Annotated in this window: 105 protein-coding genes and 3 tRNA genes (2 of these 108 running past the window's edge); 68 read left to right on the top strand and 40 right to left on the bottom strand. The window is 65.7% G+C overall.

All coding sequences use genetic code 11. The annotated features are described in order from the left end of the window. From AC1RDS_RS04625 to AC1RDS_RS04660, 8 genes are all read left to right on the top strand, one after another. Positions 1–468 carry the final stretch of an NAD(P)-dependent oxidoreductase gene (locus AC1RDS_RS04625; RefSeq protein ID WP_348682717.1) on the top strand. 474 nt of this gene lie to the left of the window's left edge, so only the last 468 of its 942 coding nucleotides appear in the window; its start codon lies beyond the left edge, outside the window; its stop codon occupies positions 466–468. A 150-nt stretch (positions 469–618) separates the two neighbouring features. Further along, positions 619–1,629 (top strand): Bug family tripartite tricarboxylate transporter substrate binding protein, encoded by a 1,011-nt coding sequence (locus tag AC1RDS_RS04630; protein ID WP_348682716.1) that lies wholly within the window; start codon positions 619–621, stop codon positions 1,627–1,629. Between the two features lie 13 nt (positions 1,630–1,642). Next, positions 1,643–2,641: a Bug family tripartite tricarboxylate transporter substrate binding protein gene (locus AC1RDS_RS04635; RefSeq protein WP_431603980.1), complete on the top strand. Its 999-nt coding sequence runs from the start codon at positions 1,643–1,645 to the stop codon at positions 2,639–2,641. Between the two features lie 45 nt (positions 2,642–2,686). Further along, on the top strand, positions 2,687–3,643 hold the full coding sequence (locus tag AC1RDS_RS04640) for a tripartite tricarboxylate transporter substrate binding protein (RefSeq protein ID WP_287879839.1): 957 nt from the start codon (positions 2,687–2,689) through the stop codon (positions 3,641–3,643). 3 nt (positions 3,644–3,646) lie between these two features. Further along, the gene (locus tag AC1RDS_RS04645; protein WP_348682714.1) at positions 3,647–4,549 is read left to right on the top strand and encodes an amidohydrolase family protein; all 903 of its coding nucleotides are present in this window, start codon (positions 3,647–3,649) and stop codon (positions 4,547–4,549) included. A 17-nt stretch (positions 4,550–4,566) separates the two neighbouring features. After that, a complete protein-coding gene (locus tag AC1RDS_RS04650; protein WP_348682713.1) occupies positions 4,567–5,499 on the top strand; it encodes an SMP-30/gluconolactonase/LRE family protein in 933 nt (310 codons plus the stop codon). A 170-nt stretch (positions 5,500–5,669) separates the two neighbouring features. Further along, on the top strand, positions 5,670–7,823 hold the full coding sequence (gene katG, locus AC1RDS_RS04655; RefSeq protein WP_348682712.1) for a catalase/peroxidase HPI: 2,154 nt from the start codon (positions 5,670–5,672) through the stop codon (positions 7,821–7,823). Positions 7,824–7,944: 121 nt separating this feature from the next. Next, the gene (locus AC1RDS_RS04660; protein WP_348682711.1) at positions 7,945–8,340 is read left to right on the top strand and encodes a carboxymuconolactone decarboxylase family protein; all 396 of its coding nucleotides are present in this window, start codon (positions 7,945–7,947) and stop codon (positions 8,338–8,340) included. A 109-nt stretch (positions 8,341–8,449) separates the two neighbouring features. On the opposite strand, the gene AC1RDS_RS04665 is transcribed toward AC1RDS_RS04660, so the two are convergent. Then, positions 8,450–8,995 (bottom strand): PAS and helix-turn-helix domain-containing protein, encoded by a 546-nt coding sequence (locus AC1RDS_RS04665; protein ID WP_026435129.1) that lies wholly within the window; start codon positions 8,993–8,995, stop codon positions 8,450–8,452. 76 nt (positions 8,996–9,071) lie between these two features. Between AC1RDS_RS04665 and AC1RDS_RS04670 the strand changes: the two genes are divergently transcribed. From AC1RDS_RS04670 to AC1RDS_RS04690, 5 genes are all read left to right on the top strand, one after another. Next, positions 9,072–9,779 (top strand): CoA transferase subunit A, encoded by a 708-nt coding sequence (locus AC1RDS_RS04670; protein ID WP_348682710.1) that lies wholly within the window; start codon positions 9,072–9,074, stop codon positions 9,777–9,779. Between the two features lie 3 nt (positions 9,780–9,782). Next, the gene (locus AC1RDS_RS04675; RefSeq protein WP_287879854.1) at positions 9,783–10,421 is read left to right on the top strand and encodes a 3-oxoacid CoA-transferase subunit B; all 639 of its coding nucleotides are present in this window, start codon (positions 9,783–9,785) and stop codon (positions 10,419–10,421) included. Positions 10,422–10,844: 423 nt separating this feature from the next. Further along, positions 10,845–11,702: a translesion DNA synthesis-associated protein ImuA gene (imuA, locus tag AC1RDS_RS04680; protein WP_099049583.1), complete on the top strand. Its 858-nt coding sequence runs from the start codon at positions 10,845–10,847 to the stop codon at positions 11,700–11,702. Beyond that, on the top strand, positions 11,665–13,185 hold the full coding sequence (locus tag AC1RDS_RS04685) for a Y-family DNA polymerase (RefSeq protein WP_092698187.1): 1,521 nt from the start codon (positions 11,665–11,667) through the stop codon (positions 13,183–13,185). The genes imuA and AC1RDS_RS04685 overlap by 38 nt, the downstream gene beginning before the upstream one ends. A gap of 275 nt (positions 13,186–13,460) precedes the next feature. After that, positions 13,461–16,685 carry an error-prone DNA polymerase gene (locus tag AC1RDS_RS04690; RefSeq protein ID WP_348682567.1) on the top strand — a complete coding sequence of 1,075 codons (3,225 nt, stop codon included), beginning with the start codon at positions 13,461–13,463 and terminating at the stop codon, positions 16,683–16,685. Between the two features lie 142 nt (positions 16,686–16,827). On the opposite strand, the gene AC1RDS_RS04695 is transcribed toward AC1RDS_RS04690, so the two are convergent. Further along, positions 16,828–18,972: an AsmA family protein gene (locus AC1RDS_RS04695; RefSeq protein WP_348682569.1), complete on the bottom strand. Its 2,145-nt coding sequence runs from the start codon at positions 18,970–18,972 to the stop codon at positions 16,828–16,830. Positions 18,973–19,074: 102 nt separating this feature from the next. Here AC1RDS_RS04695 and AC1RDS_RS04700 point away from each other — a divergent pair, with 102 nt between their 5' ends. After that, on the top strand, positions 19,075–19,989 hold the full coding sequence (locus AC1RDS_RS04700) for a pseudouridine synthase (protein WP_348682570.1): 915 nt from the start codon (positions 19,075–19,077) through the stop codon (positions 19,987–19,989). Positions 19,990–20,097: 108 nt separating this feature from the next. Here the strand turns inward: AC1RDS_RS04700 and AC1RDS_RS04705 are convergent. After that, positions 20,098–20,171 (bottom strand) — tRNA-Gly (locus AC1RDS_RS04705). Positions 20,172–20,349: 178 nt separating this feature from the next. After that, positions 20,350–21,840: an NAD-dependent succinate-semialdehyde dehydrogenase gene (locus tag AC1RDS_RS04710; RefSeq protein ID WP_492226699.1), complete on the bottom strand. Its 1,491-nt coding sequence runs from the start codon at positions 21,838–21,840 to the stop codon at positions 20,350–20,352. Positions 21,841–21,992: 152 nt separating this feature from the next. Here AC1RDS_RS04710 and AC1RDS_RS04715 point away from each other — a divergent pair, with 152 nt between their 5' ends. Together AC1RDS_RS04715 and alaS are read left to right on the top strand one after the other, a co-directional pair. Further along, the gene (locus AC1RDS_RS04715; RefSeq protein WP_026435120.1) at positions 21,993–22,280 is read left to right on the top strand and encodes a PepSY domain-containing protein; all 288 of its coding nucleotides are present in this window, start codon (positions 21,993–21,995) and stop codon (positions 22,278–22,280) included. Positions 22,281–22,405: 125 nt separating this feature from the next. Continuing rightward, positions 22,406–25,027 carry an alanine--tRNA ligase gene (alaS, locus tag AC1RDS_RS04720; RefSeq protein ID WP_092698178.1) on the top strand — a complete coding sequence of 874 codons (2,622 nt, stop codon included), beginning with the start codon at positions 22,406–22,408 and terminating at the stop codon, positions 25,025–25,027. A 225-nt stretch (positions 25,028–25,252) separates the two neighbouring features. On the opposite strand, the gene trmB is transcribed toward alaS, so the two are convergent. The 4 genes from trmB to AC1RDS_RS04740 all read right to left on the bottom strand — a co-directional run bounded on the left by trmB (position 25,253) and on the right by AC1RDS_RS04740 (position 29,159). Further along, the gene (gene trmB / locus AC1RDS_RS04725) at positions 25,253–26,011 is read right to left on the bottom strand and encodes a tRNA (guanosine(46)-N7)-methyltransferase TrmB (RefSeq protein ID WP_092698176.1); all 759 of its coding nucleotides are present in this window, start codon (positions 26,009–26,011) and stop codon (positions 25,253–25,255) included. Beyond that, on the bottom strand, positions 26,008–27,006 hold the full coding sequence (gene gluQRS / locus AC1RDS_RS04730) for a tRNA glutamyl-Q(34) synthetase GluQRS (protein WP_287880274.1): 999 nt from the start codon (positions 27,004–27,006) through the stop codon (positions 26,008–26,010). Before gluQRS ends, trmB begins: the two co-directional genes overlap by 4 nt. Continuing rightward, positions 27,003–28,145: an NAD(P)/FAD-dependent oxidoreductase gene (locus AC1RDS_RS04735; RefSeq protein ID WP_287880271.1), complete on the bottom strand. Its 1,143-nt coding sequence runs from the start codon at positions 28,143–28,145 to the stop codon at positions 27,003–27,005. The genes gluQRS and AC1RDS_RS04735 overlap by 4 nt, the downstream gene beginning before the upstream one ends. Positions 28,146–28,220: 75 nt before the next feature. Further along, positions 28,221–29,159 (bottom strand): LysR family transcriptional regulator, encoded by a 939-nt coding sequence (locus AC1RDS_RS04740; RefSeq protein ID WP_287880269.1) that lies wholly within the window; start codon positions 29,157–29,159, stop codon positions 28,221–28,223. Positions 29,160–29,264: 105 nt separating this feature from the next. Here AC1RDS_RS04740 and AC1RDS_RS04745 point away from each other — a divergent pair, with 105 nt between their 5' ends. The 5 genes from AC1RDS_RS04745 (at position 29,265) to AC1RDS_RS04765 (ending at position 32,416) form a co-directional block, all read left to right on the top strand. Next, on the top strand, positions 29,265–29,966 hold the full coding sequence (locus AC1RDS_RS04745; RefSeq protein WP_092698168.1) for a pirin family protein: 702 nt from the start codon (positions 29,265–29,267) through the stop codon (positions 29,964–29,966). A 41-nt stretch (positions 29,967–30,007) separates the two neighbouring features. Then, positions 30,008–30,421, top strand: a complete 414-nt coding sequence (locus tag AC1RDS_RS04750) for a DoxX family protein (RefSeq protein WP_092698166.1) — start codon at positions 30,008–30,010, stop codon at positions 30,419–30,421. A 74-nt stretch (positions 30,422–30,495) separates the two neighbouring features. Beyond that, positions 30,496–31,056 (top strand): flavodoxin family protein, encoded by a 561-nt coding sequence (locus AC1RDS_RS04755; protein WP_092698164.1) that lies wholly within the window; start codon positions 30,496–30,498, stop codon positions 31,054–31,056. Between the two features lie 26 nt (positions 31,057–31,082). Continuing rightward, positions 31,083–31,490: an OsmC family protein gene (locus AC1RDS_RS04760; protein WP_092698162.1), complete on the top strand. Its 408-nt coding sequence runs from the start codon at positions 31,083–31,085 to the stop codon at positions 31,488–31,490. Next, the gene (locus AC1RDS_RS04765) at positions 31,487–32,416 is read left to right on the top strand and encodes a pirin family protein (protein WP_092698160.1); all 930 of its coding nucleotides are present in this window, start codon (positions 31,487–31,489) and stop codon (positions 32,414–32,416) included. Before AC1RDS_RS04760 ends, AC1RDS_RS04765 begins: the two co-directional genes overlap by 4 nt. Before the next feature lie 76 nt (positions 32,417–32,492). Here AC1RDS_RS04765 and AC1RDS_RS04770 read toward each other — a convergent pair whose 3' ends face one another. Then, on the bottom strand, positions 32,493–33,260 hold the full coding sequence (locus AC1RDS_RS04770) for a sulfurtransferase (RefSeq protein ID WP_092698158.1): 768 nt from the start codon (positions 33,258–33,260) through the stop codon (positions 32,493–32,495). 209 nt (positions 33,261–33,469) lie between these two features. Continuing rightward, a complete protein-coding gene (locus AC1RDS_RS04775; RefSeq protein ID WP_092698156.1) occupies positions 33,470–35,146 on the bottom strand; it encodes a SulP family inorganic anion transporter in 1,677 nt (558 codons plus the stop codon). Between the two features lie 169 nt (positions 35,147–35,315). Here AC1RDS_RS04775 and AC1RDS_RS04780 point away from each other — a divergent pair, with 169 nt between their 5' ends. The 4 genes from AC1RDS_RS04780 to AC1RDS_RS04795 all read left to right on the top strand — a co-directional run bounded on the left by AC1RDS_RS04780 (position 35,316) and on the right by AC1RDS_RS04795 (position 38,321). Continuing rightward, a complete protein-coding gene (locus AC1RDS_RS04780) occupies positions 35,316–35,804 on the top strand; it encodes a BON domain-containing protein (protein WP_092698154.1) in 489 nt (162 codons plus the stop codon). Positions 35,805–35,885: 81 nt separating this feature from the next. After that, the gene (locus tag AC1RDS_RS04785) at positions 35,886–37,133 is read left to right on the top strand and encodes a PLP-dependent transferase (RefSeq protein WP_287880258.1); all 1,248 of its coding nucleotides are present in this window, start codon (positions 35,886–35,888) and stop codon (positions 37,131–37,133) included. 146 nt (positions 37,134–37,279) lie between these two features. Next, positions 37,280–38,077, top strand: a complete 798-nt coding sequence (locus AC1RDS_RS04790; protein ID WP_287880256.1) for a DUF2189 domain-containing protein — start codon at positions 37,280–37,282, stop codon at positions 38,075–38,077. Positions 38,078–38,132: 55 nt separating this feature from the next. Next, positions 38,133–38,321 (top strand): hypothetical protein, encoded by a 189-nt coding sequence (locus tag AC1RDS_RS04795; RefSeq protein ID WP_092698150.1) that lies wholly within the window; start codon positions 38,133–38,135, stop codon positions 38,319–38,321. 15 nt (positions 38,322–38,336) lie between these two features. On the opposite strand, the gene AC1RDS_RS04800 is transcribed toward AC1RDS_RS04795, so the two are convergent. After that, positions 38,337–39,017 (bottom strand): arylesterase, encoded by a 681-nt coding sequence (locus AC1RDS_RS04800; RefSeq protein ID WP_092698148.1) that lies wholly within the window; start codon positions 39,015–39,017, stop codon positions 38,337–38,339. Between the two features lie 15 nt (positions 39,018–39,032). On the opposite strand from AC1RDS_RS04800, the gene AC1RDS_RS04805 reads away from it, so the two are divergent. After that, entirely contained in the window at positions 39,033–39,725 is a 693-nt protein-coding gene (locus AC1RDS_RS04805) for an ABC transporter ATP-binding protein (protein ID WP_287880252.1), read from the top strand. Positions 39,726–39,738: 13 nt separating this feature from the next. Here AC1RDS_RS04805 and sstT read toward each other — a convergent pair whose 3' ends face one another. Continuing rightward, a complete protein-coding gene (gene sstT / locus AC1RDS_RS04810) occupies positions 39,739–40,965 on the bottom strand; it encodes a serine/threonine transporter SstT (protein ID WP_287880250.1) in 1,227 nt (408 codons plus the stop codon). 291 nt (positions 40,966–41,256) lie between these two features. Here sstT and rlmB point away from each other — a divergent pair, with 291 nt between their 5' ends. Beyond that, positions 41,257–42,006, top strand: a complete 750-nt coding sequence (rlmB, locus tag AC1RDS_RS04815; protein ID WP_092698145.1) for a 23S rRNA (guanosine(2251)-2'-O)-methyltransferase RlmB — start codon at positions 41,257–41,259, stop codon at positions 42,004–42,006. Between the two features lie 19 nt (positions 42,007–42,025). Here the strand turns inward: rlmB and AC1RDS_RS04820 are convergent, their stop codons facing one another. The 6 genes from AC1RDS_RS04820 to AC1RDS_RS04845 all read right to left on the bottom strand — a co-directional run bounded on the left by AC1RDS_RS04820 (position 42,026) and on the right by AC1RDS_RS04845 (position 45,051). Next, positions 42,026–42,412: a VOC family protein gene (locus tag AC1RDS_RS04820; RefSeq protein WP_092698144.1), complete on the bottom strand. Its 387-nt coding sequence runs from the start codon at positions 42,410–42,412 to the stop codon at positions 42,026–42,028. 29 nt (positions 42,413–42,441) lie between these two features. Beyond that, a complete protein-coding gene (locus tag AC1RDS_RS04825; RefSeq protein ID WP_092698253.1) occupies positions 42,442–42,852 on the bottom strand; it encodes an SRPBCC family protein in 411 nt (136 codons plus the stop codon). A 25-nt stretch (positions 42,853–42,877) separates the two neighbouring features. Next, on the bottom strand, positions 42,878–43,540 hold the full coding sequence (locus AC1RDS_RS04830; RefSeq protein ID WP_092698143.1) for a dihydrofolate reductase family protein: 663 nt from the start codon (positions 43,538–43,540) through the stop codon (positions 42,878–42,880). A gap of 69 nt (positions 43,541–43,609) precedes the next feature. Beyond that, the gene (locus tag AC1RDS_RS04835) at positions 43,610–44,056 is read right to left on the bottom strand and encodes an SRPBCC family protein (protein ID WP_092698142.1); all 447 of its coding nucleotides are present in this window, start codon (positions 44,054–44,056) and stop codon (positions 43,610–43,612) included. Between the two features lie 16 nt (positions 44,057–44,072). Beyond that, positions 44,073–44,510 carry a VOC family protein gene (locus AC1RDS_RS04840; RefSeq protein ID WP_092698141.1) on the bottom strand — a complete coding sequence of 146 codons (438 nt, stop codon included), beginning with the start codon at positions 44,508–44,510 and terminating at the stop codon, positions 44,073–44,075. 37 nt (positions 44,511–44,547) lie between these two features. Beyond that, positions 44,548–45,051, bottom strand: a complete 504-nt coding sequence (locus tag AC1RDS_RS04845) for a VOC family protein (RefSeq protein ID WP_244273668.1) — start codon at positions 45,049–45,051, stop codon at positions 44,548–44,550. A gap of 207 nt (positions 45,052–45,258) precedes the next feature. On the opposite strand from AC1RDS_RS04845, the gene AC1RDS_RS04850 reads away from it, so the two are divergent. Together AC1RDS_RS04850 and AC1RDS_RS04855 are read left to right on the top strand one after the other, a co-directional pair. Continuing rightward, positions 45,259–45,861: a TetR/AcrR family transcriptional regulator gene (locus AC1RDS_RS04850; protein WP_051248663.1), complete on the top strand. Its 603-nt coding sequence runs from the start codon at positions 45,259–45,261 to the stop codon at positions 45,859–45,861. 169 nt (positions 45,862–46,030) lie between these two features. After that, entirely contained in the window at positions 46,031–46,780 is a 750-nt protein-coding gene (locus tag AC1RDS_RS04855) for an SIR2 family NAD-dependent protein deacylase (RefSeq protein WP_287880029.1), read from the top strand. A 39-nt stretch (positions 46,781–46,819) separates the two neighbouring features. Here AC1RDS_RS04855 and AC1RDS_RS04860 read toward each other — a convergent pair whose 3' ends face one another. Both AC1RDS_RS04860 and AC1RDS_RS04865 read right to left on the bottom strand, forming a co-directional pair. After that, the gene (locus AC1RDS_RS04860) at positions 46,820–47,413 is read right to left on the bottom strand and encodes a chromate transporter (protein ID WP_092698138.1); all 594 of its coding nucleotides are present in this window, start codon (positions 47,411–47,413) and stop codon (positions 46,820–46,822) included. Beyond that, a complete protein-coding gene (locus AC1RDS_RS04865; RefSeq protein ID WP_287880032.1) occupies positions 47,410–48,000 on the bottom strand; it encodes a chromate transporter in 591 nt (196 codons plus the stop codon). The genes AC1RDS_RS04860 and AC1RDS_RS04865 overlap by 4 nt, the downstream gene beginning before the upstream one ends. 287 nt (positions 48,001–48,287) lie before the next feature. On the opposite strand from AC1RDS_RS04865, the gene AC1RDS_RS04870 reads away from it, so the two are divergent. Next, positions 48,288–49,133 (top strand): fumarylacetoacetate hydrolase family protein, encoded by an 846-nt coding sequence (locus AC1RDS_RS04870; RefSeq protein ID WP_287880035.1) that lies wholly within the window; start codon positions 48,288–48,290, stop codon positions 49,131–49,133. A 3-nt stretch (positions 49,134–49,136) separates the two neighbouring features. Here the strand turns inward: AC1RDS_RS04870 and AC1RDS_RS04875 are convergent, their stop codons facing one another. Further along, positions 49,137–49,421, bottom strand: a complete 285-nt coding sequence (locus tag AC1RDS_RS04875; protein ID WP_287880038.1) for a 7(1) septoil knot domain-containing protein — start codon at positions 49,419–49,421, stop codon at positions 49,137–49,139. On the opposite strand from AC1RDS_RS04875, the gene AC1RDS_RS04880 reads away from it, so the two are divergent. Continuing rightward, positions 49,420–49,563 carry a hypothetical protein gene (locus AC1RDS_RS04880; protein ID WP_492226700.1) on the top strand — a complete coding sequence of 48 codons (144 nt, stop codon included), beginning with the start codon at positions 49,420–49,422 and terminating at the stop codon, positions 49,561–49,563. The two genes, AC1RDS_RS04875 and AC1RDS_RS04880, sit on opposite strands and share 2 nt — an antisense overlap. Before the next feature lie 83 nt (positions 49,564–49,646). Here AC1RDS_RS04880 and AC1RDS_RS04885 read toward each other — a convergent pair whose 3' ends face one another. After that, positions 49,647–50,033 (bottom strand): cupin domain-containing protein, encoded by a 387-nt coding sequence (locus AC1RDS_RS04885; RefSeq protein ID WP_092698249.1) that lies wholly within the window; start codon positions 50,031–50,033, stop codon positions 49,647–49,649. A 229-nt stretch (positions 50,034–50,262) separates the two neighbouring features. Here AC1RDS_RS04885 and AC1RDS_RS04890 point away from each other — a divergent pair, with 229 nt between their 5' ends. Next, on the top strand, positions 50,263–50,973 hold the full coding sequence (locus AC1RDS_RS04890; RefSeq protein WP_092698134.1) for a VIT1/CCC1 transporter family protein: 711 nt from the start codon (positions 50,263–50,265) through the stop codon (positions 50,971–50,973). Between the two features lie 110 nt (positions 50,974–51,083). Here the strand turns inward: AC1RDS_RS04890 and AC1RDS_RS04895 are convergent, their stop codons facing one another. From AC1RDS_RS04895 to AC1RDS_RS04915, 5 genes are all read right to left on the bottom strand, one after another. Further along, complete coding sequence (locus AC1RDS_RS04895) at positions 51,084–52,058, bottom strand: rhodanese-like domain-containing protein (protein WP_287880044.1); 975 nt, start codon at positions 52,056–52,058, stop codon at positions 51,084–51,086. Further along, positions 52,055–52,378 carry a hypothetical protein gene (locus AC1RDS_RS04900; RefSeq protein ID WP_287880048.1) on the bottom strand — a complete coding sequence of 108 codons (324 nt, stop codon included), beginning with the start codon at positions 52,376–52,378 and terminating at the stop codon, positions 52,055–52,057. Before AC1RDS_RS04900 ends, AC1RDS_RS04895 begins: the two co-directional genes overlap by 4 nt. 17 nt (positions 52,379–52,395) lie before the next feature. Then, the gene (locus tag AC1RDS_RS04905; RefSeq protein WP_287880051.1) at positions 52,396–53,727 is read right to left on the bottom strand and encodes a type II toxin-antitoxin system HipA family toxin; all 1,332 of its coding nucleotides are present in this window, start codon (positions 53,725–53,727) and stop codon (positions 52,396–52,398) included. Between the two features lie 39 nt (positions 53,728–53,766). After that, positions 53,767–54,069 (bottom strand): helix-turn-helix transcriptional regulator, encoded by a 303-nt coding sequence (locus tag AC1RDS_RS04910; RefSeq protein WP_287880054.1) that lies wholly within the window; start codon positions 54,067–54,069, stop codon positions 53,767–53,769. A gap of 71 nt (positions 54,070–54,140) precedes the next feature. Continuing rightward, complete coding sequence (locus AC1RDS_RS04915) at positions 54,141–55,100, bottom strand: LysR substrate-binding domain-containing protein (RefSeq protein ID WP_287880056.1); 960 nt, start codon at positions 55,098–55,100, stop codon at positions 54,141–54,143. A gap of 93 nt (positions 55,101–55,193) precedes the next feature. Between AC1RDS_RS04915 and dsdA the strand changes: the two genes are divergently transcribed. The 4 genes from dsdA to AC1RDS_RS04935 are packed head-to-tail and all read left to right on the top strand — an operon-like array spanning position 55,194 to position 60,339. Next, entirely contained in the window at positions 55,194–56,558 is a 1,365-nt protein-coding gene (gene dsdA, locus AC1RDS_RS04920; protein WP_287880059.1) for a D-serine ammonia-lyase, read from the top strand. 42 nt (positions 56,559–56,600) lie between these two features. Continuing rightward, entirely contained in the window at positions 56,601–57,587 is a 987-nt protein-coding gene (locus AC1RDS_RS04925) for a Bug family tripartite tricarboxylate transporter substrate binding protein (protein WP_287880061.1), read from the top strand. Between the two features lie 30 nt (positions 57,588–57,617). Then, positions 57,618–59,180, top strand: a complete 1,563-nt coding sequence (locus AC1RDS_RS04930) for an amidase (protein WP_348682586.1) — start codon at positions 57,618–57,620, stop codon at positions 59,178–59,180. Between the two features lie 13 nt (positions 59,181–59,193). Then, the gene (locus AC1RDS_RS04935) at positions 59,194–60,339 is read left to right on the top strand and encodes an NAD(P)/FAD-dependent oxidoreductase (protein WP_348682588.1); all 1,146 of its coding nucleotides are present in this window, start codon (positions 59,194–59,196) and stop codon (positions 60,337–60,339) included. Positions 60,340–60,623: 284 nt separating this feature from the next. On the opposite strand, the gene AC1RDS_RS04940 is transcribed toward AC1RDS_RS04935, so the two are convergent. The 3 genes from AC1RDS_RS04940 to AC1RDS_RS04950 all read right to left on the bottom strand — a co-directional run bounded on the left by AC1RDS_RS04940 (position 60,624) and on the right by AC1RDS_RS04950 (position 65,431). Beyond that, positions 60,624–63,530, bottom strand: a complete 2,907-nt coding sequence (locus tag AC1RDS_RS04940) for a bifunctional diguanylate cyclase/phosphodiesterase (RefSeq protein WP_348682590.1) — start codon at positions 63,528–63,530, stop codon at positions 60,624–60,626. Between the two features lie 102 nt (positions 63,531–63,632). Further along, on the bottom strand, positions 63,633–64,226 hold the full coding sequence (locus AC1RDS_RS04945) for an IMPACT family protein (RefSeq protein ID WP_348682591.1): 594 nt from the start codon (positions 64,224–64,226) through the stop codon (positions 63,633–63,635). Between the two features lie 50 nt (positions 64,227–64,276). Next, positions 64,277–65,431 carry a helix-turn-helix transcriptional regulator gene (locus tag AC1RDS_RS04950; protein WP_348682592.1) on the bottom strand — a complete coding sequence of 385 codons (1,155 nt, stop codon included), beginning with the start codon at positions 65,429–65,431 and terminating at the stop codon, positions 64,277–64,279. 350 nt (positions 65,432–65,781) lie between these two features. Between AC1RDS_RS04950 and AC1RDS_RS04955 the strand changes: the two genes are divergently transcribed. Both AC1RDS_RS04955 and AC1RDS_RS04960 read left to right on the top strand, forming a co-directional pair. After that, a complete protein-coding gene (locus AC1RDS_RS04955) occupies positions 65,782–66,156 on the top strand; it encodes a hypothetical protein (protein ID WP_139285367.1) in 375 nt (124 codons plus the stop codon). 176 nt (positions 66,157–66,332) lie between these two features. Continuing rightward, positions 66,333–68,714: a YgiQ family radical SAM protein gene (locus AC1RDS_RS04960; protein WP_348682595.1), complete on the top strand. Its 2,382-nt coding sequence runs from the start codon at positions 66,333–66,335 to the stop codon at positions 68,712–68,714. Between the two features lie 155 nt (positions 68,715–68,869). Here AC1RDS_RS04960 and AC1RDS_RS04965 read toward each other — a convergent pair whose 3' ends face one another. Next, positions 68,870–69,547: a GntR family transcriptional regulator gene (locus AC1RDS_RS04965; RefSeq protein WP_348682596.1), complete on the bottom strand. Its 678-nt coding sequence runs from the start codon at positions 69,545–69,547 to the stop codon at positions 68,870–68,872. Positions 69,548–69,926: 379 nt separating this feature from the next. Here AC1RDS_RS04965 and AC1RDS_RS04970 point away from each other — a divergent pair, with 379 nt between their 5' ends. Genes AC1RDS_RS04970 through AC1RDS_RS05000 form a run of 7 tightly spaced genes read left to right on the top strand, consistent with a single transcriptional unit; the run spans position 69,927 to position 76,638 of the window. Beyond that, the gene (locus AC1RDS_RS04970) at positions 69,927–70,667 is read left to right on the top strand and encodes a DUF969 domain-containing protein (RefSeq protein ID WP_092698858.1); all 741 of its coding nucleotides are present in this window, start codon (positions 69,927–69,929) and stop codon (positions 70,665–70,667) included. A 2-nt stretch (positions 70,668–70,669) separates the two neighbouring features. Then, the gene (locus AC1RDS_RS04975; RefSeq protein ID WP_092698957.1) at positions 70,670–71,626 is read left to right on the top strand and encodes a DUF979 domain-containing protein; all 957 of its coding nucleotides are present in this window, start codon (positions 70,670–70,672) and stop codon (positions 71,624–71,626) included. Positions 71,627–71,638: 12 nt separating this feature from the next. Beyond that, a complete protein-coding gene (pcp, locus tag AC1RDS_RS04980) occupies positions 71,639–72,310 on the top strand; it encodes a pyroglutamyl-peptidase I (RefSeq protein ID WP_092698860.1) in 672 nt (223 codons plus the stop codon). Between the two features lie 49 nt (positions 72,311–72,359). Next, on the top strand, positions 72,360–73,118 hold the full coding sequence (locus tag AC1RDS_RS04985) for a LamB/YcsF family protein (RefSeq protein ID WP_348682597.1): 759 nt from the start codon (positions 72,360–72,362) through the stop codon (positions 73,116–73,118). Between the two features lie 6 nt (positions 73,119–73,124). Continuing rightward, positions 73,125–74,747: a 5-oxoprolinase subunit PxpB gene (pxpB, locus tag AC1RDS_RS04990; protein ID WP_092698862.1), complete on the top strand. Its 1,623-nt coding sequence runs from the start codon at positions 73,125–73,127 to the stop codon at positions 74,745–74,747. An 11-nt stretch (positions 74,748–74,758) separates the two neighbouring features. Continuing rightward, entirely contained in the window at positions 74,759–74,896 is a 138-nt protein-coding gene (locus tag AC1RDS_RS04995) for a hypothetical protein (protein ID WP_159433785.1), read from the top strand. Further along, complete coding sequence (locus AC1RDS_RS05000; protein ID WP_092698864.1) at positions 74,893–76,638, top strand: acetyl/propionyl/methylcrotonyl-CoA carboxylase subunit alpha; 1,746 nt, start codon at positions 74,893–74,895, stop codon at positions 76,636–76,638. The genes AC1RDS_RS04995 and AC1RDS_RS05000 overlap by 4 nt, the downstream gene beginning before the upstream one ends. A gap of 88 nt (positions 76,639–76,726) precedes the next feature. On the opposite strand, the gene AC1RDS_RS05005 is transcribed toward AC1RDS_RS05000, so the two are convergent. After that, positions 76,727–77,935: an amino acid aminotransferase gene (locus AC1RDS_RS05005; protein ID WP_348682599.1), complete on the bottom strand. Its 1,209-nt coding sequence runs from the start codon at positions 77,933–77,935 to the stop codon at positions 76,727–76,729. A gap of 106 nt (positions 77,936–78,041) precedes the next feature. Between AC1RDS_RS05005 and uvrB the strand changes: the two genes are divergently transcribed. The 17 genes from uvrB (at position 78,042) to AC1RDS_RS05090 (ending at position 90,464) form a co-directional block, all read left to right on the top strand. Further along, positions 78,042–80,132 carry an excinuclease ABC subunit UvrB gene (gene uvrB, locus AC1RDS_RS05010; protein ID WP_348682600.1) on the top strand — a complete coding sequence of 697 codons (2,091 nt, stop codon included), beginning with the start codon at positions 78,042–78,044 and terminating at the stop codon, positions 80,130–80,132. A gap of 27 nt (positions 80,133–80,159) precedes the next feature. Continuing rightward, a complete protein-coding gene (locus AC1RDS_RS05015) occupies positions 80,160–80,360 on the top strand; it encodes a hypothetical protein (RefSeq protein WP_492226701.1) in 201 nt (66 codons plus the stop codon). A gap of 14 nt (positions 80,361–80,374) precedes the next feature. Continuing rightward, positions 80,375–80,911, top strand: coding sequence for a Fe-S cluster assembly transcriptional regulator IscR (iscR, locus tag AC1RDS_RS05020; protein WP_005794107.1), 537 nt, complete (start codon positions 80,375–80,377; stop codon positions 80,909–80,911). A gap of 105 nt (positions 80,912–81,016) precedes the next feature. Then, positions 81,017–82,237: an IscS subfamily cysteine desulfurase gene (locus AC1RDS_RS05025; protein ID WP_348682602.1), complete on the top strand. Its 1,221-nt coding sequence runs from the start codon at positions 81,017–81,019 to the stop codon at positions 82,235–82,237. 39 nt (positions 82,238–82,276) lie between these two features. Then, the gene (iscU, locus tag AC1RDS_RS05030) at positions 82,277–82,678 is read left to right on the top strand and encodes a Fe-S cluster assembly scaffold IscU (protein WP_348682604.1); all 402 of its coding nucleotides are present in this window, start codon (positions 82,277–82,279) and stop codon (positions 82,676–82,678) included. Positions 82,679–82,680: 2 nt separating this feature from the next. Then, complete coding sequence (iscA, locus tag AC1RDS_RS05035; RefSeq protein WP_026435065.1) at positions 82,681–83,004, top strand: iron-sulfur cluster assembly protein IscA; 324 nt, start codon at positions 82,681–82,683, stop codon at positions 83,002–83,004. Positions 83,005–83,087: 83 nt separating this feature from the next. Further along, positions 83,088–83,606, top strand: a complete 519-nt coding sequence (gene hscB / locus AC1RDS_RS05040; RefSeq protein ID WP_348682605.1) for a Fe-S protein assembly co-chaperone HscB — start codon at positions 83,088–83,090, stop codon at positions 83,604–83,606. Positions 83,607–83,674: 68 nt separating this feature from the next. Further along, positions 83,675–85,546: a Fe-S protein assembly chaperone HscA gene (hscA, locus tag AC1RDS_RS05045; RefSeq protein ID WP_092698963.1), complete on the top strand. Its 1,872-nt coding sequence runs from the start codon at positions 83,675–83,677 to the stop codon at positions 85,544–85,546. A 38-nt stretch (positions 85,547–85,584) separates the two neighbouring features. Further along, positions 85,585–85,923, top strand: a complete 339-nt coding sequence (gene fdx / locus AC1RDS_RS05050) for an ISC system 2Fe-2S type ferredoxin (RefSeq protein WP_026435062.1) — start codon at positions 85,585–85,587, stop codon at positions 85,921–85,923. A 72-nt stretch (positions 85,924–85,995) separates the two neighbouring features. After that, positions 85,996–86,709: a DNA polymerase III subunit epsilon gene (gene dnaQ / locus AC1RDS_RS05055; RefSeq protein ID WP_348682606.1), complete on the top strand. Its 714-nt coding sequence runs from the start codon at positions 85,996–85,998 to the stop codon at positions 86,707–86,709. A gap of 37 nt (positions 86,710–86,746) precedes the next feature. Then, positions 86,747–86,821: transfer RNA gene (locus AC1RDS_RS05060), tRNA-Val, on the top strand. Positions 86,822–86,864: 43 nt separating this feature from the next. Next, positions 86,865–86,939 (top strand) — tRNA-Val (locus AC1RDS_RS05065). A 179-nt stretch (positions 86,940–87,118) separates the two neighbouring features. Continuing rightward, a complete protein-coding gene (locus tag AC1RDS_RS05070) occupies positions 87,119–88,156 on the top strand; it encodes a histone deacetylase family protein (protein WP_287877916.1) in 1,038 nt (345 codons plus the stop codon). Positions 88,157–88,185: 29 nt separating this feature from the next. Continuing rightward, the gene (locus AC1RDS_RS05075) at positions 88,186–89,283 is read left to right on the top strand and encodes an NAD(P)/FAD-dependent oxidoreductase (protein WP_348682608.1); all 1,098 of its coding nucleotides are present in this window, start codon (positions 88,186–88,188) and stop codon (positions 89,281–89,283) included. Between the two features lie 138 nt (positions 89,284–89,421). Further along, positions 89,422–89,724 (top strand): ElaB/YgaM/YqjD family protein, encoded by a 303-nt coding sequence (locus AC1RDS_RS05080; protein WP_026435058.1) that lies wholly within the window; start codon positions 89,422–89,424, stop codon positions 89,722–89,724. A 39-nt stretch (positions 89,725–89,763) separates the two neighbouring features. Beyond that, positions 89,764–90,159: a phage holin family protein gene (locus tag AC1RDS_RS05085; protein WP_092698878.1), complete on the top strand. Its 396-nt coding sequence runs from the start codon at positions 89,764–89,766 to the stop codon at positions 90,157–90,159. Next, positions 90,156–90,464, top strand: coding sequence for a hypothetical protein (locus AC1RDS_RS05090; RefSeq protein WP_287877919.1), 309 nt, complete (start codon positions 90,156–90,158; stop codon positions 90,462–90,464). Before AC1RDS_RS05085 ends, AC1RDS_RS05090 begins: the two co-directional genes overlap by 4 nt. Positions 90,465–90,523: 59 nt before the next feature. Here AC1RDS_RS05090 and AC1RDS_RS05095 read toward each other — a convergent pair whose 3' ends face one another. Beyond that, on the bottom strand, positions 90,524–91,606 hold the full coding sequence (locus AC1RDS_RS05095; RefSeq protein ID WP_348682609.1) for a quinone-dependent dihydroorotate dehydrogenase: 1,083 nt from the start codon (positions 91,604–91,606) through the stop codon (positions 90,524–90,526). Between the two features lie 38 nt (positions 91,607–91,644). Here AC1RDS_RS05095 and rpiA point away from each other — a divergent pair, with 38 nt between their 5' ends. Beyond that, on the top strand, positions 91,645–92,337 hold the full coding sequence (rpiA, locus tag AC1RDS_RS05100) for a ribose-5-phosphate isomerase RpiA (RefSeq protein ID WP_348682611.1): 693 nt from the start codon (positions 91,645–91,647) through the stop codon (positions 92,335–92,337). 54 nt (positions 92,338–92,391) lie between these two features. Here rpiA and AC1RDS_RS05105 read toward each other — a convergent pair whose 3' ends face one another. From AC1RDS_RS05105 to AC1RDS_RS05125, 5 genes are all read right to left on the bottom strand, one after another. After that, on the bottom strand, positions 92,392–93,036 hold the full coding sequence (locus AC1RDS_RS05105; RefSeq protein ID WP_092698885.1) for a glutaredoxin domain-containing protein: 645 nt from the start codon (positions 93,034–93,036) through the stop codon (positions 92,392–92,394). Between the two features lie 42 nt (positions 93,037–93,078). Beyond that, entirely contained in the window at positions 93,079–95,112 is a 2,034-nt protein-coding gene (locus AC1RDS_RS05110) for a M3 family metallopeptidase (RefSeq protein ID WP_348682612.1), read from the bottom strand. A gap of 64 nt (positions 95,113–95,176) precedes the next feature. After that, positions 95,177–96,043 (bottom strand): bifunctional methylenetetrahydrofolate dehydrogenase/methenyltetrahydrofolate cyclohydrolase FolD, encoded by an 867-nt coding sequence (gene folD / locus AC1RDS_RS05115; protein WP_092698888.1) that lies wholly within the window; start codon positions 96,041–96,043, stop codon positions 95,177–95,179. 73 nt (positions 96,044–96,116) lie between these two features. After that, positions 96,117–96,743 (bottom strand): response regulator transcription factor, encoded by a 627-nt coding sequence (locus AC1RDS_RS05120; RefSeq protein WP_026435050.1) that lies wholly within the window; start codon positions 96,741–96,743, stop codon positions 96,117–96,119. Further along, positions 96,740–99,298, bottom strand: coding sequence for a PAS domain S-box protein (locus AC1RDS_RS05125; protein ID WP_348682613.1), 2,559 nt, complete (start codon positions 99,296–99,298; stop codon positions 96,740–96,742). Before AC1RDS_RS05125 ends, AC1RDS_RS05120 begins: the two co-directional genes overlap by 4 nt. Before the next feature lie 167 nt (positions 99,299–99,465). Between AC1RDS_RS05125 and aceE the strand changes: the two genes are divergently transcribed. The 5 genes from aceE (at position 99,466) to AC1RDS_RS05150 (ending at position 107,356) form a co-directional block, all read left to right on the top strand. Then, positions 99,466–102,180, top strand: a complete 2,715-nt coding sequence (gene aceE, locus AC1RDS_RS05130) for a pyruvate dehydrogenase (acetyl-transferring), homodimeric type (RefSeq protein WP_287877939.1) — start codon at positions 99,466–99,468, stop codon at positions 102,178–102,180. Positions 102,181–102,199: 19 nt separating this feature from the next. Beyond that, positions 102,200–103,870 carry a dihydrolipoyllysine-residue acetyltransferase gene (aceF, locus tag AC1RDS_RS05135; RefSeq protein ID WP_092698892.1) on the top strand — a complete coding sequence of 557 codons (1,671 nt, stop codon included), beginning with the start codon at positions 102,200–102,202 and terminating at the stop codon, positions 103,868–103,870. A 16-nt stretch (positions 103,871–103,886) separates the two neighbouring features. Then, positions 103,887–105,746, top strand: a complete 1,860-nt coding sequence (lpdA, locus tag AC1RDS_RS05140; RefSeq protein ID WP_092698894.1) for a dihydrolipoyl dehydrogenase — start codon at positions 103,887–103,889, stop codon at positions 105,744–105,746. A 45-nt stretch (positions 105,747–105,791) separates the two neighbouring features. Further along, the gene (locus AC1RDS_RS05145) at positions 105,792–106,010 is read left to right on the top strand and encodes a DUF3079 domain-containing protein (protein WP_348682614.1); all 219 of its coding nucleotides are present in this window, start codon (positions 105,792–105,794) and stop codon (positions 106,008–106,010) included. A 350-nt stretch (positions 106,011–106,360) separates the two neighbouring features. Continuing rightward, positions 106,361–107,356 carry a class I SAM-dependent methyltransferase gene (locus tag AC1RDS_RS05150; RefSeq protein WP_348682616.1) on the top strand — a complete coding sequence of 332 codons (996 nt, stop codon included), beginning with the start codon at positions 106,361–106,363 and terminating at the stop codon, positions 107,354–107,356. 37 nt (positions 107,357–107,393) lie between these two features. Here the strand turns inward: AC1RDS_RS05150 and AC1RDS_RS05155 are convergent, their stop codons facing one another. After that, positions 107,394–107,888 carry an EVE domain-containing protein gene (locus AC1RDS_RS05155; protein WP_348682617.1) on the bottom strand — a complete coding sequence of 165 codons (495 nt, stop codon included), beginning with the start codon at positions 107,886–107,888 and terminating at the stop codon, positions 107,394–107,396. A gap of 107 nt (positions 107,889–107,995) precedes the next feature. Next, positions 107,996–110,074: the 3' portion of a DEAD/DEAH box helicase gene (locus AC1RDS_RS05160; RefSeq protein ID WP_348682619.1), read on the bottom strand. 753 nt of this gene lie beyond the right edge of the window; 2,079 of the gene's 2,832 nt are visible here — the last part of the coding sequence; its start codon lies beyond the right edge, outside the window — the gene reads right to left on this strand; it ends in the stop codon at positions 107,996–107,998.

Here is a 110,074-nt window from a genome sequence, read left to right on the forward strand (position 1 = left end):
AAGATGGCCGACGCGCTGGGCATGCGCGTGATCGGCTTCGATCCGTATGCCAAGAACCTGCCGGACTATGTGCGAGCGGTGGATCTGGAAACCCTCTGGCGCGAATCCGACGCCGTGTCTTTGCACTGCCCGCTGACCGACGACAACCGCAACCTGCTGAACGCCATCACGCTGGCGCAATGCAGGCGCGGCGTGATCGTGGTGAACACCGCACGCGGGGGCCTGATCGACGAGGCCGCGCTGCTGGCTGCCGTGCGCTCGGGCCAGGTCATGGCCGCCGGGCTGGACAGCTTTGCGGTGGAGCCCATGACGGCCGGCCACCCCTTCCAGGGCGAGAAAAACATCATCCTCAGCCCCCATATCGGCGGCGTGACAAGTGACGCCTACGTGAACATGGGTGTGGGCGCTGCCCAGAACCTGCTGGCCGTGCTGGCCCGTGTGCCGGCGACTGCCATTGAAACGGCTTGAGTTGGGGCTGAACCCTACCGTGTGAATGAAGTGAAGCAGGGCAGGGCACGCCAGCGTTGTGTGCCCGACTGGACGGGGCCGGTGTCAGCACCGGCCCGCGCCAAAACCAGCGGCTGCGGTCTGCGCAGTCCATGACAGGAGACATTTCCCATGAACAAAAGTTTCAAGCCTGAACGGCCTGTAGCGCTTATCCGTAATGCGCTGGCAGCGATTGGTTTCGTAGCAATCGGTGCCACGGCTGCACTGCCCGCACTGGCGCAGGCGACCTGGCCCGACAAGCCCCTCAAGCTGGTGGTGCCGTACCCGGCCGGCGGCAATGCCGACAACACCGCACGCCTGCTGGCCACACAACTGGGCCAACGCCTGGGCCAGCAGGTGGTGGTGGACAACCGCCCCGGCGGCAGCGGCACCATTGGCGCGGCGGCCGTGGCCAAGGCACCCGCCGATGGCTACACGCTGCTGCTCGATGCCACGGCCTTCACCGTCAACCCCAGCCTGTTCCCCAAGCTGCCGTTCGATGCCAACAAGGACTTTGCGCCCATCTCGCTGGTGCTGCAGGTGCCGCTGCTGATGGTGGTGCCCGCCACGTCGCCCTTCCAGTCGGTGGCCGATGTCGCCAAGGCTGCCAAGGCGCGGCCGGGCCACCTCACCTACGCATCGGCCGGCAACGGCGGCGCGCAGCACCTGGCGGGCGAGCTGTTCAAGCAGGGGAAAAAAGTGGCCATCACCCACATCCCGTACCGGGGCGGCGCGCCCGCGCTCACCGACCTGATCGGCGGGCAGGTGGACGTGATGTTCAGCGCCACCACCGCCAGCGGCCCGTTTGTGAAGAGCGGCAAGCTGCGGGCGCTGGCCATCACCGCGCCCCGCCGCGCCGAGGGCTGGGAGGCCATACCCACCGTGGCTGAGTCCGGCGTGCCGGGCTTTCAGGTCAGCGAGTGGAATGGCTTGTTCGCCCCCGCAGGCACCCCGCGCCCCGTGCTGGATCGGCTGGAGGCCGAAACCCGCACCATCGTGGCCAGCCCCGAGATGAAGAAGCGCTTTGCCGAACTGGGCGTGCAGGGCGTGGGCTCCAGCGCGCAGGAGTTCAGCGCCTTTTTGAAAGCCGAAACCACCAAGTGGGCCGAGGTGATTCGCACCAGCGGCATCCGCATTGATTGAAGGGGCCTTCTCCATGTTGAAGAAAAAATCGACTCTGGCGCTCGCCCATAGTGCGCTGGCAACTATGGTTTTGGTTGTGTCTGGCGTCGCTCATGCGCAGGCCAGTGCCGCGGGCTACCCCACCAAGCCTGTAAAGCTGGTCGTGGGCTTTGCCGCGGGCGGCCCCACCGATGTGGTGGCGCGCGCCTTTGCCGACCATGCCAGCAAGGCCCTGGGCCAGCCCTTCATCATCGACAACAAGCCTGGCGCGGGCACCATCATTGCCGCGCAGGCCGTGGCCAGCGCCCCGGCCGATGGCTACACGCTGCTGTTTGGTGCCACCAACCACACCATGATTCCGGGGCTGTACCAGAATCGGGTCAAGTTCGATGCAGTGAAGTCCTTCCGCCCCCTGTGCACCGTGGCCAGCAGCCCCACAGTGCTGGTGGTGGCCCCCGGCCTGCCCGTGAAGACCCTGGCCGACTACCTGGCCAAGGCCCGCGCCGAGCCCGGCCGCGTGACCGCAGGCACGGCCGGGGTGGGCAGCTCGGGCCATTTCGCCACCGAGGTGTTTGCCCGCACCCAGGGCCTGCAGCTCAACCACGTGCCCTACAAGGGCGCAGCACCCGTGGTGACGGACCTGATGGGCGGCCAGCTCGACAGCTCTTTCGCTACCCTCGGCTCGGTGCTGCCGCAGATCAAGAGCGGCAAGCTGCGCGCGCTGGCTGTGGGCGCACCCCAGCGCTCGGCCGTGGCGCCCGACCTGCCTACGTTTGCCGAGGCCGGCGGTGGCAACTACGCCGCCGACGTGTGGTACGGCGTGCTGGCCCCTGCGGGCCTGCCCGAGCCCGTTGCCCATGCTTTGGAGCAGGCCGCCGCCGAATTTGCCAAGAGCGCTGCGGCCGCTGAAAAACTCAGCGGCCTGGGCATGACACCCGAATCGCAGTGCGGCGCCCCCTTTGCCACCCGTGTGGCGCGGGAGGTGGCCACCCACAGCCAGATTGCCAAGGCACTGGATCTGAAAGCAGATTGAGCGGCCCTGTCGCTGTTGTAGAACCCTGTATTGATTGGAGAACCCATGTTCCGCTTCCTCAAACCCCTGATCGCTGCCTGTGCCCTGGCTGCTGGCGTGGCCCATGCCGCTTTCCCCGAGCGGCCCATCACCATCGTCGTGCCTTACGCCCCCGGCGGCGCGGCCGATGCCGTGGCCCGCGTGGTCGCCACCCGCCTGGGCGCCAAGCTGGGCGGCAGCGTGATCGTGGACAACAAGGCCGGTGCCAGCGGCACCATTGGCGCCAGCTACGTGGCCAAGGCACCGGCCGACGGCTACACCATGCTGTACGACGCCACGCCGTACTCCATCAACCCGCACCTGTTCCCCAAGATGCCGTATGCCGCCAACGCGCTGCAGCCGCTGTCGCTGGTGCTGCTGGCGCCCAATGTGCTGATCGTCAAAAGCGATGCGCCCTACAAGAACGTGGGCGAGCTGATCGCCAAGGCCAAGGCCCAGCCGGGCAAGATCAACTTTGCCTCGGGCGGCAGCGGCACGGTGCAGCGCCTGGCAGCGGAACTGATGGCCCAGAAGCTGGGCCTGGACATGGTGCATGTGCCCTACAAGAGCGGCGGACCCGCCATCACCGATGTGATCGCCGGCCAGGTGGACTTCATGTTCGGCACCGTGGCCGCCACCTACCCGCATGTGTCGGGCGGCAAGCTGCGCGCATTGGCCGTGTCGGCGCCCGAGCGCTCCAAGCGCCTGCCCGATGTGCCCACGGTGGCCGAGGCCGCCATCCCCGGTTACGAGGCTTATGAGTGGAACGGCGTGTTCCTGCCCGCAGGCGTGCCTGCCCCCATCGCCACCAAGCTGCAGCAAGCCCTGCAAGACGTGCTGAAGGAAGACGAAGTGAAGCAGCGCTTGGCCGACCTCGGCGCACAGCCCGTAGGCTCCACGCCCGCAGACTTTGCCGCCTTCCTGAAGAAGGAAGACGCGAAGTGGGGCGATGTGGTGAAGAAGGGCAATATCAAATTGGATTGACCGATGCCTTTGCCCGCATTGACCACGCCCGTCCCGCACTCTGTGGGGGTGAACCGCCCGCAGCGCCAGTTGCCACCCGGCGCGTGCGACAGCCACATGCACATCTTTGACCCGCGCTTTGCGCCGTCAGCCCACTGGCCGCGCACACCGCCGGTGGCGCCCGTGGCGGCATACCGGCAGCTGCAGGCACGCCTGGGCGCCACGCGCACGGTGGTGGTCACGCCATCGACCTATGGCACCGACAATGCCTGCACGCTCGATGCGCTGGACCAACTGGGCGATGCTGCGCGCGGCGTGGCCGTGGTGGGCGAGGACGTGAGCGCCGACGAGCTGGCCCGCCTGGCCGCACGCCGTGTGCGCGGGCTGCGGGTCAACTTTGTCTCGCCCCAATCGTGGGGCACCACCACACCTGAAATGCTGGCTACGCTGGCCCGCAAGCTGGCCGAGCACCCGGCCTGCGGGGGCTGGCACATCCAGATCTTTGCGCACCCCGAGCAACTCATCGCGCTCGCGCCCCAGTTGCAAACCCTGCCCGTGCCCCTGGTCATCGACCACCTGGGCCGCATCGACCCGGCTGAAGGCCCGGCTGCGCAGGCCTATGGCGTGGTGCGCGGCCTGCTCGATGGCGGCAACACCTGGGTCAAGCTCTCGGGCGCCTACATGCGCTCGACCGTGCATGGCCCGAGCTATGCCGACACGCTGCCGCTGGGCCAGGCCTTGGTGCAAGCTGCGCCCGACCGCCTGGTGTGGGGCAGCGACTGGCCGCACACCACCGAGACGCCCGGCACCGTGAACGACGCCGATCTGGTGGACCTGCTGCAGGTCTGGGCCGGCAGCGACGCGGCCATGGATGGCATCCTGGTCGACAACCCGGCGCGGCTGTATGGTTTCGATGCCCTTCCTTGAACACGAAAGACCCCACCATGTTTCTGCTGCAAGCCCCCCAGGTTCGTGAACTCGATGTGTTCACCACCATGCCCGAGCACTTTCGTCGCCGCGAGCGCAGCGACTGGGCCGACGCCAACCGGGGCGGCGCCATCACCGATTCCTTCCTCGAAGGCCCGGTGTTCGATGACGCTGGCCACCTGTATGTGAGCGACATCCCCTGGGGCCGCGTCTTCCGCATCAGTCCACAGGGCGAATGGGCGCTGGTGGCCGAGTACGACGGCGAGCCCAACGGCATGAAGTTCCTGAAGCCCGGCACGCTGCTCATCACCGACTACAAGAACGGCCTGATGCAGCTCGACGTGGCCACGGGCCAGGTCACGCCCTACCTGCTGCGCCGCAACAGCGAGCGCTTCAAGGGCGTGAACGACCTGATCTTCGACGCCGAAGGCAACCTCTACTTCACCGACCAGGGCCAGAGCGGCTTGCACGATCCGAGCGGCCGCCTGTACCGCCTGCGCCCCAGCGGCCAGCTGGATCTGCTGCTGGCCAATGTGCCCAGCCCCAACGGCGTGGCCCTGTCGCCGGACGGCCGCGTGCTCTACCTGGCCGTGACGCGCGGCAACTGCGTGTGGCGCGTGCCGCTGCTGCCCGACGGCAGCGTGGCCAAGGTGGGCCAGTTCTTCACCTCCTACGGCCCCAGTGGCCCCGATGGGTTGGCGGTGGATGGGGCAGGGCGCCTGCTGGTGGCCAACCCGGGCCTGGGCTATGTGTGGGTGTTGAACCACCGGGCCGAGCCGGAATGCGTGTTGCGCGGACCCGCCGGGGCCTCCACCACCAATCTGGCTTTCGGCGGAGAAGGGCGCAGGGTGGTGTACGTCACCGACTCGACCCACGGCCATATCCTGCAAGCGGACCTGGGCACACCGGGCCTGCAAACGGATAAAGCCGCAGGCGGCTATCGAAAATAGTGCAATCACGGGCGTACTGCCGCGCTCTTTCTGGCTATCTTCTTAGGGAGTGGGTTAATAAAAACTATCGGTAAATTTGTATTAATTGACTTTTTGATTCGGAGGTCGCTGCCTATCATTTGGCTTGCAACTCGCCATAACGGCCTCACACGCAAGACAAGGAGCGCTCCATGACCGAAGAATCCAAATGCCCATTCCATGCCGCCGGCGCAATCAGCAGCCGGACCAGCCGTGACTGGTGGCCGAACCAGTTGCGCGTGGATTTGCTGAACCAGCACTCCGAGCGCTCCAACCCACTGGGCGGGAAGTTCAACTACGCCGAAGAATTCAAGAAACTCGACTACTCCGCGCTCAAGGCCGACCTCAAGGCGCTCCTCACCGATTCGCAGGACTGGTGGCCCGCCGACTGGGGCACCTACGCTGGCCTGTTCATCCGCATGGCCTGGCACAGCGCGGGCACCTACCGCACGGTGGATGGCCGTGGCGGTGCCGGGCGTGGCCAGCAGCGCTTTGCGCCGCTCAACAGCTGGCCGGACAACGTGAGCCTGGACAAGGCGCGCCGCCTGCTGTGGCCCATCAAGCAAAAATACGGACAGAAGATCTCCTGGGCCGACCTGATCATTCTGGCCGGCAATGTGGCGCTGGAAAACTCCGGTTTCCGCACCTTTGGCTTTGGTGCCGGCCGCGAAGACGTGTGGGAGCCCGACATGGACGTGAACTGGGGCGACGAGAAGGCCTGGCTCACCCACCGCAGCCCCGAGACCTTGGCCAAGAACCCCCTGGCCGCCACCGAGATGGGGCTGATCTATGTGAACCCCGAAGGCCCCAACGCCAGCGGCGACCCCGCATCGGCCGCCGCAGCCATCCGCGCCACCTTTGGCAACATGGCCATGGACGATGAGGAAATCGTGGCGCTGATCGCCGGTGGCCACACGCTGGGCAAGACCCATGGCGCCAGTTCCGCCAGCCATGTGGGCGCCGATCCCGAGGCCGCAGCCATCGAGCAGATGGGGCTGGGCTGGACCAGCAGCTATGGCAGCGGCAGTGGAAGCGATGCCATCACGTCCGGCCTGGAAGTGGTGTGGACGCAGACACCCACGCAGTGGAGCAACCACTTTTTCGAGAACCTGTTCAAGTACGAATGGGTGCAGACGCGCAGCCCGGCCGGGGCCATCCAGTTCGAGGCCAAGGATGCGCCCGAAATCATTCCCGACCCCTTCGATCCCGCCAAGAAGCGCAAGCCCACGATGCTGGTCACCGACCTGACGCTGCGCTTCGACCCCGGGTTCGAGAAGATCTCGCGCCGTTTCCTGAACGACCCGCAGGCCTTCAACGAAGCCTTTGCCCGCGCCTGGTTCAAGCTCACTCACCGCGACATGGGGCCCAAGGCGCGCTACCTGGGCCCTGAAGTACCGAAGGAAGAATTGGTCTGGCAAGACCCGCTGCCCGCGCCGCTGCACAAGCCCACGGCCGCAGACATTGCCGAGCTGAAGGCGCAGATCGCGGCCTCGGGCCTGTCGGTCAGCGAGCTGGTGTCCGTGGCCTGGGCTTCGGCCTCGACGTTCCGCGGCGGCGACAAGCGCGGCGGGGCCAACGGTGCGCGCCTGGCGCTGGCCCCGCAAAAGGACTGGGCGGTGAACGCCGTCGCCGCGAGCGTGCTGCCCCGGCTGCAAGCCATTGCGCAGGCATCGGGCAAGGCCTCGCTGGCCGACGTGATCGTGCTGGCCGGCGTGGTGGGCGTGGAGCAGGCTGTGCGGGCTGCGGGTGTGGCGGTCGAGGTGCCGTTTGCCCCGGGCCGGGTGGATGCCCGCCAGGACCAGACCGATGTCGAGTCTTTCGCCCTGATGGAGCCGGTGGCTGACGGTTTCCGCAACTACCGCCGCGTTGCCAGCAGCACCGCCACGGAAGAACTGCTGCTCGACAAGGCCCAGCAGCTCACGCTCACGGCGCCCGAGCTGACGGCGCTCATGGGTGGCCTGCGCGTGCTGGGCGCCAACCACGATGGCAGCCAGCATGGCGTGTTCACCGACAAGGTGGGGGTGCTCAGCAATGATTTCTTCGTCAACTTGCTGGACATGGGCACCGTCTGGAAAGCGTCGGACAGCAGCGCAGAGGTGTTCGAGGGCCGGGACCGCAGGAGCGGCGCGGTGAAATACACCGCCACCCGCAACGACCTCGTGTTTGGCTCCAACTCGGTGCTGCGTGCCCTGGCCGAGGTGTATGCCAGTGCAGACGCGCACGACAAGTTCGTTCGGGACTTCGTTGCAGCCTGGACCAAGGTGATGAACCTGGACCGGTTTGATCTGGCGCTGATCCAAGCCTGACAAGGTCTGAGCGAATGGTCCACGCCCCCTGCGAGTCCTGATGGATGCCGCAGGGGGTGTTTCTTTTTGCGCACGATGGAGGCGGATACCATGGCGGCCCCAATCGAACAGGAGAGCCCGCATGACGCAGCAACCCCCCTCCACCAAAGACTTCGACCAAGGCCTGGCCACGCGCAAGCAGGTCATGGGCGAGGACTTCGTGGCCAAGGCCTTTGGCAATGCCACGGCATTCACCCAGCCCATCCAAGAGTTTATCACCCGCAATGCCTGGGGCGATGTGTGGCAGCGCCCGGGGTTGGACATGAAAACGCGCAGCCTGATCACGGTGGCATTTCTCACGGCACTGGGCCGGCAGCACGAGCTCAAGGGCCATGTGCGCGGTGCGCTCAACAATGGCGCCACGGAGCAGGAGCTTCAGGAAGTGCTGCTGCATGCCAGCATCTACTGTGGCCTGCCGGCCGCGGTGGAGGCTTTTCGCACAGCGTCCGAGGTGGTGGACGGTCATGGAAAGGGCTGACGGTGCGCTCTTGCGCTTGGACTGCTTCCTGTCGCCCGTAGAACTGGCTTGGCCAGGCCAGTGGTAGTGTCCCCCTCAGGGGGAAGGCGCGAAGCGACTCAGGGGGAGCCTATGCTCCCGCCACCAGCTTGTGCACCAGATCGGCCGCGGTGGAGGCGTTGTACTTGCGCATCAGGCGGGCACGGTAGATTTCCACGGTGCGGTGGCTGATCTCCAGGGTCTTGCCGATTTCCTTGGAGGTCAGGCCTTCCAGCAGCTTGGCGGCCACTTCGCGTTCGCGCCCCGTGAGTTCGGCCTTGACGGTGCGCTGCGAACTGAGGTCTTCGAAGCTCCAGATGCCCGATTCGTGGGGGGCTTCGCGGTTGAGGGCGCGGCCCGACACATGGCACCAGAACACTTCGCCGTTGGCCCGCTTCATGATGCGGCTGTCGGCATAGTGGCCCTTGGCGTTCAAAATGGGTTCCATGTGCGCCCCCAGGCGTTCGTACTCGTCGGTGCTGGGGTAGAGCACCTCGAACGATTGCCCGATCAGCACTTCGCGCGAGGCGCCGAACATTTCACAGACCAGCCGGTTGCAGTCCATCATGGTGCGGTTGCGCGAGAGCACCAGACCCACGGGGGCAAATTCGAAAGCCAGTCTGTAATCAACGTCCATAGTGCAAATCTTTACGGGGTACTACTTATCTGTGTACGTAGTATCGTAGCGCATCAAAACTATCAAGGAGATCGTGGTGAAAAAGTTATTTCCTTCCGCAGCCAAGGCCCTTGAAGGCGTGGTGGCCGATGGCCAGCTGTTGGCCGTGGGCGGCTTCGGCCTGTGCGGCATTCCCGAGGCGCTGATCGACGCGCTGCGCGATTCGGGGGTGAAGAACCTCACCGTGATCTCCAACAACGCGGGCGTGGACGGCTTTGGCCTGGGTAAGCTGCTCGAAACGCACCAGATCAAGAAGATGATCTCGTCCTATGTGGGCGAGAACAAGGAATTCGAGCGCCAGTTCCTGGCGGGCGAACTGGAGCTGGAATTCACGCCCCAGGGTACGCTGGCCGAGAAGCTGCGCGCGGGTGGCGCGGGCATCCCGGCCTTCTTCACCAAGACCGGCGTGGGCACCATCGTGGCCGAGGGCAAGGAGCTGCGCGAGTTCGATGGCGAAACCTATGTGATGGAGCGCTCGCTGGTGCCCGAAGTGTCGCTGGTCAAGGCCTGGCGCGCCGACCAGTCGGGCAACCTGCAGTTTCGCCTGACGGCACGCAACTTCAACCCGGCCGCCGCCATGGCCGGCAAGACCTGCATCGTGGAGGTGGAAGAGGTGGTGGAGACGGGCGCGATCGACCCCGACCAGATTCACCTGCCCGGCATCTATGTGCACCGCATCGTGCTCAACGCCCACCCTGAAAAGCGCATCGAGAAGCGCACGATCACCGAGACAACAGGAGCCTGAACCATGCCTTGGACCCAAGACCAGATGGCCGCCCGTGCGGCCCAAGAACTCGAAGACGGCTTCTATGTGAACCTGGGCATCGGCATTCCCACGCTGGTGGCCAACTTCACCGGTGACAAGGAGGTGTGGCTGCAGTCCGAGAACGGCATGCTGGGCATCGGGGCCTTCCCCACCGAGGACAAGGTGGATGCCGACCTCATCAACGCTGGCAAGCAGACCGTGACCACCATCCCCGGCTCGTCCATCTTCAGTTCGGACCAGTCCTTCGCGATGATCCGCGGCGGCAAGATCAACCTGTCCATCCTGGGCGCCATGCAGGTCAGCGAGCAGGGTGACCTGGCCAACTGGATGATCCCCGGCAAGATGGTCAAGGGCATGGGCGGCGCCATGGACCTGGTGGCCGGCGTCAAGCGTGTGATCGTGCTCATGGAGCATGTGGCGCGCAAGAAAGACGGCACCGAAGACCTGAAAATCCTGCCCCGGTGCACGCTGCCCCTCACGGGCGTGGGCGTGGTCGACCGCATCATCACCGACCTGGCCGTGATGGACGTGACGCCGCTGGGCCTCAAGGTGGTGGAGCTGGCGCCGGGCGTCACGTTCGATGCCCTCCAGGCCAAGACGGGTGTCACGCTGCTGCCCTGAAGGCACTGCTTGACCTGCCATAGCACGGGCCCGCGCAAGCGGGCCTTTTGCTGGCGGACGCCTTTGCGCAGTGGAAACAGTCCAGGCAAGCTTGCCGGCCTCCGCCAGGCAGGAGGCCGGCCGCGCGCTCGCCTTTGCCGACACCCGGCTGCAGGCATGGCAAAAGGCGTTGATCGAGGCCGGCTGGCTCCCACCCTGGGCACCAGGGCGATCTGCTCGAACAGTGGCAAGGCGAGGCCGTGGGCCTGGCCGAAGTGGCTCTGGTGGGCGTGAAGCACTGTGGCCGACTGGTGCGATGGGGTGATGCGCATGTTGTAGCGGCCCCAAAGCGTCTCTTTTCTTCTGGCTGGGTGGTTGGTGGTGGAAGACAGGAATACTGTGTATATTCACAGTATTCCTGTCTTCTGAACCCTTGCCACCACCATGATTGCGCCACGCTCCACTTTGCGGGTTGCGCTCGATTTGCCGTCCGCCATGCCTGGTGTCTGGCATGCAGACGCATTGGGCGCGGGCCCGCAGTCCGCGCAGCCCACCGGATACGCGCTGCTGGATGCGCAACTGCCGGGCGGTGGCTGGCCCGTGGGGGCGATGAGCGAGGTATTGCAACCCATGGTGGGCCTGCACGAATGGCAACTGGTGCTGCCTGCACTGGCGCAGGCAGTGGCTCGGCGCGTGGGGGCCGTGGTGGTGGTGGCGCCACCGTGCGAGCCCTTTGGCCCGGCGCTCAGGGCGCAGGGGTTGCCGGCACAGCGCTTGTGCGTCGTGCGGCCCGACAACGCCAAGGCGGCGCTCTGGGCGGCCGAGCAGGCGCTGCGCTGCCGCGATGTGCTGGCCGTCATGGCCTGGCTGCCGCAGGCACTCCCTGCGGCCTTGCGCCGCTTGCAGCTGGCGGCGGCGCAACAACAGCAGTTGCTGTGGGTGTTTCGCCCGGTCCGTGCCGCACCGCAGGCGTCGCCGGCCTTGCTGCGGCTGCAGGTGCAGGGGCTGGCCCTGCCAGGGGATGCCGTCCTATCGCCTGGCATGCAGGTGCAGATCCTCAAGCGCCGAGGGCCGCCTCTGGTGCAGGGGCTGGATCTGCCGGGCTGCCACCCCCGTCTGGCCCAGGTGCTGGCGGCGCAGGCCGCGCGGCGGCGCGCAGCGCAGGGGGTGACCGGTGCAACAGCGGTGCGTCACAGTGCGGTGCCAGCGCTGACTATGCGTCCGGTGCTGGCGCCTGGGCGGGGCGCGCCAGAGAGGAGGGGCCATGCACTGGATCGCACTGCCGTTGCCATGGTGCGATGAGCCTGCGGCACCTCCGGGCGCCGCTGTGCAAGCCGCGGCGGCGGGCTGGTGGGCTTTGCGCTTTACGCCGCGCGTGGCCCTGGTGGATGGCGACGCCGTGCTGTTGGAGGTGTCCACCACCGAGCGGCTCTGGGGCGGGCGCGATGCCTTGCGGGCGCAGGTGCTGCAGGCCTGGGCCGATGCATCTGGCGGACCGCCTGCACACACGGCCACCCGGGAAGTGCGGGTGCAACCACCAGGCACACAGACGGCGTGGGGCTGCGGGCCGACAGCCCTGGTGGCGCAGGCCTGGTTGCGTATGGCGCAGGCGGGGCGTGTGCCACCAGGGCAGGGCGTGGAGCCGGGTGTGGACGGCTTGCCCTTGCACACGCTGACCGCACTGCGCCCGCATGTGGCCAGCCTGGAGCGCATGGGTTGTCGCACCTGGGGGGCGTTGCGGGCGCTGCCGCGTGCCGGGGTGGCCAGGCGTTTTGGTGGCCAGGTGTTGCGGGTGCTGGACCAGGCCTTGGGCGACGCTCCCGAAGCCCACGCCTGGCTGGAGCTGCCCGAGCAGTTTGTGCTGACCGCCGAGCTGCCCGCACTGGCCGAATCGGCCGATGCGCTGCTCTGGAGTGCCAGCCGCTGCCTCGCGGCCCTGCAGGGCTGGCTGCAGGCGCGGCAGCAGGGCGCAGTGGCGCTGGAGCTGGCCTGGCGCCACGACCTGCGGCGCATCGACGGTGTGGCCATTGCCCCCACGCAGGCCCTGCCGGTGCGCACCGCCCAGGCCACGCAGGACATGGCGCACCTGCGGCGCCTGCTGTCGGAAAACCTGGCGCGCACGGCCCTGGCGGCACCGGTCAACCAGATCACGCTGCGCCTGCTGGAGTCGGCCCCATTGCCGCACCGCAGCGCGAGCCTGCTGCCGCCCGGCGATCTTGTGGGCGGTGGCCGTGACGACCCGGCTTCAGCGCCAGGCGAGGCCTTGCACCAGTTGCTGGAGCGCCTGTCGGCCCGCCTGGGGTCCAGCCAGGTGGTGGCCCCCGTGCTGCAGGCCGACCACCGGCCCGAGCACATGCAGCAATGGCGCCCGGCGACCGAGGTGCTGAACCATGACCGCGCCCACCCCGGCACCCCTGCCGCCGACACGCATGCCCCCGACGCCACCCTGTGGCCCACCTGGCTGCTGCGCCCACCCCGGCGGCTGGCGGTGCAGGGCAACCGTCCCTGTCACCACGGCTTGCTGCGCCTGCTGGCGGGGCCGCACCGGTTCGAGGCGGGCTGGTGGTCGGCCGCAGGCGAGGGCGCTGGCGACCCGGGCCATTCCTGTGCGGGGTTGGCGCTGCGCGATTATTTTGTGGCGCACAACGATGTGGCGGGGCTGGTGTGGGTGTTCCGCGAGCGGTGGGTGCCGCCCGCTGGCGGCGCGATGCAGGAGGGCGCGATGCAAAGCGCGTTCACGGCCGCGCAGCCGCACCGCTGGTTCCTGCACGGCATCTATGGGTAAGAGCCTGTTCACGATCTCCCAGGGGTCGCGCAGCGGTCTTTGCGGGATGGGATGCAAGGCGCGGTGTGCAGTGGATAGCCCGGCTATCCACAAGCGCCGCAACGCCGCAGACCGCCCGCAAAGACCACTGCCCGATGGGTTGGAGCGAAATCGGGCGATTGGACGCCCCGGCTGCTTGCATGGGCACCAGCCCATGCGGCGCATCCGAAGCATCCACTCATCCCGATTGCGCTCCAACGCGATCCCCTGCGAGATCGAGAACAGTCTCTAAGGCCATGGCGTCTGTCACAGTGCCGTCCCCTGCGCCCTTGCCGGGCTATGCCGAGCTGCATTGCCTGTCCAACTTCAGTTTCCAGCGCGGCGCCTCCCATCCGAAAGAGCTGGTGGCGCGTGCTGCCCAACTGGGCTACCGGGCCCTGGCGTTGACCGATGAATGCTCGGTGGCAGGCGTGGTGCGCGCCTGGGAGGCCGCCAGGGAATGGGGCTTGCACCTTATCGTGGGCAGCGAGTTTGCGTGGGGAAAGCTGCGCCTGGTGGCCCTGGCTCGGAATGGCGAGGGCTGGGGCAATCTGTGCGAGTTCATCACCGCAGCGCGGGCGGCGGCGCCCAAGGGGCAATACCAGGTCGGCCCCGGCAGCCCCTTCAATCTCCTGGAGGGCTGCGAGCTGCTGCTCGTTCCCCGCCGCGAGTGCTTTGATGCTTCTGATTTTGCAGCTGTTAGCGCTTGTATATCAATTGTTAGAGGGCAATTTGGTTCAAATTTCGGTGCCCACCTCTGGCTGGCGGCAGAGCTGCACCTGGCCCCCGACGACAGCCTCTGGCTGGCCACGCTGCAGCGCGTGGGCGCGGCGCTGGGCCTGCCGCTGGTGGCCGCGGGCGATGTGCACATGCACGCCCGCTCGCGCAAGCCGCTGCAGGACGTGATCACCGCCGTGCGGCGGGGCTGCAGCGTGGCCGAATGCGGCTTTGCGCTGCAGCCCAATGCCGAACGCCATTTGCGCCAGCGCGTGCGCCTGGCCGGCATCTACCCGCCCGAACTGCTGGCCGCCACGCTCACGGTGGCCGCGCGCTGCAGCTTCAGCCTGGATGAAATCAAATACCGTTACCCGCAAGAGACCGTGCCCGCCGGCATGACGCCTGCCCAGGCATTGGCGTGGCTGGCACAAGAGGGGGCCCAAGGCCGCTATCCCCAGGGGGTGCCCGACTGGATTGCCGCGCAGATCCACAAGGAGCTTGCGCTGATTGCGCACTGCCAGTACGAGATGTACTTCCTGACCGTGCACGACATCGTGCGCTTTGCGCGCAGCCGGGGCATCCTGTGCCAGGGGCGGGGCTCGGCCGCCAACTCGGTGGTCTGCTATGTGCTGGGCATCACGGCGGTCAACCCCGAGGATTCGCACCTGCTGTTCGAGCGCTTCATCAGCAAGGAGCGCAGCGAGCCGCCGGACATCGATGTGGACTTCGAGCACGACCGGCGCGAAGAGGTCATCCAGTACATCTACGCCAAATACGGCCGCGAGCGCGCCGCCATCACCGCCGTGGTCACCAGCTACCGCACGCGCAGCGCCCTGCGCGACGTGGGCAAGGCGCTGGGCGTGGCACCGGTGCTGGTCGATGCCTTTGCCAAAGACCACCACTGGTTTGACGAAGACATGGCCGCCGACCGCCTGCAGCAGCTGGCTGGCGACCGGGGCGTGCCGCTGTCGGCGCACCAGGCCGCGCTGTGGCTGGAGCTGGCCGCGCAGCTCAAGGGCTTTCCGCGCCACCTGGGCCAGCATGTGGGCGGCTTTGTGCTCACCCAGGGCAAGCTCACGCGGCTGGTGCCCGTGGAGCCCGCCAGCATGGAAGGGCGCAGCGTCATCCAGTGGGACAAGGACGACCTCGATGCCATGGGCCTGCTCAAGGTCGATGTGCTGGCGCTGGGCATGCTCAGCGCGTTGCGCCGCTGCCTGGATCTGCGTGCTGCGCTGCGCGGCGAACGCTGGGGCCTGGCCGACATCCCGCGCGAGGATGCCGCCACCTACGACATGATTTGCGCCGCCGACACCGTTGGCGTGTTCCAGATCGAGAGCCGCGCGCAGATGAGCATGCTGCCGCGCCTGCAGCCGCGCGTGTTCTACGACCTGGTGGTCGAAGTGGCCATCGTGCGGCCCGGGCCCATTCAGGGCGGCATGGTGCACCCCTACCTGCAGGCGCGTGAGCGCCGGCGCAGGGGCGAGGCGCTGCAGCTCGAAAAGCCCGAGCTCGAAGCCGCCCTGGCACGCACGCTGGGCGTGCCGATCTTTCAGGAGCAGATGATGCAGATCGCCATGATCGCGGCGGGCTTCACGCCGGGCATGGCCGATGACCTGCGCCGCTCCATGGCGGCCTGGAAGCGCAAGGGTGGCGTGCACCGGTTCGAGGAACCCCTGGTCAACGGCATGCTGGCCAGGGGCTACCGCCCCGCGTTTGCCCAGGCCATCTTCCAGCAGATGCTGGGCTTTGGCGAATACGGCTTTCCCGAAAGCCATGCCCACAGCTTTGCCCTGCTGGCCTATGCCAGCAGCTGGCTCAAGTGCCATGAGCCCGCGTGTTTTCTGGCGGCGCTGCTCAACGCGCTGCCCATGGGCTTTTACACCGCCTCGCAACTGGTGCAGGACGCGCGTCGCCACGGCGTGCGCGTGCTGCCCATCGACGTGGGCTGCAGCGACAGCGATTGCACGCTCGAAGGTCCTGCACAGCGCCTGCGGCCCGCCCCCGGCTTGCCCACGCCGCCGCTGCCGCAACCGGCCGTGCGCCTGGGCCTGCGCCTGGTCGGCGGCCTGCAGGCCAGCGCCATGCAGCGCCTGGTGCAGGCCCGTGCCGCTGCGCCGTTCACCAGCACCGAAGACCTGGCCCTGCGCGCCCAGCTGGGTCCACAAGACCTGCAGGCCCTGGCTGCCGCCGATGCGCTGGCCAGCCTGTCGGGCCACCGGCGCCAGCAGATGTGGGAGGCGGCCGCGCAGCACACCGCCCCCGCCCTGTGGCGCGAGGTACCGGTGCACGAAGCGCCGCTGGCCCTGCCCGCCGCGCCCGAGGGCGAAGAAATTGTGTTCGACTACGCTGCCACCGGCCTCACGCTGCGCCGCCACCCGCTGGCCCTGCTGCGTCCGCGCCTGGCACGCTGGCGTTTGCAGACCGCACTGCAACTGCACAACATGCCCCACGGTCGCAAGGTGCGCGCCTGCGGCATCGTCACCGTGCGCCAGCGCCCCGGCACGGCCAAGGGCACGATGTTTGTCACGCTGGAGGACGAAACCGGCCCGGTCAACGTGATCGTCTGGCCCGCGCTGGTCGAGACCTGGCGCCAGGCGCTGCTCGGCTCGCAACTGCTGGCGGTGGAGGGCCTGTGGCAATGCAGCGCCCATGGCCCCGGCGGCCAGGCCGTGGTACACCACCTGGTGGCCCAGCGCTGCAAAGACCTCACACCGCTGCTGGGCCGCATGGCGCAGGCGCTGCAGGGCAGCCGGGATTTTCATTGAGCCCGGCCGCCGGTGGTGTGCCGTTCCGTTGGCGGAAATGGCGTGGAAATGCTGTGAAGCGCTCACGCAGAAAGCGCTTGAAGCGATCCAAACAAGAGGGATCGGATCGCACAAATACTGCCGCACCACCGCAGCGCACTTTTCAGCGCGCCGCCGGCCTGCCCGCCCGGCCCGCCTTCACCGGCTGGGTGGCCTGCGCCAGCAAAGGCGCGCACTGCGCATCGTCGTCGGCGCCCGGCACGGTCACGGGCAGCAGCGCCAGGGCCGCAGGGGCCGCCACCACGGCGGCAAGCGCGGCGCCGGCGCGCAGCAGCAGGGGGCCGGGTTGCACGCCCACGTCGGGCTGGGCAAAGCTGCCGCGCACATAGAGCGGGGTGCGCAGCGAGAAGAACTTCCACTGCAGCGATTCGGGCTGGATGTGCAGGTTCAGGCGCTCCTGCGCCATGTCGATGGTGCCGCTGGCGTCCACGATGGCCTCGCTGGTGCTGAGCTTGCCGGTGCGCACGGTGGCCACGCCTTCGCGCACGGCCAGGTCGGCCACGGCGCAGCGCAGCTGCACCTCCTTGTCTTGGCCAAACAGTTTGCCCACCACAATGCTGCCCACGTTGAGCGCTGCGCGGTTCAGCAGTTCGCGGCTCAGGGTGCCGTCGCGCACATACAGGCGCGCCTCGCCGCTGCTGGTGCCCAGCCATTGCGCCACCGAGTTGCCCTGGCCGTTGAGCGCCAGGGCGCCATCGAGCTGGCCCAGGCTTTTTCTGGTGAGCTCGACCTCGGGAAAGAGCGCGGCCAGCCGCAGGTTCTGCACCCGCGTTTCCATGCGCGCGGTCAGCGGTTTGCTGCGGCTGTCCAGTACCACCCTGGATTTGATCTGGCCCCTGGCCACGCCGAAACGCAGGGGATCCAGGCGCAGCACCGCATCGCTGAGCAGGGCATGCACGCTGAGGTCTTCGAGCGGCAGGCTGTCAGGCCGGATCACGCGCTGGCCCGAGAATTTCAGGTCCAAGTCCATGGCGCTCCAGCGGTCGGTGGCAAACGCGGCATCGGGCAGCACCTTGCCGCTGCGGCCCGCCTTGGAGGAAGGCGTGGCGGCTGTGCCGAGCACCGGTCCCAGGTCCGCCAGGCGCAATTGCCGGGAGGTGACGCTGCCCGACAGCTTGCCGCGCGGGGTACCCGAGACAAAGCGCAGGTTGCCATGCAGATCGCTCTGGCCCAAGGTGCCGGTGAAGTCGCGGTAGTCCCATACCGCCTGGCCTGGTTGCAGGCTGCCCTGCAGCCGGCCCCGGGTCTGAAATGCGGGTGTGTTCGGCAGCACCAGGCCGGTCAGCGCATACAGGTCGGCCATGCTGGCGCCCTTGAGCATCACCTGCAGATCCATGCCCGACAGCGCACCGGGGTTGGCCAGAATGCCTTGCACGGCGGTCTCCACGCTGCCTGCCCTGGCGGTGAATTGCAGCGGGTAGTTCACCTCCTTGTCGCGCAGCGTGAGCACGGGGCCTGCCTTGCCCTGGCCCGCGATACGGGCCTTTCCCAGGGTGCCTTTCAGGTCGAAGCGCACGCCGTAGATCGGGGCGGTGGCTGCGCGGTTGGTGGCCGAGGCGGGCATTGCCGGGTCGCCGGCTTCGGGGGGCGGCGCGGCTTCGTCGATGGTGTCGATGTGCGCTTGCAGGTCCAGGCCCCTGCCGGCATCCGTGTAGGCCAGCTGACCCTGGCACACCACCAGCTGATCGATGTGGACCGTCCAGCGCGGCGTGAGGTCGTCGGGTGCGCGCTGGCGCTCCAGGGTCCAGTTGTTGCGGCCATCGCCGAGGCGGGCCAGGGCGATGTCGGGGCCGGTGAGTTCAAGGGTGTCGATGGCCACTTCGCGCGCCAGCAGGGGCCAAAGGCGCAGCGATGCCCGTGCCATCTCGGCGCTGGCCATCGGCCGGGGGGCGGCGGCCTTGCCGGGGCGGGCAAAACCGGGCGGGTCTTGCATGACCAGCTGCGTGCCTTGCAGCGTGATGCCTGGCACCCAGCGGCGCCAGCCCGTATCGAGTGGCTGCGGCCATTGCCAGGAGGCGGTGAGATCGCCTTCCACGGCAAAGTGCCGGCCCGTGGCGTCGCTGATCGTCTGGTTGAGCCAGGGTCTGGCATGGTTCCAGTTCAGCTGGCCGAGCACGATGGCGCCGATCAGCAGCAAGCCCACCAACGCACCGGCCATGCCCACTGCCGTGCGCAGCCTGCGCCGATGCGGTGGCGGGGGCGCTGACAAGGACTGTGCGGTGCGGGAATCCGTCGGGAGTTCTGTCATGGAATCGTCATGCTAGCCCGCAGCGCGCGGTTTTTGGCCGATCTTGTGCGCCAAAGGGCCCATTGGCGCAGTTGTCCTACAGCCTCCTAAAATCCGCACGCCATGCACAACCCCCACCACCCCCATGTTCTCCCCGTGCGCGACGGCGTGAGTCCCAGTTGCGTGGTGCTGCCCTCGCGCGGTCAGGGCAGCATGCTGGATTTTTTGGCCCAGCGCTTGCCGGTGGTGGCGCGCGATGCGTGGTGCCAGCGCATGCTGGCGGGCGAGGTGGTGGATGAGCGCGGGCAGGCGGTGGCGCCAGAACGGCCATTCGAAGGCGGCCTGCGCCTGTACTACTACCGCAGCCTGCCCGCGGAGTCGGTGCTGCCGTTCAGCGAGACGGTGCTGTACCAGGACGAGCACCTGGTGGTGGCCGACAAGCCGCACTTCATGCCCGTGACGCCCTCGGGCCGCTATCTGCACACCACGCTGCTGGTGCGGCTCAAGCGCCAGCTCGGGCTGCCACAGCTGTCACCGCTGCACCGCATCGACCGCGACACCGCCGGGCTGGTGCTGCTCTCGGTGCAGCAGCGCACACGCGGCGCCTACCAGGCGCTGTTTCGCGACCGCCAGATCACCAAGCACTACGACGCGATTGCCCCCTGGCGGGCGGACCTGGTCTTCCCGCGCGAGCACGCCAGCCGGCTGGAGGAAAGCCCTCAGTTCTTTCGCATGCAGGAAGCGCCCGGCGAGCCCAACAGCCACACCCACATGCAGCTGCTGGAGGTGGCGGGTAGCTGGGCGCGCTACCGCCTGTCGCCCATCACGGGCAAGCGCCATCAGCTGCGCGTGCACATGGCCGCCCTGGGCCTGCCGCTGCGCAACGACCCGTTCTACCCGGTCGTCAACGATCCGCCCGAGGGTGACTACTCGCGCCCGCTGCAGCTGTTGGCGCGCTCGCTGGAGTTTGTCGATCCGCTCACCGGAGAACCGCGGGCGTTCGAAAGCCAGCAGCGCCTGGTGCTGCCCGTGGCTTGAGCGACAGCGGCCTCATCGGCGGGAAATGGCGGGAAACGAGAAGGGGGGCAGTTTTCAGCGAAATGTGCTGGCAGCCCTTGCCGGGAGAGTGCTGGAAGCCATGAAAACTGGAGCGGGTGAAGGGAATCGAACCCTCGTATGAAGCTTGGGAAGCTGCCGTTCTACCATTGAACTACACCCGCGAAGCAGCGAATTATAGGCAGCTCCCCGGGGCTGATTTTCTTGCGCGGCCGCCGGGATGAGGAAACCGGCAGATCCCTGGCCCAGGGGAAGCTGCCGGTTTTGGAAATTTTTGGCATGCAGCGCTTACGCAATAAGCGCTGCAAGCTATAAAAAAACAGAGCTATCCAGGCAATTCGCCTATTTCTGGATATCGCCCATGCACAGGTACTTGATCTCCACATAGTCATCCATGCCATGGTGCGAACCCTCGCGGCCCAGGCCGGACTGCTTGACGCCGCCAAAGGGCACATGCTCGGTGGCCAGGATGCCCACGTTGATGCCGACCATGCCGTATTCGAGCGCCTCGCTCACGCGGAAGATGCGGCCCACGTCGCGGCTGTAAAAATAGCTGGCCAGCCCAAACTCGGTGGCGTTGGCCGCGGCTATGGCTTCCTGCTCGGTCTTGAACTTGAACACCGGGGCGAAGGGGCCGAAGGTTTCCTCACGCGCGCACAGCATGTCGGCCGAGGCATTGGCCACCACCGTGGGCTCGAAGAACTGGCCACTTCCCAGGTTTTTCAGGCGCTGGCCCCCGGCGACCACCTGGCCGCCCTTGGCAATGGCATCGTCCACATGGCGCTGCACCTTCACGAGGGCCGCCTCCTCGATCAGCGGACCCTGGTTCACGCCATCCTCGAAGCCATTGCCCACCTTGGCCGTCTTCACCCTGGCGGCGAACTTGGCCACGAACGCGTCGTACACGCCTTCCTGTACGTAAAAGCGGTTGCTGCACACGCAGGTCTGGCCGGCATTGCGGTACTTGCTGGCAAAGGCGCCTTCCACGGCGGAGTCGATATCGGCATCGTCAAACACGATGAAGGGCGCGTTGCCGCCCAGCTCCAGGCTCATCTTCTTGACCGTGGGGGCCGACTGCGCCATCAGGATGCGGCCCACCTCGGTGCTGCCGGTGAAGCTAATGTGGCGCACCACGTCGCTGGCGCACAGCACCTTGCCGATGGCAATGGAGTTGGCGGCATCGGCCGAGAGGATGTTGAGCACGCCCGCCGGAATGCCTGCGCGCACCGCCAGCTCGGCGGCGGCCAGGGCGGTCAGCGGGGTCAGTTCGGCCGGCTTGATGACCACCGGGCAGCCGGCGGCCAGGGCCGGTGCCACCTTGCGCGTGATCATGGCCAGGGGGAAGTTCCAGGGCGTGATGGCGGCGCACACGCCGATGGGCTGCTTCAGGACCAAGAGGCGCCGGTTGTTGTCGAACTGGGGCAGGGTCTCGCCGTTGACACGTTTGGCCTCTTCGGCAAACCACTCCACAAAGCTGGCGCCATAGGCCACTTCGCCCTTGGCTTCGGGGAACGGCTTGCCCTGCTCGGCGGTCATGATGCGGCCCAGGTCATCCTGGTGGTCCATGAGCAGGTCGTACCACTTGCGCAGGATGATGCTGCGCTCCTTGGCCGTCTTGGCACGCCAGGCAGGCCAGGCGGTGTTGGCGGCGGCAATGGCCGCTTCGGCATCCTGCGGGCCGAGGTTGGCCACGTCGGCAAGCTTGAGGCCCGTGGCCGGGTCGTGCACGGCAAAGCGGCTGGCGCCCGCCACCCACTGGCCGTTGATGAGCGCGTCGGTTTTGAGCAGGCTGGGGTCGTTGAGCTGGGCGAGGGGAGAGGCTTTGGTGTCCATGGCTGTCTCGTGTGGGTGGGTAAAGGACAGAGCGTAGCACCCGGCAAAAGCGGGCGCAGCGCAGGGTCAGGGCGCGGTGTGTTCAGGCAATCTTCAGGGGGCGTTTTCACAATGGCCTCCATGCCAATCCGGCATGCCAACAGGAGATCATCATGAAGACTCGTACCCTTTGCGCCGCAGCCGCTGCACTGCTGCTTGGCACATCCGCCTTTGCCGATTCGCCATCGTGCACCGCGACCCAGAAGGACACCCGGCTGACGCAGGCGCAAATGCTGCAAAAGCTGGTGGATGCCGGCTACTCGATCGAGCGTTTCGCCACCACCAAAGCCAACTGCTACAAGATGCATGGCTGGGACAAGGACGGCAACCGCGTCGAGATCGTCCACCATCCCGTGGACGGCCGCATCGTGAAACTCGAAATGACCTCCCGGCAGGGTTGACGCCGTGTTTCAGGGTGGGGGCTGGGCAGAAGGGGTGGGGATGGGCGTGCGTGAAACCCCCTAAAATCCCCTGTTCGCCTGCGGGCAGGCCTGCCGCAGCATCTCTGTTCGTGAAGAAAAAGCCCATGACTCCCACTTTCACCGTTGCCGACATCCGCAAGACCTTTCTGGACTTTTTTGCCTCCAAGGGCCACACCGTCGTGGCATCGAGCCCGCTGGTGCCTGGTAACGATCCCACGCTGATGTTCACCAACTCGGGCATGGTGCAGTTCAAGGACGTGTTTCTGGGCACCGACAAGCGCCCCTACAACCGGGCGGTGTCCGTGCAGGCCTGCCTGCGTGCGGGCGGCAAGCACAACGATCTGGAAAACGTGGGCTACACCGCGCGCCACCACACGTTTTTCGAGATGCTGGGCAACTGGTCGTTTGGCGACTATTTCAAGCGCGAGTCGCTCAAGTGGGCCTGGGAGCTGCTGACCGAGGTCTACAAGCTGCCCGCCGACCGCCTGCTGGCCACGGTGTACCAGGAGGACGACGAGGCCTATGACATCTGGACCAAGGAGATCGGCTTGCCGCCGGAGCGTGTGATCCGCATCGGCGACAACAAGGGCGGCCGCTACAAGAGCGACAACTTCTGGATGATGGCCGACACCGGCCCCTGCGGCCCGTGCAGCGAAATCTTCTACGACCACGGCGACCACATCCCCGGCGGCCCTCCGGGCAGTCCCGATGAAGATGGCGACCGCTTCATCGAGATCTGGAACAACGTGTTCATGCAGTTCAACATGGACGAGACCGGCGCCGTCACGCCGCTGCCCGCCCCCTGCGTGGACACCGGCATGGGCCTGGAGCGCCTGGCTGCCATCCTGCAGCACGTGCACAGCAACTACGAGATCGACTTGTTCGAGGCGCTCATCAAGGCCGCGGCGCGCGAAACCGGCGTGACCGACCTCAACAACAAGAGTCTGCGCGTGATCGCCGACCACATCCGCGCGACCGCCTTCCTGGTGAGCGACGGCGTGATCCCCAGCAACGAAGGCCGTGGCTACGTGCAGCGCCGCATCGTGCGCCGCGCCATCCGCCACGGCTACAAGCTGGGCCAGAAGACGCCGTTCTTCCACAAGCTGGTGGCCGATCTGGTGCGCGTGATGGGCGATGCCTACCCTAAGCTGCGTGCGCAGGAGCAGCGCATCACCGACGTGCTCAAGGCCGAGGAAGAGCGCTTTTTTGAAACGCTGGCCAATGGCATGGAAATCCTCGATGCAGCGCTGGACGGCGGTGCCAAGGTGCTGCCCGGCGACGTGGCCTTCAAGCTGCACGACACCTACGGTTTCCCGCTCGACCTGACCAACGACGTGTGCCGCGAGCGCGATGTGGAAGTGGACGAGACCGGCTTCAAGACGGCCATGGAAAAGCAGAAGGCCCAGGCCCGTGCCGCTGGCAAGTTCAAGATGGACAAGGCGCTGGAATACGCGGGTGCCGCCAACCAGTTCACGGGCTACGATCATCTGGCAGAGACTGCAAAAATCATAGCTATCTACGTCGATGGCACCAGCGCTGCTGTCCTGAAGGCCGGTCAAAACGGTGTGGTGGTGCTCGATACCACGCCGTTCTACGCCGAAAGTGGCGGCCAGGTGGGCGACGAAGGCGTCATCACCAGCGGCTCGGCCCGCTTTGCGGTGGGCGATACGCTCAAGATCAAGGCCGACGTGTTCGGCCACCACGGCACGCTCGAAGAGGGCACGCTGAACGTGGGCGACACGGTGCAGGCGCAGGTCAATACCGCCGTGCGCGCGGCCACCATGCGCAATCACTCGGTCACGCACATCATGCACAAGGCCCTGCGTGAAGTGCTGGGCAGCCATGTGCAGCAAAAGGGCAGCCTGGTCAATGCCGACCGCACCCGTTTCGACTTTGCCCACAACGCCGCGGTGACCGATGCCGAGATCCGCGAGATCGAGCGCCGCGTGAACGAGGAAATCCTGGCCAACCAGCCCACGCAGGCCCGTGTGATGGACATCGAGTCGGCCCAGAAGACCGGCGCCATGATGTTGTTTGGCGAGAAGTACGGCGAGACCGTGCGCGTGCTCGACATCGGCACCAGCCGCGAACTGTGCGGCGGAACCCATGTGCAGCGCACGGGCGACATCGGCCTGTTCAAGGTGGTGGGCGAGGGCGGCGTGGCCGCCGGCGTGCGCCGCATCGAGGCCGTGACGGGCGCGAATGCGCTGGCTTACCTGCAGAACCTGGAAGACACGGTGAACCAGGCCGCCAGCACCTTGAAGGCGCCCGTGGCCGAGCTCAATGGCCGCATCGGCCAGGCGCTCGACCATGCGCGTGCGCTCGAAAAAGAAGTGGCGGCACTGAAGGGCAAGCTCGCTTCCAGCCAGGGCGACGAGCTGGTGACGCAGGCTGTCGATATCAAGGGCCTCAAGGTGCTGGCCGCAGCCCTGCAGGGTGCCGACGCCAAGACCTTGCGCGACACCATGGACAAGCTCAAGGACAAGCTCAAGACCGCCGCCATCGTGCTGGCCGCGGTGGATGGCGACAAGGTGCAGATCGCCGCTGGCGTGACGGCCGACAGCGTGGGCAAGGTCAAGGCCGGCGAGCTGGTGAACTTTGTCGCCCAGCAGGTGGGTGGCAAGGGCGGTGGCAAGCCCGACATGGCCATGGCCGGTGGCACCGATGCGGCCAGGTTGCCCGCAGCGCTGGCCTCGGTGCAGGATTGGGTTGCCCAGAAACTGTGATCGTCAGCGGCTGGGGCCGTTGACCCACACCGCAGGGTGGCCTGTAACCAGGTGCGCCCACGATCGGGTGCAGGAATTCCTGCCGAGGCACCGTCCCAGAGCCCGATTCCTGCCGACACCATAGGCCGGGGCGCGGGTGCCGCGGCCCGTTCTCCTGGAGTCGGTGGCGTCAGAGCAGGGCCGGGGAGTTTTGCTGGGGCTCGCGGTGCGGGTGGGGGCAGGCACTCAGTGGCGTCGTACGAAGACCACGTCCCAGACGCCGTGCCCCAGCCGCAGGCCGCGGTTTTCGAACTTGGTCAGGGGGCGGTATTCGGGTTGCGGTGCAAAGCCCTGGGCGGTGTTGGCGAGCAGCGGCTCTGCGCCCAGTACCTGCAGCATCTGCTCGGCATAGGGTTGCCAGTCGGTGGCGCAGTGCAGGTAGCCGCCGGGCTTGAGGCGCGCGGCCAGCTTGGCAACCAGCGGTGCCTGGATCAGGCGGCGCTTGTTGTGCTTTTTCTTGTGCCAGGGATCGGGAAAGAAGATATGGATGCCGTCCAGGCACGCGGGCGCGAGCATGTGGTCGATCACCTCGACGGCATCGTGCTGCAGGATGCGGATGTTGGTCAGGCCCTGTTCGCCGATGCGCTTGAGCAGGGCGCCGACACCGGGCTCGTGCACTTCGCAGCACAGGAAATTGTCGTTCGGGCGCACGCGGGCGATATGGGCCGTGGCCTCGCCCATGCCAAAGCCGATTTCGAGCACCAGCGGGGCGCTGCGGCCAAAAGCGGCATCGGCGTCGAGCGGCGCCGCCTTGTAAGGCAGTACAAAGCGCGGCCCGAGGTCTTCAAAGGCCTTGGCCTGGCCCGTGGTGGTGCGGCCCGCACGGCGCACAAAGCTCTTGATGGTTTTGGGATAGGCCACACCGGCAGGTGGTGTGCCGGCGGTCGCATCGGCTGCAGTGGCTGCAGGGTGCGCGGGGGCTGGGGCAAGGGTGGGATCGATCACGGTGGTCGATTGTAGTTTCGCGCCCAGGCGTTGACCCACATCTCCAGGGCCTGCGGCAGTGATTTTTGGTGCGCTGGCGCCAGCGCCGGCAGGCCCAGCACCTGGGCGGCTTCGCCCAGGGCCTGCAAGGGGTCGCGAAGATCGAGCGCTGCAGCGCCGTTTTGCTTGGAAAGCTTTTCGCCATTGGCGCCGCAGACCAGCGGGGTGTGCAGGTAGCTGGGCGTGGCAACACCCAGCGCCTGCTGCAGCAAAATCTGGCGCGGCGTGTTGTCGGCCAGGTCTTCGCCGCGTACCACATGCGTGATGTGCTGGGCCGCATCGTCCACCACCACGGCTAGCTGGTAGGCCCACAGGCCGTCGGCGCGGCGCAGCACAAAGTCGCCGACCGCACTGGCCACCTGTTGTGACTGCAGGCCGAGGCGGCGGTCCGACCAGTGCACCGTGTCATTGGCTATTGAAAATATTGCTGAATGCGCCTTATCCACGGGTTCGAGCGGCTGATTTTTCAGGAAATCCGTGGCGTTGAAACGCCAGGATCGCGCGGGCCGCCCGCGCAGGCCGTGGCGGCACGTGCCGGGGTAGGGCAAGGCGGCATGGCGCGCGCGGCCATGGCCTTGCGCCGCGTGGGCGTCTTCGATGTCCTTGCGCGAGCAGGCACAGGGGTAGGCATGGCCTTGCACGATGAGCTGCTCCAGCGCCTGCTGGTACAGCGCACCGCGGGTCGATTGCCACACCGGTGGTTCATCGGGCACCAGCCCGCAGGTGGCCAGCTGCTGCAGGATGAGCTCGGCAGCGCCAGGAATGCAGCGCGGTGTGTCCACGTCCTCGATGCGCACCAGCCAGCGCCCGCCTTGGCCGCCATTCCAGGCGCGCGCATCCAGCCAGCTGGCCAGCGCAGCGACCAAGGAGCCCGCATGCAGCGGGCCGGTGGGCGAGGGGGCAAAGCGGCCCTGGTAGGTGCCGGTCTGCCGCTGGGCCCCTTCGCCGTGCGTCATGCCACGGCGAGTGCCAGCTCCAGACCGGACACAAAGGCATCTTCCAGGCGGTGGCCCAGGCACCAGTCGCCGCAGGCGCCCAGGGCCAGGCTGGCATCCCACAGGTGGCTCTGGCCCAGGGGCTGGGTGGTTTGCGCATAGCGCCAGCGGCGCGTGTCGGCATGGGCGGGTTGCGCACGGATGCCGGTCACCTCGGCAAACGCCTTGAGCAGCTTCGATTGCACGCGCTCCACATCGTCTTCGAGGTGTTCTGCCGACCAGGCCGGACTGGCTTGCACCGTCCAGCGCTCGATGGTGGTGCGGCCGGGTTTGGACGACTCGCGTGCCAGCCATGCAATGCGGTGGTGGGTGCTGCGCGCGGCGTTCCACTGCGGCCCCAGGGTGGTCAGGCCCGGGCGCACGGCCTGTGGGTAGGCGAGCATCAATGTCCAGCAGGGGGCGGTGTGCACGCTGGAAAGGGCGGCCGTCAGAGGGGTGTCCAGAGCTGAAGCCGCCAGCAGCGCCTGGGCGGGCGTGGCGGGCTGGGCCAGCAGCACCGCATCGAAGCCGGCGTAGACATGCTGTGCGCCGCCGGATCCTTCGGTACGCAGCTGCCAGTGGGCGTTGTTGAGGGGGTCGCGTTCGATGCTGCTCACGCGGGTGTCGGTGATGAGCTGGCCGGCCTGCAGCAGCGGGGCGGCCCAGGTGGTGACGAGGGCGTTCATGCCCGGACTGGCCACCCAGTGTGGTTCGCGGGTAGGCAGGCCCGCCGCTGCCACGCGGCCTGCCGCGTCGAGCACGCGCACGGCGTTGGCGCTCCAGGGTCGGCACAGACCGGGCACGGTTTCGATCGCCTTGGCGAAGCGCGGGTCCCGCACGGTGAAATATTGCGCGCCCGCATCGAAGCTGCCGAACGGCGAATCGATGGTGGTGGTGCGCCCGCCGGCCCGGGGCGATTTTTCAAAAATGGTGACCTGGTGGCCCGCTTGCACCAGTGTGCGCGCGCAGGCCACGCCCGCCATGCCGGCGCCAATGATGGCGAAATGGCGCGGTGCCTTTGCTGCCTTCGCGGCCTTGCCGGATGGGCGTTGTGCGGGTGCTGATGCCTGGGTGCCGGGGCGTCGGGGCCGTTTGGCGGGGCGGGAAACAGGTGAAGTCATGGAAGGCCTTTCGGAGACGGTCGGCTGCAGAAATATGACAAGGGCCACTCTACACGCCCGGCGCGGGGTCGGGCATCAGAAATGGTGGTGGTTTTCCAGCAGGGCCCTGCGCGTGGCCGGGCTTTGCAGCTGGTTCAGCCACCACTGCAGTGCCCGCCCGGGCGCCGTGAAGCCAGGTCCACCCCATGCGTAGTGGATGCGCATGTTGCGCTCCGGGCGGGCCACGCGGCGCGCCACCAGGTGGCCGGCTTCCAGGTAGGGGCGCACCATGGGTTCGGGCAGAAAGCCGCCGCCCAGGCCGCGCAGCTGTGCCTGCACCTTGGCCTGCATGGTGTCCACGGTGAGCACGTCCTGCCCGCCCAGCAGGCCCATGGTGGCGCCACCGCGCCGCGCAGAGTCGGCCACGGCCACGGCGCGGTGCTGCAGCAAGGTGGCGTCGGTGATGGGTTCGGGCACCGAGGCCAGCGGGTGGTGGGGCGCCACCACGTAAATGAACAGAAGCTCGCCCAGCAGCCCCTGCTGCAGGCCGGCCACGTTGGAGCCCTCGACCGAGACGCCGATGGCCAGGTCGGCATTGCCCGATGTCAGTGCTTCCAGGGTGCCGGTCATGATGCCGTCGCGCAGCTTCAGGTGCGTGGGCGGGGCCATGGCGTAGAACGCATCCACGAGCTCCAGCAGGGTGTGGGGCGAGACCACGCCGTCCACGGCAATCGTGAACTGGGGTTCCCAGCCCGTGGCCACGCGGCGCACTCGGTTGGCCACGGCATCGATCTCGCGCAGCAGCCGTGCGCCCTCGCGCAGCAGCTCGGCGCCGGCTTCGGTGGGCCGCGCCTGGCGGGCCGTACGGTCAAAGAGCAGGACATCCAGGGCGTCCTCGATCTGGCGCACCCGATAGGTCAGCGCGCTGGGGACCAGGCCCAGGTGCCGGGCCGCTGCAGCAAAGCTGCCGGTTTCCGAAATCACCTGTAGCATGGCAAGGCTGTCCGGCGTGAGAACATCGTAGGGGTGGGGCATGGTGCGGAAATATTAGTTCAGATATTTTGAACGATTCCGACAATCCTGCAGGCTCCGCGATGGCGGCCCGCCCAATACAGTGGAGTCTTGAAAGGAGCAATCACCATGCTGACTGTTCGTAAATCGCAAGACCGGGGCCACGCCGACCATGGCTGGCTCAATTCCTTCCACAGTTTCTCGTTTGCGGGTTACTACGATCCCCGCCATATGGGCTTTGGCAACCTGCGCGTCATCAACGAAGACCGCATTGCATCCGGCACCGGCTTTGGTACCCACAGCCACCGCGACATGGAAATCATCAGCTATGTGCTGTCGGGAGAATTGGCCCACAAGGACAGCATGGGCAACGTGAAGGGCATTCCCCCGGGCGATGTCCAACGCATGAGCGCCGGCACTGGCGTGACGCACAGCGAGTTCAACCATGCTGCCGGCCAGACCACGCATTTCCTGCAGATATGGATCCTGCCCAACGTGCGGGGCATTGCGCCCAGCTACGAGCAAAAGACTTTTGCCGACGCTGAAAAGCGCGGTGTGCTGCGGCTGGTGGCATCTCCCGATGGTGCGCAGGGCTCGGTCGTGGTGCATGCCGATGCCGCGCTGTATGCCGGGCTGCTGGATGGCCTGGAGGCCGTCACCCAGCCCCTGAACCCGGCTCGCAAGACCTATGTGCACCTGGTGCGCGGTGCGCTGCGTGTCAATGGCCAGCCATTGGCCGGCGGCGATGCCGCGCTGCTTGAAAACGAGTCCTCCCTGGCGTTGACCGATGGCCACGACGCCGAGGTGTTGGTGTTTGATCTGGCCGCTTGAGTTATTGAGTTTTTTTCCTTCATCTTTTTCAGGAGTCCACCATGCTTTCTTCTCTGCAAAATCCCCTGGCCCTTGTGTCTCGCCTGCTGTTCGCCGTGCTGTTTCTGCCCGCGGGCATTGGCAAGTTCACCGGCTTTGCCGGCACGGTGGGCTATATCTCTTCGGTGGGGCTGCCCATGCCCACCGTGGCGGCGGCCGTTGCCGCAGTGGTCGAGGTGGTGGGCAGCCTGGCGCTGATCGTGGGCTTTGGCACGCGCTTTGCCGCGCTGGTTCTGGCCTTCTTCACGCTGGTGGCCAGCTTCTCCTTTCATCCCTACTGGGCGGTGCCAGCCGATCAAGTAATGATCACGCAGCTGCTGTTCTTCAAGAACATCGCCGTGGTGGGTGGCTTGCTGGCGCTGACGGCGTTTGGTGCCGGCGCCTGGAGCGTTGACGGCCAGCGCGAAGGCCGCTGAGCCTCGATGGTCCGGCCCCCGTCCCCTGGGCGGGGTCCGGAGTTCTTGTTTCCACGCAGAAAGCACCACCCTCCATGTCCCTGATTGCAGTGGTTTATCACTCGGGCTATGGCCACACCCAGCGCCTGGCGCAGGCCGTGGCCGACGGCGCCGGTGCCGATGCCCAGCTCATCGCGATTGATGCCGACGGCAACCTGCCCGAAGGCGGCTGGGACACCCTGCTGGCCGCCCAGGCCATCATCCTGGGTTCCCCGACCTACATGGCGGGCCCCAGCTGGCAGTTCAAGAAATTTGCGGATGCCTCGTCCAGGCCCTGGTACAACCAGGCCTGGAAAGACAAGCTGTTTGCGGGCTTCACCAACAGCGCCAGCCCCAGTGGCGACAAGCAGATCACGCTGGACTATCTGTTCCATCTGGCCATGCAGCACGGTGGCCTGTGGGTGGGCGCGGGGACCCTGCCCGCCAATGCGAAAGCGGCCACGCGCAGCGATGTGAACTGGCTGGGTGCGTTCAGCGGAGCCATGGCACAGTCGCCCTCCGATGCCTCTGCGTCCGAGATGTTTGCCGGCGACCTGGAAACCGGCCGGCGGCTGGGCCAGCGCGTGGCAGCGGTTGCGGCGCGGCTTGGTTCCTGATCCACTGAACCCTTTTGGAGTCCGAAATGGCCATTGAGCTCAATCGCATCACATCCGCGCCCATGGCGCAGACGCTGACCATCCGCAGCCACGCGCTGGTGGTCGATGGCACTGCCGAAGAGGGTGGAGACGACGCCGGCCCCAATCCGCACGACCTGTATGACGCGGCGCTGGGTTCGTGCAAGGCCCTTACCGTGCTCTGGTATGCGCGCCGCAAGGGCATCCCGGTGACCGACGTGCGCACGGTGATCGAGCGCGACGCGTCGGCCGAACGCGCGGGCACCTACCGCCTTGCGGCCCGCATGCAGATCAGCGGGGATCTCAGCGACGCCCAGCTGCAGGAGCTGCAGGCCGTGGCGCACAAATGCCCGGTGCACAAGCTCATGACGGCCGTCACCACGGAAATCACCACCACCGTGGAGCGCATGGCATGAGCGGCGAACCTCTCCTGCGGCTGAAGGGGCACGACAAGGATCTGGGCGGTGGCTTCACTGTGCGCCGCCTGCTGCCTTCGCTGCAGCGCAGGACCGTAGGGCCTTTTCTGTTCTTTGACCACTTTGGCCCCGTCACGGTGCACCCGCGGGACGAGTACGACGTGCGCCCGCATCCACACATCGGCCTGGCCACGGTGACGTATCAGTTCGAGGGTGCGATGATGCACCGCGACAGCCTGGGTTCCCTGCAGCAGATCGAGCCCGGCGCCATCAACTGGATGACCTCGGGGCGTGGCATCGTGCATTCCGAGCGCCGCCCCGAGACCCTGGCCGGTCGCGACTACGTGAACCATGGCGTGCAGCTGTGGGCTGCGCTGCCGCGTGAGCACGAGGAGGTGGCGCCCGCCTTTGTGCACACGCCCGCCGAGGCCATCCCCGAGGTGCGCGTGGGCGACGCCGTGGTGCGTGTGCTCATTGGCACCGCTTTTGGGCAGACCTCCCCCGTGGCTACTTTCGCCCCCACGCTGTACCTGGACGTGCAACTGCCCGCTGGTGCCGCTCTGGATCTGCCCGCGCTGGCCCCCGAAATGGCGATCTACAGCGTGAATGCCGACCTGTTGCTCGACGGCGAGGCCGCGCCCCTGCCGGCGCTCACCCTGGGCGTTCTGCCCCAGGGGCAGGGCACCACGGTGCGCTGCCCGGCAGACGCCGTGACCAGCCCGCCGACCCCTCCAGGTGCTGGTGCGCGCATCGTGGTCATCGGTGGTGCACCGCTGGATGGGCCGCGCCACATGTGGTGGAACTTTGTCTCCAGCCGCAAGGAGCGCATCGTGCAGGCGGCGCAGGACTGGGAAGACCAGGCTATGGGCAAGGTGCCGGGCGAGGTGGAGTGGATTCCATTGCCCGAGCGCCGTTTCAAACCCTGATGCCGGTGGCCAGGCCGCGCGCGAGCGTATTTTGATGAAATAAGGGTCTAGCGCTTATGGGATAAGCGCTTTCTGCTCACTTCTCAATAGCGTTTTCAGGCGCGGTGCGCAGGGTGCCGGAGGACAGGTCGGTGGCCAGCGTGCGGCGCTCGTCGAACACGAAACAGCCGCCGTGGTAGTGCGCGCCATCTGTTTCCTCGAAATATTTCAGGATGCCGCCTTCGAGCTGGTACACGTGGGTGAGGCCCTCTTCGCGCATCAGGATGGCGGCCTTTTCGCAGCGGATGCCGCCCGTGCAAAAGCTCACCACCGTCTTGTCCGCCAGATCACTCTTGTGGGCCCGCAGCGCCGGGGGGAACTCGGTGAATTTGTCGATACGCCAGTCGATGGCGTTGTCGAATGTGCCTTCATCCACCTCGAAGGCGTTGCGCGTGTCCAGCGTCACCACGGGGCGGCCCGTGTCGTCATGGCCCTGTTCCAGCCAGCGGCGCAGGGTGGCCGGCGTGACGGCAGGCGCCCGGCCCTCGGAGGGCTGGATCGCGGGGTGGTCCATGCGGATGATCTCGCGCTTGACCTTGACGAGCATCTTGCGAAACGGCACGGTGTCCGACCAGCTCTCCTTGGGGGCGAGGTCGGCAAAGCGCGGGTCGGTGCGCAGGGCATCGACAAAGCCGTGCACCGCCGCTGCCGGGCCCGCCAGAAACATGTTGATGCCTTCATGGGCCAGCAAGATGGTGCCCTTGAGCGCAGCGGCCAGGGCGCGCTCGTGCAGAAGATCGCGCAATGCCGCTGCATCCGGCAGGGGCACGAACTTGTAGCAGGAGATGTTCAGAACAGTATTCATGGCAGAAATTTCGCGATGGCACCTGGCCCGCATCCGGGCACTGCGCCGGGGTCACTCTCCGGCGTTGGGTACCCGCAGCGGGGATTCGATCTTGCTGGCCAGCTGGGCAAGGGCCGGTGACGCGGCACAGCCCGGTGTCCGCAGCAGCGCTTTTGCAGTGGGCGCTACGGAGGGGGTTGGGTGGCTGGATGAAGGGGGCAGCACGTCGCTCATTGCATAACCTTCAGTTGCTGCAGTGCACGCAGGGCCTCGGCATCGGTGCGGTACATGGCCAGCCCCGCGCCGGGCGCCAGCACCCCTGCGCGGCGCAGCACCTGCTCCACCGGAAGCTTGAGGCCGCTCAGATGCAGCGTGCCTGTTCGGGTGCGCATGGTGGCCAGCAGGTTGGCGAAGGTTTCCACACCGGTCATGTCAATGCGGTTGATGGGCTGGGCCAGCAGGCAGACATGCACCACATCGGGGTGTGCAGCCAGGTGGTCCATCACCCGGCGTTCGAGTGCGCTGGCGGAGGCAAAGTCGAGTTCGGCGTCCATGCGCAAGGCCAGCAGGTGCGGCGCCAGTGCCGGCAGTTGCCACAGGTGCCGGTCGCGCAGGCTGCCGTCGGGATGCAGCCCCACTTCGATGATGCGCGGGTGCAGGCGCTGGTAGAGGAAATGGCTCAGGTTCATCAGCAGGCCCACCAGCACACCCCAGTACATGCGGGGGGCCGTGGCCAGCGTCAGGCCAAAGGTGATGCCGGAGATGACCGCCTCGACGCGGGAAATGCGCCACAGCCGCAGGAAGCTGGCGGGTTGGATCAGGCTGGTGACGGCTGTCACCACCACGGCTGCCAGCACCGATTGCGGCACATGGTAGAGCGCTGGGGTCAGCCACAGCAGCACCACCAGCACCAGCGCGATGGCAAACACGGTGGCCCAGCCGCTGCGGGCCCCGGCATACAGGTTGATGGCCGAGCGCGAGAACGAGGCGCTGGTGGCGAAACTGCCGCACAGGCCGCTGCTGATCTTGGCCAGGCCTTGGCCGATCAGGTCCTGGTTCTCGTTCCAGCGCTCGCCCGAGCGCTGGCTGTCCACCTTGGCACTGGACGCTGTCTCCAGGAAGCTCACCAGCGTGACCACCAGCACCGGCATCACCAGGGCCGCAAAGCTGGACCAGGGCAGGACGCCCGGCCAGTAAAGGCTGGGCAGGCCGGCAGGCAAGGCGCCCACCACTGCGCCGTCGGCCTCGGCGTAGCCCAGGGCCCAGCTGAGGGCCCCGGCCGCCCCCAGCACCACGATCGCGGCCGGAAAACCCGGACGCAGCCTGCGCGCCAGCATCAGTAACACCAGGCTGCCCAGCCCGAAGGCTGCTGCGGTCAGGTCGAAGTGGCCCAGCGAGGGGGTCGTCCACAAGGCCCCCAGATCGGAGCGCAGACCTGTCAGCGCGCCGAGCTGAGACGACAGAATCAGCAGCGCCGCCGCCTGGGTGAAGCCGTTGAGCACCGGCGAGGTCACGAGGTTGAGCAGCCAGCCAAAGCGCGCCAGTCCCATCACCAGCTGCAGCAGGCCCGACAGGATCGCCATCCAGGCGGCCATGGCCACCCACTGCGCGCTGCCGGGCTCGGCCAGGCCCGAGAGCGACGCGCCGATCAACAGGCTGGTGAGGGCCGTGGGCCCCACTCCCAGGCGCGTGGAAGCGCTGAACAGCACGGCCACCAGCGCCGGTACGAGGGAGGCATAGATGCCTGTTACCAGCGGCATACCCGCCAGGGCGGCGTAGGCAACGCCCTGCGGCACCAGCATCAGGCCCACGGTCATGCCGGCCCAGAACTCCCCCCTGAGCAAGGCGCGGTCAGGGCGCGGCCAGGCCAGAAAAGGCAGCCAGCGGGACAAAGGGTGAATCGACATCCCCACTATTGTCGCTGTTGTGCGGGCTCGGCGCCTTGCGCGCCGCGCTGCGCGCTCCCTCTGCGGGAGGGTAGTGACTGGCGATGTTGTCCTACAGTCCATTCGGCGCTTTCCGACCCTGGCGGGTGTGTAGCTTGCCTACATTCACACCATCTTTAAGGAGTCGCACATGAATATTCGCCATTTCCCGCACAGCAGCTCGCAGCGCATCTGGACCATTCTCGGTGCCAGTGCCCTGGCGTTTGGGCTGGCCGCCTGCAGCAAGCAGGAGGAACCCACCGTGGGACAAAAGCTCGATTCCGCTGTGCAGAAAACCGAACAGGCAGCCGCAGAGGCGCAGACAAAGGCCGAAAGCGCACTCAAGAATGCGGAAACCAAGGTGGAGGAAGGTGCCGCCAAGGTGCAGTCGGGCGCTCAGGAAATGGGCAGTGCCGCGATGGGTGCCGTGGATGACGCCACCATCACGGTGCAAGTGTCTGCCGGCCTGGCCAAGGACCCCGACCTGAGTGCGTTCAAGATCGATGTGGACACCCGTGCCGGTGCCGTCACGCTCACAGGCCCCGCACCCAATGCAAGCGCCCGCGAGCGTGCTGAAACCATCGCCAAAGGCGTCAAGGGTGTGATGTCGGTGACCAACAACCTCAAGGTCGCCAGCTGATATCCGGCATCCTGGGGGCGCCGCTGGGGATGCGCTTTGGCGCGGACGTGCGGCAGTCGGACGGTGCTGTCGCGCGCTACCATGCCAGGCATGAATGAAGACAACGCTTTCGGCCCCGCCACCCGCATCGTCCACCACGCCTACACACCTCCCGCCGGGTTTGTCGCACCCCAGCCTGGCGTTTTCAAGGCCTCCACCGTCATTTTTCCCAACGTGGCGGCGATGCGGTCGCGCGAATGGAAAGACAAGAGCGGCTACACCTATGGCCTGCACGGCACGCCCACCACCTTCATCCTGGAAGAGCGCCTGTGCGCGCTGGAGGGCGGGCTGCAGTGCGTGCTGGTTCCCAGCGGCTTGGCGGCGATTGCCAACGTGGCGCTGGCCTTGCTCCGGCCCGGGGATGAAGTCCTGATTCCAGACAATGCCTACGGCCCCAGCAAGGATCTGGCCAACGGGGAGCTGGCCCGTTTCGGCATTCGTCACGTACTGTATGACCCCCTCGATCCCACGGATCTGGCCGCGCGCATCACTTCGGAAACCCGGCTGGTGTGGCTGGAAGCACCCGGGTCGGTGACCATGGAGTTTCCCGATCTCTGCGAACAGGTGCGTATCTGCCGTGCCCGGGGTGTGATGTCGGCACTCGACAACACCTGGGGCGCCGGCCTGGCGTTTGCGCCCTTCGATCTGGGCGGGGATGGCAGCGGCAGCCTGGCGGTCGATGTATCGGTCCATGCGCTCACCAAATACCCCAGCGGCGGTGGCGATGTGCTGATGGGCAGTGTCATCACGCGCGACCTGGCCCTGCACATGAAAATCAAGCTCACGCACATGCGGCTGGGCCTGGGCATTGCCGCCAACGACGCAGAAGCCGTGCTGCGTGCCCTGCCCAGCATAGGCTTGCGTTACCGCGCGCACGACGCGGCGGCACGCCAGCTGGCGCTGTGGATGCGGCAGCAGAGCGCCGTGGCCCAGGTGCTGCACCCGGCACTGCCCGGCGCCCCGGGCCACGCCCACTGGCGGGCCCTGTGCGGCGCTGCCAACCATGGCGACGGCGCTGCGGCTGGCTTGTTCAGCGTGATGATCGATGCGCGCTACAGCCAGGCCCAGGTCGATGCGTTCTGCGACGGCCTGCGCCTATTCAAGCTGGGCTACAGCTGGGGCGGCCCCATGAGCCTGGTGGTGCCCTACCAGCTGGCGTCCATGCGCAGCCGCCCTGTGCCGCACCTGCAGCCTGGCACGCTGGTGCGCTTTTCTGTGGGGCTGGAGGAGGTGGAAGACCTCCGCCAGGATTTGCAGCAGGCCATGGCCCGGGCTTTCGGCGCGGTCTGATGGCCTGATGGCACGGGGGCTGGCCGCTGGGGTGGTAGTTTCCTCAGTGGCGCGTGGCGGGCAGGTGGCTTAGGGTGTTGACATATATCAACGGGCGTTGCGCCCACCGACCCAGCCCGTCTCCGCAACTTGTTGCCATTACCGCCATGTCCGCACATCCCTCCGCCCAGGTTCCACCTGCCACAGCCGTGGCGATCACGCTCAACCCCCTGCGCCTGACCGATCCTTTTCGCTGGTTGCGCAAGGGCATGCAGGATGTCGCCGCCGCCCCGGGCATTGCCCTTTTTTATGGCGCATTTTTCTGGGGCATGGCGCTGGTGCTGGGCTGGGTGTTTCGCACGCGGCCCGAATACACCATGTCGCTGGCCAGCGGATGCCTGCTGCTGGGGCCATTTCTGGCGATGGGCCTGTATGACACCAGCCGGCGCCGCGAGGCGGGCCAGCCGTCCGATCTGGGGCAATCCATCACCTGCTGGGACAGTCACATGGGCAGCATGGGCATGCTGGTGCTGGTGCTGGTGGTGCTGGAGCTGCTGTGGGGCAGGGCATCGCTGGTGGTGTTTGCCGTGTTCTTCAATACCGGCATGCCTTCCACCACCGGGGTGATGGCGGCCATCTTCAACCCCCAGAACTGGGGCTTTGTCGGCGTTTATCTGGTGGTGGGCGGTGCCTTTGCTGCGCTCGTTTTCTCGACTTCGGTGGTTTCCATTCCGATGATCCTGGACCGTGACACCGATGCGCTGACCGCGGGCATCACCAGCATGCGGGTGGTGCTGGAGAATTCCGCCGTCATGCTGTTGTGGGGGCTGTTGATCACGCTGATCGTCGCCGTGTCGCTGTGGCTGTGGGGGGCCGGCCTGCTGCTCGCTGGCCCGGTGCTGGGCCATGCCAGCTGGCATGCCTATCGCGCGGCGGTGTCTTCTGTGCCACGCGTGGCGGTTTGAGGGCGCCCTGAGGGCAAACTGTTAAAGTGGACTCCTACTTCAGGAAGCAAATACCTTGGCAACACCCAACTACGGATACGAAAAGCGCCAGCGCGAGCTCGCCAAAAAGCAAAAAAAGGAAGAGAAGCTCAAAGCCAAAACCCAGCGCAGGCCCGATGAGCCGCAACAAGACCAGCCGGTCGGCGGGCCTGCAGCGTTTGCCTCTCCCGCACCCGCCGAACCTTCGGAGCCTGCCGGCCATTGATTTTTTCCAGGGCTCTTAACGCAAGAGCTTCTGGAGTTCCGGCCACACGTTGGCCAGCATCTGTGGATGCGCCTCGGCGCGCGGGTGGATGCGGTCTGGCTGGAACAGCCGGGTAGGGTCGGGCCCATCGGCCACGCCCTTGAGGAAAAACGGCACCACACCCGCCTTGTGCGCCTTGGCTACCGCCGCAAAGGTGGACGCAAAACGGTTGGCGTAGTCGGTACCGTAGTTGGGCGGCACCTGCATTCCCACCAGCAGTACCTTGGCTCCCGATTTCTGCGCTGCCTGCACCATCCACGCCAGGTTTTCCTCGGTATTTTTCAGTGGCAGGCCCCGCAGGGCATCATTGCCGCCGAGCTCGATCACCACCTGGCTGGGCTGGTGCTGTGCCAGCAGCGCCGCCAGGCGCGAACGCCCGCCGGAGGTGGTTTCTCCACTCACGCTGGCATTCACCACGGTGGCTGCGATCTTTTCCTGCGCCAGGCGCTTTTCCAGCAAAGCCACCCAGCCGGTGCCGCGCGCCAGGCCGTATTCGGCGCTGAGCGAGTCACCGAGCACCAGGATGACCTTGGGCCGCGCCGAGGCTGTCTGTACCTTGCCGCCCGGTTGTGCCATGGCCACAGGGGTGCAAAGGCCCACCAGTGCGCCGGCTGCTGCTGTCAGGATAAAGTGGCGTCGATGCAGATCGCAAATCACAATAAAAAGCCTTTCATGTCCGAAACCTCCCCCACGCCTGCCACACCCATTATTGCGGTCGAGCATGTATTCAAGTCGGTGACCGACTCCACCGGTACGCTGGACATTCTGCGGGATATCGATTTCCGCCTGGCGCCTGGGGAAACCGTGGCGATTGTCGGCGCATCAGGCTCGGGCAAAAGCACCCTGCTGTCCATCATTGCGGGTCTTGACACCCCCACGCGCGGCACCGTGCGGCTCGATGGCCAGGATCTGTTTGCGCTGGGCGAAGACGGCCGCGCCGCGCTGCGCGCGCAAAAGGTGGGCTTCGTTTTCCAGAGTTTCCAGCTCATGGGCAACCTCACGGCGCTCGAAAACGTCATGCTGCCACTCGAACTGGCCAATCGCAGCGATGCCCGCGCGGCCGCCACCGAGATGCTCAGGCATGTCGGGCTGGGACAGCGCCTGGGGCATTACCCCAAGGTGCTCAGCGGCGGGGAGCAACAGCGCGTGGCGCTGGCGCGCGCTTTCGTGATGCGGCCGGCCGTGCTGCTGGCCGACGAGCCCACCGGAAGCCTCGATTTCGCGACCGGCGAGACCATCATGCAGCTGATGTTTGACCTCAACCGCGAGCAAGGCACCACGCTGGTACTGGTCACGCACGATCGTGCCATTGCCCAGCGCTGCGACCGCCTCATCAGCATCGTGGCCGGCCAGGTCAGTCCCTGACCCCGCCGACGCTTCAGGGGGCCGGGTGTTTGTGCGCTGGATCTGCCCAGCGGCAGGCCACGGCCGTGAACAGCACATCGGTGGATGAATTGAGTGCTGTCTCGGCCGAGTCCTGCAGGATGCCGATGATGAAGCCGATGGCCACGACCTGCATGGCCACATCGTTGCTGATACCGAACAGGCTGCACGCCAGCGGAATCAGCAGCAGCGAGCCGCCGGCCACGCCCGAGGCGCCACAGGCGCACACGGCCGCCACCACGCACAGCAGCAGGGCGGTCGGTGCGTCCACCGCAATGCCCAGGGTGTGCGCTGCCGCCAGCGACAGCACGCTGATGGTGATGGCCGCACCGGCCATGTTGATGGTTGCGCCCAGTGGAATGGCGATGCTGTAGGTGTCTTCGTTCAGGTTCAGGCGTTTGGCCAGCGCGAGGTTGATGGGGATGTTGGCCGCCGAGCTGCGCGTGAAGAACGCCGTCACGCCGCTTTCGCGCAGGCAGGTGAATACCAGCGGATAGGGATTGACGCGCAGCGCCAGAAAGACGATGAGCGGATTGACCGCCAGCGCCACAAACACCATGCAGCCCAGCAACACGGCCAGCAGGTGCGCATAGCCCCACAGCGCCTGCGTGCCGGCTTCCGCGAAGGTGCTGGCCACCAGGCCCAGAATGCCCAGGGGCGCAAAGCGGATCACGACCTGGATGATGGTGGAGATGCTGGCCGACACATCGTGCATGACGGCGCGCGTGCCTGCGCTGGCGTGTCGCATGGCCAGCCCAAGGCCCACCGCCCAGGCGAGGATGCCGATGTAGTTGGCATTCATCAGAGCCCGCACGGGGTTGTCCACCACGTTCATGAGCAGCGCCAGCAGCACATCCTGGATGTTCGTTGGGCCATTGGCCGCATTCGCAGGCGCCTGCAGCGCCAGGGTGGACGGAAACCACAGGCTGGCCGTGACGCCCACGACGGACGCCGCCAGCGTGCCCACCAGGTACAAAAACAGCACCGGTCGCATGTGGGTGGCTTCGCCGGGCTTGTGGTTGCTGATGGCGGAAATCACCAAGCTGAACACCAGCACGGGGGCTACGGCCTTGAGGGCAGAAATGAACAGCGTGCCCAGAATGGCCACCTTGGGTGTGGCGGCCGGAAGGAACACGGCCAGAGCAATGCCTGCAAACAGGGCTATCACAATCTGCGTGACCAGGCTTGTGCGCTGTACCCAGTGAAGCGGGTGAAGAATCATGGTGTTGAGCAAAGGTAAAACAGGCCAGTGGGTGCGGCAACAAATGCAAAAAACAGCCGCCCCCCAATCGAAAGGGCTGGCGTGATGCCAGCCCGCAAAGCCACACCGGCACACAGGAATCGGCGCAAAAGAGAGCAACGCCGCCTGCGGATCGAGCAATGGAAAGGCGCGATTTTAGGCGCACGAGGGCAAACCCTTGGCGCAAGACCTTCGAGCGCAAGATGCCGTGGTTTGGCCGGTGACCGGGTGCGCGTCAACCTGTGGACCTGGCAATGCCCGGATAATCCCCCCATGTCCAGCCCCAAAGTTCTCTTCGGCTTTCACGCCGTGGGCGTGCGTCTGAAGACCGCGCCGCAATCCATCATCGAGATTTACTACGAAGCCACGCGGCGCGACGCCCGCATGCGACAGTTTCTCGACCGCGCCCGCGAGGCCGGTGCGCGCCTGATCGAGGCCGACAGCGTGCGCATTGCCAAGCTGGCCGGCAGCCACGGCCACCAGGGCGTGGCCGCGCGGGTGGAGCCCGTGGCCCAGGTCGCCTCGCTCGACGAACTGCTGGAAAACCTCGAAGCCGCCGGCATCGAGCAGCCCCTGCTGCTGGTGCTCGACGGCGTGACCGACCCGCACAACCTGGGCGCCTGCCTGCGCGTGGCGGACGGTGCGGGTGCCCATGCCGTCATTGCCCCCAAGGACCACGCCGTGGGCATCAATGCCACCGTGGCCAAGGTGGCCAGCGGTGCGGCCGAGACCATGCCGTACTTCATGGTCACCAATCTCTCGCGCACCCTCAATGAGCTCAAGGAGCGCAACATCTGGTGCATCGGCACCAGCGACGACGCGCCCAAAACCGTGTACCAGGTCGATCTGAAAGGCCCCGTGGCCCTGGTGCTGGGCGCCGAGGGCGACGGCATGCGCCAGCTCACGCGCAAGACCTGCGACGAACTGGTCAGCATCCCCATGAAGGGCGCGGTGGAGAGCCTCAACGTGTCGGTGGCCAGCGGCGTGTGCCTGTACGAAGCGCTGCGGCAGCGGGGCGGCTAGCAAGCCCGTACGGCCTGCGTCATTGCATCGAATGCAGGCCGATCATGTTGCCCTCGGTGTCGGTCACCAGGGCGCAGTGGCCATACTCACCGATCGAAAATTTGGGCTTGAACACCTTGCCACCGGCTTTCTCGGCCCGGCCTTGTTCGACAGCGCAATCCTCGCAGGCAAAGTAGACCAGCGTGCCGCCACCACCAGAGGGCACTCCTTCCATCTTGACCAGCGTGCCGCTGGCGCCCATGGTGGTCATGTCGCCGGGGAAGGACAGCATCTGCATGCCGCTGGCTTCGCCCGCGGGTGATTTCAGCGTCTCCAGCTGGCACTGGAACACCGCTTCGTAGAACTTGCGAGCGCGGGCCATGTCCTGCACGTGGATCTCGAACCAGACGACGGGATTGGGTTTCATGGGTTGCTCCTTGCGTTGCTGGGGGTGAATCAGGCGCGGTGCTCGACGTGCCGCGCAAAGTTGTCCAGAATGGCCTGCCAGCCCTGGCGCTGCTGTTCGGCGCCGTGGCTGTCCTCGGCGTCGAAGGACTCGCGCACCGTGATGCCATTGGCCACTGGAATGAACTCGACCCGCACCGCGCGCCCGTCGCCCAGGGTGTATTCGATCAGGCGCTGCGGTGCGACCAGGGTGTAGGTGCCCTCGAAGTCGAAGCCGACGCTGCCGTCCCGCGCCTGCATGCGCGCGCAGAACTTGCCACCTTCGCGCAGATCGACGCTGGCGCGCGGCGTGTGCCAGTCGGGCGAGGCCGCGTTCCACTGCTCGATGGCGCGCGGGTCATTCCAGGTGGCCCATACGCGGTCGATGGGCGCATGGACAGTGGTTTCGATGGTGATCTTCATGGTCATGCCTTTCGACGGCGCCTGCTCAGGCGCCTGTATAAGCGTGGCGCCGCAGGACGGCATGCGTGGCCTTGTCCGACGCCACGAACCGCACGCATTCGTAGCCCAGCGCCCGCAGGTCGAGCCCCTGGAACAGCGGCTCTCCCCGGCCGAGCAAGACCGGCGCGATGGCGATGTGCAGTTCGTCGATGAGGCCTTCACGCAGGTACTGCCGGATGGTGTTGGCCCCGCCGCCGATCCGCACGTCCTTGCCGGCAGCGGCATCGCGCGCACGGTCGAGCGCCTCATGGATGCCGCCGGTGACGAAGTGGAAAGTCGTGCCGCCTTCCATCTCGATCGGCGGCCGTGCATGGTGGGTCAGGATGAAGACCGGAACGTGGTAGGGCGGGTCCTCGCCCCACCAGCCTTTCCAGGTCTTGTCCTGCCAGTCGCCGCGGAAGGGGGCGAACATGTTGCGCCCCAGAATCCAGGCGCCGACGTTCTGAAAGCCGCGCGCGGCGAAATCATCGTCCACCCCCGTGGTGCCACCGTCCTGGCCGAACAGTGTGCGCTGGAGCGTGCGGGTCGGCAGCAGCCACTGGTGCAGTTCCGTTCCACCGATGCCGAGCGGATCATCAAGGCTCTGGTCCGGGCCGGCGCCGTAGCCGTCGAGCGAGAGGGTGAAGCTTTCCACGCGAACACTTGTCATCGTTTTTTCCTCGGTTTCGGCACCTGATTGGCGTCGGGCATGCAGCCTCGGTCTGGTGCGCGGCAGCCATCAACCCGGAATGTCCGGCTCGACCAGCGCCGCCAGCTGCAGCAGCGATTCCTGCCAGCCCAGGTAGCACATCTCGACCGGGATCGCCTCGGGGATTCCGGCCTGCTCGATGTCCAGCTCGGTGCCGCACGACACGGCGCGCAGCTTCACGGTCACGTGCATCTGGCCGGGCAGGTTGGGGTCGTCGAAGCGGTCGGTGTACTCCACCAGCTCGCCGGGGACCAGCTTCAGGTATTCGCCACCGAACGAATGGCGGTGGCCGCTGGAGAAGTTCTCGAACGACATCCTGAAGCTGCCACCCACTTGGCCATCGAACTGATGGACGTGGCAGACGAAGCCGTAGGGCGGCAGCCATTTGGCCAGGGCCGCGCCGTAGGTGAAGGCGCGGTAGACCTTGTCGGGCGTGGTGCGCAGCACGCGGTGCAGGCGGATGGTTCCAGTGGGCATGATCGGTTCTCCCGTTTCAAGTGGCGTTCACGTTGACCATCCACGGCGTGCCGAAGCGGTCGGTCACCATGCCGAAGCCGGCCGACCAGAAGGTCTTGTCGAACGGCATGGTCACCTGGCCGTCCTGCGCCAGCGCATCGAACACGCGCCGACCCTCGACTGCATCGGCCACCTGGATCGACACCCACAGGCCTTGCGGTCTGGCATAGCCGCCAGCGCACGCGTCGCTGGCGCCGGGCATGGCGTCGGAGCCCATCAGCGCCTGCGCGCCGACCTGCAGGTGCACGTGCATCAGGCGGTCTTTCGCCTCGGGCGGGATCGGCGGGTTCTGCGGGTCCGGCGGCATCTCGCCGAAGCTGCTCTGGTGCACCACGGTGCCCTTGAACAGATCCTTGTAGAAGGCAAAAGCCTCGCGGCAGTTGCCGTCGAAATGGAGGTAAGGGGTGAATTGCATGCTGCCTCCGGGTTGCACAGGGTTGAGGTACGGCGCGTCAGCGGCCCGCCACCGCGGCCTCGATAGCGGCGACGTCGATCTTCTTCATGGTCATCATGGCGTCGAAGGCGCGCTTGGCGGCCGCGCGGTCGGGGTGGGTCCAGGCCTGGGCCAGCACCACCGGTGTAATCTGCCAGGAGATGCCCCACTTGTCGCGGCACCAGCCGCATTCCACTTCCTGGCCCCCGTGGCCAACGATGGCGTTCCAGTAGCGGTCGGTTTCGGCCTGGTCGGCGGTGGACACCTGGAACGAGAACGCCTCGCTGTGCTGGACGCCCGGTCCACCGTTGAGGCCCATGCAGGGCAAGCCCAGCACGGTGAATTCGACCACCAGCACGTCGCCCGCCTTGCCTGCGGGATAGTCACCCGGCGCGCGGTGGATGGCACCGACGGCCGAATCGGCAAAGGTGCTGGCGTAGAACCGCGCTGCTGCTTCAGCATCGTTGTCGTACCAGAGGCAGATGGTGTTCTTGGGTGGAGTCATCCTGCGGTTGGAATCCATGCGAGTCTCCTTTGTGAAACGGCCAATGGAGCAATATGTGTACGACGTCCACTTCATTCTGCCGTAAAATGTACAGCGTCCACATTAAACCCTTCGCAGAACAGGGATGCCATCTTGAGCGCTTCACTTCCGGTTCCTCTCACTCCCCCCACTCCTGCCGCACCCGCGGGCCAGACCGCGCGGCGGCCCACCTACCGCCATGGCGACCTGCGTCGCGCGCTGCTTGACGCAGGCATTGCGCTGGTGCGCGAGGGCGGGCCAGCGGCGCTGGTATTGCGCGAGGCCACACGCCGCGCCGGTGTGGTGCCCAACGCCGCCTACCGCCACTTCGCCGGCCACGCGGCGCTGCTTGACGCCGTGCGCGGCGCCGCACTGGGCTTGATGGCACGCGCCATGGAGGCCGAGATCGACCGCGCCACGCGCCACCTGAGCGCACCGGTGGCTCGGGCGCGTGCCGCCTTCAAGGCCGTGGGTACGGGCTACGTGCGCTTTGCGCTGGCCGAGCCGGGGCTGTTTCGCACGGCATTCGTAGCCCAGCCCTTCGACGTGGCCAACGGCAGCCGCGACGACTTCCGCGGCGACAGCGGGCGCGATCCGTTCGAGATCCTCTGCGGCACCCTCGACGACATGGTGGCTGCCGGCGCACTGGGCGCGGCACAACGCCCGGGCGCCGAGTTTCTGGCCTGGTCGGCAGTGCACGGCCTGGCCATGCTGGCGCTCGACGGCCCGCTGCGCGCGCTGAGCGCCGCGCAGACCGAAGCCATGGCCCAGCGCGCCGTGGCGATGGTGGAGCAGGGGCTGGCGGGCTGAGCGCTCCAGGCAGCGACAGAAAAACAACCGCTTGCGCTGCGTGAACGCTGTCAGCCATGGCCGGGCGGTGCGTGGGAGAAGGGATCCGAAGGAACGGTCCGCGCATGGCACCCTCCCGCACCGCCAGAGGCCATCGCCGCCGCCCGTCCCGGCTTGATAAGCTGCGCGCATGAACATCGTTTTTCCTGCAGGTGCTGGCGAGGTGCGGCAATGGCTGCAGGGCGCAGGCCACATTGCCGTGCTGACCGGTGCCGGCATCAGTGCCGAATCGGGTGTACCCACCTTTCGCGATACACCCACCGGCTACTGGGCGCAGTTTCGCGCCGAAGACATGGCAACCGAGGCCGGCTTTCGTGCCCACCCGGGGCGCGTGTGGGACTGGTACCAGCACCGGCGCAACCTGCTGGCGGGTGTGCAGCCCCATGCAGGGCATGTGGCGCTGGCGGATTTTCAGCGCCACTACCCCGGCCGGCTGACGCTCATCACCCAGAACGTGGACGGCCTGCACCAGCGCGCGGGCAGCACCGGCGTGCTGTGCCTGCATGGCGACATTTTTGCCAACCGCTGGCTCGACACCCCGCGCAACTGCTGCCATATCGACCACGCTGCCACCGGCCACCCGCCGTATTGCAGCCGCTGCGGCAACCTGCTGCGCCCGGGTGTGGTGTGGTTTGGCGAGGCCCTGCCGTACGCCACGCTGGAGGCGGCTCAGCAGGCCGCCCGTGCCTGCGACCTGATGCTGGTGGTGGGCACGGCGGGGGCCGTGTACCCGGCGGCGGGGTTGGCGCAAGTGGCGCGCCAGGCGGGTGCTCGCGTGGTTATCGTCAACCCGGCCGCCAGCGCCCTCGACGATGTGGCCCATGTGCTGCTGCGTGGCACGGCCGCCAGCGTGTTGCCGGTCTTGCTGGCGGCTGCCTGATGCGGGTTTGCCATCCAGGCGCTATCGCACCCGCCCGCATCACACCAGCCCCAGCGCCCCCAGCAGCGCCCCGGCCCCCAGCAGCCACAGTAGATGCAGCCGGGTGCGCCACACCAGCAGCGTGCACACCAGCGTGAGCAACCACAAGGGCCAGTCGGCGGCGGGGTTGCCATGGGCGCTGCCCAGCAGCCAGGCGGTGGCCAGCAGCAGGCCGATCACCACCGGCGCCATGCCTTGCTTGAAGGCGCGCACGCTGCGCCGCTCGCGGTTGCGGTGGCCCCAGCGCGTGGCCAGCCAGGTCAGCGTGGTGCTGGGCAGCATGATGCCGACCATGCTCAGCAGCATGCCCAGGGCACCGCTGGCCCAGCCTGCGGTGCCGGCGCCACCGGCATTGATGCCCACGTTCCAGCCCAGCAGTGCAATGAACAGCACATTGGGCCCCGGTGCCGCCTGGGCGATGGCAATGGAGGCGTTGAACTGCAGCTCGGTCAGCCAGCCCTGGCGCTCCACCAGAAAGCGGTGCATGTCGGGCGCGGTGGCAATCGCGCCGCCCACGGCCAGCAGCGAGATCGAGATGAAGTACAGGAACAGGTTCAGCCAGTCGAGCGGCTGCAGCGCAATGGCGTGGGTCATGGTGCCATCTTTCGCCAGGTCAGCACGCAGGCCATGCCGCCCAGCGCTGGCAGCACCCAGGCCAGCGGCCAGCGCAGCAGCGCCATGCCGGCGAAGGTGAGGGCGACCAGGGCAGCGCACAGCCAGGGGCCCAGAGGGTGTTTGCGCAGCGCCGCCGCCAGCTTGAGGCCCGTGCCCGCAATCAGCCCGGCGGCCACCGCGCCCATGCCGCGCAGCGCACCCGCCACCGCCGGGTGGCTGGCAAATTGGGCATACACCAGCGCCAGCGCCAGCACCACCAGCAGGGGAAAGGTGAGCATGCCTGCAATCGCCGCCAGCGCGCCGCGCAATCCGAAATGGCGGTCACCGATCATCACCGCGAGATTGACCACGTTGGGCCCCGGCATGATCTGGGCCACGGCCCAGTCTTCGACGAACTCCTCGTTCGTCATCCAGCGTTTTTTTTCCACCAGCTCGCGCTGCACCACCGCCAGCACGCCGCCAAAACCCTGCAGCGCCAGCCAGGTGAACGACCAGAACAGGTCGGCCGGGTTGCGCGGCAGCGGCCGCGATGCGGGAGCATCAGGAGAGGGCAGTGACTCAGGCATGGTGGATAGTAGAGAAATATGCCTTTGGTGAAATAACCATAAGCGCTGGCAGCTATGAAAACAGGAGTTTACCGGTGGCTTGAATGGGCCCTTGGCAGGGTGCTCCATGGTAAGCCGCAAGCCTGGGTCGCCGGGCGGCCGCGGCATCGTCAACGGCGACAGGGGCATCATGATTGCTGATGGCTGGCGCGGCGGGCAGCAGCGGGCCGTCGGTGCCGGCGCAGTAGGATGCGTTGCGTGCCGTCCGCTTGCGGCGGCACGGCAACCCGACACACAAGGACATCCCCATGAAACTGGTTCGTTATGGTCAACCCGGCGCGGAGCTCCCCGGCGTGGTGGATGCACAGGGCGTGCTGCGCGACCTGTCGATGCTGTTGCCCGAACTGGGCCCTGGCCAGCTCGGCCCGCGCACCCTGTCGGCACTGGCAGCGCTCGATGTGGCGCGCCTGCCCGCCGTGTATGGCGCACCCCGCCTGGGCTGCCCGGTGGCGGGCGTGGGCAAGATCATCTGCGTGGGGCTGAACTATGCCGACCACGCCCTCGAAGCCGGCATGCAGGCGCCCGCCGAGCCCGTGCTGTTCATGAAAGCCGTCACCGCCCTGAGCGGCCCTCATGACGCGGTGCGCATTCCCCCTGGTGCGCGCAAGACCGACTGGGAGGTCGAACTGGGCATCGTCATCGGCACCCGTGCCAGCCACGTCAGCGAAGCCGCCGCGCTGCAGCATGTGGCGGGCTACGTGCTGGCCAACGACGTGTCCGAGCGTGCTTGGCAAACAGAGCGCGGCGGCCAGTGGGACAAGGGCAAGAGCTACGACAGCTTTGCCCCCATCGGCCCCTGGCTGGTGACCGCCGACGAGGTGCCCGACCCGCACGCCATCGACCTGTGGCTGGAGGTGAACGGCCGGCGCGTGCAAAACGGCAGCACCAGCAACTTCATCTTTGGCGTGCCCACCGTGGTGTCGTACATCAGCCAGTTCATGGCGCTGGAGCCGGGCGACATCGTGCTGACCGGCACCCCCGCCGGCGTGGGCCTGGGCCAGAAGCCCACGCCGTGGTTTCTGAAGCCCGGCGACGTGATGCGGCTGGGCGCCACGGGCCTGGGCGAGCAGACCCAGACCTGCGTGGGCGGCTAGACATCAGCCGATCTGCCCGCGCAGCTTGTGGCCGGCATTGCGCCAGCCCGCCTGGTCGCGGTATTTGACCTTGAAGGTCTTGAGGTCGGCCTGGCTGGCGTATTTCACCCGGAAGATCCTGAACGTGGCATCGGCCTCGTAATTCACGAAGCACCACTCGGTGTCGCCATCGGCCTGCTGGTGGTAGGGCAGCTCATACCAGCACAGGTCGGCCTGGGTCTCAAAAGGCACTTCGAACACGCTCGCGTCGGCCTTGCTTGCCAGCGTTGCCACCAGAATCTTTGCCATGCGCAACCTCCTGCGAAAGGATGAAAACCAACGGGTGCATGTTATCGGACCGGACACCTGGATCCAGCGTGCGCAACCCACCGCGCGGCGCAGCGGTGTTTACCCGCGCCTCCGCACCGTGCGTGCGGCCCTCACACAATGAGGGGCGTTGGCTCATTGGTGCTTGTGGCCCTTGTCCACAAAGCGCCATAAGCTACAAAAAATCGAAGCAAACTACGCAGCCCATCACCGAACGACACATGCCCCGGAGCCTGCAACTGGCGCGCTTTTCATCTCCACGATCACCACATGCGTGGGCGTGGTGCCAATGTTTTCGCCGATATGCGTCTGCGCGTCGGACCACATCACGTCGCCCGCCTTGAAGCTGCGCCTGAGCACCTTGCCGTCGGGCAGCGTGAGCATGCGCTCAAAAGCGCTCAGCGCATACAGCACGAAGCCTGGGTGGTGATGCTGGTGTGTCTTATCGCCCGGCTGGTCGCGGTAGTCGAGCACACGCACGCAGGGGTTTTCAAGTATCACCTTGTATTTGTCGCCATCGGTGGCCACGGCATTCTGCGCCCCTGCGCCAGCCACCTGTAACGCAAAAACCAGCCCCAACACAATGCGGATCATGAGAGCCTCCACCATGCCGAGCCGTGGCACGCGGCCACGCCAGCCAGCTCGGCGGATGGCTGGGGGCCTTGAGAATGGCCATGGTGCGCTTGCGCACCTGCAAAGGCAATGCTTCGCAATGGCGCTGGCGGCAGCAGGGGCATAGGGCATCGCCGATGCAACGCCTGGTTGACTCTTTGCCTCATTGCCCCATACCCTGCCAGCTTCACCACCCGCGCCAAGACACCCCATGAGTTCCGCTACACGCCGCCTGCACCCTGAGCGCCACCGCACCGATCGCATTGGCTGGCTGCGCGCCGCCGTGCTGGGGGCCAACGACGGCATCGTGTCCACCGCCAGCCTGGTGGTGGGCGTGGCGGCGGCGCAAGCCAGCCAGTCCACCATTGTGATGACGGCGGTGGCCGGGCTGGTGGCCGGGGCCATGTCGATGGCGGCGGGGGAATATGTCTCGGTGCACTCGCAGTCCGACACCGAAAAAGCCGACCTCGATCGTGAGCGCCACGAGCTGGCCACCGACCTCCCGGCCGAGCAGCGCGAGCTGGCCAGCATCTACGAGCGCCGGGGCCTTGCTCCCGCGCTGGCGCAGCAGGTGGCGCAGCAGCTCATGGCGCACGACGCCCTGGGCGCCCATGCGCGCGACGAACTCGAAATCTCCAGCGCCATGGCGGCCCGCCCGGTGCAGGCCGCGCTCACATCGGCAGCCGCCTTTGCCGCTGGCGCCGCCTTGCCGCTGCTGGTGGCCACTGTGGCGCCCGCCGGCAGCCTGCTTTATTGGGTGGCCGGCACCGCGCTGGTGTTTCTGGCCCTGCTGGGGGCGCTGGCAGCGCGCACCGGCGGTGCGGGCGTGCTGGTGGGCGCCTGGCGCGTCACTTTCTGGGGTGCGCTGGCCATGGCCGTCACGGCGGGCGTGGGGGCGCTGTTCGGGGCACCAGTGGGGTGATGCGGAGCGGTGCCCCGAAATATGGATGAAGACAGGCTCTGGCGCTTTCAGAATAAGCGCTGAAAGCTGCTAAAAAAAGAGCAATTTCCCCCGCACAGCGCCCGGAAAACTCAGGCCGCGCGCGCAGGCTGCGCCACCGCATCACCCGGTGCTTGCCCCGGTGCATCGTCGGTCCAGGCGCTGATGCCGCCCAGCAAGGCATAGACCTGGGGGCGCCCGGCGGCGCGGATGCGTTCGGCCAGGTAGGCGGCCGATACCTCGCTGGGGCAATCGCAATAAACGATGACCGATGCATCGGTTGGCAGCGCCGCCAGTTCGCGCGGCCCGGCATCCAGCCCCAGGCGGATAGCGCCCGGAATGCTGGCCTCGCTGCCCGTCAGATCGGGCCGCACGTCCACCACCACATGCGGCACGCCTTGCGACTGCATGGCCTTGAGCTCCTGCACCCGCAGGCGCGGCACCCGGTGGCTGCGGCGCACCACCTGCATGCGGCGCGCCCATTTCCAGGCCAGAAAGGCCGCAAAACAGGCCAGTATGGCGATGAAGCCCGGCACTACATAGGCCGCCAGCAGCGCCAGCAAGGCGCCCACGGCGTCTTCAAACAAAATGCCCATCATCAGCGCCGAGGCCACCCAGATGGCCGAGCCCGCCGCGTCAAACAGCACAAACCGCGTCAGAGAGGTGCCCGCCGTGCCCGCCATCAGCGTGGTCAGCGCGCCCGCCCCCGGCAGAAACTTGGCCACCAGCAGCACCCGCGGGCCGATCTGGCGATAGAAATGCGTGCTCTTGCGGATGCAGCTGTCGGGCGACAGCGACACGCGGCACACGCCCCGCATCAACCAGGTGCCATGCCGCCGCCCGGCCCAAAACCAGGCCGTATCGGCGATCAGGCAGGCCAGCACCGCCAGCGTGAACACCAGGGCCACCGGAATATCGTCGCGCACCACCGTCAGCGTGCCGGCCACCACCAGCGAGGGGTAGGCCGGAATCGGCAGTCCCGCCTGCTCCAGCAGCACATTGAGGAACAGCAGTGCCAGCGCATGCTCGGCGACCAGGGAGCGCAGGGTTTCGGCGATGTCGATCATTCAAAAATAAGCGTTTGCTGATGTGCAATGCGCACCGTGCGGCCGCTCATGCCGGGGTTGTTCCGGGTGATCTGCTGCACCGCCTTGGCATCCATGTCGGCGCGATGCGTACGCGCGCGCCGTTGGTCACGAAAACCATTGGCAATGGCCAAGTCGGCCATATTACCCATGGAACAGCGGTGCCGGTAGTGGGCAATCTTCGGCTTGACTGTTCCTCCCATCGATCCAATGAACACCCTTTGCTGCCGCGATCCCTGAAAAGTGACCAGCTCGCTGCCGGTAGCGTCGATGGCTGTGGGGATGGTGGCTTTTGAGGTCATACCGGTGTCGGCAAAGGTCAGAGGCCCAGGGCGGTGGCGCCTTGCAGGCGTTGCAGCACCGTGTGCTGCATGGCGGGCGGGGCGGTGTGCAGCAGCTGCGGCCAGTCGGTGCGGGCCAGTCTCACGACATCCCGTAACAACGCCAGGTGCCTTGGCACGCGCAGCAGGCCGGCGGTTTTGAGCAAGGCTTCCATGTCGTGCCAGGTGAAGGCGCGCAGGGTGCGGTCGATGGCGCGGTTGACGGCGTAGTGGCTCTCGGGCAGGCCGTCAAAAAATGCGGCCACGCAGACGGGGTCGTACACCGGGGCGAGCTGGGGCGTGCGGCCGTCGGGGTAGATGAGGGCCCAGTTCTTCAGATGGGCGTCGGTGTTGCCCATGAGGATGAAGGCCACCATGCGGGCCAGGAACTCGCGTGTGTCGTGCACGGGCTGGCTGCTCAGGCGGTTGAGCACGCGCAGCATGGTGGCCCAGTCTTGCAGCACCCCTTTGCCATGGGTTTTGCCGTATTTCTGGCGCGGGGTGTAGCCCAGCACCTGGTTGAACTCTTCCATGTGCACGCGGGCGCCGCCGGGCAGGTGGTCAAAGCGCTGCACGGCCAGGATCTCGTTGAAGGGCACGGTGTCGGGCAGGTCGGCCTCGGCGCGGGTGATGACGCGCGCAGCGGCGCAGTTGAGGTCCAGCGCCTGGCACAGCTGGTAGCCGGTGAACTCGTTGGCCACCAGATCGGGGTGGGCGGTGGTGGGCAGCTTGAGGATCACACTGCCCGCCGTGCCCCGGCGGTGCACGGTGTAGCGGCGGCCGTCCGGCACGGCGCTGAACTTGGTGACCACGCCGGGCAGCGATGCTGCGTCTTCCACGGGGTATTCGACAAAACCGGGCTCCAGCACATCGAGGCCCTGGGTGGTGTGCCAGTGGCGCACCACGTCCGGGATGCCTTCCTGCGCGGGCACGGGCTCCACCTCCAGCGCGCCCATCAGGTCGTGACCGGCGGCGGCCAGCAGCTCGAACTCGTCATCGGGGCTGCAGCCGCGCTCGCGCGCCAGCCGGTCGCGGTTGTGGCCCTCGGGCAGCAGGTTTTGAAAATACACGGGCCAGCGCCCATCGGTGCGCACCAGCCGCGTATCGCGCGCCGACGCCAGGATCTGCTGCGTGGCCGCCTCGTCCGCACCCCGGTAGCTGAGCGACAGGGTGGGCCGCTGCGGGTTGCGGATGTAGCTCTCATCAAACGAGACCCGCAGGATGTCGCCGTACTGCGAGAGGTAGCCAATCGCCTCGCGCGCGCCCGCGCTGCCGTCCGCTTGCGGCGGGCGGTGCAGGTACAGGCGCAGATAGCGGATGGCGGTGCTCATGGCATGGTGGTCGGTCGGGCTTGCGGGGCGTCGCCAGGGTCAGCGGCGCAGGCCATCTACGACAGAGGGCGGGGCATCCACCCCTTCGGGCTGACCCAGAAACTTGCCGCCCGACTGGATGAATGCCTCCAGGCTGGGCCGCAGGCTGCTGGGTACGGCGATGATGTCCATGCCCAGCACGCGCGCCATCTCGGCCAGGGTGGAATAGCGGGGGTCCAGGTCGCCGCCTTCGGTGCGCTGCACCGTCATGCGGCTCAGGCCCGCACTTTCGGCGAGCTGGGCCTGCGTCATCTGGTGGGCCTTACGGGCAGCGGCGAGGGTGGGTATGAGATCGATTGACATGATGATGTTTATACTCTTTTTTTAATTAAAGAGTATTTAAATATTCAAATTTTCGCCAGCATAGGTCTGAATCAAGGTGGCACTACTGCAGGCAACACCTCGCTGCGATCGCCGCAAAACCGCCGAGCCTCCTCCACCAGCCACTCCCGCACCAGCTCCATTGATGGGCTGGGGTGGGTGGTGGTCACAAATGAATACGCTGCGCGCGACAGCACGCTGCGCCCCAGCAGCGGCACCAGGCGCCCGGCCTTCACGTCCTGCAGCACCAGCGCTGCGCGGCCCATGGCAATGCCCTGGCCGGCCAACGCAGCGCCCAGGGCCAGCTGCGACAGGTTGAACTGCTGGCCACCGGCCCAGGGTGGAGGCGTGGCGCCCATCTCGGCAAACCAGTGCTGCCATTCCTCATACGTGTCCGCGCCGTCCCAGGCGCTGCCGTCGTGCAGCAGCCAGTCGCCGCGCAGGTTCTGCGGGCGGGTGATGGGCGGGTGGCGGGCCAGGAACTCGGGGCTGGCCACGGGGATGAGCCATTCGTCCAGGAACACGGTGGCGTTCAGGTCGCGGTAGCCGCCCAGGTCAAAGCGCACGGCAGCTTCGATGCCGCCCTGCACCATGCGGGTGCGGTCCAGGGTGTGGAACTCGCCAAACACGCGCAGCCCGGTGTGTGGGTGCTGGCGAAAGAAATCGCCCAGCCGGGGCGTGAGCCAGCTCATGGCAAACGAGGGCGAGCAGCTCAGCGTGGCGGTGGCGGCCTCTGCCGGCTGGCGCATTTGGGCCAGGGTGCTTTCGATGGCGTCAAAGCTCTCGCGCAGCACCACGGCCAGCCATTTGCCCTCGGGCGTGGGCACCAGGGCGCGCGGCGTGCGCAGGAACAGGGGGCGGCGCAGCCAGTCTTCGAGCTGCTTGACCTGCTGGCTGACAGCGCCCTGGGTGATACACAACTCGGCTGCCGCCTTGGTGAAGCTGCCGTGGCGCGCTGCTGCATCAAAACTGCGCAGCCAGGCAAGCAGGGAAGGAGAGAGGCGAATGTCCATTATCAATACTAATGCATTGCTCACTATAAATGGCTTGTGACAGGCGCGTGACGGGCGAAGAATGTGGGCAAGACGTACCAAGACCAATGTGCCATGACACTTGCCGAACGCCCATCTGCTGTGGATGCCCTGTTGGCCACCCGCCTGCGCAACGCCCAGCCTGCCCTGTGGACCAACCCGGCCCGGCAGGCGCAGCCCGCTGCGGCACTGCCCGCATTAGGGAGAACCATTAGTCTGGATGATACAAAGGCGGCTGCTGCGCGCCTCGTCCGTTTTGCCGGGCTGCTGGCGGAGGTGTTCCCCGAACTGGCTGCCACCGGGGGCGTGGTGGAGTCGCCGCTGCTGCCCGCTGCCGCGCTGCAATCCGCACTGGGCATGGCTGCAAACCAGGGTCGGCTGTTCATCAAGGCCGACCACAGCCTGCCCGTGGCAGGCTCCATCAAGGCGCGCGGCGGCATGCACGAGGTGCTGGAGTTTGCCGAGCGACTGGCGCTGCAGCATGGTCTGGTCGAGCCCGGCGGTGACTACCGCGCGCTGGCCACGCCACAGGCGCGCGAGGTGCTGGGCCGCTACCAGGTGGCGGTGGGTTCCACGGGCAATCTGGGCATGAGCATTGGCGTGGTGGCCTCGGCCCTGGGTTTCCAGGCCACGGTGCACATGTCGGCTGACGCGAAAGAATGGAAAAAGGACCGCCTGCGCCAGCGCGGTGTGCAGGTGGTGGAGCACGCGGGCGACTACGAGCGCGCCGTGGCCGCAGGCCGCGCCGAGGCGGCCAGCAACCCGATGTGCCACTTTGTGGACGATGAGCAATCGTTCTCGCTGCTGCTGGGCTACAGCGCGGCGGCCCTGCACCTGCAAAAGCAGCTGGCCGAGCAGGGCGTGGCGGTGGATGCCGAGCACCCGCTCATCGTCTACCTGCCTTGCGGCGTGGGCGGCGCACCTGCGGGCATCACCTTTGGCCTGCGGCAGGTGCTGGGGCCGCATGTGCACTGCTTTTTTGCCGAGCCGGTGCAGTCGCCGTGTTTTCTGGTGCAGATGCTGGCGGATTCGATGCAGAGCGTGGGCGGTCACCCCTCGGTCTACGACTGGGGCCTGACCAACCGCACCGAGGCCGATGGCCTGGCCGTGCCGCGCGCCTCGCTGCTGGCGGCCGAGCTGATGCGGCCGCTGCTGTCGGGCGTGTTCACTGTGGCTGACGACACCTTGTTTGCGCACCTGGTGCGGGTGCTGGACGCCCTGGGCGAGCGCATCGAGCCCTCGGCCGCCGCGGGCTTCAACGGTCCGGCGATGTTGACGGGCACCACGGCCGGGCAAGCCTGGCTGCGCAGCACGGGCATCGACGCCGTGCTGCCCCAGGCCACGCACCTGGTGTGGACCACGGGCGGTCTGCTGGTGCCCGATGCGCAGTACCAGGGCTTTGTGCAGCGCGGGCGGGCCGTGCTGGCTGCGCAGGGCTGACTTTTTTGCTTTCCCAATCTTTGTGACCTTTGGAGAAACCCCATGAACCGCAAGCAACTGCTTTTGTCTGCCGCCGTCTGTGCCGCCCTGGGGGCCACCGCGTGGGCTCCGGCCCTGGCGCAGGAGGGGGCCTTTCCCACCAAGCCGATCACGCTGGTGATTCCGTTCCCGCCCGGTGGTGCCACCGATGTGCTGGGGCGCCTCATCGGCAAGAAGCTCGGCGACAAGCTGGGCCAGAGCGTGGTGATCGACAACCGCGCGGGGGCGGGCACGGTGATTGGTGCGACGTCGGTGGCGCGGGCCGTGCCGGACGGCTATACGCTGCTCATGAGCTCGGGCACCACCTTCACCGTCAACCCGGCCGTGCGCGCCAAGCTGCCGTATGACCCGGTCAAGAGCTTCGAGCCCATTGGCATCGCGGGGCGCACGGGCCTGATCCTGCTGGCCAACAAGGATGTGCCGGCCAGTGACCTGAAGCAGTTCGTGGCCCTGGTGAAGGCTGCGCCCGACAAGTATTCGTATGGCTCGTTCGGTGCGGGCACCACCTCGCAGTTTGCGGGCGAGATGTTCTTCCATGCGGCGGGCCTCAAGATCCAGCATGTGCCGTACAAGGGCAGTGCGCCCGCGATGACCGACCTGCTGGGCGGGCAGATCCCGTTCACGGTGGACACCGTATCGGCCGCGCTGCCGCAGCTCAAGGACGGCAAGATCAAGGCGATCGCGGTGACCTCCGGCAAACGCTCGGCCCTGTTGCCCAAGGTGCCTACACTGGCGGAAAGTGGCTACCCGGGCCTGGAGATGGACACCTGGCTGGCCATGGTGGCCCCGCGCGGCCTGCCACCGGCCGTGAAGACGCGGCTGGAACAGGCGCTGGCCCAGGTGGTGTCAGACCCCGAGACGCGTGACAAGATGATCGCAGTGGGGTTTGAGCCGTCCTATGCTCCGTCCACGGCACTGGCCGAGCTGATCGACAAGGAGCTGCCGCTGATGCGTGCCATCGCACAGCGCGCTGGCATCACCGCCGACTGAGCGCCGTGTGAACAAGGAGACAAACCCGAGATGACCACAACAAGTCCCCAAGCCCTGGTCGAGCTGACGGCCAATGAATTGCGCCACCGCATCGGCACGCGCGAGATTTCTCCGGTGGAACTGCTCGACGCCTGCATCGCGCGCATCGAGGCGGTGAACCCCTATGTGAATGCCGTCACCGCCACCTGCTACGACCGCGCCCGCACCGAGGCCCAGGCCGCCGAGCAGGCCGTGCTGCGCGGCGAGCCGCTGGGCCTGCTGCATGGCCTGCCCATGGGCGTGAAGGACCTGGAGGCCACGGCGGGCTTGCTGACCACCTATGGATCGCAGATCTACCGCGAGCACATTCCTGCCGAGGACAACGTGCTGGTGGCGCGCCTGCGTGCCGCGGGCGCGATCGTGACCGGCAAGACCAACATCCCCGAGATGGGCGCGGGCGCCAATTCGCGCAACACCGTGTGGGGCGCCACGGGCAACCCGTTCAACCCCCACCTGAACGCCGGGGGCTCGTCGGGTGGCTCGGCCGCTGCGCTGGCGTGCGACATGCTGCCGGTGTGCACGGGCTCGGACACGGGCGGGTCGCTGCGCATTCCGGCGTCCATTTGTGGCGTGGTGGGTTTCAGGCCATCGCCCGGCGTGGTGCCCAGCTCGCGCAAGCTGCTGGGCTGGACGCCGATTTCAGTGGTGGGCCCCATGGGCCGCACGGTGGAAGAAGCCTGCCTGCAGCTGGCTGCATCGGCGGGCATGTCGGCGGGCGACCCGCTGAGCTACCCGCTGGACCCGATGAGTTTCCTTCTGCCCGAAACGGTGGACCTGAGCCGTCTGCGCGTAGCCTATACCGAGGACTTTGGTGCCTGCGCGGTGGACAACGGCATCCGCGCCGTGTTCCGTCAAAAGGTGCAGGCCATGAAGCACCTGTTTGCACGCTGCGATGCCATCGACATCGACCTGGGCGATGTGCACCGCTGCTTTGACGTGCTGCGCGCCGAGGCCTTTGTGGCCAGCACGCGCGAGGCTTACGAGCGCGACCCCGCCAGCCTGGGCCCCAACACCCGCGCCAACTACGAAATGGGCGCCACCATGACGCTGCTGGACAGCGCCTGGGCGCAGGCCGAGCAGACACGCATCCTGGCGCGGTTCCAGAAGCTGTACGAGGACTACGACGTCATCCTGGCGCCCACCACGCCCGTATCGCCCTTTGCCTGGACCGAGCTGTTCGCCAGCCACATCAACGGCGAACCGCAGGCCAACTACTACCGCTGGCTGGCGCTGACGTACGTGACCACGCTCACCACCCACCCGGCGCTGAGCCTGCCCTGCGGGCTGGACGATGCGGGCATGCCGTTTGGCCTGCAGATCGTGGGGCGCTTCCGCGCCGACCGTCACACGCTGGGCGTGGGGCATGCGCTGGAGCAGGCGTTCAAGGGCATTACAGGGCTGGCAAGGCCCCGGCCCGACATCGCCAAGCTGATGCAGACGCACGCCGAGCCTGCTTTGACCTCCATCGTGACCGTGGCACCCGATCCCCGCGACGCCCGCAGCCTGCCGCGCGATGACCGTGCGGCATCGGCCGCGCAGGTGTCGGCTGTTTGAGCAGGAGGAGTAGATGCAAACCCTAGACACCATCGTCATCGGCGCAGGCATTGCCGGGGCCTCCGTGGCCTGGCAACTGGTGCAGCCCGGCGACGCAGGGCAGGGCGCCAGCGTGCTGCTGCTGGAGCGCGAATCGCAGCCCGGTTATCACACCACGGGCCGCTCGGCAGCGCTCTACATGGCGACCTATGGCACGCCCAACATCCAGGCGCTCACCCGCGCCAGCCGCGCTTTTTACGATGCGCCGCCACCCGAGTTTGGCACCGAGCCCATCCTCTCGCCCCGGGGGGTGGTCTATGTCGCCAGGCCGGACCAATTGGACCTGCTGAAGCAGACCTACGACGAAGCGCATGCCGCATCGCCCAATGTGCGCTGGGTGGAACAGGCCGAGCTGCTGGCGATGCTGCCCTGCCTGAAGCCCGAGGCCGTGGCCGCCGGCATGAGCGAGCCCGAGGCGGCCGACATCGACGTGAACGCCCTGCACCAGGGCTACCTGCGTGGCCTGCGCCAGCGCGGCGGCCAGGTGCTGACGAACGCCGAGGTCACGGCCGTGCGCCGCGAAGGCGATGCGTGGCAGGTGACGCTGGCCGATGGGCGGGTGTTTGCCGCCCCCACCATCGTCAACGCTGCAGGCGCCTGGGCCGACGTGGTAGCGGGCCTGGCGGGCGTGCCGCCCATCGGGCTGGAGCCGCGCCGGCGCACGGCGTTTACATTCCCGGTGCCCGAGGGCATGGACGCCACCCACTGGCCCGCCGTGATCGGCATCGACGAGAGCTTTTACTTCAAGCCCGATGCGGGGCAACTGCTGGGCTCACCCGCCAATGCCGACCCCACGCATCCGCACGATGTGGTGCCCGAGGAGCTGGACGTGGCCACCGGGATCTATCACATCGAGGAAATGACCCGCTTCCAGATCCGCCGCCCGTCGCACACCTGGGCCGGGCTGCGCTCGTTTGTGCCGGATGGCGACATGGTGATCGGCTGGGACAACCATGTGCCCGGCTTTTTCTGGCTGGCCGGGCAGGGTGGTTACGGCATCCAGAGTGCTGCGGGGGCCTCGTTGCTGGCGCGGCAGCTGTTGCGCAGCGAGCCGCTGGCGGAAGAACTGCTGCGCGAGGGTGTGGTGGTGGAAGGGTTGTCGCCCGCGCGTTTGCGCTGACCTTGCTTGCGTGGCAAGCAGCCCGGGACTTTCAGAGCCTGTTGACGATTTCGCTCCAACCTTTGGGGCAGCGGTCTTTGCGGGATGGGATGCGCGGTGCGGCGCCTGAAGTGTGCGTGCGCAGTTGCCGGGCGGAACAGGCATTGCGCCTGGCGGTGGGGCAGAAAAGCCGGCGCCTTGCACCAACTGGGGCCACAGAAGCTCGGGGCGGAACCGCCCGGCATCGATGAAGATTGGAGTTTTTGGGCTTTGCCGCTGGCTGGAAAATCGCTGGCGGCTGTGATTTATACAGCGGTTCCAGCCGGCCGGGCCTGAACCTCGGCCCGCGCCGCATGCGCGGGTGTCTGCTGGCGTGCCTGCAGCTGGGTGCGCACAAAAGCCTCGAAATGCTCGGGCAGCAGCGGGCGGCTGAAGTGGTAGCCCTGCACCTGGTCGCAGCCCTGTGCGCGCAGATAGTCCAGTTGCTCGGCGGTTTCCACGCCTTCGGCGATGGTGGTCATGCCCAGGCTGTGGGCGATCTGGACGATGGCGGTGGCAATGGCCTGGTCGTCTGGGTCGGTGCCGATGTCGCGCACGAAGGACTGGTCGATCTTGAGCTGGTTGATGTGAAAGCGCTTGAGGTAGCTGAGCGACGAGTAGCCGGTGCCGAAGTCGTCGATCGACAGGCGGATGCCGCGCTGGCTCAGCTCCTGCATCTTCTGTGCGGCAACTTCGGGGGTTTTCATGGCCACGGCTTCGGTCAGTTCAAGTTCGAGGCCTTCGGGGGGAACGCCAGTTTGCTGCAGCAGCTGGCTGACCATGTCGGTCAGCCCGGGTTGGCCAAACTGCACCGCCGAGAGGTTGACCGCCATGGTCATCATCGGCAGGCCGCTGTCGAGCCAGGCGCGCAGCTGGCGCAGCGCGGTCTGCAGCACCCACTCGCCAATGGGCACGATGAGGCCGTTGGCCTCGGCCAGCGGGATGAATTCGGCCGGCGACACCATACCCCATTGCGGGTGGTTCCAGCGCAGCAGGGCTTCGGCACCGATGATGCAGTCGTCATGCAGCGACACCTGCGGCTGGTACTCGAGGTACAGCTCGCCGCGCGGCAGGGCCTGTTTTAAAGCGTTGCCCAGGGCCAGCATGCGGGAGGAATGCGCCTGCATCTCGGGCGTGAAGAAGCGGTAGCTGTTGCGCCCTTCTTCCTTGACGCGGTACATGGCTGTTTCGGCGTTTTTCAGCAGGGAATCGAGCTGCTGGCCGTCATCGGGTGAGATGGCGATGCCGATGGATGCGGTCACGAACATCTCTTGCCCCGCCACCTGCACCGGCTGTGCCAGCAAGTCCAGCAAGCCGGTGCAGAGCTTGGCGGTTTCGTCCTGGCTGGTGTGGGGTAGCAGGGCGACAAAATCATCGCCCGAGTGGCGCGACAGCGTGGCGTCGTCAGGCAGATCGGAGCGCAGGCGCTGGGAGACTTCCAGCAGCAGCAGGTCGCCCACGTTGTGACCCAGCGAGTCGTTGATGTCCTTGAAACGGTCCAGGTCGATCCACAGTACGGCCAGGGCGGTACTTTGGCGGATGGCGTAATCAAAGTGCTTGCCCAGCATGGTGCGGTTGGGCAGGCCGGTGAGCTGGTCGTGGTGCGAGAGCTGCTGGATGCGCGCGGCGGCCAGTTTGCGCTCGGTCACGTCTTCTTTGTGGGCGAGGTAGTGGGTGACTTCGCCCTCTGCATTGCGCACCGGGTAGATGAGCACCGATTCGGTGTATTCGCGGCCGCTTTTGCTGCGGTTGATGAGATCTCCCTGCCACGATTTTCCTTGCTGGAGCCGGGCCCACATGCCCTGGTAGGTGGCAGCGGGCGTTTTGCCCGATTGCAGGACGTTCGGGTTCTTCCCCAGCACTTCGGCGGCAGTGTATTCGCTGGAGCGGGTGAAGGCGTCGTTCACGTATTCGATGCGGCCTTGCAAGTCGGTGATGACGATGGGCAGAGGACTTTGCGCAACGGCCTGAGAGAGCTTGCGCATGGCCTCTTCGCTCTGCAGGCGCTGGGTGATGTCGCGCGAGATGACCACGAAGTGCTGGCCATGGCCCGGCTGGGGAGGCTTGCGCGCCACCGAGAGCTCGAACCAGCGTTGGCCGTCGGGCACCCTCAAGGGCAGCACCCGGCCGCGCGAGAAGCCCTGCTGGCGTGCTTCTTCCAAGGCGGCCAGGGTGATGTCGGCTGCTTCGGCGGGCAGCGCTTCCTGCAGGGTCTTGCCCAGCAGTAGGCTGGCGGGGGCGGCCAGGCTGCCCGCATGGCCTGCGCGCACATCCACGTAGCGCCCTTCGTCATCGAGTTCCAGCATCGGGTCGGGCAGGGCGTCCAGCGTGGCCTGCAGCTGCTGTTGCGAGGCGCGCAGCAGGGTGTAGGGCTGTTGCACGGTTTCGACAAAGACAGCGCGGTACAAAAAGGCGTAGGCGAGCGCCTTGTAGATGTGGCCCACCGTGTTGTAGGTATCGGTGACGCCGGTGTAGCGCGTGAAGAAAAACTCACTCAGCGCCATGGTGCACGCCGCCGCAAACAGGCCGCTGGTGTTGAAGCTGCGCTGCCGCCGCATGTGCCTGAGCAGCAGCGCGGCGGCGGCCAGGTACAGGGCCATCAATGCATATTCGAAGCCGATCTTGAACGCGGTGAGCCCCTGGCCGGGAACAAAGGTTTCGGGCAACAGGTGCGGGGCCAGAAAAAACAGCCCGTACAAGGCTGCAACCAGCAACAGCACCATGGCCAGCAGCGACCATGCGCAGGGCCGCGAGGCGCTGGTGCTCCAGGGAAGCCATGCCACGGCGAGAAAGGTCAGTGCGCTCAGCAGCCGTGCGGCCAGCCAAAAATGAATGCCCTTTTCGGTGGAGTTGGGGGTGATGAAGTCGGGCATGCCGTTGTACGACAGCATGTGGCCGAAGTCGAGCAGGCCCACGCCAAGGAAGGCGCAGCCCAGCAACAGCGCGTTGCGTGGCAACTGCTCATGCTTTGCGCTCCAGACCACACCAAAGGTGAGCGCTGCCACCACGATCGCCAGCGTCTCCAGCGCCATGTGCAGCGGCAGGTAGTGCGCCACGCCCCGCATGCCGGGCAGGGAGGGCAGTGCCATGACCAGCACCAGCACCAGCAAAAGGGCACCCACGGCACGGATGGACTGGCGTGCTGCGGGCTGGTGGCTGGTGTGTATCAGCATGGGCGGGTGGGTTGCTTCTTGCCCGAGGTGGCGAGAGTGCCCAGCGGAGTATATTTGTATAAGAGTGTAGTGTTTGTGATGATATGTTTATAGGCCATGCGGCTAGTCCGCTGGACCGGGCCAGCCGACGCGCCCCTGACCATGGTCGTTGACGCGCTGCACAAAGGCGCTGGCTTGGGTTTCGGGCAGGCGCAGCTGAAGGGTGACGAGCGAGCCATGTTGCACGCCCAGCAGCTCGGCGCCTGCGGCCTCGATCTCGCGGCGCAGCAAGCCTTCGAGCGCATAGGGCACCAGGCATTGCAGCGTGGCCATGCGTTGCAGCTGCACCTTGGGCGCCGTGAGCAGGGCCTGGGCCACGCAGTCGGTATAGGCACGCACCAGGCCGCCGGCACCCAGCTTGACGCCGCCAAAGTAGCGCACCACCGTGGCCAGCACGCCGTCGAGGTCCTGGTGGCGCAGTACGTCCAGCATGGGGCGCCCGGCGGTGCCGCCGGGCTCGCCGTCGTCCACCGCGGCCGATTGCCCGCCCGCCAGCAGTGCCCAGCAGATATGGGCTGCGCCGGGGTGCTGCTTCCAGAGCGCATCGACATGGACCTGGGCGCTGGCGCGGTCGGCCATGGGCTGCACGCAGCCGATGAAGCGGCTTTTCTTGATGGTGATGTCGCTGTGCGCGGGCGCAGCCAGGGTCTGGGGCATGGGGCGCGAGCTTAACGCGCGTGCCAGACCCAGTGCCAGGCTCGCCGGATTCAATGTGCAGGCTCTAAGGTGCGAATCGGTGGCGTCGAGTGATGCAACAGCTGCAGCAGGTCGAGTTGCTTGGACGTGCCGGTCTTGGAGAATATGTGCTGCAGGTGTGTGCGAATAGTCGGCTCACTGATACCCAGCATATCGGCCGCCTCCGTGCCGCTCAGCCCCTGGGAAAGCGCCTGCAGCACGCGCAGTTCGCCTCCGGTGAGCCCGTGCAGCTTGGCGAAGGCCTCACCCGGCATGCATGTCGCCTGAACAGGATCCTGCATGAAAACTGCGACCGATGCGGCAAAGGACGCAAAAATGCCGTGGCGCTGAGTGCTCTCAATCGGAAGAAGGGTCGCAACGTATCCGCCGCCGAATCCAGCGGGTATCGCCACGAAATGTTCGCCCATGTTCCTCACCGCATCATCACGCGCTGCTTCTTTCATCGCCTTTGCCAGCGCATTGCGAGCCGCCAAATCCGTGGGAACAATCCGATTGTTTACCAAGTGAATCGCATTGCCCATTTTGATCTGGCATTCAGCAGCATGGTTCAAATATACGACGTGACCGTCGCGTGCTGTAAGAAAAACACCAGCAACAAGCCCATTCAATGTGTTTTCCAGCATTTCCGATCTGATCGCCCTGATATCCAGCATTTCGGAGATGGCCAGTGCGCGGCATACATGTGGCGAGAGAATTTTGAAAAGAGTGAGGTCACGTTGTTGAAAATCAGGTTCGTTTTCGCTTCGTGACGCATGCAGGGAGGTCATGCGTTCTTCGGTTTTTATCATGGGGAAGCAGGCCATGTCCTGGAGTCCATACGGTTTTAGTACCTCTTGAAAGAACCGAGTTTCGAGCAACTGGTAACGCTCCATTGAAAATGCCCGGAGGTCCCCGTTATTTGAGTCGATGTTGGCAGCCGCCATTGAATTTTCTGCATAATGATCTTTCAGCATTTGAAAAAACTCTGGCTGATAGCCGAATGCGAACGACTGTTTGTTTTGTACGTTCCGCAGGTCATGAACGAATATTCCGCCCGCTGCGCTTTTGCTGAACTCTGCAATCTTTTGGCAAGTGGACTGCCAGCGCTGCGGATCGAGCGCGCAGTTATAGATCGAACCTATCAGGTTGGTTAATTCTTCAGTAGAAATCACCTCCAAGCCGATCATGGAGTCCCCCAGTTCGCAGGATGTTGAAAAGCCATGCCATGGATTTTCATGAGGACACGGCCCACGCTTGCGTGAAAATTGTACTTGGCCTTCTCGGAATACCGCCGAACCCTCGAAAGATTGGTACCTATTTTTCTGATATCAAACGCATATATATGTAAAAAATTTAATATGCAGAGGGTCTTGTTTCAACTGGCTTTATTTATTGGTGTCATTGCTTCCGATGACGCGTGGGGCAGGTGCGTTGCCTAAGCTCAACGCGTGACCAAGATGCCCTGTGCGCATCGCCGTGGCGATGGTGCATTCATCGGGACGAATGGCTCACAAAGATATAGCTCCAGGAGCCAATGATGACCAAAAAAGCCAATACCTCAGTCAGCGAATTGCCAGGCAGTTCTCTATCTCCCACCTCGCCAGACGAGCGTGAAGCATGCATGGCATGGGAAATTGAAATGGATCGCTTGATCTTGGCGCCTCTGCGTCGATGGCCGATACGATCCTCCATCAGTCGGCTGGGCGCCGTGATTCTCGGTGGCGTGCTACTTGCCTCCTGCGGTCCAGACGTGAATGACGTTGGAATGTCCGCGGCTGCATCGATCAGTGGTGAGTCAGAAAAAGATGCTTCGAGACTGCCGTTGCTGGAACGGCTTGATCACATGGTGGTGAACCAACACAGCACTGCGCACGATTCAGACTTGCCGGGAGTGTCCGTCGCCTCGTATTGACTGTACTTTTGTCATTCGGGTAGTTGGCAAAGCAAGCAAATGCCTCGGGTTACCAAGCCCTTGCCCAGACGGGGGCAAGGGCCGTCACTGCGACAAAAATGCCTTGCCGCCGTAAAATCGCGGGTTACCCACCAAGACCGCGTCCCGCCACGACCCTGGGCGCCCGCACCCTCCGCATGAACGCCCCCGTTGACGTCTCCTTTTTTGCGCGCGCCGCCAAGCCCTTGACCAGCTACCGCCCGTACTGGGCCAAGCGCTTTGGCACGGCCCCGTTCTTGCCGATGAGCCGCGCCGAGATGGAGCAGCTGGGCTGGGACAGCTGCGACGTGGTGCTGGTGACGGGCGACGCCTACATCGACCACCCGAGCTTTGGCATGGCGGTGATCGGGCGCACGCTGGAGGCGCAGGGCTTTCGCGTGGGCATCATCGCCCAGCCCGACTGGCAAAGCGCCGAGCCCTTCAAGGCGCTGGGCAAGCCCAACCTGTTCTGGGGCATTACGGCCGGGAACATGGATTCGATGATCAACCGCTACACGGCTGATCGCAAGATCCGCAGCGACGACGCCTACACCCCCGGCGACGTGGCCGGCAAGCGCCCCGACCGCGCCGCCATCGTCTACAGCCAGCGCTGCCGCGAGGCCTACAAGGACGTGCCCATCGTGCTGGGCGGCATCGAAGGCAGCCTGCGCCGCATTGCGCACTACGACTACTGGAGCGACAAGGTGCGCCGTTCCATCGTGGTCGATTCCAAGTGCGACCTGCTGCTGTTTGGCAACGCCGAGCGCGCCCTGGTCGAGGTGGCGCACCGCATTGCCGCGCGCGAGCCGGTGGAAAACATCACCGACGTGCGCGGCACGGCCTTTGTGCGCCGCACCACGCCTGAAGGCTGGTTCGAGATCGACTCCAGCAGTGTTGATCTGCCGGGCCGCGTGGACGAGCACATCAACCCCTACCAGACCACCAGCGAGCAGGCGGCGGGGCAGGGCAGCAGCTGCAGCAAGGAAGATGCTACGGTTTCAGTAGCTGCTGGCGCAGAAGCAGCGGGCGCTGCAGGCCAAAAAGATGCCAAACCCTCTGGCAGCACCCATGCGCTCACCTTCGTGCCCAACCCCGCCATGCAGGGCAAGCACAAGGGCCCGCCGCGCGAGCGCACCGTGATCCGCCTGCCCAGCTACGAGCAGGTGAAAAGCGACCCGGTGCTGTATGCCCACGCCAACCGCGTGATGCACCTCGAAACCAACCCCGGCAACGCCCGCGCCATGGTGCAGGCGCACGGCGAAGGGGCCACGGCGCGCGATGTGTGGCTGAACCCGCCGCCCGTGCCGCTGACCACGGCCGAGATGGACCACACTTTCGACCTGCCCTACGCGCGCAACCCGCACCCGCGTTATGCCGACGAGCGCGGCCGCCACGACGGCGCCACCAAGATTCCGGCGTGGGAGATGATCCGCTTCTCGATCAACATCATGCGCGGCTGCTTTGGCGGCTGCACCTTCTGCTCGATCACCGAGCACGAGGGGCGCATCATCCAGAGCCGCAGCGAGGATTCGATCATCCGAGAGATCGAGGACATCCGCGACAAGGTGCAGGGCTTCACCGGCACCATCAGCGATCTGGGCGGCCCCACGGCCAACATGTACCGCCTGGGCTGCCGCACGCCCGAGATCGAGGCCGCCTGCCGCAAGCCGAGCTGCGTGTACCCCGGCATCTGCCAGAACCTCACCACCAACCACGACCCGCTCATCCAGATCTACCGTCGGGGCCGTGCGCTCAAGGGCATCAAGAAGATCCTGATCGGCTCGGGCCTGCGCTACGACCTGGCCATCCAGTCGCCCGAGTACGTGAAAGAGCTGGTGCAGCACCATGTGGGCGGCTACCTGAAGATCGCCCCCGAGCACACCGAATCCGGCCCGCTCACCAAGATGATGAAGCCGGGCATCGGCAACTACGACAAGTTCAAGACGCTGTTCGAGAAGTACACGGCCGAAGCGGGCAAGAAGCAGTTCCTGATCCCGTACTTCATCGCCGCCCACCCCGGCACCAGCGACGAGGACATGATGAACCTGGCCATCTGGCTGAAGAAAAACGGCTTCAGGGCCGACCAGGTGCAGGCCTTCTACCCCAGCCCCATGGCCAGCGCCACGGCCATGTACCACACGGGCAAGAACCCGCTGCGCAAGGTCACGCGCGACAGCGAAGAGGTGCCCATCGTGCGCGGCGAAAAGCGCCGCCGCCTGCACAAGGCCTTCTTGCGCTACCACGACCCCAACAACTGGCCGCTGCTGCGCGAGGCGCTCAAGGCCATGGGCCGGGCCGATTTGATCGGTAACGGCAAGCACCACCTGATCCCGACCTTCCAGCCGCTCACCGATGGGGGCTACCAGAGCGCGCGGCGCACCAACTCGACGCCCTCGACGGGTTCTTCACCCGCAGCCCAGCGGGCGGCCGGCGCCACGCCTGGCAAGCCGCAGAAAGGCCGAGTGCTGACCCAGCACACCGGCCTGCCGCCGCGGGTGACTGGCGCGGCCAAACCCGGCGCGCGCAAGCCGCGCCCTTGATCTGATCAGGCCGCCTGGTTTCTGACGGGTCGTTCAGGCCCGGCGCTGATCCTGGCCTGGCCAGGTTGGATCGGCGCTTTCTTGCTGGTGTGCCAGCCGCCATGCCGGGCTTTGCTGTTGTTCTGCGCTCTGTTGGCGGCTTGGCGCAGTGCCGCTTACCCCGAAAGACCGCTGTCGCCAATGCGCCGTGCATACACCGCCAGCACGATGCGTTCTGAGTGCACCAGGTATTCGTTGAGTGCCGTGGCCGCTTGCTGCAGCTTGCCGGCCTCGAACAATTCCAGGATGTTCAGGTTCATCTCTACATAGGGCATGTGCAGAAATTCGGGGTCGTTCAGCAGGCCAAAGGCAAGCCGCAGCTCGGCCAGCACATGGGAAAACATCACGTTCAGGCGCTCGCTGTCGGCCAGCTCGACCACCGCCATGTGGAACTCCATGTTGGCCGTGCCCACGCCTTGCCAGTCGCCGGCATCTCGACAGCACTGGGCCATTTCAACGGCCTGGCGCAGGTGTTTCTTGGCCGGGTGGCGCGGGTAGGCCTGCGCCAGCGCCTGGCATTCGATCAGCCGGCGCACGCGGTAGATGTCGATGATGGACGCGATGCTGGGAATGGCCACAAACACGCCCCGGTTGGGCGCGTGCGTGAGCAGCCCCTCCTTGGTCAGCAGCCGGAACACCTCGCGCAGCGTGTTGCGCGAGATTTCCAGGCTTTCACTCAGGGCCGCCTCGGACAGGCGCTGGCCGGGTGAAAACTCGCCGTGCACGATCTTCTGGCGGATCAGCTCGGCCATGCGGTCGTTGAGGGTCTGGTGGTTGGTCGGTTCGGACTTCATGCCCGGATGGTAATTGCGATAGCGGCGCCAGGGTGCCGAACCGGGTGTGTTTTGCGTGGCGGGCGATGCAAGACGCCCGTCTGCCGCTGGATCAGCCAAAAACCACCATGGCAAGGCAAATATAAGGGTTTATACCAATCACTGTACCAACAGATTGTTGGGCACAATCTCTATTTTGTGAAACACATTGATGTTAATTGTTCAACAAAAATAAAATGTGTCTTGCAAACTTACCTTCCGGCCCGTTTGAATTGCCCATTCGACGGCCATGCGCAGCGGGTCAGATCCCAGCGCCCTGGCCTCGGGGTGGATGAACGTTGGGAACACGCGGTAACGCGAAATGTGTCTGGGGGCAGCCCCAGGTCAAACAAGGATCAATATGCTGAGTGACGTCAATCTGTGGCCGCTGATAGGGGTGGCCATCATCATCGTAGGCTTTGTCCTGCGGTTCAACCCGATGCTGGTGGTGGTGGTGACGGCCATCGGTACGGCCTTTGCTGCCGGGTTTCCTATCGACAAAATCCTGGCCACCATAGGCACCGGATTCATCAAGACGCGCAACCTGCCGCTCATCATCTTGCTGCCGCTGGCAGTGATTGGCCTGTTGGAGCGCCACGGATTGCGCCAGCATGCCCAGAACTGGATCAGCAGCATCAAGTCGGCCACGGCGGGGCGGCTGCTCATCGTCTACCTGGCTGCGCGCCAGCTCACGGCGGCTGTTGGCCTGACCAGCCTGGGAGGGCATCCGCAGATGGTGCGACCGCTGCTGGCCCCCATGGCAGAAGGCGCCACCGAGGCCCGTTACGGCACGCTGCCCGAGCGCATTCGCCACAAGCTGCGCGCCTTCTCGGCCGCAACCGACAACGTGGGCCTGTTTTTTGGTGAAGACATCTTCGTGGCATTTGGCGCCATCGTGCTGATGACCACTTTTCTGCGCGAGGCGGGTATCGATGTGGAGCCGCTGCACGTGGCGGTCTGGGGCATTCCGACCGCGATTTGCGCATTTCTCATCCACGCCTGGCGCCTGTATCGCCTCGACGGTGTGCTGGCCCGTGAGCTGGCCGCCGAGGGGATTGTTTCCCTGAGTGCCGCCGCCAAAACCCCGACCCGAGGAGTCTGATGATGACGATCACGATCCAGCATCTGTATTACCTGGTGGGGGCCGTGCTGGCCTTCACGGCCGTGGCAACCCTCACCGACCGCAGCAATGCCAAGCGCTACAGCACAGGCCTGTTCTGGGCGCTGTATGCACTGGTTTTTCTTGTGGGCGACCTGCTGCCAGCCCTGTGGGTGGGTGTGGGGGCTGTGGCGATGGCGCTGATTGCCGGCTTTGGGGGCGTTGGCGCCGGCAAGCACCAGGGCCCGAGCCCGTCGCAGTACGCTGCCAGCGCCAAGCGCCTGGGCAACAAGCTGTTTGTGCCCGCGCTGGCCATTCCGCTGGTGACCATGGTGGGCACGTTATCGGCCAAGTATCTGGCCATCGGCGGTGCGCCCCTGCTCGACCCCAAGAACACCACCCTGGTGAGCTTGGGCGTGGGCTGCGTGGTCTCGCTGGCCCTGGTTTGCTGGCTGACGCGCGAGACACCGGCCCAGGGCCTGCGCGAATCGCACCGCCTGACCGATGCGCTGGGCTGGGCCCTGGTGCTGCCGCAGATGCTGGGCATGCTGGGCCTGGTGTTCTCTGATGCGGGCGTGGGCAAGGCCGTGGCCTATGTGACCACCACCTACATCAACATGGACGTCCGCTTTGTGGCGGTGGCGGTGTATGTCGTGGGCATGGCGCTGTTCACCGTCATCATGGGCAATGGTTTTGCGGCGTTTCCGGTGATGACGGGTGGCGTGGGCGTGCCGGTGCTGGTGGGCGTGTACCACGGCGATCCGGCGGTGATGGCCGCGGTGGGCATGTTGTCGGGGTACTGCGGCACGCTGCTCACGCCCATGGCTGCCAATTTCAACATCGTACCCGCTGCGCTGCTGGAGTTGCCGGACAAAAATGCCGTCATTCGTGCCCAGGTGCCCACAGCATTGACCTTGCTGGCAGTGAATGTGTTTTTGCTCAACTTCATGATGTTCCGCTGAGGAAAGCCCGCCATGTCCACCCCCGCCGTTGACGCCACCCCGACTGTGCTGCTCACGGGTTTTGAACCGTTCGACAAGGACCCGCTCAACCCCTCCTGGGAGGTGGCTCGCGCCCTGGATGGCTGGCAGCCTGCGGGGACCGTGGTGCGTGCCGTGCAGCTGCCCTGCGTGTTTGGCGAGGCCATCGCGCACCTGGATCGGGCCCTGCAGCAGTGGCGCCCCACGCTGGTGCTCAGTCTGGGCCTGGCCGGTGGCCGCGCCGAACTGACGCCCGAGCGGGTGGCCATCAACGTGGACGATGCCCGCATCGCAGACAACGCGGGCCGCCAGCCGGTGGACGTGGCGGTTCAGCCAGGTGGCCCTGCGGCCTATTTCTCTACCCTGCCGATCAAGGCCATGGTGCGCGACATGCGTGCGCAAGGTGTGCCGGCCGCCGTGTCCAACACGGCAGGCACCTTTGTGTGCAACCATATTTTTTATGCACTCATGCACCGACTGGCTGCGTCGGGTGGCGCGGTGCGCGGCGGCTTCATCCATGTGCCGGCCCTGCCGGCACTGGCCGCCCTGCACCCCGGCATGCCCAGCATGGCGCTGGAAACCCAGGTGCAGGGATTGCAGGTGGCCATCCAGACGGCCCTGGCGGTGCACGCCGATGTGCGCGAAACCGGCGGGCAACTGCATTGAACCCTATTTTTTCTACCCAGCCATGCACTTTGCAGAGCAGGAGAACACGATGAAAATCGATTTGAACAGCGACCTGGGCGAAAGCCTGGGCGCGTGGACCATGGGCGACGACGCCGCCATGCTGGGCATTGTGAGCAGCGCCAATGTGGCCTGTGGCTTTCACGCGGGCGACCCGGCAGGTATTTTGCAGACGCTGCGGGCCGCCCAGGAGCGTGGCGTGGTGGTGGGTGCCCATGTGGCTTACCCCGACCTGCAGGGCTTTGGCCGGCGCGCCATGGATGTGGCCAGCGCCGACCTGGTGGCCGATGTGATCTACCAGATCGGCGCGTTGCAAGGCCTGGCCGCTGCGGCGGGCACCACGGTGCGCTACGTCAAGCCGCATGGTGCGCTGTACAACACCATCGCGCAAGATGCGCGCCAGGCCCAAGACGTCATCACCGCCATCCGCGCCATCGACCCCGGTCTGGTGCTGGTGGCCCTGGCCGGCGCACCGCTGGTGCAGTGGGCCCGCGATGCGGGCCTGCGCGTCGTGTCCGAAGCCTTTGCCGACCGCGCCTACACACCGGCCGGTGCGCTGGTGTCGCGCCGCGAAAAAGGCGCGGTACTGCACGATCCCGAGCTGATCGCCCGGCGCATGGCGCGCCTGGTACGCGAGGGGGTTGTCGAGGCCATCGACGGCAGCCTGGTGCGCATCGAGGCCGACTCCATCTGCGTGCATGGCGATAGCCCTGATGCGGTAGCCATTGCCCGCCAGCTGCGGGCCTGCCTGGAGCAGGACGGCATCGCCATCGCTTCATTCGCGGGGTAGGCCGTTATGCGTTTTTTGCCCGTCAACTTGAATGCGCTGCTGGTTGAGCTGGCCGATCTCGAGCAGACCCTGGCGCTGCTGGCCTCGCTGCAGAGAGCGCCCTTGCCGGGCGTGCAAGAGCTGGTGCCCGCTGCTCGGACCATTCTGGTGCGCTTTCGCCCCGCGGCCACCAGCGCGGCTGAACTGGTCCGGCAAATTGCGGGCCGGGACATTTCGCAGCGCGCCGAGCGCAGCAGCACCCTGGTCGAGATCCCCGTGCACTACGACGGCGAAGACCTGGCCGAAGTGGCGCAGATCCTGGGCATCACGCCCGAAGAAGTGGTGCGCCGCCACACCGGCAGCGAATACACCGTGGCCTTCACCGGCTTTGCCCCGGGCTTTGCCTACCTGAGCGGTGGCCACCCCAGCCTGAACGTGCCGCGCCGCAGCACGCCGCGCACCCGCATACCGGCAGGCGCCGTGGGCCTGGCGGGCAGCTTCAGTGGCGTCTACCCGCAGGCCAGCCCTGGCGGCTGGCAGATCATTGGTGTGACACCCTTGGCCATGTGGGACCTTGACCGTGCCCAGCCCGCTCTGCTGCAGCCCGGTTACCGCGTGCGATTCGTGGATATTGCTACACAATCAATAGCTGATAGTGAAATAAAACCAACGGCTACAGGCCAAAAAGGCCCTGAAAATGCTGCGTGCCGTTCGGCGCAGGCACTTGCGCCGGACCAGGCTGCGCTGAGGGTGCGCGCCACCGGCCTGCTCACCGTGTTTCAGGATCTGGGGCGCCAGGGCCAGGCGGGGCAGGGCGTGTCGGAGTCGGGCGCCATGGACCAGTCTGCCCTCAAGGTCGCCAACCGGCTGGTGGGCAACGCCAGCAACGCTGCAGCGCTCGAAACGGTAGGGGGCGGCCTGCAACTGCAAAGCCTGGGCGAGACCGTGGTGGCTGTCACCGGTGCCGACGCGCCCCTGGATCTGACCACTGCAGACGGTCGCCGCTGGAGCCTGCCGCGCCACGCCCCCGTGGCGCTGGCCCATGGCGACACCCTGGCAGTGGGCCAGCCCCGGGCGGGCGCGCGTTGCTACGTGGCCGTGCGTGGCGGCTTTGATGTGGCCGCTGTCATGGGCAGCTGCGCCACCGACACCCTGGCCCATGTCGGGCCCGCACCGTTGTCTGTGGGTGACATGCTGGGCGTGCGGCCCGCCAGCACCAGCGCGGTGGTGGGCGCTGCCGATCTGGCCACCGACGACCTGCCCACACTGGAGCAGGAGGTGGTGCTGGACGTGGTCATGGGCCCGCGCACCGACTGGTTCACCGCCGAGGCCATTGCACGGCTGGCCACCCAGCGCTGGCAGGTCACGCCCCAGTCCAACCGGGTGGGTCTGCGCCTGGCGGGCGAACTGCCGCTGGACCGTGCCATTTCCGGCGAGCTGCCCAGCGAGGGCACTGCCCTGGGGGCGCTGCAGGTGCCGCCCAGCGGCCAACCCGTGCTGTTTCTGGCCGACCACCCGCTCACCGGCGGCTATCCCGTCATTGGCGCCGTGGCGCCCTACCATCTGGACCGCGCGGGGCAGATCCCCGTCGGGGCCTGGTTGCGTTTCAACCCCATTCGCCCCTTTGCAGAGCTTTCGCCCAGCGTTTGAAAGAGTCAACCATGAAAAAAGTCTTGATTGCCAATCGCGGCGAAAACGGCCGCGCCGCGGGCGTTTCTCTACATCGCTGTGCCTGCGTAGCAGGTGACGGCGAACTCGCCACCCTTCACGTTTTCGAGGCGAAAGGTTTGATGCCATGAAAAAAGTTCTGATTGCCAATCGCGGCGAGATCGCCGTCCGCATCGCCCGCGCCTGTGCCGATTACGGAGTGCAGTCGGTGGCGGTGTATGCCAATGCCGACATCGATGCGCTGCATGCACGCATGGCTGATGAGGCCTATGGCCTCGATGGCGACCGGCCGGCCGACACCTATCTGAACATCGCCAAGCTGCTGGAGGTCGCCCGAAAGAGCGGTGCCGACGCTGTGCACCCAGGCTACGGTTTCCTGTCGGAAAACCAGGCTTTTGCCCAGGCAGTGATCGATGCCGGCCTGGCGTGGATCGGCCCACCACCCGCCACCATCGCCCAGCTGGGCGACAAGGTTCAGGCACGCAAGATTGCGCTGCAGGTGGGTGCGCCCCTGGTGGTGGGAACGCCCGACCCGGTCAAGGATGCCAGCGAGGTGCTGGCGTTTGCCGAGCAGCACGGCCTGCCCATCATCATCAAGGCGGCCTTTGGCGGCGGCGGGCGTGGCATGAAGATCGCCTGGCGCATGGACGAGGTGGCCGAGCTGTTCGACTCCGCCGTGCGCGAGGCCGTGACGGCCTTTGGCCGTGGCGAGTGCTTTGTCGAGCAGTTTCTGGACAAGCCTCGCCACATCGAGGCCCAGGTGTTGGCGGACACCCATGGCAACGTGGTGGTGCTGGGCACGCGCGATTGCTCGCTGCAGCGGCGCAACCAAAAACTGGTGGAAGAGGCCCCAGCGCCATTTTTGACCGATGCCCAGCGCGAGCGCATCCACAGCTCGGCGCGCGACATCTGCGCGGCCGCCGGCTATGTGAGTGCGGGTACGGTGGAGTTTCTGCTCAGCCAGAGCGGCGCCATCTCGTTCCTGGAGGTCAACACCCGCTTGCAGGTCGAGCACCCCGTGACGGAGCAGACCACCGGCGTGGACCTGGTGGTGGAGCAGCTGCGCGTGGCCGACGGCCTGCCGCTGTCTGTGGCGCAGACGCCCGCGCCGCTGGGCCATGCTATCGAGTTTCGTATCAACGCCGAAGACGTGGGCCGGGGCTTTCTGCCCACACCCGGCCCGGTGCAGCGTTTTGATGCGCCCTCGGGCCCCGGCGTGCGCCTGGACACGGGCGTGCAGACGGGCTCGGTGGTTCCGGGCACGTTCGACTCGCTCATGGCCAAGCTGATCGTGACCGGTGCCACCCGCGAGCAGGCACTTGTGCGTGCTCGCCGTGCGTTGCGCGAGTTTCAGATCGAGGGCGTGGCCTCGGTGCTGCCGTTCCACCGCGCGGTTATCGACCACCCCGACTTCGTGGGCGCCGATGGTTTCAAGGTGCATACGCGCTGGATTGAATCCGACTTTGCCGCGCCGCTGGCCGCCTCGATCCAGGCGCAGGCGCGCGCTGAACCACAGCCCGACGCCAGCTTGCTGCGCACCGCCATCGAGATCGACGGCCGCCGCGTCCATCTGGGCCTGCCCGCCGTGCTGCTGCAGGGGTTGGCGAATGTGTCCGGCGGGGCGGCACAGGTGACGGCACCCGAATTGGCGGTGGATGCCGGCGCGGTCACCTCGCCCATTGCGGGCAACCTGCACGCCTGGAAGGTGGCCGAGGGCGACCTGGTGCAGGACGGTGACGTGATCGCCGTGATGGAAGCCATGAAGATGGAAATGCAGGTCACCGCGCATGGCAGTGGCCGCATCACGCTGACCGCAGAGGCCGGCACCAGCCAGGCGCTGGGGGCGGTGATTGCGCGGATTGCGGGACTCTGATTGCCGCAGGGCCGCTGCCTGCGCTGCTCGATCTTTTCGCCCATGAAAAAACCGCCCGAGGGCGGTTTTTGTGTGGCTGCTGGGAGGCTCAGACCACCTTGGCAATGGCCTGGCAGACGTAGTCGATGTTCTTGCTGTTGAGCGCAGCCACGCACATGCGGCCGGTGTCGGTGCCGTACACGCCGAACTCGCTGCGCAGGCGCACCATCTGGTCCTTGGACAGGCCCGAGTAGCTGAACATGCCGATCTGGGTGGTGATGAAGGACATGTCCTTGCTCACGCCAGCGGCCTTCAGGCCATCGACCAGCTTTTGGCGCATGGCCTTGATGCGCACGCGCATCTCGCCCAGTTCCTTTTCCCACAGTGCGCGCAGTTCGGGGTTGCCCAGCACGGCAGCCACGATGGCGCCACCGTGGGTGGGCGGGTTGGAGTAGTTGGTGCGGATGGCGATCTTGAGCTGGCTCAGCACGCGGTCGGCTTCTTCCTTGCTGCTGCCGACCACGCTCAGGGCGCCCACGCGCTCGCCGTACAGGCTGAAGCTCTTGGAGAAGCTGGTGGAGACGAAGATGTTCAGGCCAGCGGCCACAAACTTGGCGATCACGGCGCCGTCTTCGGCGATGCCGTAGCCAAAGCCCTGGTAGGCCATGTCCAGGAAGGCGGTGAGGTTGCGTGCCTTCACGGCGGCGATCACCTGGTCCCATTGGGCGGGGGTGATGTCGTAGCCGGTGGGGTTGTGGCAGCAGGCGTGCAGCAGCACGATGGTGCCTTCGGCGGCGGCGTTCAGCTTGGCCAGCATGCCGTCGAAGTTGATGCCGCCCAGGCCGCCGTTGGCGCTTTGGTCGAAGTAGGGGTAGGTGTCGACAGGGAAGCCGGCGTTGGTGAACAAGGCGCGGTGGTTTTCCCAGCTGGGGTCGGAAATCAGCACGGTGGCGTTGGGGCTGATCTTTTTCAGGAAGTCGGCGCCGATCTTCAGGCCGCCGGTGCCGCCAATGGCTTGCACGGTGGCCACGCGGCCGCTCTTGACCACGTCGGAGTCCGCACCGAACACCAGGCCCTTCACGGCGGCGTCGTAGGCGGCAATACCGTCGATGGGCAGGTAGCCACGGGCGGTGGGCTTGTCCATCATGGCCTTTTCAGCGGCCTGCACGCACTGCAGCAGGGGCAGCTTGCCGTTGTCGTCGAAATAAACGCCCACGCCCAGGTTGACCTTGTTGGGGTTGGTGTCTGCGGCGAATTGTTCGTTCAGCCCCAGGATGGGGTCGCGGGGGGCCATTTCGACGGCGGTGAACAGAGACATGAAAATCCTTGAAAGGTTGTCAGTAGCGAAGAATCCGGGCGTGGTGTACTGTGCCGGGTTCCGCCGATTTTAACGGGCGGCCTGCTCGTCCCGTTGACCACGCCCCATGCCAGATATCACCGAAGTCATCACTGAAAAGCAGGACGGCGAGTGCGTCCGCTTCCCCGATTCCCCCTTCGAACTGTTCCAGCCCTATCCGCCGGCGGGCGACCAGCCCGAGGCCATTGCCAAGCTGGTGGAGGGTCTGCAGGACGGCGAGACCTTCCAGACGCTGCTCGGTGTGACGGGCTCGGGCAAGACCTTCACCATGGCCAATGTGATCGCGCGCATGGGCCGCCCTGCCATCGTGTTCGCGCCCAACAAGACGCTGGCCGCGCAGCTGTACAGCGAGTTCCGCGAGTTCTTCCCCAGGAACGCCGTCGAATACTTCGTGAGCTACTACGACTACTACCAGCCAGAGGCTTACGTGCCCCAGCGCGACCTGTTCATCGAGAAGGACAGCGCGATCAACGAGCACATCGAGCAGATGCGATTGAGCTGTACCAAGAGCCTGATGGAGCGCAAGGACGTAGTCATCGTGGCCACCGTGTCGGCGATCTACGGCATTGGCGAGCCCGAGAGCTACCACCGCATGGTGATGACATTGCGCACGGGCGACAAGCTGGGCCAGCGCGATGTGATTGCCCAGTTGATCCGCATGCAGTACCAGCGCAACGAAGCGGACTTTTCGCGCGGCAAGTTCCGCGTGCGGGGCGACACCATCGACGTGTTCCCGGCCGAGCATTCCGAGCTGGCGATGCGCATCGAGCTGTTTGATGACGAGATCGAGAGCCTGCAGCTGTTCGACCCGCTCACGGGACGCGTCAAGCAGAAGATTCCGCGCTTCACCGTGTACCCCAGCAGCCACTACGTGACCCCGCGCGACAAGGTGCTGGCGGCAGTGGAGACCATCAAGCTGGAGCTGGCCGAGCGCCTGCAGCAGCTGCTGGCCGACGGCAAGCTGGTGGAGGCCCAGCGGCTGGAGCAGCGCACACGCTTTGACCTGGAGATGCTCAGCGAGGTAGGGCACTGCAAGGGCATCGAGAATTACACGCGCCACCTGTCGGGCGCCGCGCCGGGCGACCCGCCGAGCACGCTGACCGACTACATGCCCAAGAACGCCATCATGTTCCTGGACGAGAGCCACCAGATGATCGGCCAGCTCAACGCCATGTACAGCGGCGACCGATCACGCAAGACCACGCTGGTGGAATATGGTTTTCGCCTGCCATCGGCGCTGGACAACCGCCCGCTCAAGTTCGAGGAGTTCGAGCAGCGCATGCGGCAGGTGATCTTTGTTTCGGCCACGCCGGCCGACTATGAAAAAACCCATTCGGGCCAGATCGTGGACCAGGTGGTACGTCCCACCGGCCTGGTGGACCCGGTGGTGGAAGTGCGTCCCGCCACCCACCAGGTGGATGATGTGCTGCAGGAAATACGCATTCGCGTTGAAAAGCATGAACGCGTACTCATTACCACGCTGACCAAGCGCATGGCCGAGCAGCTGACCGACTATCTGACGGACAACGGCGTGAAGGTGCGCTACCTGCACAGCGACGTGGACACCGTGGAGCGCGTCGAAATCATCCGCGATCTGCGCCTGGGGGCGTTCGACGTGCTGGTGGGCATCAACCTGCTGCGCGAAGGGCTGGACATTCCCGAGGTGTCGCTTGTGGCCATCCTGGACGCCGACAAGGAAGGCTTCCTGCGCGCCGAGCGCAGCCTGATCCAGACCATCGGCCGCGCGGCGCGCAATCTGAACGGCAAGGCCATCCTGTATGCCGACCGGATGACCGACTCGATGAAAAAAGCCATCGGCGAGACGGAACGTCGGCGCGTCAAGCAGATCGCACACAACAAGGCCCACGGAATCACGCCACGCAGCATTGTCAAGCGGGTAAGAGACCTGATTGACGGGGTTTACAGCGAAAAGGCCGGCAAGGACGCCGAGCGGCTGGAGCAGGAAGCGATACAGCGTGCGCAGGTGGAGGACATGTCGGAGAAGGATGTGGCGCGCGAGATCAAGCGTCTGGAAAAACTCATGCTGGAACATGCGCGCAACCTGGAATTCGAGCAGGCAGCACGCGTGCGCGACCAGTTGACACGGCTCAAGGACCAGGCTTTTGGAGCGCATGGCAGCGATTCAGTGGCACTCTGAACGCGTGTGCCCTAAGGGCAATGGAACTTGATCGATGAAATTGTGACTTGTTGGTTTTTTAACCCGACAAAATCGATTGGGATTTATGGTATACTCTTACAAAATACTCAAGAAAAGAGCCCAACGATGAAGGGCCCTGTGCCAGGCAACTGGATGGGGCAAGGGGCGGAGACGGTGCAGGCGCTGCGCATTTGCCAGGGCCCGCAGTTTTATAACGAACAAGCGTAGACAAGGAGCTTGCGATGCGTCTCACAACCAAAGGCCGTTTTGCGGTCACCGCCATGATTGACCTGGCTTTGCGCCAGAACAATGGCCCTGTCACGCTGGCGGCCATCAGCCAGAGGCAACAAATTTCGCTGTCCTACCTGGAGCAGCTCTTTGGCAAGCTGCGCCGCCACGAGCTCGTGGAATCCACCCGGGGGCCCGGCGGTGGCTACACCCTGGCCCGCAAGGCGGCCGACATCACGGTGGCCGACATCATCGTTTCGGTGGATGAGCCAATTGATGCCACGCAGTGTGGTGGCAAGGAAAATTGCCTGGGCGAGGCGGGGCGCTGCATGACGCATGAGTTGTGGGCTTCGCTCAACCAGCGCATGGTCGAGTTCCTCGACTCCGTCACGTTGCAGAAGCTGGTGGACGAGCAACTGGCCAAGGGCGTGCAGATCGAGGACAAGCCCGTTGCGCGGCGCGCTATCTCCACGACTCCCGTGGTCAAGCCCATTCGCGTGAATGCACCCAATTCGGTGTTCGCGCTGGGTAACGTCTTCGCCAAATCCTGATACCTGGGGCGCCCGGTTCGGCCCTGGGGTCGGCACCGCCCTGAACGTGTTTCTCGAACCTTGTTTTTTTGAGTTTGCCAGCCGGAAATTTTTACTGAGCCAGCCATGGACATGACCCCGCATTTCCCCATCTATCTCGATTACGGCGCCACCACGCCGGTGGATCCACGCGTTGTGGATGCCATGATTCCGTGGCTGCGCGAACATTTCGGCAACCCCGCTTCCCGCAGCCACGCCTGGGGCTGGGAGGCCGAAGAGGCCGTGGAAAAAGCACGCGTGCAAGTGGCCGACCTGATCGGTGCCGACCCCCGCGAGATCGTCTGGACCAGCGGTGCCACCGAGTCCATCAACCTCGCCTTGAAGGGTGCCGCCCATTTCTACCAGGGCAAGGGTAAGCACCTCATCACCCTCAAGACCGAGCACAAGGCCGTGCTGGACACCATGCGCGAGCTGGAGCGCCAGGGTTTCGAGGTGACCTACCTGGATGTGCAGGAGGATGGCCTGGTCAACATGGACGCCCTGAAGGCGGCCGTTCGCCCCGACACCATCTTGATCAGCATCCTGTTCGTGAACAACGAAATCGGTGTGATCCAGGACATTCCGGCCATTGGCGCCCTGTGCCGCGAGAAAGGCATCCTGCTGCATGTGGATGCCGCGCAGGCCACAGGCCGGGTCGAGATCGACATGAGCGTTCTGCCGATCGACCTGATGAGCATGACGGCCCACAAGACCTACGGCCCCAAGGGTGTGGGCGCCTTGTTTGTGCGCCGCAAGCCCCGCGTCCGCCTGGAAGCACAGATGCACGGTGGTGGCCACGAGCGCGGCATGCGTTCGGGCACGCTGCCCACGCACCAGATCGTGGGCATGGGCGAGGCCTTTCGCATCGCCAAGGAAGAAATGGCCGAGAGCAATGCCAAGGCTCGCGCATTGCAGCAGCGCCTGCTCAATGGCTTGAAGGATATCGAGCAGGTGTTCATCAATGGCAGCCTGGAGCGCCGGGTGCCGCAGAACCTGAACATGAGCTTCAATTTCGTCGAAGGCGAATCGCTGATCATGGGGATCAAGGGTTTGGCGGTGTCGTCGGGCTCTGCCTGCACTTCGGCCAGCCTGGAGCCCAGCTATGTCCTGCGCGCCCTGGGCCGCAGCGACGAACTGGCACACAGCAGCCTGCGCATGACCATTGGCCGTTTCACCACCGAAGAAGAGATCGACTACGCCATTGGCACCATTCGTGAAAACGTGGCCCGCCTGCGCGAACTCAGTCCGCTGTGGGAGATGTACCAGGACGGCATCGATATCAGCACCATCCAGTGGGCAGCGCACTGAATTCCTGAAGATTTCTGAAGAATTGAAGAGGTACACATCATGGCTTACTCCGACAAAGTGGTTGACCATTACGAAAACCCCCGCAACGTGGGTTCGTTCGACAAGGGTGACGATTCCGTGGGCACCGGCATGGTGGGCGCTCCTGCCTGCGGCGACGTGATGAAGCTGCAGATCAAGGTGAACCCGCAAACCGGCGTCATTGAAGATGCCCGTTTCAAGACCTATGGCTGCGGCTCTGCCATTGCCTCGTCGTCGCTGGTGACCGAATGGGTCAAGGGCAAGACGCTGGACGAAGCGGCGGCCCTGAAAAACAGCGAGATCGCCGAAGAGCTGGCTCTGCCGCCCGTCAAGATCCACTGCTCCATCCTCGCCGAAGACGCCATCAAGGCGGCCGTGAACGACTACAAGGCCAAGCACCACAGCGCGGCGGCCGCAGCCTGACCATGGCCATTACGCTGACAGAAGCTGCTGCCCGGCATGTCTCCCGCTACCTGGCGCGCCGGGGCAAAGGGTTGGGCGTGCGCCTGGGGGTCAAGACCACCGGCTGCTCGGGCCTGGCCTACAAGCTCGAATATGTGGATGACTCCGAACCGGAAGACATCGTGTTTGAAAACCACGGTGTCAAGGTGCTGATCGACCCCAAGAGCCTGGCCTACATCGATGGCACCGAGCTGGATTTTGTGCGCGAAGGCCTGAATGAAGGCTTCAAGTTCAACAACCCCAATGAACGGGACCGCTGCGGCTGCGGTGAGAGCTTCCGCGTTTGAGGTTTTCTGCCGCGTTGCCGTCCAACCGCCATCGCGCTGCGTGCTGGCGGTTTTTTATTGATCCTGCGTGACCTGGTATGGGCATGAATCTGCAATCTGACGACTTTGAGCTGTTTGGCGTGCCGCAATGCTTTGCCCAGGACCGGGCGGCACTGGATGCGCGCTGGAAGGAACTGCAGCGCGAGGCCCATCCCGACAAATTTGCGGCACAGGGCGCCGCTGCCCAGCGGTTGGCCATGCAGTGGTCGGTGCGCATCAACGAGGCCTACCAGCGCCTGAAAGCGCCGATGCGCCGTGCCGCCTATCTGTGCGAACTGCATGGCACACCCATCCAGGCCGAAGACAACACCGCCATGCCCGCAAGCTTTCTGATGCAGCAGATGGAGTGGCGTGAATCGCTGGGGGAAGCGCGTTCATCTGCCGAGCTGGACGCACTGGACGATGGCGTGCAGCAGGCCCAGAGCCAGGCGCTGGCACTTTGCGGCCAACTGATCGATGAGCAAAAGGACTATGCCGCTGCAGCGCGGCAGGTCAGAGCCCTCATGTTCATTGCGCGATTTGCCGACGACATCGAGCGGCGCCGGGATCAGCTGGGACAATAGCGGAATCACCCCTTTTTCGAGGCGCGTTGCGCGTGGCACAGCCTCATCACGTAGAACACAAGATCTTCATGGCGCTTTTGCAGATTTCCGAGCCCGGACAGTCCCCCGACCCGCACCAGCGGCGCATTGCGGTCGGCATTGATTTGGGCACCACGCATTCCCTGGTGGCGGCGGTGCGCAATGGCGTGGCCGAGTGCCTGCCCGACGGTGAGGGGCGCGTGCTGCTGCCATCGGTGGTGCGCTACCTGGAGCAGGGCGGGCGGCAGATTGGCTACGACGCAATAGCAGCGCAGTCCGGCGATGCCCGCAATACCATCGCCTCGGCCAAGCGCTTCATGGGCCGTGGTCTGAAGGATGTGGCGGACGCAGAGCAGTTGCCCTACGAATTCGTCCAGAGCCCCGACGCCAGCGCTGGCGGTATGGTGGGGCTGCTGACGGCGGGGGGCGTGAAGTCACCGGTGGAAATCAGTGCCGAGATCCTGGCCACGCTGCGTTACCGCGCCGAAGACACCTTCAACGACGACCCGTACGGTGCAGTGATCACGGTGCCGGCCTATTTTGATGACGCCCAGCGCCAGGCCACCAAAGATGCAGCCAAGCTGGCCGGAATCCATCTGCTGCGCCTGATCAATGAACCAACCGCTGCGGCCATTGCCTATGGCCTGGACAATGCCAGCGAAGGCGTCTACGCGGTTTACGACCTGGGCGGCGGCACCTTCGACATCTCCGTGTTGCGACTGACGCAAGGCGTTTTCGAAGTGATTGCCACCGGCGGCGATTCCGCCCTGGGCGGCGATGACTATGACGCAGCGCTTGCCAATTGGGTGCTTGAGCAGCAGGGCTTGTCCGCCAATACGCCTGCCGACAAGGCAGCAATCCGCATGGCGGCCAGAGCCTGTAAGGAAACCTTGACTGCTACTGAAATAGTAGCGTTTGTCGTTGATTTGACAGTTGGTAGCGTGCGATTGGATGTCAAACAATCCGATTTTGAAGCCGCTACCGCCGAGTTGACCGCGCGCTCCATGGCCGCGGTGCGCCGCGTCTTGCGCGATGCGAAGCTGGCGCGCGACGACGTGCAGGGGGTGGTCATGGTGGGCGGCTCCACCCGCATGCCCCAGGTGCAGCGTGCAGTGGCCGAGTTTTTTGGCAAGGAGCCCCTGACCAATCTCAACCCGGACGAGGTGGTCGCACTGGGTGCCGCCATCCAGGCCAACCAGTTGGCGGGCAACAACACGGCGGGCGATCTGTTGCTGCTCGACGTGATTCCCCTGTCGCTGGGCATCGAGACCATGGGCGGGCTGGTGGAGCGCATCGTGGCCCGCAACGAGACTATTCCCACCGCCAAGGCGCAGGACTTCACCACCTACAAGGATGGCCAGACCGCATTGGCCATCCATGTGGTGCAGGGCGAGCGCGACCTCGTGCAGGACTGCCGCAGTCTGGCCCGTTTCGAGCTGCGCGGCATACCTGCGATGGCGGCCGGCGCAGCCCGCATCCGGGTCACTTTCACGGTCGATGCCGATGGCCTGCTGAGTGTGAATGCCCGGGAGCAGGGCAGTGGTGTCGAGGCCCGCATCGACGTGAAGCCCTCCTATGGCCTGTCGGACGACCAGATCGCCCGCATGCTGCAAGACGGCTTTGCCACGGCCGCGCAGGACATGCGCGCACGGGCCGTGGTGGAGGCGCGCGTGGATGCCGACCGCATGCTGATGGCGACCCAGAGCGCCCTGGATGCCGATGGCGACGTGTTGACTGGGCCCGAACGGGCCGACATCGAGGCCTTGATGACCGCCCTGGGCCAGCAACGCGAGTCCGACGATGCCGCCGTCATCGAGGCGGCGACCCAGGCCCTGGCCAAGGGCACAGAGGCCTTTGCCGCGCAGCGCATGAACCGCGGCATTCGCCAGGCCCTGGCGGGCAAGAACGTGCAGGCTTTCTGAACCCACCGAGCGTACCCCTGCGAACAAGAAGACCATCCATGCCTGTCATCAAGATACTGCCCCACCCTGAATATTGCCCCTCCGGTGCCGAGATCACCGCGCCGGCAGGCACATCCATCTGCGAAGCGCTGCTGGAGAACCACATCAACATCGAGCACGCCTGTGACATGAGCTGTGCCTGCACTACCTGCCACGTCATCGTGCGTGCGGGCATGGAATCGCTCAACGAGGCCGAGGAAGAAGAAGAGGACCTGCTCGACCGTGCCTGGGGGCTGGAGCCCCAGTCGCGCCTGTCGTGCCAGGCCATCATTGCGCAGAAAGACCTGGTGGTGGAGATACCCAAATACTCCATCAACCACGCCAAGGAAAACCACTGATATGCACGGTGCTTCAGCCCCACGCGGCATGAGTACTGTGCGCCGCACGCCGGTTGCACCACGGGAGGCCTGATGTCACGGCAGATTGTTCTGGACACGGAAACCACTGGTCTGTCCGCCGAAGGGGGCGACCGCATCATTGAAATCGGTTGCGTGGAGCTGGTGGCGCGCAAGCTCACGGGCAACAACAAGCATTTCTACCTGAACCCCGAGCGCGACAGCCACGAGGATGCGCTGCGCGTGCACGGCATCAGCAACGAATTCTTGAAGGACAAACCCAAGTTTGCGGCCGTGGCCGATGAGCTGCTGGACTACCTGCAGGGCGCCGAGATCATCATCCACAACGCGGCATTTGACGTGGGCTTCCTGAACAAGGAGCTGGAGCTGGTGGGGCGCCCCGCGTTCCGCAGCTTTGTGGACTGCATCACCGACACCCTGGCCATGGCCAAGGAGCTCTATCCCGGCAAGCGCAATTCGCTCGATGCGCTGTGCGACCGCCTGGGCGTGGACAACTCGGGCCGCACACTGCATGGCGCCTTGCTGGATGCCGAATTGCTGGCGGATGTGTACATCAACCTCACCCGAGGCCAGGATGCGCTGCTGATCATCGACGATGCGCAGGACAGCGCCGATGGCGCCAGCTTCGTCCAGATCGATCTGCGCAGCTTCAACCTGCCCGTGCTGCAGGCCAGCGAGCAGGAAATTGCATCCCACGAAGAAGTGCTGACGCAGATCGACAAGGCCAGTGGTGGCAAAACAATTTGGCGATCCGTTCAGCCAGGCTGAAAAGCTGTGCCATAATCGAAGGCTGTCGCAGCGACACGGGTGATTAGCTCAGCGGTAGAGCACTGCCTTCACACGGCAGGGGTCACATGTTCGATCCATGTATCACCCACCAAGCCTGTTGACAGCCAGCGCCATCCTTTGATGGGATGTGCGACGGGTGATTAGCTCAGCGGTAGAGCACTGCCTTCACACGGCAGGGGTCACATGTTCGATCCATGTATCACCCACCAAATTCAACCCTTGCAGGCGCATGTCTGCAAGGGTTTTTTCATGACCGGGGCATAACGGCGCACAAGCGGATGGATTGGCCGTTACAGTTGGCGCTCCGCGTCCGTACATTGCGCGAAGCGGCCTGCCCCTCGGACCCAATGTGGGCGGCGAAACGTTTCCCCGACCTTGCCCTTACTCCATGCTGGCTTTTCACAACCCGTTGCACCGGGGGCATGCCCCCGTCCATGAGTTCTTCCGGGGTGAACGCGTGCCCTGCTTCGAAAACCCCACGCGGGCCGATTACGTGGAAAGCAGCCTTCGAGCCCGGGGCCACCGCTTGCTCGCACCCGATGCCGACAGCTCAACGGTGTTGGGCCAGGTTCATGCGGCGCGCTATCTGGCATTCCTGGAGGGGGCCTGGCAACAGTGGCTGGCGCTCGATACCTCCAATGCCTCGGTGCAGCCGTTCCCGTCGGTCTGGCCGGTGCGCACATTGCGCAGCGACAGGGAGCCTGACAATTTCATCGCGCGCCTGGGCCTGTACTCCATGGACAACGGTACGCCGCTGGCGGCAGGCACCTGGGCTGCCGCCAAGGCCGGCGCGGATGCGGCTGCCAGTGCGGCCTTCCGGGTGGCCGCAGGCGAGCGCGCCGTGTTTTGCTGCACGCGTCCGCCCGGGCACCATGCGGGGCCCGATTTCATGGGGGGTTACTGCTTTCTCAACAATGCGGCGGTGGCGGCCCAGGCCTTGCGCGACCGGGGGGCGGATCGCGTGGCCGTGCTGGATGTGGATTACCACCATGGCAATGGCACCCAGAGCATCTTCTACGGCCGCGGCGATGTGCTGTTCGTGAGCATCCACGGTGACCCCCGCACCGAATACCCTTTCTATCTCGGCCATGCCGATGAAACCGGCGAGGGCGAAGGAGAGGGCTGCAACCTGAACCTGCCGCTGCCCGCCGGGACCACCGCAACCGCCTGGTTTGCTGCGCTGGAGCAGGCCTGTGCCCGCATTGCGCGGTTCGGAGCGGATGCCCTGGTGGTTTCGCTGGGCCTGGATACCTTCGAAGGGGATCCCATTTCGCGGTTTGCCCTCGCTTGTGCCGATTTTTCCCGTCTGGGTGCGCGGCTGGCGGGATTGAAATTGCCGACGGTGCTGGTTCTGGAAGGCGGCTATGCCGCTGCAGAGCTGGGCACCAATGCAGGCAATGTGCTGGACGGTTTTGAGCAGGCCTGAAGGTATTTTCAGAAAAAAGGAAGACAGAGATGACGGACAAGGTGGATTGCGTCGTGGTGGGCGCGGGTGTGGTGGGCCTGGCCGTGGCCCGTGCGCTGGCCATGCAGGGGCGCGAGGTGATGGTGCTGGAGGCCGCAGACGCCATCGGCACGGGTACCAGTTCGCGCAACAGCGAGGTCATTCATGCCGGGCTGTATTACCCCACGGGTTCGCTCAAGGCGCGCCTGTGTGTGCAAGGCCGTGATCTGCTGTATGCCTATTGCGCCGACCATGGCGTGCCGCACCGGCGTTGCGGCAAGCTGCTGGTGGCGACTTCGCCGGAGCAACTGCCAGGCCTTCGGTCGATTCAGGAGCGCGCCACGGCCAACGGTGTTCTGGACCTGCAGTGGCTGGACCGCGACGCGGCCCGGGCACTGGAGCCCGCCCTGGAATGCGTGGCGGCACTGCATTCGCCCAGCACGGGAATCGTGGACAGCCATGCCCTCATGCTCGCCCTGCAGGGTGATCTGGAGCATGCCGGCGGAATTGTTGCATTGAATTCGCCTCTGGCATTTGCCGATTGTGTGCAAGGTGCTATTTTTTTAGAAGCAAAAGATGGCACGCGCCTGCAAGCCAATACCGTGGTCAATGCGGCGGGTCTGCAGGCGCCGGCCCTGGCCCGACAATTTTCCGGGCTGGACGCACGCCACATTCCGACGGCCTATTACGCCAAGGGCAGCTATTTCACGCTGACCGCAAAGGCACCGTTCAGCCGCCTGATCTACCCGGTGCCCGAGGCTGCGGGGCTGGGGGTTCACCTCACGCTGGATCTGGGCGGGCAGGCCAAGTTCGGGCCGGACGTGCAATGGGTGGATTCGGCCGACGATCTGCTGGTCGATCCGGCGCGGGGAGAGGCCTTTTATGGCGAAGTGCGCAAGTACTGGCCTGGCTTGCGCGATGGCGCGCTGGCACCGGGCTACGCGGGCATCCGGCCCAAGATCCATGGCGCCGACGCACCCGCAGCGGACTTTCTCATCCAGGGGCCGTGCGACCATGGCGTGCCTGGCTTGGTGAATCTCTTTGGCATCGAATCTCCGGGCCTTACCAGCGCCCTGGCCATCGCCGACCATGCGCTCTCTCTGGTTTGACTTGCATCAAATCCCGCTCTTTTGGTAACGTTTAGCGACCAAGCGGTGTGACAGGTTTTTGGGCATGTCGCTAAGATGGTCCTCAGGCTGCAGCATCCACGCTGCATGGCTGCTCACTTATTGCAACGAAAGGCATGTATGACTGCTTCTGACACCACCACCACCCAGGGCGAACTTGAAAAACTCGTGTCCGATCTGCGCGGCTTGTTGGCAAGCCGGGATCTGGATTCGTTCCCCGAGATCAAGGTGCTGCGCCAGCGCCTGGACGACGGCATGCATTCGGTGCGGGAATCGGCCGTGCGTGCCGCGCAGGAAGCAGCCCGCCAGGCCAAGGATGCAGCCGTGGCGGCTGACCGCTATGCCCACGATGAGCCCTGGCGCGTGGCCAGCGCGGCGCTGGCCGTCGGTGCTCTGGTGGGATTTTTGCTTGCACGCCGTTGATCGCTTGCCGTCCATTGCGCTGATGCAGGGAGAGTGCGTATGAACTGGCTTTCCTTGCTCGGACTGGAGGCATTCGCTGCGCGGTGGCGGGCGAATGCCATCGAGGGGGCCATCGCTGCCGAAGATCGGCTGGCATTGGCGCGCCTGGAGTGGCTCGATCAAAAGCAGCGCTTGCAACAGCTGCTGGCGCTGTTGATCGCCGTCATCGGGCTCACCATGGTGGCCTTGGTGATGGTGTCGATGGCCGTTCTGGTGCAGTTCTGGGACACGCCCCATCGCATGCTGGCGGCCTGGGTAGTGGCAGGGACATGGCTGGTGGCCTGGTGCGCTGCCATCGTCACGTTGGTGGCGGTGGTACGCAGCATGGGCAATGGTTTTGCCCTGACCCGGCGTGAGTTGTCACAAGACTGGCGTGATATCAAGGAGCGCTTGTGAGTTCTTCCGAACAGGCCTTTTCAGTGCACGCCACGGTGGCGCAGCAACGGGTGCTGGAGCGCATCGCCGAGCAGCGCAAGCGTTTGCGCGACCGCCGTGCCGCGCGGTTGCAGGCCCAGGCCTTGGCTGTTGCGACCGAGGGCGACGATGCGGAGGCTTCTTTGCTGCCGCGCGTTGCTGGCTTTGTCCGCCAGCATCCTGCTGCCGTTGCCGCGCTGGCCGGCGTGGCGATTGCCGCTGGCCCACGCCGACTGGTGCGATGGGCAGGGGTGGTGCTCCCGCTGGTGATGCGCCTGCGCCGCTAAGGCGCGATGTGGCTGCAAGGTGGGGCGCAAGGCCTCACCATTGGCCGTTCATCCGCCGTTCAGGCCATTGCCTTGATGGCGCGCGCCACCTTCGAGACGAGCGCGGGGCCTTCATAGATCAGGCCGGTGTAGATCTGCACCACGTCCGCTCCCGCGCGGATTTTGCTCAGGGCATCTTCCGCACTGAGAATGCCACCCACGCCGATGATCGGAAAACGGCTGCCCAGTGCGGCGCGCAGCTGGCGGATAACCTGGTTGCTGGCTTCCAGCACCGGTGCACCGCTGAGCCCTCCCGGCTCCTCGGCATGGGGCATTCCCTTGACGGCTTCCCGGCGGATGGTGGTGTTGGTGGCGATCACGCCATCCATGCCGTGGCGTTGCAGTGTGCTGGCAATCACCGCCACCTGCGCCTCGTCGAGGTCGGGGGCAATTTTGACAAAGATGGGCACGCGGCGGGACGAGGTGACACCCTTGCTGTCGGTCTGGCGGTATTGCCCGGCCAGTGCTTCGCGGCGTTCGGCAATCGCGCCCAGCAGGGCATCAAGGGCCGCGTCGCTTTGCAATGCGCGCAGGTTCTGTGTGTTGGGTGAGCTGATATTGACCGTGACGTAATCGGCGTGCGGGTACACGCCGTCAAGGCAGGTGAGGTAGTCGCTGGTGGCGTCTTCGATCGGGGTGCTGGCGTTCTTGCCGATGTTCAGGCCCAGCAGCATCGGGTGTTTGCGATGCTGCGTGCGAAACCGCGCCTGCTGCACGTTGTGGATGAATGCGTCCAGGCCGTCGTTGTTGAAGCCCAGCCGGTTGATCAGGGCCCTTGCCTCGGGCAGGCGGAACATGCGGGGCTTGGGATTGCCCGGCTGGGCCTTGGGTGTCACCGTGCCCACCTCCACAAAGCCGAAACCCATGGCGCCCAGGGCGTCGATGCAGCGGGCATTCTTGTCCAGCCCGGCCGCCAGACCCACGCGGTTGGGAAAGGTCAGCCCGGCCAGCTCGGTGGGGTCATCCACGGTTTCGTTGCACCAGGCCCACTGCATGGGCGTGCCTTGGCCGCGCGCGAGCATGCCCATGGTGAGTTCATGGGCGGATTCGGCATCCATGCCGAAAAGGAAAGAGCGGGTGAGAGCGTAGGGGATCAGTGACATGGAGGGATAATTCGACGATTACCCTCTGATTCTCCCCCATGACGACTCCATCCCCTCTGACCCAAGACGAACTCAAGGCCCTGGTGGGCAAGGCGGCCCTGCAATACGTGGTGCCCGGTGCCATCGTGGGAGTTGGCACGGGTTCCACGGTCAACCACTTCATCGACGCGCTGGCGGGCATGAAAGACCAGATCCGGGGTGCTGTTTCCAGCTCGGTGGCGAGCACCGAGCGGCTCAAGGCGCTGGGAATTCCGGTGTTCGATGCCAATAAAGTGGAATCGCTGGCGGTGTACATCGATGGCGCCGATGAAATCGACGGCCACGGCTGCATGGTCAAAGGCGGCGGCGCTGCACTGACGCGCGAGAAGATCGTGGCGGCCCTGGCCAGCCGCTTTGTCTGCATCGTCGATGAGTCCAAGCTGGTGCCAGCACTGGGCCGCTTCCCTTTGCCGGTGGAGGTGATTCCGATGGCCGCCCAGCACATTGCGCGGCGCTTTGCCGCGCTGGGTGGCACGGCGCACCTGCGCCTGAGGGACGGACAACCTCTGGTTACGGACAACGGTCAGCACATCCTGGACGTGACGGGCTTGTCCATCACCGACCCGCTGGGGTTTGAGTCCCAGGTGAACCAGTGGCCCGGGGTGGTGACGGTGGGCGTATTCGCGCACCAGAAGGCGTCGGTAGGCCTCGTAGGAACCACGCAGGGCGTGGTGAAGACCTTCACCTACTGAACAGGGTCCGTCAGACCGTGCCGGCCCGGGCCAGGTTCGGCCCGGCACGAGGTGTCAGAAGCGGATGCCTGCAGGGTTGCTGGGCGAAGGGCCGTCGATGCGGGGTGCGGGCCGTGGACGCTCAGCAGGTGTTCTTCCGGCTGGCGCGTCGGAGGCCGCCGGTTGCGCTGCCTTGGCGGCCACCAGCGGGGTCGCCGGTGGGCGGCGGTAGTTCGGTGGCAGCAGGGATTGCTGGGGGTATCCGGCCGCGTTCAGGTACTGGGTCCACTCGTTTTCGGAAAATCCCGCCAGCTGCTGGCCACCGATCGTGGCAAAGGGCAGGCCGTTGTTGCCGCCCATGCGCTGCAACGCCTCGATGTCCTCGTTGGTATTGACGGTGCGTTCGGCAAACGGAATGCCGCGCCCCACCAGCAGGTTGCGGGCGCTGTTGCATGGAGCGCAGTCACTGCCGGTGTACAGCGTCACGGGAAAGCGTGCCGCAATCTGCTGAAGCTCGTAGGGCAGGGCAGAGCCGACAGCTGCGGCGGAACCTTGCCAGGCGCCTTGTGCGGGTTTTGCATTGCTGTCGGGCGCGCGGTCCGAGAAGGTCACCTTTCCATCGGGGCCGACAATCCGGTACACGGTCTGGGCATGGGCGCCGGCAACCGCCAGCACCATCCCCAACGAGGCCAGCAACGATGTACGCAAGGGCTTGCCCATGGGTCGTCTCCTGATAAAGAAGAGTCGGTGCAACAGAAAGACTTAGTCTGCCATGCCCTGGTGGCGCAGCAAGGCATCCAGGCTGGGTTCGCGGCCGCGAAAGGCTTTGAAGGATTCCATGGCGGGGCGGCTGCCGCCCGCCTCCAGAATGGCCTGCCGGTAGCGGCGGCCCGTTTCGATGCTGGCCAGACCGTCGCTGCCGGCGGTTTCTTCAAAGGCCGCATAGGCATCGGCGCTGAGCACCTCCGCCCATTTGTAGCTGTAGTAGCCCGCTGCATAGCCACCCGCAAAAATATGGCTGAAGGTGTGGGCCGTGCGGCTGAACGAGGGTGGCGGCAGCACCGACACTTCGCTGCGCACCTCGGCCAGCAAGGGCATGAAATCCTGGGCGGGATCGTGATCGGTGTGCAGCAGCATGTCGAACAGGGCAAATTCGATCTGGCGCAGGGTGCCCATGCCACTCTGGAAGTTCTTGGCGGCGATCATCTTGTCGAACAGTGCACGCGGCAGCGGTGCACCGGTATCGACGTGCGCCGTCATGTTGCGCAGCACATCCCATTCCCAGCAGAAGTTCTCCATGAACTGGCTGGGCAGTTCGACCGCATCCCACTCGACACCGCTGATGCCCGATACGTCGCGTTCGTTCACCTGCGTCAGCATGTGGTGCAGACCGTGGCCGAATTCGTGGAACAGCGTGATCACATCGTCATGGGTGAGCAGCGGGGGCTTGCCGTCCACGCCCTCGGCAAAATTGCACACCAGATGCGCCACGGGGGTCTGCAGCGCGCCGGTGTCGGGGCGCAGCCAGCGGGTGCGCACATCATCCATCCAGGCGCCGCCGCGTTTGCCGGTGCGGGCCGGCTGGTCGAGGTAGAACTGGCCCACCAGCTGGCCGTCACGCTCGATGCGATAGAACTCGACGGCGGCATTCCACACGGGCGCACTGTCGCGGCGGATGCTGACCTCGAACAGTGTCTCGATGATCTTGAAAAGGCCGGCCAGCACCTTGGGGGCCGTGAAGTATTGCTTGACTTCCTGCTCGCTGAAGGAATAGCGTGCTTCCTTGAGCTTCTCGGCAAGGAAGGGCCAGTCCCAGGCCTGCGGATCGTTCAGGCCTATCTGGCTGGCTGCGAAGCCGCGCAGGTCGGCCACGTCCTTTTCGGCATAAGGCCGGGCGCGGCGCGCCAGATCCCGCAAGAATGAAATGACCTCGTCAGGCGACTGGGCCATCTTGGGCACCACCGACACCTGGCCGAAATTGTCATACCCGAGCAGCTGTGCTTCTTCGCGGCGCAGTGCCAGAATTTCACGGATGAGCGCCGAGTTGTCGAAACGCCTGGCCTCGCCTTCGGCCTGGTCGGAGGCGCGCGTCACATAGGCGCGGTACATCATTTCGCGCAAAGCGCTGTGGGTGGCGAACTGCATCACCGGCAGATAGCAGGGCATCTTGAGCGTGAGCTTGTAGCCGCTCTTGCCCTCCGCCTGGGCCGCTGCCAATGCGGTCTGCTGCACGTCGGCGGGGACGCCATCGAGTTCTTCCGCCGTGGCGTAGTAGGCAAAGGCGTCGGTGGCATCGAGCGCGTTTTCACTGAATTTCTGGCTCAGCTCGGCCTGCCGTTCCTGGATCTGGGCAAAACGCTCCTTGGCGGCACCGGTGAGTTCGGCGCCGCTGAGGACGAAATTGCGCACGGCGTTCTTGTGCGCCTGGCGCTGCTCGGGGCTCAGGGTGCTGGGATCAATGGCCTTGTACTTGGCGTACAGGCGCTCATCGGCGCCCAGGCGGGTCCAGAATTCGGTCACCCGGGGCAGCGCTGCGTTGTAGGCGGCGCGCAGTTCCGGGGTGTCGGCCACACTGTTGAGGTGGCTGATGGCCCCCCAGGCGGTGCCCAGGTGCTCCGTGGCAACGTCCAGCACCTTCGCAATGGCATCCCAGCGCGCAGGAAAGTCGGCGGCCGTGACCGTTTCGAGGGCGGCATTGGCTTTTTCCAGCAACACGTCAACGGCGGGGGCCACGTCGTCTGGCGTGATCCGGTCAAACTGGGGAAGGTCGGAGAAGTCGAGGAGGGCGTTGCTCATGCGTGTGTAGATGGCGCTTTGCGGTGCGGGTTCAAGTTGCGAGGCTGCGGGAGCAGGGCTGACTTCAGGCGCCGGCGGCGCGTTCGGCGGCTTCCAGGGTGTTGACCAGCAGCATGGTAATGGTCATGGGCCCCACGCCGCCAGGTACGGGGGTGATCCAGCCGGCCACTTCCTTCACGCCGTCAAAATCCACATCGCCGCACAGCTTGCCCTCGTCATTGCGGTTCATTCCCACGTCGATCACCACGGCGCCGGGCTTGACCATGTCGGCCGTGAGCACGTTGCGCTTGCCCACGGCAGCCACGATCACGTCGGCCTGCAGGGTCTGGGCCTTGAGGTCGGTCGTGCGCGAATGGCAGATGGTCACGGTGGCATCTTTTTGCAGCAGCATCAGCGCCATGGGCTTGCCCACGATGTTGCTGCGGCCAATGACCACAGCGTGCTTGCCCCTGAGGTCGTAGCCCTTGCCATCGTTGAGCGATTCGAGCATCTTCATGCAACCGTAGGGCGTGCAGGGCCAGAAGCCGGGCATGCCGGTCATCAGCGCGCCGGCGCTGGCAATGTGAAAGCCGTCCACGTCCTTGGCGGGCGAGATGGCCTCGATGACCTTTTGCGCATCGATGTGCGCGGGCAGCGGTAGCTGCACCAGGATGCCGTGGATCGCGGGGTCGTTGTTCAGGGCCTCCACGCGTGCCAGCAGCGCGGCTTCGGTCATGTCGGCCGCGTATTTTTCCAGCACCGAATGCAGGCCACTGTCCTCGCAGGCCTTGACCTTGTTGCGCACATAAACCTGGGAGGCGGGGTTGTCGCCCACCAGCACCACGGCCAGGCCTGGCGTGGTGCCCCGCGATTTGAGGGCGGCTGCGCGCTGGGCGACTTCGGTGCGCAATTGGCGGGACAGGGCGTTGCCGTCGATGAGTTGTGCGGTCATGTCAGAAAATACGGATAAAAATGGCATGTAGCGCTTTGCAGGAAAGCGCTTCAAGCTCTGAAACAGAGAGCAATCAAGCCTTGGGCGCGTTCTGGCCCAGTGCAATCTTGAGCAGATCGGCCACGGTGTTGGCGTTGAGCTTTTCCATGATGTTGGCGCGGTGGGCCTCCACCGTCTTGATGCTGATGCCCAGGTCGTCGGCGATCTGCTTGTTCAGGCGGCCGGCAACGATGCGCTCAAGCACCTGGGCTTCGCGACCCGTCAGCTTGGACAGCAGTGCATCGCGGCTGGCGGCCTGCTGGTAGCCGGCAAAGGCGTCGCGGGCATGGTCGAGCATGCGCTCCACCAGCCCGACAAGCTCTTCCTCGTCGAAGGGTTTCTGGATGAAATCGAGCGCGCCTTTCTTCATGGTGTTGACAGCCATGGGCACGTCGCCGTGGCCGGTGATGAAGACGATGGGCAAAGGCGATTTGCGCTCGATCAGTCGGTCCTGCAGCTCCAGCCCAGTCATGCCGCCCATGCGGATGTCCACGATCAGGCAGGCCACCTCGCGCGGGTCGTAGCGCGAGAGAAAGGTTTCGGCAGAATCAAAGCAACGCACCCGGTAGTCCTTGCCCTCCAGCAGCCATTGAAGCGAGTCGCGGACCGCCTCGTCGTCGTCCACTACGTAAACGGTGCCTTTTTTCGGAATCAAACTCATGCAATTGTCCTTGGGGGTTGTGCGTTTGCTACAGAATTTGTAGTGGCATCCACAGGCTTGGCAAGCGGAAGCCAGAAGGAGAACCGGCAGCCTGTGACCTCGGATCCATTGTAGAGGTTCTCCGCCCGCATTCGGCCGTGGTGCGACTCGACGATGCTGCGGCACAGGTTCAGGCCCATGCCCATGCCTTCCTGCTTGGTGGAGAAGAAGGCTTCAAACAGGCGCTCCAGCACCTCGGGCGCCAGTCCCTTGCCGGTGTCCTGCACCGAAAACTCCACCACATCTTGGTCTTCGACATGCTTGGGCACCACGCGCAGTTCCACGCTGCGGCCAGAGGTGGGGCGGTTGGCCATCTCGATGGCCTCGGCCCCGTTTTTCATGAGGTTGACCAGCACCTGTTCGATCAGGATGGTGTCTGCCATCACGAGCGGCAGGCGCGCCGCAACGTAGTGGGTCAGGCGCACGTTGTGGCGGCGCAGCTCGATGTCGGCCAGCTCGACTGCCTCGTTCACCATCGACGTCACATCGGCCAGTGTGCGGTTGGGTTCGCTCTTTTTCACGAAGGCTCGGATGCGCTGGATGATCTGGCCCGCGCGTTGCGCCTGGTGGGCGGTTTTTTGCAGGGCCGCGAGCAGGGCTTCTTCGGTGATCTGGCCGCTGTGGATGCGTGAAATCATCCCGCTGCAGTAGTTGCTGATGGCCGTGAGCGGCTGGTTGAGTTCATGTGCGACGCTAGACGCCATCTCGCCCATGGTGATCAGGCGGCTGACGGACTGCGCCCGTTCGGCCTGGCGGGCAGCCTGCTCCTGGGCCAGGCGGCGCGGAGTGATGTCGGTGGCAATCACCATCTGCGCCAGGCGCCCGTCCACCCAGTTGAGGTAGCGTGAGCGCACTTCCAGCCATTTGCCCATGTCAGGCAGGTAGATTTCGGCGTTCTCGCTGCGTGCGCTGGTCAATGAGTCGGTGGGCAGTCCCATCAGTCCGTCCTCGTCGTCCACGCCCGTCATGTGGCTGGTGGCCGCTGGCACCACGCCCGCCTGGGCCACCAGTTGCAGGTGACCCACGGTTTGCGAGCCAAACCACTGGCGGTAGAGCTTGTTGGCAAACAGCAATTCCTGGCTACCCAGCGGCGCCACCGACACCGAAGCGTCCAGCGACTCCAGCACGATGGTGAAGCGTTCATAGGAGGCCGACAGCTGCTCGCGGATGCGGTTGGGTTCGGTGATGTCGGTCATCGATGTCATCCAGCCGGTTTGCTGGCCATGGGCATCGATCAGCGGAGACACATACAGGCGCGCGTCAAACTGCGTGCCGTTCTTGCGCCGCACGCGCACCTGAAACCCGCCCGTCACGGTCTTGCCGCTGATTTCATCGCGCAGCTTGGCATACAGGGCTTCATAGTCGGATTCGGGCCAGTAAGGGAAGGGGGCCGTCAGGCCCACCAGCTCGGTTTCGCTCCACCCGGTCATCTGGCAAAACGCCGCATTCACATAGGTGATGCGCCCCTCCAGATCCAGCGCACGCATGCCGGTGAGGACGGAGTTCTCCATGGCCCGGCGGAAATTGGTTTCAGCCACCAGCGCCTTCTGGGCCTGCATGCGCCGGCGGGTGTGGCGCCAGGTCGCAATCAGCATCCAGGCCGTCATGGCGCTGAGCGTGCCGACCAGCCAGAACAGGCCGCTGCCCACCACGCCCAGTGATGTGCGGTAGGCCTGCGCCTTGAGCACCAGGCCGTTGCCCACCGGGGAAACGGGTACTTCGTACGTGTTGGCGCGCGGGGTCCACGGCAGCAACTGGGTATTGGGGTTGCGCCGGCCCAGCGGCGTGCCGGCCAGCACCTGGCCGTTGCCATCGAGCAGCGTGACGGCATAACGCGCCAGCACTTCGGTGGGCGTGCCATAGCGCAACAGGCTGTCGATGGAGTATTCGCCCAGCACCACGCCGCTGAATTTGCCCTGCTGGTTCAGGGGTACCTGCAATTGCAGCAGGGGCGTGGCGTCGCCCTGGGTGGCGGTGGGCTGCGCATACACGGGTTGCTGCAGGTCGCGTGCCAGCTCGTAGGTGTCCGTGGTGTCGCCGGGGGTGAGCACTTCACCGGCCACGCGCAACTCGCTGCTGCCCAGCGTGGGGGCCGCTTGGCTGGCACGGATGCGCCGCTTGTCATCAATCCAGGTGATGGCCTGCAACTCGGGGTGCTGACTGATCAGGGATTCGGCACGGCTCACAAACTCCGCGCGGTCCAGGTCCTGGTTGGACAGATCACGCGCAATGCGCATGAGCTGCTCCTGGCGCTCCAGAAGCCGCAGGCGCACGCGTTGCTGGGCATATTCCACATCGCGTTTAAGGGCTTCGTGTTCGCGCTCGACCTCCTCGGTCCGCAGATACCAGAAGGCAGCCACGATGGCCGCCATGAACATCAGCACGGCAGCCAGTGGTGCCAGTGCGGCAAACCGGTCCTGCCGCGTGGGGGAAAGGCCGCGCCACCACTTGCGCCAACCCCGCGCCGCAGGGGCGATGGGGGCTGCGGGTGCGGCGGTGGCTGGGGGTTTTTCCATGGGGCAAGTGTAGGGGAGGGTGGGCAGCGCCATGGCGGTGTCGTGGGCGTGTGCATTCGCCACAAAATATCGTTATATGAAATTCAAAAGCACTATTCGAAATTCTAAAAAAATATGCGAAACTCAGCGCAACGTACTAAATTGCACCCTCAACACAGGAGACAAGCATGTCAGCTCAGCCCGCCCCCCTGGCCGGAAACGGCGCCACGCCCACCATCGACACCGATCAGCAAGAAACCCGTGAGTGGATGGACGCGCTGTCCGCCGTGATCGACAAGGAAGGGGCCGAGCGAGCCCACTTTCTGATCGAGCAGCTGCTGGAGCATGCGCGCCAGAACAGCATCGACATGCCGTTCTCGGGCAACACGGGCTACGTCAACACGATCGAGCCCACCCAAGAGGCCCACTGTCCCGGCAACATCGCCATCGAAAAGCGCCTGCGGGCCTACATGCGCTGGAACGCCATGGCCATGGTGGTGCGCGCCAACCGCCTGCACCCCGCCGATGGCGGCGACCTCGGCGGCCACATCGGCTCGTTCGCTTCCGTGGCCAGCATGTTTGGTGCGGGCTTCAACCACTTCTGGCACGCCGAGAGCGAAGGCCATGGCGGCGATCTGCTCTACATCCAGGGCCATAGCGCCCCCGGCATCTACGCCCGCGCCTACCTGGAAGGGCGCCTGAACGAGCAGCAGCTCGACAGCTTCCGCCAGGAAGTGGACGGCAAGGGCCTGTCGAGCTACCCGCACCCCAAGCTGATGCCCGAGTTCTGGCAGTTCCCCACGGTGTCCATGGGCCTGGGTCCGCTGATGGCGATCTACCAGGCGCGCTTTCTCAAATACCTGCACGCCCGGGGCATTGCCAACACCGAAAACCGCAAGGTCTGGGTGTTCTGCGGCGACGGCGAGATGGACGAGCCCGAGTCGCTGGGCGCCATTGGCCTGGCATCGCGTGAAAACCTGGACAACCTGATCTTCGTGGTGAACTGCAACCTGCAGCGCCTCGATGGTCCAGTGCGCGGCAACGGCAAGATCGTGCAGGAGCTCGAAGGCGAGTTCCGTGGCAGCGGCTGGAACGTCATCAAGCTGCTGTGGGGCGCCGGCTGGGATGCGCTGCTGGCCCGCGACAAGACGGGCAAGCTGCGCCAGCTGATGATGGAGACGCTGGACGGCGACTACCAGGCCATGAAGGCCAACGACGGCGCCTTTGTGCGCAAGAATTTCTTCGGCCGCTACCCCGAGACGCTCCAGCTCGTCGAGCACATGACCGACGATGAGGTGTTCGAGCTGCGCCGCGGCGGCCACGAGCCCGCCAAGGTGTACGCTGCCTTTCACGCCGCCAACGAGCACAAGGGCCAGCCCACCGTGCTGCTGGTGAAAACCGTCAAGGGCTATGGCATGGGCAAGGCCGGTGAAGGCAAGAACACCGTGCACCAGACCAAGAAGCTGTCGGACGAAGACATTAAGTACATCCGCGACCGCTTCAACATCCCGATCCCCGACAGCGAGCTGCCCGGCCTGCCGTACTACAAGCCGGCCGACGACACGCCCGAAATGCGCTACCTGCACGAGCGCCGCAAGGCCCTGGGCGGCTACCTGCCGCACCGCCGCGCCAAGGCCGACGAGCACTTCACCGTGCCCGCGCTCGACACCTTCAAGGCCATCCTGGAGCCCACGGCCGAGGGCCGCGAGATCAGCACCACGCAGGCCTACGTGCGCTTCATCACGCAGCTGTTGCGTGACCAGGCCCTGGGGCCGCGCGTGGTGCCCATCCTGGTGGACGAGGCGCGCACCTTCGGCATGGAAGGCCTGTTCCGCCAGATCGGCATCTACAACCCCAAGGGCCAGCAATACACCCCGGTCGATCGAGACCAGGTCATGTACTACCGCGAAGACAAGGCCGGCCAGATCCTGCAAGAGGGCATCAACGAGGCCGGCGGCATGGCCAGCTGGATCGCGGCAGCCACCAGCTACAGCACCAACAACCGCATCATGGTGCCGTTCTACGTGTACTACTCGATGTTCGGCTTCCAGCGCATTGGCGACCTGGCCTGGGCCGCGGGCGACATGCAGGCGCGCGGTTTCCTGCTGGGCGGCACCTCGGGGCGCACCACGCTCAACGGCGAAGGCCTGCAGCACGAAGATGGCCACAGCCACATCCTGGCGGGCACCATTCCCAACTGCGTGAGCTACGACCCGACCTTCGCCCACGAGGTGGCGGTGATCCTGCACCATGGCCTGAAGCGCATGGTCGAAAAGCAGGAAAACGTCTACTACTACATCACCCTGCTCAACGAGAACTACGCCATGCCCGGCATCACGCCCGGCACCGAAGAGCAGATCATCCAGGGCATGTACCTGTGCAAGCCCGGCGCCGAAGGCGACAAGCGCGTGCAGCTGCTGGGCTCGGGCACCATCCTGCGCGAATCCATTGCCGCACAGACCCTGCTGGCCGCCGACTGGGGCGTGCAGGCCGACGTCTGGAGCTGCCCCAGCTTCAACGAACTGGCCCGCGAAGGCCAGGACTGCGAGCGCTGGAACCTGCTGCACCCGCTGGAAGCGCCGCGCGCGTCGTTCGTTGCGCGCCAGCTGGGCGGCCACGCCGGCCCGGTGGTGGCCTCCACCGACTACATGAAGAGTTACGCCGAACAGATCCGCCCCTTCATCCCGGCCGGTCGCCCCTACAAGGTGCTGGGCACCGACGGCTTTGGCCGCAGCGATTTCCGCAGCAAGCTGCGCGAGCACTTCGAGATCAACCGCCACTACATCGTGGTAGCCGCGCTCAAGGCGCTCAGCGAGCAGGGCAGCGTGCCCGCCACCAAGGTGGCCGAGGCGATTGCCAAGTACGGCATCCAGGCCGACAAGACCAACCCGCTTTACGCATAAAACGAACGGAGACAGAACAATGGCATTGGTCAACATTCAAGTCCCGGACATCGGAGACTTTGACGAAGTGGGCGTGATCGAGTTGCTGGTCAAGGTGGGCGACACCGTGAAGGCCGAGCAGTCGCTCATTACCGTCGAATCCGACAAGGCATCGATGGAGATCCCGTCCAGCCACGCAGGCGTGGTCAAGGAACTCAAGATTGCGCTGGGCGACAAGGTCAAGCAGGGCTCGGTGATTGCGGTAGTGGAGTCCGCTGACGCGGGCGCTGCAGCAGCCCCGGCGGCTGCCCCGGCTCCAGTGGTGGCTGCCGCTCCAGCTCCGATGGGGGCCCCAGCGCCCGCACCGGCTGCTGCGGCTGCTGCAGGCCCGATCGAAGTACACGTACCCAACATCGGCGACTTCAAGGACGTGGCCGTCATCGAGCTGCTGGTCAAGGTGGGCGACTCGGTCCAGGCTGAACAGTCGCTGTTCACCGTCGAATCCGACAAGGCCTCCATGGAGATCCCGTCGCCCGCCGCCGGCGTGCTCAAGGAACTCAAGGTCAAGATCGGCGACACCGTCAACATCGGTGACCTGGTCGCCGTGCTCGAAGGCACTGCAACCGCTGCAGCACCGGCCGCCGCACCCGTTGCGGCCGCTGCACCCGCACCAGCCCCCGTGGCTGTTGCCGCTCCTGCAGTCGCTGCAACAGCACCCGCAACTGCCGCCGCCGCGGTGGCCGTCCCCGCCCACCAGCCCGGCACCCCCACGGCCGGCCTGCCCCACGCCTCGCCTTCCGTGCGCAAGTTCGCCCGCGAACTGGGCGTGCCCATCGACGAAGTCAAGGGCACCGGCCCCAAGGGCCGCATCACCCAGGACGACGTGGCTGCCTTCACCAAGCACGTCATGGCGGGCAGCGTGCAGACCAAAGCCCAGGCCGCCAAGGCGCCTGCAGCCACCGGCGGTTCGGGCATCGGCCTCGATTTGCTGCCCTGGCCCAAGGTCGACTTCACCAAGTTCGGCCCCGTCGAGCGCAAGGACCTCTCGCGCATCAAGAAAATCAGCGGCGCCAACCTGCACCGCAACTGGGTCGTCATCCCGCACGTCACCAACCACGACGACGCGGACATCACCGAACTCGAAGCCTTCCGCGTGCAGTTCAACAAGGAAAACGAGAAGAGCGGCGTCAAGGTCACCATGCTCGCCTTCATGATCAAGGCCGCCGTGGCCGCGCTCAAGAAGTTCCCCGAGTTCAATAGCTCGCTCGACGGCGACCAGCTGGTGATGAAGAACTACTTCCACATCGGCTTTGCGGCCGACACGCCCAACGGCCTGGTCGTGCCCGTCATCCGTGACGCCGACCAAAAGGGCATCGTCCAGATCAGCCAGGAGATGGGCGAGCTGGCCAAGAAGGCGCGCGACGGCAAGCTCGGCCCGGCCGACATGACCGGCGGGTGCTTTTCCATCAGCTCGCTGGGCGGCATTGGCGGGCGCTACTTCACACCCATCATCAACGCGCCTGAAGTCGCCATCATGGGTGTGTGCAAGAGCAGCCTGGAGCCCCAATGGGACGGCCAGCAGTTCGCCCCGCGCTTGATGCTGCCGCTCTCCCTGAGCTGGGACCACCGCGTGATCGACGGCGCCAGCGCCGCGCGTTTCAACGTGTACTTTGCCTCGCTGCTGGCGGACTTCCGCCGCATCGTGATGTAACGCGAGGGCAACACCCATGGCAATCATCGACATCCAGGTGCCCGACATCGGCGACTTCGCCGAAGTGGCCATCATCGAAGTGCTGGTCCAACCCGGCGACACCATCAAGGCCGAGCAGAGCCTGATCACCGTGGAGTCCGACAAGGCCTCCATGGAAATCCCCTCCAGCCACGCCGGCGTGGTCAAGGAGCTGAAGGTCAAGCTGGGCGACAAGATCGCCGAAGGCTCGGTGGTGCTGACACTGGAGGTGGCGGGCGCAGGCGCTGCTGTCCAGGCAGCCGCACCGGCCCCTGCGGCCCCCGTGGCTGCTGCAGCTGGACAAAAAACGTCTCCAGTGACCATCCCGCAAGCACCGGAATCTATCAATCCAGTAGCGTCCAGCTTCGCAGGCACGGCCGACGTGGAGTGCGATGTGCTCGTGCTCGGCGGTGGCCCTGGCGGCTACAGCGCCGCCTTCCGTGCGGCCGACCTGGGCCTGAAAGTGGTGCTGGTCGAGCGCTACGCCCAGCTCGGCGGCGTCTGCCTGAACGTGGGCTGCATCCCCTCCAAGGCGCTGCTGCATGTGGCCGCCGTGATGGACGAGGTGTCGCATCTGTCGGCGGCGGGCATCGACTTTGGCGCTCCCACAGTCAATGTGGACACGCTGCGCGGCCACAAAGAGAAAGTCATCGGCAAGCTCACCGGCGGTCTCGCCGCCATGGCCAAGATGCGCAAGGTCACCACCGTGCGCGGCTATGGTGCCTTTGTGGGCGCCAACCACATCGAGGTCGAGGAAACCACCGGCACCGGCCAGGAGAAGACCGGCAGCAAGAAGGTCATCGCCTTCCAGAAAGCCATCATCGCCGCCGGCAGCCAGGCCGTGCGCCTGCCTTTCATGCCTGACGATCCGCGCGTGGTCGATTCCACCGGCGCCCTGGCGCTCAAGGAAGTGCCCAAGCGCATGCTGATCCTGGGCGGCGGCATCATCGGCCTGGAAATGGGCACGGTGTACAGCACGCTGGGGGCGCGCCTGGATGTGGTCGAGATGATGGACGGCCTGATGCAGGGTGCGGACCGCGACCTGGTCAAGATCTGGCAGAAGATGAACGCCAAGCGCTTCGACAACATCATGCTCAAGACCAAGACGGTGGGGGCCAAGGCCACGCCCGAAGGCATCGAGGTGACGTTTGCGCCAGCAGAAGAGGGCGGCACCGCGCCCGCACCGCAGGTCTATGACCTGGTGCTGCAGGCCGTGGGCCGCACACCCAACGGCAAGAAGATCGCCGCCGAAAAGGCGGGGGTTGCCGTTACCGACCGTGGCTTCATCAACGTCGACATCCAGATGCGCACCAACGTGCCGCACATCTTCGCCATCGGCGACATCGTCGGCCAGCCCATGCTGGCGCACAAGGCGGTGCACGAGGCGCATGTGGCGGCCGAGGTGATCGCCGGTGAACTACAGGGCAACAAGGAACTGGCAGCCGCCGCCTTCAACGCCCGCGTGATCCCCAGCGTGGCCTACACCGACCCCGAGGTCGCATGGGTGGGCCTCACCGAAGACCAGGCCAAGGCCCAAGGCATCAAGGTCAAGAAGGGCCTGTTCCCCTGGACGGCCTCTGGCCGCGCCATTGCCAACGGCCGCGATGAAGGCGTGACCAAGCTGCTGTTCGACGACTCGCCGGAGGCCCATGGCCACGGCAAGATTCTCGGTGGCGGCATCGTGGGCACGCATGCGGGCGACATGATCGGCGAGATCGCCCTGGCCATCGAGATGGGCGCCGACGCCGTGGACATCGGCAAGACCATCCACCCGCACCCCACGCTGGGCGAGAGCATCGGCATGGCGGCGGAGATTGCGCACGGCAGTTGCACCGACGTGCCGCCAGCGCGCAAGTAACGCACATTACGGCAGGAGCCCGGCAACAGAGTCTGGAGAAGCGCCATGGCAGTCAAGAAGTTCCCCCAGGCCCCCGCCCACCCCGAGCGGGTGTGCTGGGGCTGCGACCTGTATTGCCCCGCCAAGGACATGCGCTGCGGCAACGGCTCGGACCGCACGCAGCACCCGGCGGAGCTGTTTGGCGACGACTGGGACCAGTGGGGTCTGGAGGCTGACGCGGAACCGGTAGCGCCATCCCCAGCCGAAAGCATGCCCCGTTCCTGACTCCAGGCCTCGGCGCTGGCACCATTCCACAAGCCTGCGAGAGCAGCAACACAGCCGCGCCAGTCCTATCAGGGCTGCGCGGCTTTTTTATTTCCCATTGGAGAGCTCGGACAGTCTCGGTGATAACGGTGATGGAACTCGCAGTCCGAGCGGTGACAATCATGGCTCATCTATAGAGCGAACAGTTCTTCGTCAGTCGATCACGTCATTGCCATCCAGCCCGCTGAGCAACTACAAGGCTTTCGGGGCGCGTATCTGGAAACCGCCCAGCGCCTCAAGCAACAACAGGCTCAGCAAAACAAAGGCAGCACGGGTGGATCTGCCTATGCTGCCGTAAACACACCACCACCATGCAAGCCTTGCTCGATGCCATCGCCCAGATGCAGCTCCCTACCGACGCCCAGCGCATCTTCCATGGCCGGGGCGGCATGCACCCCGGCTGCGAGCAGTGGACGCTGGATGCCTATCCGCCCGTGTTCGTGCTCACCAGTTTTTTGCCGGCGGGCGATGAGACCGAGGCGCAGCTGTTCGCCATCGGCGCCGCGCTGGCACGGCGCTGGGATGCGCTGGCGCCCGGCCAGCCGCTGAACTGGGTGTTCCAGTGCCGCAATGAGGCGCTGCGCACCCAGGGTCGCACCGAAACGCGGCTCATGGCCGGCAGCGTGCCAGAGCCGCATGTCGTGACCGAACAGGGCAGCCAATTCAAGGTGCATGTGCTGCGCGGCCAGAACCACGGCCTGTTTCTCGACATGGCCGAGGGCCGCCGCTGGGTACGCGACTACGCCGCCGCGCGCAGCGCCGACCGCTATGGCCTCAAGGTGCTCAACCTGTTTGCCTATACCTGCGCGTTTTCGGTGGTGGCATTGCAGGCGGGGGCCAAGAATGTGGTCAACGTGGACATGAGCCACGGCGCCATCGCCATCGGGCAGCAGAACCACCAGCTCAACGGCATCAGCACGGGTGCCGCCTTTTTGCCGCACGACATTTTCAGCAGCTGGGGCAAGATCACTCGCAGCGGGCCCTATGGCCTGGTGATCGTGGACCCGCCCAGCTACCAAAAAGGCAGCTTCGTGGCCACCAAGGACTACGCCCGCCTGATGCGCCGCCTGCCCGACCTGTTGGCACCGGGCGGCCACGCGCTGCTGTGCCTGAATGCGCCCGAGCTGGGCGTGGATTTCTTGCACGATCAGATGCGTGCGCTGGCGCCAGAGCTGGCGTTGGTGGAACGCGTGGCCAATCCGGCGGTGTTTGCCGATGTGGACGAGGGCAGGGCGCTGAAAGTGCTGGTGTACACGCTGCCGGAGCTGGCGGGCTCCAGCGCGCTGCCTGCGCAGCCACCCATTTGATCTGCGAGCACGGGTGCGCAGGTCTCGCCGGGCTGAGTCAGGCCAGCAGTCGTTCGGTAATCTCGCACCACTCTTCGGACTCCACCGGCGTGATGGACAGGCGGCTGCCTTTTTGCAGCACGCGCATGCCCGCCAGCGCCGGCGTGCTGCGCAGATCCGCCAGGCTGACGAGGCGCGTCTTGCGCAGTGCCTGCACATCCAGCAGCAGCCAGCGGGGCTTGTCCGCCAAGGATTTGGGGTCGTAATACGGCGATACCGGGTCGAACTGCGTGGGGTCAGGCCGCGTGCCGCTGGCCACGCGCGCAATGCCGGCGATGCCGGGCTCGGGGCAACTGGAGTGGTAGAACAGCACGCCGTCACCCACCTGCATCTCGTCGCGCATGAAGTTGCGGGCCTGGTAGTTGCGCACGCCGGTCCACGGCACAGTGGCATGGGGCGCGGCCAGGGCATCATCGATGGAGCATTCTTCGGGCTCGGATTTCATCAGCCAGTAGCGCTGGAGGCGGGCTGGAGCGATGGGCGGTGCGGTCATGGCGCCATTGTGGCAAAGGCGATGGCGGGCTGGTTCTTGTGCGGGTGGCGTGCCGTATGTTTCATTTGCTTCATATTTGATAGCTGTTAGCGCCTGTTCATCCTGCGTTAGTGGCCAAAATCACTCAAATCCTGGGGTTGCATGGGCCGGGGCAGCCGTTGGCCCGTACCGCCCCAGCGCCGCGTGTCCTCGCCCGGTATGGCCAGCGGGTTGCTGGCGGGTTCGGTCAGTGGCGCCAGCAGTGCGTGCAGGTCGGCCTCGCTGAATTTGACCGCGCCCTCGGCGTCATGCCCCAGCACACCCTGGACCAGCGCGGCCTTGCGGGCCTGCAGCTCCAGCATGCGTTCTTCGATGCTGCCTTGCACCACCAGTTGGTAAACGAACACGGGCTGGTTTTGCCCGATGCGGTGGGCGCGGGCGGTGGCCTGTTCTGCCACGGCGGGGTTCCACCAGGGGTCGAGGTGGATCACCGTATCCGCCGCCGTGAGGTTCAGGCCCACGCCGCCGGCCTTGAGGCTGGCAAGCAGTATGGGGGCGCTGGCATCGTCCTGCGCCTGAAAGCTCCTGACGACTGCGCCCCGCTGGCGCGGCGGTGTCTGGCCGGTGAGGGTGAGGTAGGGCAGGGCCAGGGTATCGAGCAGCTCGGCCGCCAGCGTGAGCATTTCGGTGAACTGCGAGAACACCAGCACGCGGCGCCCTTCATCGACCAGGGCGGGCAGCAGGTCGGCCAGCAGCTCCAGCTTGGCGCGTTCGGTGCCGGGCTGGACTTTCGCTCCCTTCACAAGGCGGGGGTCGCAGCAGACCTGGCGCAGCTTGAGCAAGGCGTCCAGGATGGTGATCTGCGCGCCTTCGAAGCTCTGCCGTGCCAGCACGCGGCGCACCTGCTGGTCGGCCGTGGTGCGCACGGCCTCGTACAGCTCGCGCTGCTGGCCTTGGAGCTGCACGCGCAGGATGGTTTCGGTGCGCGGCGGCAGTTCGGTGGCCACGTCCTGCTTGCGGCGGCGCAGGATGAAGGGGCGCACGCGCTGCGACAGCAGCTGGGCGCGCAGGGTTTCGCCGTTCTCCTCGATGGGCTTGCGCCAGCGGGCGTTGAAGCTGCGCACGTCGCCCAGAAAGCCCGGCATCAAAAAGTCGAACTGCGCCCACAGCTCGCCCAGGTGGTTTTCCAGCGGCGTGCCCGTCAGGCACAGCAAGTGCGGGGCCTGCAGCTTGCGCAGGGCGCGGGCGCTGCGGCTGCCGGCGTTCTTCACCATCTGCGCCTCGTCCAGGATCAGCAGGTGGAACGGCTGGGTGGCCAGCGCGTCCACATCGCGCCAGAGCAGCGGGTAGGTGGTGAGCACCAGATCGTGCTGGGCGATCTGCAGGTAGCGCTGGCCGCGATCGGGGCCATGCAGGCTGAGCACGCGCAGGCCCGGAGCCATGCGCGCGGCCTCGGCTTGCCAGTTGAAGAGCAGCGAGGTGGGCAGCACCACCAGGGCCGGGCGGGTGAGGCGCCCCGCTTCCTTTTCGGTGAGCACATGGGCCAGGGCCTGCGCGGTTTTGCCCAGGCCCATGTCGTCGGCCAGGATGCCACCCAGGCCTTGTTCGCGCAGGTATTGCAGCCAGGCCAGGCCTTCCAGTTGATAGGGGCGCAGCTGCACCTGCAGGCCCTGCGGGGCGGCCACCGGCTGTGGCGTGCCGATAGAGCGCAGGCGCTTGGCAAGCTGCGCCAGGCCCGCATCGCCCTGCAGCTGCCAGTCGTTGTTCCAGCCATTGACCGTGCCCACGCGGTGGGCCTGCACCAGAGCGGCACGCAGGGCCTCGATGCGGCGGACCTCCCACGCACCCAGGTGCAGCGGATCGCCTTCCTTGCGCTGGTTGCGTGTCGGGTCGGTCAGCAGATCGACCATGGCCCCCACGATGGCCTTGAGCGGCCCGGCGGGCGCGTCGATGCGTTGCCCGCCGGGTGCGCGCAGCGAGATGATGGCGATTTCGTCGAGGGCCGCCATCTGCCGGGCGTTGAGCCAGCGTGCGTCGCGGCGCAGCAGGTCGGCCAGCAGGGGGGCCAGGTCCAGCGTCTGCCCATCGATCTCGATGCCCAGGCTGAGCAGCCAGGCCCCCTCGCGCTCGGGCAGCATGAGTTTTTGCACGGGGCGCTCGCGCGGGGCCAGAGACCCGTCCACTTCCTTGCCCAGCAGCTCACCGGT

Source organism: Acidovorax sp. GW823-FHT02H02 (assembly GCF_058797075.1).

What these genes read in the sequence shown, in the direction of transcription:
- AC1RDS_RS04630 (WP_348682716.1), top strand. Translation starts at nt 619, where the DNA reads ATGAACAAAAGTTTCAAGCCTGAACGGCCTGTAGCGCTTATCCGTAAT.
- AC1RDS_RS04635 (WP_431603980.1), top strand. Translation starts at nt 1,643, where the DNA reads ATGTTGAAGAAAAAATCGACTCTGGCGCTCGCCCATAGTGCGCTGGCA.
- AC1RDS_RS04640 (WP_287879839.1), top strand. Translation starts at nt 2,687, where the DNA reads ATGTTCCGCTTCCTCAAACCCCTGATCGCTGCCTGTGCCCTGGCTGCT.
- AC1RDS_RS04645 (WP_348682714.1), top strand. Translation starts at nt 3,647, where the DNA reads ATGCCTTTGCCCGCATTGACCACGCCCGTCCCGCACTCTGTGGGGGTG.
- AC1RDS_RS04650 (WP_348682713.1), top strand. Translation starts at nt 4,567, where the DNA reads ATGTTTCTGCTGCAAGCCCCCCAGGTTCGTGAACTCGATGTGTTCACC.
- katG (WP_348682712.1), top strand. Translation starts at nt 5,670, where the DNA reads ATGACCGAAGAATCCAAATGCCCATTCCATGCCGCCGGCGCAATCAGC.
- AC1RDS_RS04660 (WP_348682711.1), top strand. Translation starts at nt 7,945, where the DNA reads ATGACGCAGCAACCCCCCTCCACCAAAGACTTCGACCAAGGCCTGGCC.
- AC1RDS_RS04665 (WP_026435129.1), bottom strand. Translation starts at nt 8,995, where the DNA reads ATGGACGTTGATTACAGACTGGCTTTCGAATTTGCCCCCGTGGGTCTG.
- AC1RDS_RS04675 (WP_287879854.1), top strand. Translation starts at nt 9,783, where the DNA reads ATGCCTTGGACCCAAGACCAGATGGCCGCCCGTGCGGCCCAAGAACTC.
- imuA (WP_099049583.1), top strand. Translation starts at nt 10,845, where the DNA reads ATGATTGCGCCACGCTCCACTTTGCGGGTTGCGCTCGATTTGCCGTCC.
- AC1RDS_RS04685 (WP_092698187.1), top strand. Translation starts at nt 11,665, where the DNA reads ATGCACTGGATCGCACTGCCGTTGCCATGGTGCGATGAGCCTGCGGCA.
- AC1RDS_RS04690 (WP_348682567.1), top strand. Translation starts at nt 13,461, where the DNA reads ATGGCGTCTGTCACAGTGCCGTCCCCTGCGCCCTTGCCGGGCTATGCC.
- AC1RDS_RS04695 (WP_348682569.1), bottom strand. Translation starts at nt 18,972, where the DNA reads ATGACAGAACTCCCGACGGATTCCCGCACCGCACAGTCCTTGTCAGCG.
- AC1RDS_RS04700 (WP_348682570.1), top strand. Translation starts at nt 19,075, where the DNA reads ATGCACAACCCCCACCACCCCCATGTTCTCCCCGTGCGCGACGGCGTG.
- AC1RDS_RS04710 (WP_492226699.1), bottom strand. Translation starts at nt 21,840, where the DNA reads ATGGACACCAAAGCCTCTCCCCTCGCCCAGCTCAACGACCCCAGCCTG.
- AC1RDS_RS04715 (WP_026435120.1), top strand. Translation starts at nt 21,993, where the DNA reads ATGAAGACTCGTACCCTTTGCGCCGCAGCCGCTGCACTGCTGCTTGGC.
- alaS (WP_092698178.1), top strand. Translation starts at nt 22,406, where the DNA reads ATGACTCCCACTTTCACCGTTGCCGACATCCGCAAGACCTTTCTGGAC.
- gluQRS (WP_287880274.1), bottom strand. Translation starts at nt 27,006, where the DNA reads ATGACGCACGGCGAAGGGGCCCAGCGGCAGACCGGCACCTACCAGGGC.
- AC1RDS_RS04735 (WP_287880271.1), bottom strand. Translation starts at nt 28,145, where the DNA reads ATGACTTCACCTGTTTCCCGCCCCGCCAAACGGCCCCGACGCCCCGGC.
- AC1RDS_RS04740 (WP_287880269.1), bottom strand. Translation starts at nt 29,159, where the DNA reads ATGCCCCACCCCTACGATGTTCTCACGCCGGACAGCCTTGCCATGCTA.
- AC1RDS_RS04745 (WP_092698168.1), top strand. Translation starts at nt 29,265, where the DNA reads ATGCTGACTGTTCGTAAATCGCAAGACCGGGGCCACGCCGACCATGGC.
- AC1RDS_RS04750 (WP_092698166.1), top strand. Translation starts at nt 30,008, where the DNA reads ATGCTTTCTTCTCTGCAAAATCCCCTGGCCCTTGTGTCTCGCCTGCTG.
- AC1RDS_RS04755 (WP_092698164.1), top strand. Translation starts at nt 30,496, where the DNA reads ATGTCCCTGATTGCAGTGGTTTATCACTCGGGCTATGGCCACACCCAG.
- AC1RDS_RS04760 (WP_092698162.1), top strand. Translation starts at nt 31,083, where the DNA reads ATGGCCATTGAGCTCAATCGCATCACATCCGCGCCCATGGCGCAGACG.
- AC1RDS_RS04765 (WP_092698160.1), top strand. Translation starts at nt 31,487, where the DNA reads ATGAGCGGCGAACCTCTCCTGCGGCTGAAGGGGCACGACAAGGATCTG.
- AC1RDS_RS04770 (WP_092698158.1), bottom strand. Translation starts at nt 33,260, where the DNA reads ATGAATACTGTTCTGAACATCTCCTGCTACAAGTTCGTGCCCCTGCCG.
- AC1RDS_RS04775 (WP_092698156.1), bottom strand. Translation starts at nt 35,146, where the DNA reads ATGTCGATTCACCCTTTGTCCCGCTGGCTGCCTTTTCTGGCCTGGCCG.
- AC1RDS_RS04780 (WP_092698154.1), top strand. Translation starts at nt 35,316, where the DNA reads ATGAATATTCGCCATTTCCCGCACAGCAGCTCGCAGCGCATCTGGACC.
- AC1RDS_RS04785 (WP_287880258.1), top strand. Translation starts at nt 35,886, where the DNA reads ATGCCAGGCATGAATGAAGACAACGCTTTCGGCCCCGCCACCCGCATC.
- AC1RDS_RS04790 (WP_287880256.1), top strand. Translation starts at nt 37,280, where the DNA reads ATGTCCGCACATCCCTCCGCCCAGGTTCCACCTGCCACAGCCGTGGCG.
- AC1RDS_RS04805 (WP_287880252.1), top strand. Translation starts at nt 39,033, where the DNA reads ATGTCCGAAACCTCCCCCACGCCTGCCACACCCATTATTGCGGTCGAG.
- sstT (WP_287880250.1), bottom strand. Translation starts at nt 40,965, where the DNA reads ATGATTCTTCACCCGCTTCACTGGGTACAGCGCACAAGCCTGGTCACG.
- rlmB (WP_092698145.1), top strand. Translation starts at nt 41,257, where the DNA reads ATGTCCAGCCCCAAAGTTCTCTTCGGCTTTCACGCCGTGGGCGTGCGT.
- AC1RDS_RS04820 (WP_092698144.1), bottom strand. Translation starts at nt 42,412, where the DNA reads ATGAAACCCAATCCCGTCGTCTGGTTCGAGATCCACGTGCAGGACATG.
- AC1RDS_RS04825 (WP_092698253.1), bottom strand. Translation starts at nt 42,852, where the DNA reads ATGAAGATCACCATCGAAACCACTGTCCATGCGCCCATCGACCGCGTA.
- AC1RDS_RS04830 (WP_092698143.1), bottom strand. Translation starts at nt 43,540, where the DNA reads ATGACAAGTGTTCGCGTGGAAAGCTTCACCCTCTCGCTCGACGGCTAC.
- AC1RDS_RS04835 (WP_092698142.1), bottom strand. Translation starts at nt 44,056, where the DNA reads ATGCCCACTGGAACCATCCGCCTGCACCGCGTGCTGCGCACCACGCCC.
- AC1RDS_RS04840 (WP_092698141.1), bottom strand. Translation starts at nt 44,510, where the DNA reads ATGCAATTCACCCCTTACCTCCATTTCGACGGCAACTGCCGCGAGGCT.
- AC1RDS_RS04845 (WP_244273668.1), bottom strand. Translation starts at nt 45,051, where the DNA reads ATGGATTCCAACCGCAGGATGACTCCACCCAAGAACACCATCTGCCTC.
- AC1RDS_RS04855 (WP_287880029.1), top strand. Translation starts at nt 46,031, where the DNA reads ATGAACATCGTTTTTCCTGCAGGTGCTGGCGAGGTGCGGCAATGGCTG.
- AC1RDS_RS04860 (WP_092698138.1), bottom strand. Translation starts at nt 47,413, where the DNA reads ATGACCCACGCCATTGCGCTGCAGCCGCTCGACTGGCTGAACCTGTTC.
- AC1RDS_RS04865 (WP_287880032.1), bottom strand. Translation starts at nt 48,000, where the DNA reads ATGCCTGAGTCACTGCCCTCTCCTGATGCTCCCGCATCGCGGCCGCTG.
- AC1RDS_RS04870 (WP_287880035.1), top strand. Translation starts at nt 48,288, where the DNA reads ATGAAACTGGTTCGTTATGGTCAACCCGGCGCGGAGCTCCCCGGCGTG.
- AC1RDS_RS04880 (WP_492226700.1), top strand. Translation starts at nt 49,420, where the DNA reads ATGCGCAACCTCCTGCGAAAGGATGAAAACCAACGGGTGCATGTTATC.
- AC1RDS_RS04875 (WP_287880038.1), bottom strand. Translation starts at nt 49,421, where the DNA reads ATGGCAAAGATTCTGGTGGCAACGCTGGCAAGCAAGGCCGACGCGAGC.
- AC1RDS_RS04885 (WP_092698249.1), bottom strand. Translation starts at nt 50,033, where the DNA reads ATGATCCGCATTGTGTTGGGGCTGGTTTTTGCGTTACAGGTGGCTGGC.
- AC1RDS_RS04890 (WP_092698134.1), top strand. Translation starts at nt 50,263, where the DNA reads ATGAGTTCCGCTACACGCCGCCTGCACCCTGAGCGCCACCGCACCGAT.
- AC1RDS_RS04895 (WP_287880044.1), bottom strand. Translation starts at nt 52,058, where the DNA reads ATGATCGACATCGCCGAAACCCTGCGCTCCCTGGTCGCCGAGCATGCG.
- AC1RDS_RS04900 (WP_287880048.1), bottom strand. Translation starts at nt 52,378, where the DNA reads ATGACCTCAAAAGCCACCATCCCCACAGCCATCGACGCTACCGGCAGC.
- AC1RDS_RS04905 (WP_287880051.1), bottom strand. Translation starts at nt 53,727, where the DNA reads ATGAGCACCGCCATCCGCTATCTGCGCCTGTACCTGCACCGCCCGCCG.
- AC1RDS_RS04910 (WP_287880054.1), bottom strand. Translation starts at nt 54,069, where the DNA reads ATGTCAATCGATCTCATACCCACCCTCGCCGCTGCCCGTAAGGCCCAC.
- AC1RDS_RS04915 (WP_287880056.1), bottom strand. Translation starts at nt 55,100, where the DNA reads ATGGACATTCGCCTCTCTCCTTCCCTGCTTGCCTGGCTGCGCAGTTTT.
- dsdA (WP_287880059.1), top strand. Translation starts at nt 55,194, where the DNA reads ATGACACTTGCCGAACGCCCATCTGCTGTGGATGCCCTGTTGGCCACC.
- AC1RDS_RS04925 (WP_287880061.1), top strand. Translation starts at nt 56,601, where the DNA reads ATGAACCGCAAGCAACTGCTTTTGTCTGCCGCCGTCTGTGCCGCCCTG.
- AC1RDS_RS04930 (WP_348682586.1), top strand. Translation starts at nt 57,618, where the DNA reads ATGACCACAACAAGTCCCCAAGCCCTGGTCGAGCTGACGGCCAATGAA.
- AC1RDS_RS04935 (WP_348682588.1), top strand. Translation starts at nt 59,194, where the DNA reads ATGCAAACCCTAGACACCATCGTCATCGGCGCAGGCATTGCCGGGGCC.
- AC1RDS_RS04940 (WP_348682590.1), bottom strand. Translation starts at nt 63,530, where the DNA reads ATGCTGATACACACCAGCCACCAGCCCGCAGCACGCCAGTCCATCCGT.
- AC1RDS_RS04945 (WP_348682591.1), bottom strand. Translation starts at nt 64,226, where the DNA reads ATGCCCCAGACCCTGGCTGCGCCCGCGCACAGCGACATCACCATCAAG.
- AC1RDS_RS04950 (WP_348682592.1), bottom strand. Translation starts at nt 65,431, where the DNA reads ATGATCGGCTTGGAGGTGATTTCTACTGAAGAATTAACCAACCTGATA.
- AC1RDS_RS04955 (WP_139285367.1), top strand. Translation starts at nt 65,782, where the DNA reads ATGACCAAAAAAGCCAATACCTCAGTCAGCGAATTGCCAGGCAGTTCT.
- AC1RDS_RS04960 (WP_348682595.1), top strand. Translation starts at nt 66,333, where the DNA reads ATGAACGCCCCCGTTGACGTCTCCTTTTTTGCGCGCGCCGCCAAGCCC.
- AC1RDS_RS04965 (WP_348682596.1), bottom strand. Translation starts at nt 69,547, where the DNA reads ATGAAGTCCGAACCGACCAACCACCAGACCCTCAACGACCGCATGGCC.
- AC1RDS_RS04970 (WP_092698858.1), top strand. Translation starts at nt 69,927, where the DNA reads ATGCTGAGTGACGTCAATCTGTGGCCGCTGATAGGGGTGGCCATCATC.
- AC1RDS_RS04975 (WP_092698957.1), top strand. Translation starts at nt 70,670, where the DNA reads ATGACGATCACGATCCAGCATCTGTATTACCTGGTGGGGGCCGTGCTG.
- pcp (WP_092698860.1), top strand. Translation starts at nt 71,639, where the DNA reads ATGTCCACCCCCGCCGTTGACGCCACCCCGACTGTGCTGCTCACGGGT.
- AC1RDS_RS04985 (WP_348682597.1), top strand. Translation starts at nt 72,360, where the DNA reads ATGAAAATCGATTTGAACAGCGACCTGGGCGAAAGCCTGGGCGCGTGG.
- pxpB (WP_092698862.1), top strand. Translation starts at nt 73,125, where the DNA reads ATGCGTTTTTTGCCCGTCAACTTGAATGCGCTGCTGGTTGAGCTGGCC.
- AC1RDS_RS04995 (WP_159433785.1), top strand. Translation starts at nt 74,759, where the DNA reads ATGAAAAAAGTCTTGATTGCCAATCGCGGCGAAAACGGCCGCGCCGCG.
- AC1RDS_RS05000 (WP_092698864.1), top strand. Translation starts at nt 74,893, where the DNA reads ATGAAAAAAGTTCTGATTGCCAATCGCGGCGAGATCGCCGTCCGCATC.
- AC1RDS_RS05005 (WP_348682599.1), bottom strand. Translation starts at nt 77,935, where the DNA reads ATGTCTCTGTTCACCGCCGTCGAAATGGCCCCCCGCGACCCCATCCTG.
- uvrB (WP_348682600.1), top strand. Translation starts at nt 78,042, where the DNA reads ATGCCAGATATCACCGAAGTCATCACTGAAAAGCAGGACGGCGAGTGC.
- iscR (WP_005794107.1), top strand. Translation starts at nt 80,375, where the DNA reads ATGCGTCTCACAACCAAAGGCCGTTTTGCGGTCACCGCCATGATTGAC.
- AC1RDS_RS05025 (WP_348682602.1), top strand. Translation starts at nt 81,017, where the DNA reads ATGGACATGACCCCGCATTTCCCCATCTATCTCGATTACGGCGCCACC.
- iscU (WP_348682604.1), top strand. Translation starts at nt 82,277, where the DNA reads ATGGCTTACTCCGACAAAGTGGTTGACCATTACGAAAACCCCCGCAAC.
- iscA (WP_026435065.1), top strand. Translation starts at nt 82,681, where the DNA reads ATGGCCATTACGCTGACAGAAGCTGCTGCCCGGCATGTCTCCCGCTAC.
- hscB (WP_348682605.1), top strand. Translation starts at nt 83,088, where the DNA reads ATGAATCTGCAATCTGACGACTTTGAGCTGTTTGGCGTGCCGCAATGC.
- hscA (WP_092698963.1), top strand. Translation starts at nt 83,675, where the DNA reads ATGGCGCTTTTGCAGATTTCCGAGCCCGGACAGTCCCCCGACCCGCAC.
- fdx (WP_026435062.1), top strand. Translation starts at nt 85,585, where the DNA reads ATGCCTGTCATCAAGATACTGCCCCACCCTGAATATTGCCCCTCCGGT.
- dnaQ (WP_348682606.1), top strand. Translation starts at nt 85,996, where the DNA reads ATGTCACGGCAGATTGTTCTGGACACGGAAACCACTGGTCTGTCCGCC.
- AC1RDS_RS05070 (WP_287877916.1), top strand. Translation starts at nt 87,119, where the DNA reads ATGCTGGCTTTTCACAACCCGTTGCACCGGGGGCATGCCCCCGTCCAT.
- AC1RDS_RS05075 (WP_348682608.1), top strand. Translation starts at nt 88,186, where the DNA reads ATGACGGACAAGGTGGATTGCGTCGTGGTGGGCGCGGGTGTGGTGGGC.
- AC1RDS_RS05080 (WP_026435058.1), top strand. Translation starts at nt 89,422, where the DNA reads ATGACTGCTTCTGACACCACCACCACCCAGGGCGAACTTGAAAAACTC.
- AC1RDS_RS05085 (WP_092698878.1), top strand. Translation starts at nt 89,764, where the DNA reads ATGAACTGGCTTTCCTTGCTCGGACTGGAGGCATTCGCTGCGCGGTGG.
- AC1RDS_RS05095 (WP_348682609.1), bottom strand. Translation starts at nt 91,606, where the DNA reads ATGTCACTGATCCCCTACGCTCTCACCCGCTCTTTCCTTTTCGGCATG.
- rpiA (WP_348682611.1), top strand. Translation starts at nt 91,645, where the DNA reads ATGACGACTCCATCCCCTCTGACCCAAGACGAACTCAAGGCCCTGGTG.
- AC1RDS_RS05105 (WP_092698885.1), bottom strand. Translation starts at nt 93,036, where the DNA reads ATGGGCAAGCCCTTGCGTACATCGTTGCTGGCCTCGTTGGGGATGGTG.
- AC1RDS_RS05110 (WP_348682612.1), bottom strand. Translation starts at nt 95,112, where the DNA reads ATGAGCAACGCCCTCCTCGACTTCTCCGACCTTCCCCAGTTTGACCGG.
- folD (WP_092698888.1), bottom strand. Translation starts at nt 96,043, where the DNA reads ATGACCGCACAACTCATCGACGGCAACGCCCTGTCCCGCCAATTGCGC.
- AC1RDS_RS05120 (WP_026435050.1), bottom strand. Translation starts at nt 96,743, where the DNA reads ATGAGTTTGATTCCGAAAAAAGGCACCGTTTACGTAGTGGACGACGAC.
- AC1RDS_RS05125 (WP_348682613.1), bottom strand. Translation starts at nt 99,298, where the DNA reads ATGGAAAAACCCCCAGCCACCGCCGCACCCGCAGCCCCCATCGCCCCT.
- aceE (WP_287877939.1), top strand. Translation starts at nt 99,466, where the DNA reads ATGTCAGCTCAGCCCGCCCCCCTGGCCGGAAACGGCGCCACGCCCACC.
- aceF (WP_092698892.1), top strand. Translation starts at nt 102,200, where the DNA reads ATGGCATTGGTCAACATTCAAGTCCCGGACATCGGAGACTTTGACGAA.
- lpdA (WP_092698894.1), top strand. Translation starts at nt 103,887, where the DNA reads ATGGCAATCATCGACATCCAGGTGCCCGACATCGGCGACTTCGCCGAA.
- AC1RDS_RS05145 (WP_348682614.1), top strand. Translation starts at nt 105,792, where the DNA reads ATGGCAGTCAAGAAGTTCCCCCAGGCCCCCGCCCACCCCGAGCGGGTG.
- AC1RDS_RS05150 (WP_348682616.1), top strand. Translation starts at nt 106,361, where the DNA reads ATGCAAGCCTTGCTCGATGCCATCGCCCAGATGCAGCTCCCTACCGAC.
- AC1RDS_RS05155 (WP_348682617.1), bottom strand. Translation starts at nt 107,888, where the DNA reads ATGACCGCACCGCCCATCGCTCCAGCCCGCCTCCAGCGCTACTGGCTG.